Source organism: Bradyrhizobium sp. AUGA SZCCT0158 (assembly GCF_018130065.1).
Lineage (GTDB): Bacteria > Pseudomonadota > Alphaproteobacteria > Rhizobiales > Xanthobacteraceae > Bradyrhizobium.
Map to the genome: position 1 here is coordinate 115,343 of NZ_JAFCME010000012.1, position 101,575 is coordinate 216,917.

Annotated in this window: 88 protein-coding genes and 3 pseudogenes; 34 read left to right on the plus strand and 57 right to left on the minus strand. The window is 63.0% G+C overall.

Annotated elements, in window-relative coordinates; all coding sequences use genetic code 11:
• Positions 1-119: 119 nt before the first annotated feature.
• The 3 genes from JQ574_RS18925 to JQ574_RS18935 all read left to right on the plus strand — a co-directional run bounded on the left by JQ574_RS18925 (position 120) and on the right by JQ574_RS18935 (position 2,563).
• Positions 120-1,397 carry an acyl-CoA dehydrogenase family protein gene (locus JQ574_RS18925; protein ID WP_212210725.1) on the plus strand — a complete coding sequence of 426 codons (1,278 nt, stop codon included), beginning with the start codon at positions 120-122 and terminating at the stop codon, positions 1,395-1,397.
• A gap of 116 nt (positions 1,398-1,513) precedes the next feature.
• Positions 1,514-2,131: a flavin reductase family protein gene (locus tag JQ574_RS18930; RefSeq protein WP_212032306.1), complete on the plus strand. Its 618-nt coding sequence runs from the start codon at positions 1,514-1,516 to the stop codon at positions 2,129-2,131.
• Positions 2,132-2,278: 147 nt separating this feature from the next.
• Positions 2,279-2,563 carry a GNAT family N-acetyltransferase gene (locus tag JQ574_RS18935; protein ID WP_212210704.1) on the plus strand — a complete coding sequence of 95 codons (285 nt, stop codon included), beginning with the start codon at positions 2,279-2,281 and terminating at the stop codon, positions 2,561-2,563.
• 87 nt (positions 2,564-2,650) lie between these two features.
• Here the strand turns inward: JQ574_RS18935 and JQ574_RS18940 are convergent, their stop codons facing one another.
• The gene (locus JQ574_RS18940; RefSeq protein ID WP_212210702.1) at positions 2,651-3,409 is read right to left on the minus strand and encodes an alpha/beta fold hydrolase; all 759 of its coding nucleotides are present in this window, start codon (positions 3,407-3,409) and stop codon (positions 2,651-2,653) included.
• A gap of 127 nt (positions 3,410-3,536) precedes the next feature.
• A complete protein-coding gene (gene yghU, locus JQ574_RS18945) occupies positions 3,537-4,430 on the minus strand; it encodes a glutathione-dependent disulfide-bond oxidoreductase (protein ID WP_212210700.1) in 894 nt (297 codons plus the stop codon).
• Between the two features lie 177 nt (positions 4,431-4,607).
• On the opposite strand from yghU, the pseudogene JQ574_RS35165 reads away from it, so the two are divergent.
• Positions 4,608-4,835 (plus strand): annotated as a pseudogene (locus tag JQ574_RS35165) (ABC transporter ATP-binding protein); the annotation flags it as partial.
• 26 nt (positions 4,836-4,861) lie between these two features.
• Here the strand turns inward: JQ574_RS35165 and JQ574_RS18955 are convergent.
• Positions 4,862-5,224, minus strand: coding sequence for a hypothetical protein (locus tag JQ574_RS18955; RefSeq protein ID WP_212210696.1), 363 nt, complete (start codon positions 5,222-5,224; stop codon positions 4,862-4,864).
• Between the two features lie 186 nt (positions 5,225-5,410).
• On the opposite strand from JQ574_RS18955, the gene JQ574_RS18960 reads away from it, so the two are divergent.
• The gene (locus JQ574_RS18960) at positions 5,411-6,577 is read left to right on the plus strand and encodes an aminotransferase class V-fold PLP-dependent enzyme (RefSeq protein ID WP_212210688.1); all 1,167 of its coding nucleotides are present in this window, start codon (positions 5,411-5,413) and stop codon (positions 6,575-6,577) included.
• Between the two features lie 72 nt (positions 6,578-6,649).
• Here JQ574_RS18960 and JQ574_RS18965 read toward each other — a convergent pair whose 3' ends face one another.
• On the minus strand, positions 6,650-8,308 hold the full coding sequence (locus JQ574_RS18965; RefSeq protein ID WP_212210686.1) for an NAD(P)/FAD-dependent oxidoreductase: 1,659 nt from the start codon (positions 8,306-8,308) through the stop codon (positions 6,650-6,652).
• Between the two features lie 233 nt (positions 8,309-8,541).
• Here JQ574_RS18965 and JQ574_RS18970 point away from each other — a divergent pair, with 233 nt between their 5' ends.
• From JQ574_RS18970 to JQ574_RS18980, 3 genes are all read left to right on the plus strand, one after another.
• Positions 8,542-9,675: a nitronate monooxygenase gene (locus JQ574_RS18970; protein WP_212210684.1), complete on the plus strand. Its 1,134-nt coding sequence runs from the start codon at positions 8,542-8,544 to the stop codon at positions 9,673-9,675.
• 132 nt (positions 9,676-9,807) lie between these two features.
• A complete protein-coding gene (locus tag JQ574_RS18975; protein WP_212210682.1) occupies positions 9,808-11,316 on the plus strand; it encodes an acetyl-CoA acetyltransferase in 1,509 nt (502 codons plus the stop codon).
• Between the two features lie 359 nt (positions 11,317-11,675).
• Positions 11,676-12,563, plus strand: a complete 888-nt coding sequence (locus tag JQ574_RS18980) for a hypothetical protein (protein WP_212210680.1) — start codon at positions 11,676-11,678, stop codon at positions 12,561-12,563.
• A gap of 193 nt (positions 12,564-12,756) precedes the next feature.
• On the opposite strand, the gene JQ574_RS18985 is transcribed toward JQ574_RS18980, so the two are convergent.
• The 7 genes and pseudogenes from JQ574_RS18985 to ltnD all read right to left on the minus strand — a co-directional run bounded on the left by JQ574_RS18985 (position 12,757) and on the right by ltnD (position 24,594).
• Positions 12,757-13,956 (minus strand): efflux RND transporter periplasmic adaptor subunit, encoded by a 1,200-nt coding sequence (locus JQ574_RS18985; RefSeq protein WP_212383770.1) that lies wholly within the window; start codon positions 13,954-13,956, stop codon positions 12,757-12,759.
• Positions 13,946-17,125, minus strand: coding sequence for an efflux RND transporter permease subunit (locus tag JQ574_RS18990; RefSeq protein WP_212383771.1), 3,180 nt, complete (start codon positions 17,123-17,125; stop codon positions 13,946-13,948). Before JQ574_RS18990 ends, JQ574_RS18985 begins: the two co-directional genes overlap by 11 nt.
• A 285-nt stretch (positions 17,126-17,410) precedes the next feature.
• Positions 17,411-19,438 carry a methyl-accepting chemotaxis protein gene (locus JQ574_RS18995; protein WP_212210724.1) on the minus strand — a complete coding sequence of 676 codons (2,028 nt, stop codon included), beginning with the start codon at positions 19,436-19,438 and terminating at the stop codon, positions 17,411-17,413.
• Positions 19,439-19,645: 207 nt separating this feature from the next.
• Positions 19,646-21,336 (minus strand): annotated as a pseudogene (locus JQ574_RS19000) (methyl-accepting chemotaxis protein).
• A 186-nt stretch (positions 21,337-21,522) separates the two neighbouring features.
• Entirely contained in the window at positions 21,523-22,800 is a 1,278-nt protein-coding gene (gene otnK / locus JQ574_RS19005; RefSeq protein ID WP_212210676.1) for a 3-oxo-tetronate kinase, read from the minus strand.
• Complete coding sequence (gene otnI, locus JQ574_RS19010) at positions 22,797-23,579, minus strand: 2-oxo-tetronate isomerase (RefSeq protein ID WP_212210674.1); 783 nt, start codon at positions 23,577-23,579, stop codon at positions 22,797-22,799. Before otnI ends, otnK begins: the two co-directional genes overlap by 4 nt.
• Positions 23,580-23,601: 22 nt before the next feature.
• A complete protein-coding gene (gene ltnD / locus JQ574_RS19015) occupies positions 23,602-24,594 on the minus strand; it encodes an L-threonate dehydrogenase (RefSeq protein ID WP_249119433.1) in 993 nt (330 codons plus the stop codon).
• A 35-nt stretch (positions 24,595-24,629) separates the two neighbouring features.
• Between ltnD and JQ574_RS19020 the strand changes: the two genes are divergently transcribed.
• Together JQ574_RS19020 and JQ574_RS19025 are read left to right on the plus strand one after the other, a co-directional pair.
• Positions 24,630-25,286 (plus strand): aldolase, encoded by a 657-nt coding sequence (locus tag JQ574_RS19020; RefSeq protein WP_212210672.1) that lies wholly within the window; start codon positions 24,630-24,632, stop codon positions 25,284-25,286.
• A gap of 19 nt (positions 25,287-25,305) precedes the next feature.
• Positions 25,306-25,572, plus strand: coding sequence for a hypothetical protein (locus JQ574_RS19025; protein WP_212210670.1), 267 nt, complete (start codon positions 25,306-25,308; stop codon positions 25,570-25,572).
• A gap of 203 nt (positions 25,573-25,775) precedes the next feature.
• Here JQ574_RS19025 and JQ574_RS19030 read toward each other — a convergent pair whose 3' ends face one another.
• The 6 genes from JQ574_RS19030 to JQ574_RS19055 all read right to left on the minus strand — a co-directional run bounded on the left by JQ574_RS19030 (position 25,776) and on the right by JQ574_RS19055 (position 31,225).
• Positions 25,776-26,480, minus strand: a complete 705-nt coding sequence (locus tag JQ574_RS19030; RefSeq protein ID WP_212210668.1) for an ABC transporter ATP-binding protein — start codon at positions 26,478-26,480, stop codon at positions 25,776-25,778.
• Positions 26,464-27,198: an ABC transporter ATP-binding protein gene (locus JQ574_RS19035; RefSeq protein ID WP_212210666.1), complete on the minus strand. Its 735-nt coding sequence runs from the start codon at positions 27,196-27,198 to the stop codon at positions 26,464-26,466. Before JQ574_RS19035 ends, JQ574_RS19030 begins: the two co-directional genes overlap by 17 nt.
• A complete protein-coding gene (locus tag JQ574_RS19040) occupies positions 27,195-28,175 on the minus strand; it encodes a branched-chain amino acid ABC transporter permease (protein ID WP_212210664.1) in 981 nt (326 codons plus the stop codon). Before JQ574_RS19040 ends, JQ574_RS19035 begins: the two co-directional genes overlap by 4 nt.
• Positions 28,175-29,053: a branched-chain amino acid ABC transporter permease gene (locus tag JQ574_RS19045; protein ID WP_212210662.1), complete on the minus strand. Its 879-nt coding sequence runs from the start codon at positions 29,051-29,053 to the stop codon at positions 28,175-28,177. The genes JQ574_RS19040 and JQ574_RS19045 overlap by 1 nt, the downstream gene beginning before the upstream one ends.
• A gap of 23 nt (positions 29,054-29,076) precedes the next feature.
• Positions 29,077-30,321, minus strand: coding sequence for an ABC transporter substrate-binding protein (locus tag JQ574_RS19050; protein ID WP_212383772.1), 1,245 nt, complete (start codon positions 30,319-30,321; stop codon positions 29,077-29,079).
• An 82-nt stretch (positions 30,322-30,403) separates the two neighbouring features.
• Positions 30,404-31,225: a putative hydro-lyase gene (locus JQ574_RS19055; RefSeq protein ID WP_212210658.1), complete on the minus strand. Its 822-nt coding sequence runs from the start codon at positions 31,223-31,225 to the stop codon at positions 30,404-30,406.
• A 119-nt stretch (positions 31,226-31,344) separates the two neighbouring features.
• On the opposite strand from JQ574_RS19055, the gene JQ574_RS19060 reads away from it, so the two are divergent.
• Genes JQ574_RS19060 through JQ574_RS19070 form a run of 3 tightly spaced genes read left to right on the plus strand, consistent with a single transcriptional unit; the run spans position 31,345 to position 34,493 of the window.
• Entirely contained in the window at positions 31,345-32,262 is a 918-nt protein-coding gene (locus tag JQ574_RS19060; RefSeq protein WP_212210656.1) for a LysR family transcriptional regulator, read from the plus strand.
• A 40-nt stretch (positions 32,263-32,302) separates the two neighbouring features.
• Positions 32,303-33,553, plus strand: a complete 1,251-nt coding sequence (locus tag JQ574_RS19065; RefSeq protein WP_212210654.1) for a Zn-dependent hydrolase — start codon at positions 32,303-32,305, stop codon at positions 33,551-33,553.
• Between the two features lie 25 nt (positions 33,554-33,578).
• Positions 33,579-34,493, plus strand: a complete 915-nt coding sequence (locus tag JQ574_RS19070) for an NAD(P)-dependent oxidoreductase (RefSeq protein WP_212295076.1) — start codon at positions 33,579-33,581, stop codon at positions 34,491-34,493.
• Positions 34,494-34,653: 160 nt separating this feature from the next.
• On the opposite strand, the gene JQ574_RS19075 is transcribed toward JQ574_RS19070, so the two are convergent.
• Positions 34,654-35,727 (minus strand): tartrate dehydrogenase, encoded by a 1,074-nt coding sequence (locus JQ574_RS19075; RefSeq protein WP_212210650.1) that lies wholly within the window; start codon positions 35,725-35,727, stop codon positions 34,654-34,656.
• Between the two features lie 191 nt (positions 35,728-35,918).
• On the opposite strand from JQ574_RS19075, the gene JQ574_RS19080 reads away from it, so the two are divergent.
• The gene (locus tag JQ574_RS19080; protein WP_212210648.1) at positions 35,919-36,695 is read left to right on the plus strand and encodes an SDR family oxidoreductase; all 777 of its coding nucleotides are present in this window, start codon (positions 35,919-35,921) and stop codon (positions 36,693-36,695) included.
• 170 nt (positions 36,696-36,865) lie between these two features.
• Here the strand turns inward: JQ574_RS19080 and JQ574_RS19085 are convergent, their stop codons facing one another.
• Positions 36,866-37,717 (minus strand): alpha/beta hydrolase, encoded by an 852-nt coding sequence (locus JQ574_RS19085; RefSeq protein WP_212210646.1) that lies wholly within the window; start codon positions 37,715-37,717, stop codon positions 36,866-36,868.
• 52 nt (positions 37,718-37,769) lie between these two features.
• Between JQ574_RS19085 and JQ574_RS19090 the strand changes: the two genes are divergently transcribed.
• The 3 genes from JQ574_RS19090 to JQ574_RS19100 are packed head-to-tail and all read left to right on the plus strand — an operon-like array spanning position 37,770 to position 41,202.
• Positions 37,770-39,236 (plus strand): amidase, encoded by a 1,467-nt coding sequence (locus JQ574_RS19090; RefSeq protein ID WP_212210644.1) that lies wholly within the window; start codon positions 37,770-37,772, stop codon positions 39,234-39,236.
• Positions 39,237-39,286: 50 nt separating this feature from the next.
• Positions 39,287-39,952, plus strand: a complete 666-nt coding sequence (locus tag JQ574_RS19095; RefSeq protein ID WP_212210640.1) for a sulfite oxidase-like oxidoreductase — start codon at positions 39,287-39,289, stop codon at positions 39,950-39,952.
• A 26-nt stretch (positions 39,953-39,978) separates the two neighbouring features.
• Entirely contained in the window at positions 39,979-41,202 is a 1,224-nt protein-coding gene (locus tag JQ574_RS19100) for a bifunctional alpha/beta hydrolase/OsmC family protein (protein ID WP_212210639.1), read from the plus strand.
• A 163-nt stretch (positions 41,203-41,365) separates the two neighbouring features.
• Here the strand turns inward: JQ574_RS19100 and JQ574_RS19105 are convergent, their stop codons facing one another.
• The 16 genes from JQ574_RS19105 to JQ574_RS19180 all read right to left on the minus strand — a co-directional run bounded on the left by JQ574_RS19105 (position 41,366) and on the right by JQ574_RS19180 (position 55,725).
• Complete coding sequence (locus JQ574_RS19105) at positions 41,366-42,424, minus strand: YeeE/YedE family protein (RefSeq protein ID WP_312014612.1); 1,059 nt, start codon at positions 42,422-42,424, stop codon at positions 41,366-41,368.
• A gap of 227 nt (positions 42,425-42,651) precedes the next feature.
• Positions 42,652-43,656 carry a zinc-binding alcohol dehydrogenase family protein gene (locus tag JQ574_RS19110; protein WP_212210634.1) on the minus strand — a complete coding sequence of 335 codons (1,005 nt, stop codon included), beginning with the start codon at positions 43,654-43,656 and terminating at the stop codon, positions 42,652-42,654.
• A 43-nt stretch (positions 43,657-43,699) separates the two neighbouring features.
• Positions 43,700-45,031 (minus strand): phenylacetate--CoA ligase PaaK, encoded by a 1,332-nt coding sequence (gene paaK / locus JQ574_RS19115; RefSeq protein WP_212210632.1) that lies wholly within the window; start codon positions 45,029-45,031, stop codon positions 43,700-43,702.
• A 27-nt stretch (positions 45,032-45,058) separates the two neighbouring features.
• Positions 45,059-45,511 (minus strand): hydroxyphenylacetyl-CoA thioesterase PaaI, encoded by a 453-nt coding sequence (gene paaI / locus JQ574_RS19120; RefSeq protein WP_212210630.1) that lies wholly within the window; start codon positions 45,509-45,511, stop codon positions 45,059-45,061.
• A gap of 88 nt (positions 45,512-45,599) precedes the next feature.
• Positions 45,600-46,679, minus strand: coding sequence for a 1,2-phenylacetyl-CoA epoxidase subunit PaaE (gene paaE, locus JQ574_RS19125; RefSeq protein WP_212210628.1), 1,080 nt, complete (start codon positions 46,677-46,679; stop codon positions 45,600-45,602).
• A gap of 2 nt (positions 46,680-46,681) precedes the next feature.
• Positions 46,682-47,185 carry a 1,2-phenylacetyl-CoA epoxidase subunit PaaD gene (gene paaD, locus JQ574_RS19130; protein WP_212210626.1) on the minus strand — a complete coding sequence of 168 codons (504 nt, stop codon included), beginning with the start codon at positions 47,183-47,185 and terminating at the stop codon, positions 46,682-46,684.
• Positions 47,179-47,955, minus strand: coding sequence for a 1,2-phenylacetyl-CoA epoxidase subunit PaaC (paaC, locus tag JQ574_RS19135; RefSeq protein ID WP_212210625.1), 777 nt, complete (start codon positions 47,953-47,955; stop codon positions 47,179-47,181). The genes paaD and paaC overlap by 7 nt, the downstream gene beginning before the upstream one ends.
• 118 nt (positions 47,956-48,073) lie before the next feature.
• Entirely contained in the window at positions 48,074-48,361 is a 288-nt protein-coding gene (gene paaB, locus JQ574_RS19140; RefSeq protein WP_212210623.1) for a 1,2-phenylacetyl-CoA epoxidase subunit PaaB, read from the minus strand.
• A 10-nt stretch (positions 48,362-48,371) separates the two neighbouring features.
• Positions 48,372-49,364 (minus strand): 1,2-phenylacetyl-CoA epoxidase subunit PaaA, encoded by a 993-nt coding sequence (gene paaA, locus JQ574_RS19145; protein ID WP_212210621.1) that lies wholly within the window; start codon positions 49,362-49,364, stop codon positions 48,372-48,374.
• A 75-nt stretch (positions 49,365-49,439) separates the two neighbouring features.
• Positions 49,440-50,309 (minus strand): phenylacetic acid degradation operon negative regulatory protein PaaX, encoded by an 870-nt coding sequence (paaX, locus tag JQ574_RS19150; RefSeq protein ID WP_212210619.1) that lies wholly within the window; start codon positions 50,307-50,309, stop codon positions 49,440-49,442.
• Between the two features lie 82 nt (positions 50,310-50,391).
• Positions 50,392-51,162 carry a triacylglycerol lipase gene (locus JQ574_RS19155; protein ID WP_212210723.1) on the minus strand — a complete coding sequence of 257 codons (771 nt, stop codon included), beginning with the start codon at positions 51,160-51,162 and terminating at the stop codon, positions 50,392-50,394.
• 188 nt (positions 51,163-51,350) lie between these two features.
• Entirely contained in the window at positions 51,351-52,637 is a 1,287-nt protein-coding gene (locus JQ574_RS19160) for a DUF445 domain-containing protein (protein WP_212210611.1), read from the minus strand.
• 248 nt (positions 52,638-52,885) lie between these two features.
• Positions 52,886-53,362: a phasin gene (locus JQ574_RS19165; protein ID WP_212032347.1), complete on the minus strand. Its 477-nt coding sequence runs from the start codon at positions 53,360-53,362 to the stop codon at positions 52,886-52,888.
• A gap of 310 nt (positions 53,363-53,672) precedes the next feature.
• The gene (locus JQ574_RS19170; protein WP_212210609.1) at positions 53,673-54,266 is read right to left on the minus strand and encodes a GNAT family N-acetyltransferase; all 594 of its coding nucleotides are present in this window, start codon (positions 54,264-54,266) and stop codon (positions 53,673-53,675) included.
• Positions 54,263-55,348, minus strand: a complete 1,086-nt coding sequence (locus JQ574_RS19175; RefSeq protein WP_212210607.1) for an alpha/beta fold hydrolase — start codon at positions 55,346-55,348, stop codon at positions 54,263-54,265. The genes JQ574_RS19170 and JQ574_RS19175 overlap by 4 nt, the downstream gene beginning before the upstream one ends.
• Positions 55,345-55,725 carry a poly(R)-hydroxyalkanoic acid synthase subunit PhaE gene (locus tag JQ574_RS19180; protein WP_192737256.1) on the minus strand — a complete coding sequence of 127 codons (381 nt, stop codon included), beginning with the start codon at positions 55,723-55,725 and terminating at the stop codon, positions 55,345-55,347. Before JQ574_RS19180 ends, JQ574_RS19175 begins: the two co-directional genes overlap by 4 nt.
• Positions 55,726-55,980: 255 nt before the next feature.
• Between JQ574_RS19180 and JQ574_RS19185 the strand changes: the two genes are divergently transcribed.
• Together JQ574_RS19185 and JQ574_RS19190 are read left to right on the plus strand one after the other, a co-directional pair.
• Positions 55,981-56,898 carry an alpha/beta fold hydrolase gene (locus tag JQ574_RS19185; protein WP_212210605.1) on the plus strand — a complete coding sequence of 306 codons (918 nt, stop codon included), beginning with the start codon at positions 55,981-55,983 and terminating at the stop codon, positions 56,896-56,898.
• A 104-nt stretch (positions 56,899-57,002) separates the two neighbouring features.
• Positions 57,003-57,464 carry a nuclear transport factor 2 family protein gene (locus tag JQ574_RS19190; protein WP_212210603.1) on the plus strand — a complete coding sequence of 154 codons (462 nt, stop codon included), beginning with the start codon at positions 57,003-57,005 and terminating at the stop codon, positions 57,462-57,464.
• A gap of 113 nt (positions 57,465-57,577) precedes the next feature.
• Here JQ574_RS19190 and JQ574_RS19195 read toward each other — a convergent pair whose 3' ends face one another.
• The 7 genes and pseudogenes from JQ574_RS19195 to JQ574_RS19225 form a co-directional block, all read right to left on the minus strand.
• Positions 57,578-58,252, minus strand: coding sequence for a spermidine synthase (locus tag JQ574_RS19195; RefSeq protein ID WP_212210601.1), 675 nt, complete (start codon positions 58,250-58,252; stop codon positions 57,578-57,580).
• 154 nt (positions 58,253-58,406) lie between these two features.
• Positions 58,407-61,643 carry a bifunctional cytochrome P450/NADPH--P450 reductase gene (locus tag JQ574_RS19200; protein ID WP_212210599.1) on the minus strand — a complete coding sequence of 1,079 codons (3,237 nt, stop codon included), beginning with the start codon at positions 61,641-61,643 and terminating at the stop codon, positions 58,407-58,409.
• A 196-nt stretch (positions 61,644-61,839) separates the two neighbouring features.
• Complete coding sequence (locus JQ574_RS19205) at positions 61,840-62,835, minus strand: alpha/beta fold hydrolase (protein ID WP_212210592.1); 996 nt, start codon at positions 62,833-62,835, stop codon at positions 61,840-61,842.
• A 9-nt stretch (positions 62,836-62,844) separates the two neighbouring features.
• Positions 62,845-64,389 (minus strand): wax ester/triacylglycerol synthase family O-acyltransferase, encoded by a 1,545-nt coding sequence (locus tag JQ574_RS19210; protein ID WP_212210590.1) that lies wholly within the window; start codon positions 64,387-64,389, stop codon positions 62,845-62,847.
• A 103-nt stretch (positions 64,390-64,492) separates the two neighbouring features.
• Positions 64,493-65,227 (minus strand): triacylglycerol lipase, encoded by a 735-nt coding sequence (locus JQ574_RS19215; protein ID WP_249119453.1) that lies wholly within the window; start codon positions 65,225-65,227, stop codon positions 64,493-64,495.
• A gap of 62 nt (positions 65,228-65,289) precedes the next feature.
• Positions 65,290-65,544 (minus strand): DUF6489 family protein, encoded by a 255-nt coding sequence (locus tag JQ574_RS19220; RefSeq protein ID WP_209843454.1) that lies wholly within the window; start codon positions 65,542-65,544, stop codon positions 65,290-65,292.
• A gap of 98 nt (positions 65,545-65,642) precedes the next feature.
• Positions 65,643-65,852: pseudogene (locus tag JQ574_RS19225) on the minus strand (NAD(P)/FAD-dependent oxidoreductase); the annotation flags it as partial.
• Between the two features lie 267 nt (positions 65,853-66,119).
• On the opposite strand from JQ574_RS19225, the gene JQ574_RS19230 reads away from it, so the two are divergent.
• The 12 genes from JQ574_RS19230 (at position 66,120) to JQ574_RS19285 (ending at position 80,110) form a co-directional block, all read left to right on the plus strand.
• Entirely contained in the window at positions 66,120-67,715 is a 1,596-nt protein-coding gene (locus JQ574_RS19230) for an ABC transporter substrate-binding protein (protein WP_212210586.1), read from the plus strand.
• A gap of 108 nt (positions 67,716-67,823) precedes the next feature.
• Positions 67,824-68,804, plus strand: coding sequence for an ABC transporter permease (locus JQ574_RS19235; RefSeq protein WP_212210584.1), 981 nt, complete (start codon positions 67,824-67,826; stop codon positions 68,802-68,804).
• A 14-nt stretch (positions 68,805-68,818) separates the two neighbouring features.
• Positions 68,819-69,790: an ABC transporter permease gene (locus tag JQ574_RS19240; RefSeq protein ID WP_212210582.1), complete on the plus strand. Its 972-nt coding sequence runs from the start codon at positions 68,819-68,821 to the stop codon at positions 69,788-69,790.
• The gene (locus tag JQ574_RS19245; protein ID WP_212210580.1) at positions 69,787-70,785 is read left to right on the plus strand and encodes an ABC transporter ATP-binding protein; all 999 of its coding nucleotides are present in this window, start codon (positions 69,787-69,789) and stop codon (positions 70,783-70,785) included. Before JQ574_RS19240 ends, JQ574_RS19245 begins: the two co-directional genes overlap by 4 nt.
• Positions 70,782-71,780 (plus strand): ABC transporter ATP-binding protein, encoded by a 999-nt coding sequence (locus JQ574_RS19250; RefSeq protein WP_212210572.1) that lies wholly within the window; start codon positions 70,782-70,784, stop codon positions 71,778-71,780. Before JQ574_RS19245 ends, JQ574_RS19250 begins: the two co-directional genes overlap by 4 nt.
• Before the next feature lie 88 nt (positions 71,781-71,868).
• Positions 71,869-73,674 (plus strand): gamma-glutamyltransferase family protein, encoded by a 1,806-nt coding sequence (locus JQ574_RS19255; RefSeq protein ID WP_212210571.1) that lies wholly within the window; start codon positions 71,869-71,871, stop codon positions 73,672-73,674.
• Positions 73,675-73,705: 31 nt separating this feature from the next.
• Positions 73,706-74,428 (plus strand): DUF1028 domain-containing protein, encoded by a 723-nt coding sequence (locus JQ574_RS19260; RefSeq protein ID WP_212210570.1) that lies wholly within the window; start codon positions 73,706-73,708, stop codon positions 74,426-74,428.
• Positions 74,425-75,414 carry an ABC transporter ATP-binding protein gene (locus JQ574_RS19265; RefSeq protein WP_212210569.1) on the plus strand — a complete coding sequence of 330 codons (990 nt, stop codon included), beginning with the start codon at positions 74,425-74,427 and terminating at the stop codon, positions 75,412-75,414. Before JQ574_RS19260 ends, JQ574_RS19265 begins: the two co-directional genes overlap by 4 nt.
• On the plus strand, positions 75,411-76,517 hold the full coding sequence (locus JQ574_RS19270) for an ABC transporter ATP-binding protein (RefSeq protein WP_212383774.1): 1,107 nt from the start codon (positions 75,411-75,413) through the stop codon (positions 76,515-76,517). Before JQ574_RS19265 ends, JQ574_RS19270 begins: the two co-directional genes overlap by 4 nt.
• A 16-nt stretch (positions 76,518-76,533) precedes the next feature.
• The gene (locus tag JQ574_RS19275) at positions 76,534-78,045 is read left to right on the plus strand and encodes an ABC transporter substrate-binding protein (RefSeq protein ID WP_212210567.1); all 1,512 of its coding nucleotides are present in this window, start codon (positions 76,534-76,536) and stop codon (positions 78,043-78,045) included.
• Between the two features lie 232 nt (positions 78,046-78,277).
• The gene (locus tag JQ574_RS19280; protein WP_212383776.1) at positions 78,278-79,219 is read left to right on the plus strand and encodes an ABC transporter permease; all 942 of its coding nucleotides are present in this window, start codon (positions 78,278-78,280) and stop codon (positions 79,217-79,219) included.
• Positions 79,220-79,222: 3 nt separating this feature from the next.
• Entirely contained in the window at positions 79,223-80,110 is an 888-nt protein-coding gene (locus JQ574_RS19285; RefSeq protein ID WP_212210564.1) for an ABC transporter permease, read from the plus strand.
• Between the two features lie 117 nt (positions 80,111-80,227).
• On the opposite strand, the gene JQ574_RS19290 is transcribed toward JQ574_RS19285, so the two are convergent.
• From JQ574_RS19290 to JQ574_RS19320, 7 genes are all read right to left on the minus strand, one after another.
• The gene (locus tag JQ574_RS19290; protein ID WP_212210562.1) at positions 80,228-80,971 is read right to left on the minus strand and encodes a hypothetical protein; all 744 of its coding nucleotides are present in this window, start codon (positions 80,969-80,971) and stop codon (positions 80,228-80,230) included.
• 19 nt (positions 80,972-80,990) lie between these two features.
• Entirely contained in the window at positions 80,991-82,241 is a 1,251-nt protein-coding gene (locus tag JQ574_RS19295) for an adenylate/guanylate cyclase domain-containing protein (RefSeq protein WP_212210560.1), read from the minus strand.
• Positions 82,238-82,627 (minus strand): response regulator, encoded by a 390-nt coding sequence (locus JQ574_RS19300; protein ID WP_212210558.1) that lies wholly within the window; start codon positions 82,625-82,627, stop codon positions 82,238-82,240. The genes JQ574_RS19295 and JQ574_RS19300 overlap by 4 nt, the downstream gene beginning before the upstream one ends.
• Before the next feature lie 61 nt (positions 82,628-82,688).
• Complete coding sequence (locus tag JQ574_RS19305; protein ID WP_212210556.1) at positions 82,689-85,271, minus strand: ATP-binding protein; 2,583 nt, start codon at positions 85,269-85,271, stop codon at positions 82,689-82,691.
• Positions 85,272-85,392: 121 nt separating this feature from the next.
• Positions 85,393-88,488, minus strand: a complete 3,096-nt coding sequence (locus JQ574_RS19310) for a MexW/MexI family multidrug efflux RND transporter permease subunit (RefSeq protein WP_212210554.1) — start codon at positions 88,486-88,488, stop codon at positions 85,393-85,395.
• 97 nt (positions 88,489-88,585) lie between these two features.
• A complete protein-coding gene (locus JQ574_RS19315) occupies positions 88,586-89,779 on the minus strand; it encodes an efflux RND transporter periplasmic adaptor subunit (protein WP_212210552.1) in 1,194 nt (397 codons plus the stop codon).
• 1 nt (position 89,780) lies between these two features.
• Positions 89,781-90,482 (minus strand): TetR/AcrR family transcriptional regulator, encoded by a 702-nt coding sequence (locus JQ574_RS19320; protein WP_212210549.1) that lies wholly within the window; start codon positions 90,480-90,482, stop codon positions 89,781-89,783.
• Positions 90,483-90,855: 373 nt separating this feature from the next.
• Between JQ574_RS19320 and JQ574_RS19325 the strand changes: the two genes are divergently transcribed.
• Entirely contained in the window at positions 90,856-92,094 is a 1,239-nt protein-coding gene (locus JQ574_RS19325) for a cytochrome P450 (RefSeq protein ID WP_212383778.1), read from the plus strand.
• 12 nt (positions 92,095-92,106) lie between these two features.
• On the opposite strand, the gene JQ574_RS19330 is transcribed toward JQ574_RS19325, so the two are convergent.
• Entirely contained in the window at positions 92,107-92,298 is a 192-nt protein-coding gene (locus tag JQ574_RS19330; protein WP_211997564.1) for a hypothetical protein, read from the minus strand.
• Positions 92,299-92,478: 180 nt separating this feature from the next.
• On the opposite strand from JQ574_RS19330, the gene JQ574_RS19335 reads away from it, so the two are divergent.
• Positions 92,479-92,616 (plus strand): hypothetical protein, encoded by a 138-nt coding sequence (locus tag JQ574_RS19335; protein ID WP_211997565.1) that lies wholly within the window; start codon positions 92,479-92,481, stop codon positions 92,614-92,616.
• 182 nt (positions 92,617-92,798) lie between these two features.
• Positions 92,799-93,287, plus strand: coding sequence for a hypothetical protein (locus tag JQ574_RS19340; protein WP_212210546.1), 489 nt, complete (start codon positions 92,799-92,801; stop codon positions 93,285-93,287).
• A 151-nt stretch (positions 93,288-93,438) separates the two neighbouring features.
• Here JQ574_RS19340 and JQ574_RS19345 read toward each other — a convergent pair whose 3' ends face one another.
• From JQ574_RS19345 to JQ574_RS19375, 7 genes are all read right to left on the minus strand, one after another.
• Positions 93,439-94,302 carry a sugar phosphate isomerase/epimerase gene (locus tag JQ574_RS19345; RefSeq protein WP_212210544.1) on the minus strand — a complete coding sequence of 288 codons (864 nt, stop codon included), beginning with the start codon at positions 94,300-94,302 and terminating at the stop codon, positions 93,439-93,441.
• Positions 94,302-95,495 (minus strand): dihydrodipicolinate synthase family protein, encoded by a 1,194-nt coding sequence (locus tag JQ574_RS19350; RefSeq protein ID WP_212210542.1) that lies wholly within the window; start codon positions 95,493-95,495, stop codon positions 94,302-94,304. Before JQ574_RS19350 ends, JQ574_RS19345 begins: the two co-directional genes overlap by 1 nt.
• Before the next feature lie 10 nt (positions 95,496-95,505).
• A complete protein-coding gene (locus JQ574_RS19355) occupies positions 95,506-96,657 on the minus strand; it encodes a Gfo/Idh/MocA family protein (RefSeq protein ID WP_212210541.1) in 1,152 nt (383 codons plus the stop codon).
• Positions 96,654-98,057, minus strand: a complete 1,404-nt coding sequence (locus JQ574_RS19360; RefSeq protein WP_212210540.1) for a mandelate racemase/muconate lactonizing enzyme family protein — start codon at positions 98,055-98,057, stop codon at positions 96,654-96,656. Before JQ574_RS19360 ends, JQ574_RS19355 begins: the two co-directional genes overlap by 4 nt.
• Before the next feature lie 12 nt (positions 98,058-98,069).
• Positions 98,070-98,918 carry an ABC transporter ATP-binding protein gene (locus tag JQ574_RS19365; protein WP_212210535.1) on the minus strand — a complete coding sequence of 283 codons (849 nt, stop codon included), beginning with the start codon at positions 98,916-98,918 and terminating at the stop codon, positions 98,070-98,072.
• A gap of 121 nt (positions 98,919-99,039) precedes the next feature.
• Positions 99,040-100,038, minus strand: coding sequence for an ABC transporter substrate-binding protein (locus tag JQ574_RS19370; RefSeq protein ID WP_212383779.1), 999 nt, complete (start codon positions 100,036-100,038; stop codon positions 99,040-99,042).
• A 64-nt stretch (positions 100,039-100,102) separates the two neighbouring features.
• Entirely contained in the window at positions 100,103-100,912 is an 810-nt protein-coding gene (locus tag JQ574_RS19375; protein ID WP_192737218.1) for an ABC transporter permease, read from the minus strand.
• Positions 100,913-101,575: the final 663 nt, after the last annotated feature.

Genomic DNA, 101,575 nt, shown 5'->3' on the forward strand with positions numbered 1-101,575 from the left:
GGCGCTGCGCGCGGAGCCTCGTCCCGCTTGTGCAGGGACCGCGCTGGCGTCTAGATTGCGGCCCAACAGGCGCGTTCCAAAGATTATCCGCAGAATGGAAAACGCCGCATGGGAGGACCCTGATGAAGCATGCCTACATCCCGCGAACGACGACCTACAACCTCAATCCGGGCGAAGAGCTCAACGATCTCCGGATGTCGGATGAGGTCCGTCCGCTCTACGAGCACGTCAAGAAATTCATCCGCGAGACCGTCGACCCGATGTCGGTCGAATTCGCAAAGCTTGGCGAGAAGAAGACCGACCGCTGGAGTTTTACGCCGGAACAGCTGGCCTGCCTGCAGAAGGCCAAGGACAAGGCCAAGGAAGAAGGCCTGTGGAACTTCTTCCTGCCCGATGACGAGACCGGCCAGGGCCTCAAGAACCTCGACTACGCCTATATCGCGGTCGAGCTCGCGAAAAACCCGATGGCGTCGGAGACCATGAACTGCTCGGCGCCCGACACCGGCAACATGGAAGTGCTGGAGCGCGTCGGCACCAAGGCGCAAAAGGAGAAGTGGCTGAAGCCGCTGCTATCAGGCGAAATCCGCTCGGCCTATGCGATGACCGAGCCGAATGTCGCCTCCTCCGACGCCAAGAACATCTCGACCACGGCAAAGCTGGTCGGCGACGAATGGGTGATCAACGGCGAGAAGTACTACATCTCCGGCGCCGGCGATCCGCGCTGCAAGATCATGATCGTCATGGTGAAGACCAATCCGGACGCACCGCCGAGCAAGCAGCAGTCGCAGATCCTGGTGCCGATCGACACCCCCGGCGTGGAAATCCTGGGCCCGATGCACGTGTTCGGCCACGACCACGCGCCGCGCGGCCACATGCATCTGCGCTTCAACAATTGCCGGGTGCCAAAGGAAAACATGCTGCTCGGCGAAGGCCGCGGCTTTGAAATCTCGCAGGTCCGCCTCGGGCCGGGACGCATCCATCACTGCATGCGCACCATCGGCAAGGCCGAGAAGGCGCTCGACCTGATGGTCCAGCGCGGCCTGACCCGCGAAGCCTTCGGCAAGAAGATCGCGCATCTCGGCGGCAACATGCAGATCATCGCGCAGGCGCGCTGCGAGATCGAGGCGATGCGGCTGATGGTGCTCAAGGCGGCCAAGGCGATGGACGTGCTCGGCAACAAGGAAGCGCGGATCTGGGTCAGCATGGTGAAAGCCATGGTGCCCGAGCGCACCTGCAAGATCATCGACCAGGCAATCCAGATGCACGGCGCCACCGGTATTTCGCACTGGAGCCCGCTCGGCGAAATGTACCAGGACGTCCGCCACCTGCGCTTCGCCGACGGTCCGGATGAGGTGCACTGGATGGTGGTGGGCCGGCATGAACTGAGCATGCCGTAGGATCTTGCTTCGTAGGGTGGGTTAGGCGAAGCCGTAACCCACCTCTTTTGTCGAACGCAAACGGTGGATTACGCCTTCGGCTAATCCACCCTACGGCCTGTCGATCGGAAATCCCCATGGAATACGCCCCCGAAAACCTGCAGCCGCGCGAGCGCTACAAGCTGCTCGCCGGATTCGTGCTGCCGCGGCCGATCGCCTGGGTAACTTCAGTGGGCCCGACCGGCGTCGTCAACGCCGCGCCGTTCAGCTTCTTCAATGTGTTCTGCGAGGATCCGCCGCTGTGCATGTTCGCGGTCAATCTGCGGCCCGACGGGCGCGTCAAGGACACGCTGGTCAACATCCAGCGCACCGGCGAGTTCGTCGTCAACCTCACCGACGAGCCGCTGGCGCGCGCGATGCACGATTCCAGCGGCGACTTTCCGCCCGATGTCGGCGAGCCCGGCTATCTCGGCTTGAAACTTGCGCCCTCGACCCGGGTCGCGGCGCCGCGGCTGGCCGATGCGCCCTGGGCGATGGAGTGCAAGATCTGGAAGACCATCGACGTCAATGGCGACCGCACGCTGATCATGGGCGAAGGCATCAATTTCTACATCCGCGACGAATTGTGGGATACGCAGACCATGCGCGTGCACATGGAGCGCTACCACCCGATCGGCCGCATGTTCGCCGACCGCTATTGCCGCACCGACGACCGCGTCGTGTTCCCTCCGGCGCCGGAACTTCCGGCGAAGTAATGCGTAATTTCGTAGGGTGGGTTAGCCACCGGGTCGCGCGAATGCGCGCCCGATGATAAACTCCGCGTAACCCACCGCCGATGCGGAACGAAGATGGTGGGTTACGGCTTCGCCTAACCCACCCTACGCACCGATACTGGAGTTCGCATGACCGACCATTTCCGCGACAACGAAACCAGCAGCCGCTTTGAGCTCGACGTCGACGGCGCCATCGCCTTCGTTACCTACCGCAAATCGCCTGATACGATCACGCTCGAACACACCGTGGTGCCGCCGGAGCTCGGCGGCAAAGGCGTCGGCTCAAAACTCGCGCGGGCGACCCTCGAAGCGGTACGGGCGCAGGGACGCAAGCTCACCGTCGAATGCGAGTTCATCCAAGGCTATATGAAGAAGCATCCGGAAGACAACGATTTGCTGGGCACGGCTTCGTAGGGTGGGTTAGCGCAGCGTAACCCACCACCTTTGTCGCCGCTCAATGGCGGGTTACGGCTTCGCCTAACCCGCCCTACACGCCGACTTCTATGGCTGCACCGGCCGGTGCGCGCGCAGGAACGAGCGGATCTGGCGTACCGCCAGCGGAATCCGCTCCTTGGGCTCCTTCCACGGAAACATGCTGACTTCGGCGTTCGGCGCCAGCATCGCCGACTCCATCGCGACCGCATAAGGGTGCGCCGGGATATCGTCGGGCAGGATCAGCACCGGTGTCCTGCACTGGCGCACGAAGTCGCGTGTCACCGTGAAGACGAAGTCGGGATTGGTGCGGTACATCCTGGTGAGGAATTTATCTGTTGTCTCCGGGGTGATGTCCGGCCGCTGCTTCAGGAGCTCCGGCGCCCAGCCTTTGGTGTTGTTGTCGTAGAACAGGTCCCGCATCTCGGGACGCGAGCCGGACGGCTGCGCCAGCACGGCGGCGACGACGCGATCGGGCGCGCGCTTCAGCAGATTCCAGATCAAGGGGCCGCCGATGCAGAAGCCGAGCACCATGAACTTGTCGATGCGAAGATGATCCATCAGGCCGAGATGATCGTCGGTGTGGGAATCCCAGGGCCGGTCGATTTCGAGCGGGCCGGAAGATTTCCCGGTATTGGCGTTGCGCAAATCGGCCGCGATGCAGCGGTACTCGCCCTTGAACTCCTCGAAGGAATCGAACGGCGGATAGCTGCCCGACAGGCCCGCGATCGTCGAGTTCAATCCGCCGCCGGCGATCATCAGCAATGGATAACCGGAGCCGGTTTCCTCATAGTGGATACGAACGGCGCCTTTTTCGAAAGTCGGCATGCGGTTTCCCCGGTTTGGATTCTTACTTCGTAGGGTGGGTTAGCGTAGCGTAACCCACCATCTTTGTCGGGCCGCACCAAAGGCGGATTACGCCTTCGGCTCCAATCCGCCCTACAGCGACAAACTACTACGATGCCTTGGCCGGCTCGCCGATCTTGTCCTGCGTCTTCGTATCGAAATCGCTGGCCTCATGCCGCTCGTGCAACTGGCTCGCCGGATCGCCCGAGATCCGGTTGACCATGCGGCCGCGCTTCACCGCCGGGCGTTTTGCGATTTGATCGGTCCAGCGCTGCACGTTCTTGTATTCGTGCACCGACAGGAATTCGCCGGCGCCGTAGACGAGGCCTTTTGCCAGCGCGCCGTACCACGGCCAGGTCGCCATGTCGGCGATCGTGTATTCGCTGCCGGCGAGATACTCATTGTCGGCAAGCCGCCGATCGAGCACGTCGAGCTGACGCTTCACCTCCATGGCGTAGCGGTCGATGGCGTATTCGATCTTGGTCGGCGCGTAGGCATAGAAATGGCCGAAGCCGCCGCCGAGAAACGGCGCGCTGCCCATCTGCCAGAACAGCCATGACAGGCATTCCGCCCGCGCCTCGCCGCCGGCCGGCAGAAAGGCCCCGAACTTTTCGGCCAGATGCATCAGGATCGCGCCGGACTCGAACAGCCGGATCGGCGTCGGTCCGCTGCGGTCCATCAGCGCCGGGATCTTGGAGTTCGGATTAACAGCGACAAAACCGCTGCCGAACTGGTTGCCGTCGATCTTGATCAACCACGCGTCATACTCGGCGCCACTGTGACCGGCGGCCAGCAGCTCCTCGAACATGACGGTGACCTTCACGCCGTTCGGCGTCGCCAGCGAATAGAGCTGAAACGGATGCCGGCCGACCGGCAGTTCCTTGTCATGCGTGGGACCGGCGATCGGCCGGTTGATGCTGGCGAAGCGGCCGCCGCTTTCCTTATTCCAGGTCCAGACTTTCGGCGGCACATAGGCGGTGGGGTCGGTAACAATTTCGTTCATTCGTGTTGGCTCCAGGCTTCTTGTCGGCCGAGTCACGTGAGGGGCGATCTGCCGCGCGGCGGAATTACAATGCGACTGTCTGGTATACCTTGGGGCTGTCGCCGCCAACCGCAAGATGCTGCATGGCAGCCCAACAATTCCCGTGGCGGTCCGCGTCGGGTCCATGTCGCGATTTCAGACGAGCCGACCGAGGGGCTTGCCCCAAAACTGGTCGAACAGGTCGGCACCTTGCTCGACGAAATCGCGCGCCGCGGCACCGCTATTCTTCTGGTGGAGCAGAAACTCACCATCGCACTGAAGATTTCCCGCCGCCTCTATGTGATGGGCCACGGCCGCATCGTGTTCGAGGGAACGCCGGCGGAGCTTGCCGCCAATGCCGGCGTGCGCAAGGAGTGGCTGGAGGTTAAGGGGGCAGCTTCCCGCCGGCCGGATTATCCGAACAGCCAGGACCTCGGATTGACGATCGGCTTGTGCTCGATGCTCAACAGGCCGCCCTTGACGATGCGAATGAGTGACCAGATGAACCACCAGGCAACAATCGGCAGGCCAATCAGCACCAGGGAGAACGGAATGCCGATCGCAAGGTACAGCAATCCGATCCAGAAGGTCCTGATCTGAAACCGGAAATGCGATTGCATCACGGGGTCGGTATCGTCGACCTTCACATACGCGATGATGAGACCCATCAGCGCTGTAATCCCGGTGAAATATCCGACGCCGTAAAGTACGTAGACGGCTCCGGCGACGATATTGTCCGAGGCGATGGATCGCTGGGTTTCGTAAGAAAGTGACATGGCCGCCTCTGTTGCCACTGATATCGTGGAGCTCTGCGAACGCCCTTTGGTCGCGCCTGCCATGGTCCAGGTTCATAGCGTAAAAGTCCTTAGGCGCGGCAGAGTTGTACTCGGAGCAATGCTTCTGTGGCTGGCTTGGTCACGATCGGCCATAGTGGATGGATCGCACCCAAGAGATCATCCCAAATGCTTGCCTCGCAACGCGCTTTGTTCGAGATACCGCGCCAGATTTGCTACCTCAACGCCGCCTCCTACAGCCCCTTGCCGATCCGAACTCTGGAAGCCGGCCGCGCCGCGGTCGGGCGCAAGGGCACGCCGTGGACGCTGCCGGCTTCCTTTGCCAACCAGCAGAACGAACGTGCGCGCGCGGCTGCTGCCCGGCTGATCAATGCCGAGCCATCCGATATCGCGCTGACCCCCTCGATCAGCTACGGCGTCGCGACGGCAGCAAAGCTTTTGACCATTCCCCGCGGCACGCGCGTGATCGTGCTGGAAAGCGATCACTCCTCCCCCGTGCTGGAATGGCACGCGCGAGCGGATGTGCAGGGATTTACCGTCGAGACGGTTCGACAACCCGAAGACGGCGACTGGACGTCGGCGGTGCTGGCCGTGATCGAACGATCGGGTGCTGCGCCGGTCAGCCTCGCCTCGATCTCCTCGGTGCACTGGTCGGACGGCGGGCTGATTGACGTCGACAAAGTGAGCGCGGCGCTCAAGGCGCGCGGCGCGATGTTCCTGATCGACGCCACGCAGGGCGTCGGTGTGCTGGCGATGGACGTCAAGCGTCTCGATCCTGATTTCGTGCTGTTCCCGACCTACAAATGGGTGCTCGGGCCTTACGGCCGCGCCTTTCTCTATGTTGCAAAACGCCATCAGAGCGGCATTCCGTTGGAGCAGACCTCAGCCGGCCGCCGCGACGTGCGCGCCGAGAATTCGGTCTACTTCACCGATCTCAATTACGTGCCCGATGCGCGCCGCTTCGACATGGGCGAACGCGACTATTTCATCTCAATGGAGATGGCGTCCATTGGCATGGAAATGCTGGCCGAATGGGGCGCTTCAGCCGTACTGCAGCGCCTCGCGATGCTGACGCAGCGGATTGCGGAAGGCGTGCGCGGCATCGGCGTCAGCGTGCCGGATGGGCGGCTGCGTGCGCCGCATATTCTGAGCCTGGCGTTCAAGGGCGGGATGCCGGCGGGACTGGTCGAGGGGCTGGCCAGCGACGGCGTCTACGTCGCACCGCGTTTGGGGCGGCTGCGGATATCGCCGCATGTTTACAATGACGAGGCGGATGCGGAACGGTTTGTGGAGGTTTTGGGAAGGCGGTTAAACACGTCATTGCGAGGAGCGTAGCGACGAAGCAATCCATTCTTTCTTTTCGCGGAGAGATGGATTGCTTCGCTTCGCTCGCAATGACGGTAGTGACTACGACGCCGCCATCTTCCTTGGCTGCTCCGCGCCCGTCATCGCAAAGCCCTCGTAGCCCTTCGCCGCGACATCGTCGCAGATCTGCCGGTACGGCCCGACGCCGCCGATATAGGGCATGAAGATGCGCGGCTTGCCGGGGACGTTGGCGCCCATGTACCAGGAATTGGCCTGCGGATAGAGCGTGGTGTAGGCGACCTCGTTGACATGGGCGACCCAGTTATCCTCGGCTTCCTTCTTGGCTTCCATGGCCTCAAAGCCGCGGTCGCGCATATAGGTCACGCAATCGGTGATCCAGTCGACATGCTGCTCGATCGAGACGATCATGTTCGACAACACCGACGGACTGCCGGGGCCGGTGATGACGAAGAGATTGGGAAAACCCGCGCTCATCAGTCCGAGATAGGTGCGCGGCCCCTCGGCCCATTTCTGGTTCAACGTCTGGCCGTTGCGGCCGCGAATGTCGATTTTTGCGACCGAGCCTGTCATCGCATCGAAGCCGGTCGCCAGCACCAATGCGTCGACTTCGTAGTCCTTGCCGCCGGTGCGGACGGCATTGGCCGTGATCTCCTCGATCGGGTTGGACTTGATGTCGACCAGCGTCACGTTCGGGCGGTTGAAGGTCGAAAAATATTCGGTGTCGATGCAGATGCGCTTGGAGCCGATCGGATGATTATTCGGCTGCAGCAGCTTTGCTTTCTCGGGATCCTTGACGATTTCGGCGATCTTCTCGCGGACGAAATCGGCGGCGGTGTCGTTGGCGGCCTGGTCCAGTGCGAGGTTGTTATAGACGGACATGAAGGTGAGCCCGCCGCGGTTCCAGCGCGCTTCGTATTTCGAGCGGCGCTCGTTGTCGCCATCATCGAGCGCGCCGCGATCGGGCATTTCGGTATAGATTCCGTTGCGCGATTCCGTGCGCGCGAATTGCCTGACTTCCGGATACTTGGCGCGGAACGCCTGCCGCTCCTCCTCGGTCAGCATGGCGTTGCGGGCGGGAATCGAAAAATTCGCGGTGCGCTGAAACACGGTGAGGTGGCTGGCCTGCTCGGCGATCACAGGCACCGACTGGATGCCAGACGATCCCGTGCCGATCACGCCGACGCGCTGGCCGGTGAAATCGACGGTTTCATGCGGCCAGTGACCGGTGTGATAGACCTTGCCTTCAAAGCGATCGAGACCCCTGATCTCGGGCATCCGCGCGTTCGACAGGCAGCCGGTGGCGAGCACCACGAATTTTGCAATGACGGCCTTGCCGCCGGATAGCGTGACCGACCACAGGTAGGTGCGTTCGTCGAACTCGGCGCGCTCGACCACGGTGTTGAACTGGATGTCGGGACGGAGACCAAAACGGTCGGCGACGTGGTTGGCGTATTTCAGAATCTCCGGCTGCGGCGCGTAGCGCTCGCTCCAGTCCCATTCCTGCTGCAGCTCTTCGGAGAACGAATAGGAATATTGCATGCTCTCGACGTCGCAGCGCGCGCCGGGATAGCGGTTCCAGTACCAGGTGCCGCCGACGCCATCGCCCTGCTCATAGACCCGCGCTGAAAACCCCTGCCCGCGCAGTTTATGCAGCATGTACATGCCGGCAAAGCCTGCGCCGACCACGACGACGTCGTAGCTCTCGGAAGCTTTCCCGGAAACGGATGGCGATGCGGTCATGGACACTCCCTTGCGAATTCTTGATTTGCTGAACAGCATTCTCTCGATAGCGCCAAAGCGCAAGACACAAATCGGCGGCCTTGCTTTGCATATTTTGCGGCGTGGAATGTTCGTCCCTCATGATCGAAGAGCGCTTGGCATCCCAGCCCCCGATGGGCTAGCGTCGGGTCAACACGGCAAACAAAAACCAACAACGAGCGGCGTCAAAGCCGCCACAGGGAACGGATACGGCCATGAAATCCCCGATTTGCGACATGCTGGGAATAGAATTTCCGCTGCTGGCGTTCAGCCATTGCCGCGACGTGGTGGCGGCCGTCAGCCGCGCCGGTGGCTTTGGCGTGCTCGGCGCGACCCGTTTCTTGCCGGAGACGTTGGAGCAGGAACTGAAATGGATCGACGACCACGTCGACGGCAAGCCCTACGGCATCGATGTGCTGATCCCGGAAAACATTTCGACCGCTGGCGAGAAGAACCTCACCTGGAAAAGTCTGGAGAAGCGGGTTTCGCAAGAGCATCGTGATTTCACCCGCAATCTTCTGAAGAAATACAACATCGAACTCACGACCGAGAGTGTCGCCGACAACCAGCCACAGCCGTTTGACGCCGAGATCGCGCTGGAGTTGCTCGACGTCTCGTTCCGCCATCCGATCAGGTTGATTGCGAACGCGCTCGGCGTCCCACCGAAGGCGATGATCGAGATGGGCCGCAAGCACGACGTGCCGGTCGCCGCCCTCATCGGCTCCAAGGAGCACGCGCTTCGGCAGGTCGCGGCCGGCGTCGATATTTTGGTGGCGCAGGGCACCGAGGCCGGCGGCCATTGCGGCGAAGTTTCCACCATGGTGCTGGTGCCCGAGGTGATCAAGGCGATCAAGCCGATCCGCAACGTGCCGGTGCTGGCGGCGGGCGGCATCATGACCGGGCACCAGATGGCCGCCTGCATGGCGATGGGCGCGGCCGGGGTCTGGACCGGCTCGGTGTGGCTGGCGACGGTGGAGTCCGAGACCTCCGAAATCTTCCGCGAGAAGATGATCGCGGCGTCCTCGCGCGACGCCATCCGCTCCAAGGGCCGCACCGGCAAGCCCGCGCGGCAGTTGCGCTCGGTATGGACCGATGCGTGGGACCGCGGGCCTGACAGCCCCGGTGCGCTGCCGATGCCGCTGCAAAGCATCATCAGCCGCGACGCCTTCAACTCGATCGACCGCGCCGCGGCGGCCGGCAACGTCCAGGCGCGCGACCTCGTCAGCTATTTCGTCGGCCAGGGCGTCGGCCTGATCGACAGCGTCAAATCCGCCGGCGCGGTGGTGCAGGAATTCAAGGAAGATTTTGTCGACGCGGTCGAGCATATGAATGCGTTGATGGAGGAGTGATATTTCTCCTCATGGTGAGGAGCGCGTCTTCGCGCGTCTCGAACCATGAGGCCCGTGGCCCATCCTTCGAGACGCCGCTTCGCGGCTCCTCAGGATGAGGACGTTGCCTAGCCCTGAAAGAGAAACAAGAAAATGTCGAAGACTCCCGAAGACCGCATTCCCGTCATCGTCGGCGTCGGCGAAATCGTCGACCGGCCAAAGGACATCGCCGCCGGGCTCGAACCGCTCGCGCTGCTGGAACAGGCGCTGAAGCGCGCGGAAGCGGACAGCGGTGCAAAACTGCTCGGCGAACTCGGTTCGCTCGACGTCGTGAATTTCCTGAGCTGGCGCTACCGCGATCCGGAGAAGCTGCTCGCCGAGCGGCTCGGCGCGAAACCTGCGCATTGCTATTACGGTCCGGTCGGCGGCGAGAGCCCGATCCGCTATCTGCATGAAGCAGCAAAACGCATCGCGCGCGGCGAATGCAGCGTGGCGGCGGTGTGCGGCGCCGAGGCGCAATCCACCGCAACAAAAGCCCAGCGGGCCGGTATCGATCTGCCATGGACGCCGTTTGCCCATGACGTCGAGGAGCCGAAGCGCGGCGCGGCGTTCCAGAAGCCGATGGCTGTGGCGCTCGGCGTGTTCCGCCCCATCACGGTCTATCCGCTATATGAATCCGCGACCTCAGCGCATTGGGGACAGACGCCGCGCGAGGCGCTCGCCGAATCCGGACAACTGTGGTCGACTTATGCGCGCGTGGCGTCGGAGAATCCCAATTCCTGGCTGAAGAAAAACTTCACGCCGGACGAGATCACAACGCCGACGCCGGAAAACCGGCTGATCGCCTGGCCCTACACCAAGCTGATGGTGGCCAATCCGACCGTCAACATGGGCGGCGCGATCCTGATGACGTCGCTGGCAAAGGCGCGCGCCGCCGGTGTGCCCGAGGATCGCCTGATCTATCCTTTGGGCGGCGCATCTGCTGAAGAACCGCGCGATTATCTGCTGCGCGACCAGTTCTTCGAGAGCCATCCGCAGAACGCCGTGCTTAACACCGTAATGGACCTCGTCGGGGGCGATGGCAAAAAATTCGACGCGATCGAATTGTACAGCTGCTTTCCCTGCGTGCCGAAGATGGCGCGGCGAACGCTGGGGCTCGGCCCCGACGTCAGGCCCACCGTCACCGGCGGCCTCACGTTCTTCGGCGCCCCGCTCAACACCTATATGACGCACGCGGCCTGCGCGATGGTGAGGAAGCTGCGCGAGGGCGGCACGCTTGGCCTGCTCTATGGTCAGGGCGGCTTTGTCACCAAGCATCACGGCCTCGTGCTGTCGCGGCATGCGCCAAAAGAGGCATTGGCGCAGGACACCAGCGTTCAGGCTGAGGCCGACCGCCGCAAGGGCGCCGTGCCCGAATTCGTCACGGAAGCCAGCGGCAAGGGCAAGGTCGAGAGCTTTACGGTGATCTATGGCGGCAAGGGTGATGTCGAGCACGGCGTGGTGATGATGCGCACGGCCGGCGATGCACGGGCGCTGGCGCGGGTGCCGGCGAGCGACAGCGCGACGCTGGCGCACCTGCGCAACATGGACCGCACGCCGGTGGGGTCGGTTGGGGAGGTCGTCACGGCCGGAGATGGCGTGCTGGAGTGGCGGGTGGGGTGACTGTTTCTGCTCCCTCGCCGCGCTCTTCGCGGGGTCGAGACGAGCGAAACTCGCTCTTAGAGGGTCGGGGTGAGGAGCTCTAGCCACGAGCCCAGTATGAGCTGAAAGCTGTACCAGTTCCTGGCACCCTCTCCTCGTCCCCGTGCCGGACACGGTGAATTTGTCCTGGTGCGGTCGATCGGACCGGCTAGCTTATGCCCGGCAACCTTTCATCAGCCGTTTCCCGACTTTGGCTTTCTGGTGCGATGCGCTCGCTTGAGCAGGCCGAGGTACTTTACCGCATTCCACAACTTCTGATAACTTTGAGCTAAATTCGTTGATTTGATTAGCCTACAGATATACCAATCGAGAATTTAGACATGCCTCAACCTAACATAGGCCTCCTCGCTGTTCTTCTGCTGATCCCCACATCAATTAGTGCACAGCAGTTGACAAGGCAGCAACAGATCGACCAAGCGAAAGCACTCATTCAGGAGTCTTGCCTATCCGGCAACTCCTATTCTTTCGATGCTTCTGCCGATGGCCACATTCAGATTAAATCTCTCAAGCCTAACCTAAAGGCTGGCATTAGCTTGAACGCCAAGACCGCGCCAGGCGGCGTGGGTTACGTGCAAGAAGAGATTCGCAAGAATGTGGACGACGCTATCAGGAAATGCATGGAGCCTTATATTGGACGAATACTGGATTTGATTATCGGCGCACCTTCGAAGTCGTCCTCCCGCGATGAAATGACCCGAGCCGTAGCCGCAGTTGAGGGGCGGATCGTGAACATAAGCTTCGATACCGTTCCAAACGATCTAACCAAGGTTGTAGGAAAGATTGAGTTCGATATCTTTGAAAGCGACTTCAGCGATGCGCGAACAGGACGAGGTTATAATGCGTACGGCTCCGAAATAAAGCTTGGAACCTTCGAGACCGTTCGCCAGTTTGGGTTCTTGCGGGGAAGGTTAAGTGGTATGCGCTACGCTCAATCGTCGACAGAATCCGGACCAGACGTAAAATGCAGCACGCCCTTACTGCAGTCATGGTCTGACTTAAAGGATGAGTTTGGAATTGCGAGAGGTGATATCAGCGGATCTGGTGTGGACAACGGAAACAACGACGTCATGCTTAGACATACCAACGATCAATTTGAAACTTCATCATTGATCATGAGTTTCAGCATGAGCGAGTCTACGGACATGTTGAAAAAGAAGAGAAAGTCTTCAAAGAGCTGCATCGTTAGTGTGGCCATGGAAACTAAATAGCGGTTTTTGATAGATGCTGCGACACTCCGGTTCAGTAATACCCAGCAGCATACGCGCACTCCGAAAGAAGATACGGACGCGGAAAAATAGCAACCGCACGCGTCTCCAACAGTTCCTCATTCGCCCGCACGCGCTACCTTCGTAAAGGGGGCTCATGAGGGTCCTTCGCCAGCTTTCGCGGCGAGCGAGTCCCCTACCCCTTCACGTCCTGCTTTTCCGAGGCCGTCGTGGGCTTGCCCCTGGCGGCGGCGCCGACGACGCGGACCGCGTCGCCATCGGCGATGCCGTCCGGCGGCGCAGTGATGATGCGGTCGTCGGGGGTGACGCCGGAAGCGAGTTCGATCTCCTTGCCGAGATCGCGGGCGATGGTCACGGTCTTGAACAGCACCTTGTCGTCGGGGCCGACGGTTGCGACCCGCAAACCGTCCTTGTTGAAGATCAGCGCGCTGGAGGGAATATGCAGCGGCACCGCGTCGCGTTCCAGCGGCAGGCGTACATTGGCATAGGCGCCGGGCATCAGTTCGCCGCCGGCATTGTCGAGCGCCAGCTGCATGCGCGTCGTCCCCGAGGAGACATCGACCGACTGCGAGGATGCTTCCACCGTCGCCGCAAAAGTCCGGTTCGGATATTCCGGCATCGTCAGCACGGCTTTGGCGCCGATCCTGACGGCGGGAACGTAGCTCTGGGGCACGTTGACATAGACGCGCAGCTTGGTGATGTCAGACACCACGAACATCGCAGGCCCCGAACCGCCGCCGGCATTGATCAGCGCCCCGACATCGGTCTCGCGCGCGGTGACCACGCCATCGAACGGCACGGTGATCTTCTTGTAGCCCGCCAGCGCCTCCAGCCGCTCGACATTGGCGGTGCCGGAATTGACCGCGGCTTTCTTGTTGGCGAGGTCGGCGGTGCGCTCGTCGATTTCCTGCATCGAAACGAAGTTCGAGGCGAGCAGCGTCTTGCGCCGGTTCAGCGTGGCCTCGGACAACCGCGCGCTCGACTGCTGGCTGACGAGGTCGGCACGGGCCTGCAGCAATTGCTGGTCGAGGTCGGGCGCCTCGATCTCGGCGATCACCTGGCCTGCCTTGACCTTGGCGCCGATATCGGCGCTCCAGCTTTTCAGATAGCCGCTGACCCGCGCGAATATCGGCGCGCGCGAATAGGCTTCGAGCCGACCCGGCAGGTCGATGGTGGGGTTGAGTGCGCGGGCATTGGGAAACGCGACGGCGACCGAAGGAATCGCCTGGTTGTCGGTCCATTCGCGCAGCTTGGAGCCGGATTCCTCGCGCGCCCGGATGCCGGTGGCGACGATCAGCCCCGCCCCGATCAGCGCCACGACCCCGAATAGGCCCAGTTTCCGGCGCGATACCGGCGGGCGTTGTTCAGGGGACATGCGACGTCTCCGGTGCAGCGTCGGCGATGACGCCCTGTTTCTTATGTACCATACTGAATACCACGGGAACAAACATCAGGGTGGCGATGGTGGCGAAGATCAAGCCGCCGATCACCGCTCGGCCGAGCGGCGCGTTCTGCTCGCCGCCCTCGCCGAGCCCGAGCGCCATCGGCGTCATGCCGATGATCATGGCGAGCGCCGTCATCAGAACCGGGCGGAAGCGGACGAAACCGGCTTCCAGCGCCGCCGCGATGGGATCGCCGAGTTCCTCGTAACGCTCGCGCGCAAAGCTGATCACCAGCACACTGTTGGCGGTGGCAACGCCCATGCACATGATGGCGCCGGTCAGCGCCGGCACCGACAGCGTGGTCTGGGTCGTGAACAGCATCCAGACGATACCGGCAAGGGCCGCAGGCAGCGCCGTGATGATCACGAACGGATCGGACCAGGACTGGAAGTTCACCACGATCAGGAAATAGATCAGCACCACGGCGGCGAGCAACCCGAACAGCAGACCCGAAAACGCGCTGTTCATCGTCTGCACCTGACCGAGCAGCACCACCGAACTTCCTTTTGGCACATCCTTTGCCGTCTCCGCCATCGCGGTCCGGACGTCGGCGGCAACCGCGCCGAGGTCGCGGCCCTGCGGCGTCGCGTAGATCTGCACCATCGACTGGATGTCGTATTGCGAGACGACGGCACTGGAGGCCGAGCGCCTCACGTCCGCGATGCCGCCCAGGATCGGCGCCTGCGGATTGCCGGTCGCCGTAATGGGCAGCGCCTGCAGGGCGCTGAGCGAGTCCATCTTGTATTGCGGCGTCTGCATCACGATCGAATAGGACACGCCATTGTCGGGGTTGAGGTAGAAGGTCGGCGCGACCTGCGAACTGCCGGCGAGATTGACCACGAGGCTGTTGGTGACGTCGCGCTCGGTCAGACCGACATACTGCGCCCGGGTGCGGTCGACATCGATGTTGAAGGTCGGCGCGTTGGGCGATTGCTGGATGCGCGCATCCGCGATGCCGGGAATCCGGCGGATCTTGCCCAGCAGCTTGTTGGCATAGTTGAAGTTCGCCTTCATGTCCGCGCCGCGGATCTGCAGGTCGATCGGCGCCGGCGCGCCGAAGTTCAGGATCTGGCTGACGATGTCGGCCGGCAGGAACGAGAAGTTCATGCCGGGGAACAGCCGCGGCAATTGCTCGCGCAAGATCTGGACGTATTCGTCCGTCGGCCGATGGCCTTCTTTGAGCTTGATCTGGATGTCGCCGTCCGCCGGTCCGATCACGCCGGTGTTGTTGTAGGTCATGTTGATGCCGGAAATCGGCATGCCGATATTGTCGGTCAGCGTTTCGATCTCGCCGGGCGGAATGATCTTGCGGATCGCCTTCTGCACGTCGGCGAGCTGGTTGGCGGTCTCCTCGACGCGGGTGCCGACCTGGGTGCGGACATGCATCAGGATGTTGCCGGCATCGACCGCCGGAAAGAAGTTGCGGCCAAGATACGGCACCAGCAGGAACGACAGCGCCACCACGGCAAGAAAGCCGGTGACGAACAGCGGTCGCCGTCCCAGCGCCATCGACAACAGATCGTGGTAGCCGGCGCGAATCCGCTCGAACCGCGCCTCGAAGGCGCGCTGGAAGCGCACCAAGGGATTGCGCGTCGGCGGCCGCCCGCCCTCATGATGGACATGCGGCTGGAGCAGGTATTTCGCCATCGTCGGCACCAGGGTGCGCGACAGCAGGAACGACCAGATCATCGCGAACATCACGGCTTCGGCCATCGGCACGAACAGGAAACGCGCGACGCCCTGCAGGAAGAACATCGGCACGAACACGATGCAGATGCACAATAGCGACACGAAGGCCGGCGTCACGATCTGGTTGGCGCCATCCAGGATCGATTGCTCGACAGGCTTGCCCTGCTCCAGATGGTAGTTGATGTTCTCGATGGTCACGGTGGCATCGTCGACGAGGATGCCGACCGCCAGCGCCAATCCGCCGAGCGTCATGATGTTGAGCGTCTCGCCGATCGCCGACAAACAGATGATGGCGCCCAGTACCGACAGCGGGATCGAGACCGCGATGATGACAGTCGAGCGCCAGCTGCCGAGAAACAGCAGGATCATCACGCTGGTCAGGAGCGCGGCGATGACGCCTTCGACGGCAACGCCCTCGATGGCGCCGCGCACGAACACCGACTGATCGCCGATGAAGCCGATCTTCAGCGTGTCGGGCAGCGAATCCTTGACCTCGGTCACCTTCTGCTTGATGCCGGCGATGATATCGAGCGTCGAGGTCGCGCCCGCCTTCAGCACCATCATCAGCACCGAACGGTTGCCGTCGACGTGCACGATGTTGGTCTGCGGCGGATTGCCGTCGCGCACGGATGCGACGTCGCGAACATAGACCATCGCGCCGTTCACCGCCCTGATCGGCAGGTCGCCGAGCTCTTCCATTCGAAGCGGCGAGTTGTTGAGCTGGATGGTGTATTCGAACTGGCCGATTTTCTGGGTGCCGACCGGCGTGATCAGGTTCTGCGCGGCGAGCGCGTTGGCGACGTCCTGCCCGGACAGGCCGCGGGCCTGCAGCGCGGCCGGATTGAGGTCGATCTGGACCTGCCGCTGCTTGCCGCCGAACGGATAGGGAATGGCCGCGCCCGGCACGGTCACCAGCGGTGTGCGCAACTGGTTGATGCCGATATCGGCGAGGTTTTGTTCGGTCAGCCCCTCGCCCGACAGCGCGACCTGGATGATCGGAACGGTGGAGGCGCTGTAATTGAGGATCAGCGGCGGGGTCGCGCCGGGCGGCAACTGCCTGATCATGGTCTGCGAGATCGCCGTCACCTGGGCGTTGGCGGTGCGGATATCGACGCCCGGCTGGAAGAAGATCTTGACGATCCCGATGCCGGTGTAGGAATTGGCGACGATGTGCTCGATGTCGTTGACGGTGGTGGTCAGCGCCCGCTGAAACGGCGTGATGATACGCCCCGACATCTGGTCCGGCGGCAGGCCGGTATAGTTCCAGACCACGCCGATGACGGGGATGCGGATGTCCGGGAAGATGTCGGTCGGCGTGCGGAGCGCGGCCAATGGTCCGATGATCAGCAGCAGGATCGCGAGCACAACGAAAGTATAGGGCCGGCTCAGCGCAATACGGACCAGTGAGACCATCTAGGAAGTATTCCCAACCGCTGCGGAGAGACGAGGATTGGCGCCCCTGCAGGCCAATTCATCGGGGCTGATTTACCCGAAAAAAGCCCAAAAGACCAACGCGGGCCGCGCATCAGGCCTTCACTTCCCCGGCATAGCTACTGGCTCAGGCCGGAGCACGCCGACCGGCCGGACGATAGGGTAGAACTACGGAGCCGACCCGCCGTTTCGCAAACGCAGGCAGTCAAATGCAAAAAGCCCGGCCCCTTCCGGAGGCCGGGCTTTCAGATTGTCATCCCGTTGTGGTCAGGCCGCGCGCACCGAGTCGAGGAACTTGCCGACCTCTTGCTTGAGACGGTTGCTGTCACCCGACAGCGATTGCGCGGCGGAGAGAACCTGCGTGGATGCGGAGCCGGTCTCGGAGGCGCCGCGCTGCACGTCGGTGATGTTGGAGGACACTTGCTGTGTGCCGTGAGCGGCCTGCTGCACGTTGCGGGAGATTTCCTGCGTCGCGGCGCCCTGCTCTTCCACGGCTGCGGCAATGGTCGAGGAGATCTCCGACAGCTTTTCGATGGTGCCGCTGATTTCCTTGATCGCGTTCACGGAGTCCTGGGTCGCCGCCTGGATGCCTGATATCTGCTGGCCGATCTCGCCGGTGGCCTTGGAGGTCTGCTCGGCCAGCGCCTTCACTTCCGACGCCACGACCGCGAAGCCACGGCCGGCATCGCCGGCGCGCGCCGCTTCGATGGTGGCGTTGAGCGCCAGCAGGTTGGTCTGCTCGGCGATGGTGTTGATCAGTTCGACGACGTCGCCGATCCGGCTCGCGGCCTTCGACAATTGGCTGACGCGGTCGTTGGTGGTGCGGGCCTGCTCGACGGCCGCAGTGGCCATCCGCGCCGATTCCTGCACCTGGCGGCTGATCTCGTTGACCGAGGAGGACAACTCTTCGGTCGCTGATGCCACCGACTGCACGTTGGTGGAGGCTTCCTCGGAGGCCGCAGCCACCATCGTGGTCAGTTCCTGGGCGCGCTCGGCGTTCGACGTCAGCGTGCCGGCGGAGGCTTCCAGTTCGTTCGAGGCCGACGACACGGTCTCGACGATCTCGCCGACCGCCGTCTCGAACGTATCGGCGAGCTTGATCATGTCGTCCTTGCGCTGCCGGGCGGCGATCTGGTCCTGCTTGATCTTGGCCTCGGCTTCGTCGCGGGCCTTCTGCTCGGCATTCTCCCTGATGATCGTGACCGTCTTGGCGAGGTCGCCGATTTCGTCGCCGCGCCTGGCGCCGGGGATCACAACGTCGAGGTTACCGCCGGCCATCTCCCCCAGCGCACCGTTCAGGCGCATCATCGGGCGGGAGATCCCGAGGAAGGAAAACACCATCGATGCGAACAGCGCGATAATCACCACGATACCCATGGCGAGGCTGACCATGCTGGCTCGCTCGGTCTCGGCGGCGGCTTCCTCCTTCGATGTGGCGTAGTCCTTTCGCGCCACGTCGACCAGGCTGTCCATCTGCGTGCCCGCCTCCTGGGCAAATTTGACGGAGCGGTTGACGACGATGTCTACCTTCAATTCCTCGGTCTTGACCGCTTCGTCATTGGCGGCCAGGAAGCGCTTGACGATCGAATCCAGCGAGCTGACCACGACCAGCAGATCGCGGTCATCGGCCTCACCCCGCAACAGGTTGAAATTGGCCTTGAGCGCCGCCTGGGTCTTGGCGATCTGGGCGATCAGGCTGACATCGCCGGTGGCGCCCAGCCGCCACACCATGGCCCGCAGCGTGTTGACCTTGGCGTCGGCCATATGCAGCAGCTTTTCGATTTCGAGCTTGTTGTCGAGCTTGGCCAGCGCGGGTGACGCCAATTGGGTCTCGATCGCCTTGGTCCATTCAGCCGAAATCGCCGAGCGCTTGTCGATCACCGCGAGAAGATTGAGCTGCGTCTTCGCCAGCTCATCGACGCCGGTCGTGTAGGAGTTCATCAGCGACCTGATTTTCTCCAGGCGCTGCTTGGTATCCGGCAGCGCCGCAATCGCCAGCGCGTCATCCAACGCCTTGGTTTGAGTGGCCTTCAACCGACTGAGGTCCGCCGCGTTCCTTTCGACGTCCGCGGCCTTCGTCGCCAGGCGGATGTTGCGCGCGGCAAGCTCGATCTGCCGTCCGTTCAGGTTAGCTGATATCGCGGCGTCGATGACCCGCTGCGAGCGGTCGGCGCGGCTGTTTGCCGCCTCGATCGCCCGTTCCGACATCATCTGGTTGGCCACCATGCCGCCCGCCAGCAATATGCCGACGGCGCCAGCCAGGCCCAGTTTATACCCGATGCGATTGAGCTTGATCATGTCAGCGAACCCCAAATTTCCCCAAAACGCGCTGTCGGCGAACAGCGCGCGCGCCGTAAAGATGGTGCTCTTGTAAAGAACACTGGTTAATTTTAGCTCAGTAGCGAGTACCGAGCAGCCCAATCGGATTTCGCTGCTGAGTTGCAGAACGCAAAAGCCCGGCTCTGTTGGGAGCCGGGCTCTTCGCCGGTGATCGGCCGGGCGTCAGGCTGCCCGGACCGAATCCAGGAACTTGCCGACTTCGAGCTTGAGGCGGTTGCTGTCGCCGGACAGCGACCGCGCCGCCGACAGGACCTGCGAGGAGGCCGAGCCGGTTTCGCTCGCGCCGCGCTGCACGTCGGTGATGTTAGAGGAGACCTGCTGGGTGCCTTGCGCCGCCTGCTGCACGTTGCGCGAGATTTCCTGTGTCGCGGCACCCTGCTCTTCCACCGCGGCGGCGATGGTCGAGGAGATCTCCGACAGCCGCTCGATTGTGCCGCTGATTTCCTGGATTGCGTTGACCGACTCCTGGGTCGCGGCCTGGATGCCCGATATCTGCTGGCCGATCTCGCCGGTCGCCTTCGCGGTCTGCTCGGCCAGCGCCTTCACTTCCGACGCCACGACGGCGAAGCCGCGGCCGGCTTCGCCGGCGCGCGCCGCCTCGATGGTGGCATTGAGCGCCAGCAAATTGGTCTGGCCTGCGATGGTGTTGATCAATTCGACGACGTCGCCGATCCGGCTCGCCGCCTTCGACAATTCGCTGACCCGGTCGTTGGTGACGCGGGCTTGGCCGACAGCGTCGGTCGCCATGCGCGCCGATTCCTGCACCTGGCGGCTGATCTCGTTGACCGATGACGACAGTTCTTCGGTCGCCGACGCCACCGACTGCACGTTGGTGGAAGCTTCCTCGGAGGCCGCAGCCACCGCTGTCGTCAGCGACTGTGAACGCTCGGCGGTCGCCGACAGTGTGCCGGCCGAGGCTTCGAGCTGCGTCGAAGCTGCGGACACGGTCTGAACGATCTCGCCGATGACAGATTCGAAATTGCGGGTGATGCCGTCGACCCGGCGGCCGCGCTCGATCTTGGCTTCGGCGTCGAGGGCCGCGGCCTCGTCGGCGGCTTTCTTCGCGATCAGCGCCTGCTTGAACACCTGCAAGGTGTCTGCCATGGCGCCGATTTCGGTCTTCTCAGCCTGATGCGGAACTTCCGCGCTGAGGTCGCCGTTGCCCAGCGCCTGCATCGGGGTGACGATGGAAGCGATGCCGGTTGAGACGTCGCGAACCAGATAGATACTGACGGCAATACCGATGATGACGGAGACGCCGAGGATCACGGCCAGCATCATGAAGGCGGACGCGTAGCTGCCAGACGCATCCTGGGCCGCCTTGTCGGCACCGGCGTTGTTGAGGTCGATGTCCTTGCGCAGGACGGCGTCGGCCTCGAGCCCGATCTTGTTGACGGTCTTGGAGTTCAATTCATGCGCCTCTGCTGGAAATTGCCGGCGGCCGCGCGCGACAGCGCCATCACTTCCTGTGTACCCGCCTTGTACTTGTCCCAGAGATCGGACCATTCCTTGTACAGCGCACGCTCCTCCGGAGAGGTGATCATGGGCTCGTAGAGGGCACGGATCTTGGTGTTGCTCTCGACCACGCTCGCCAGGGTCTTTTCCTGCGCCAGCTTTCCTTCCAGCGTTCCGACCAGCATGTGCTCGCGGATCACATTGCGGTAGGTAATGACGCCGGCGCGCAGGTCACCCAGCACCCGGACGCTCGGCATCCAGCTGGTCGCGATGTCGACGGTGTTGGCGTTGATAGCCCGCATGTTGCGGACGGCCAGCAGGCCCATGCCCGTCATCGCGACCAGCAGGAAGGCGACGACGGTGATGATTTTGGCGCGGATCGAGTACTTCGCGAGCATTGGTTTGGAATCTCTTGGTTTTGGGCGCGGGAGACGCGCCGATTGCGACGAGGCGGTGAGTCATTCGGGCGGAAGGACGCCTTGCACGCAGCAGAATCTTATTCGTTCTCAGGTTGTGTTAATTTGGCGCACCGTAAAAATACGGTACGCGACAGAAGTCTTTGAGAAATGAATGGCGTAGGACGATCAGCGCATCAGCTTGAGTGCGTCGGAAAAGAATTCGGCGCCGCCGAAATTGCCCGATTTAAGTGCAAGCAGCATCTCGCCATTTTTCGCGCCCACCGCGCGCAGAACCGGCACGCCTGCAGCGATTTCCGCGCCGACGAGGAAGCCGGGAATCCCCAGCCGATCGACCACGGCGCCTGAAGTTTCACCACCTGCGACGACCAACCGGCGCACGCCGGACTGCACCAATCCGTTTGCGATGTCGGCCATCGCCTGCTCGATGGCATGTCCGGCTGCATCGCGGCCATGCCGGGATTGCAGGGCTGCAACCTGATCCGGCGTCGAGCTGCTCGCGATCAGCAGCGGGCCGTCACCGATTCGCTCCTTTGCCCACGCCAACGCACGTCGCGCTTCGTCGGGACCCGCGACGACGCGGTCGGGATCGAGATGCAGAACCGGCATCGCCTTTTCGGCATTGGCAATCTGCAGCAAGGTTGCCTGCGAACAGCTGCCGGCCAGGCACGCCGCCGGTCCGCCGACCGGCGCATCGGCGTTCGCCTCTGCCACGTTGGATCTGACCTTGCCGGAAGCGACCAACGCCCGCGCGAGGCCGAGCCCGATGCCGGAGGCGCCGACCGACAGTCGATGATCCAGCGCGACGTTGCCGATGGTTTCCAGATCGCGGTCGAACACCGCGTCGATGACGGCCGCGCCAATGCCTTTGCCGGCGAGATCGGCAAGACGCGCGCGGACGGAAGCTTCCCCGCGCGCGAGCGTCGCAAGGTCGACCAGTCCGACTTTCGTCTGGCTCTGGCGCGCCAGCACCCGCACCAGATTGGAATCATGCATCGGGTTGAGCGGATGATCCTTCAGCGGGCTTTCGTTCAGCGGCACGGCGCCGACGAACAGATTGCCCTGATAGACGGTGCGGCCGGTTTCCGGAAACGCCGGCGTCACCAGCACGATGGCATCGCCGGAGTCAGCGCACAGCGCATCCATCACGGGACCGATATTGCCGGCGTCGGTGGAATCGAAGGTCGAGCAGATCTTGAACAGCACATGATCAGCGCCACGGCCGCGCAGCCATTTTTCTGCTGACCGCGATCTGGTGACGGCCAAGCCCGCCTCGATCGAGCGGCTTTTGAGCGACACCACGACCGCGTCGACCTCCGGCAGCGCGAGATCGTCAGAGGGCACGCCGATGGTCTGCACCGTGCGCAGGCCGCAGCGCGTCAGCGTGTTCGCGAGGTCGGAGGCTCCGGTGTAGTCGTCGGCGATGCAGCCCAAAGACAGTTTCACGATTTTGCTCCGGCGTAGGGTTTGAACCAGCCGAGGCCGTCGGTGGTGTTGCCGCGCGGGTTGTATTCGCAGCCGACAAAGCCGCCATAGCCAAGCCGGTCGAGCTCAGCGAACAGGAACGGATAGTTCAGCTCCTCGCCGTCGGGTTCGTTGCGCGAGGGAATGCTGGCGATCTGGATATGGCCTGTTATCGGCATCATCTCGCGCAGCCGCATGGTGACGTCGCCATGGATGATCTGGCAGTGGTAGATGTCGAACTGCAATTTCAGGTTGGGAATCTTCAACTCGGTGATCAGATCGCGCGCGAACAGGAAGTCGTTGAGGAAGTAACCCGGCACGTTGCGCGAATTGATCGGCTCGATCACCACGTCGAGGCCATGTGGCGCGAAGAACTCGGCCGCCCACGCTATTGACTTATAGAACGCTTCCACCGCCTTGCGGTCGCCGCGGTCGGCAATCCCCGCCATCAGATGCAGCCGCTTGACGCCGGTCGCCTGCGCATAGGGTAGCGCGGTCTGCAGGCTCTTCTTGAGATCTTCAAAACGTTCCGGCAGCGCCGCGAATCCCTTTTCGCCGGCGTTCCAGTCGCCCGGCGGTAGGTTGAACAGCGCCTGCGTCAACCCGGCGCCCTTGAGCCGCGAGCCTACCTCGTCGGCCGGGTACTCGTAGGGAAACAGGAATTCCACGGCGGTGAAGCCGGCTTTCGCGGCGGCGTCGAAGCGATCGAGGAACGGGACCTCGTTGAACATCATGGTGAGATTGGCGGCAAAGCGGGGCATGTGCTGTCCTCTTCCTGCTTAATTACTTCGGCTCACCCGGCAGATGCGTGCCGGTGACGCGGGCATACATCCGCGCCACTGAGGCGTCGTCGTCGCGGCCCATGCCGGAGGCCGCCGTCATCAGGAACATCTGCAACGCCGCGGCGGCGACCGGCACCGGAAATTTCGCCGAGCGCGCCATGTCCTGGATGATGCCGAGGTCTTTGACGAAAATCTCCACCGCACTGCGCGGCGCGTAGTCGCCGTCGAGCACATGCGGCATCCGGTTCTCGAACATCCAGGAATTGCCGGCGGAGGCTGTGATCACCTCATAGACCTTTTTGATGTCGAGGCCCTGCTTGGCGGCAAACGTGATCGCTTCGGAAGCTGCGGCGATGTGCACGCCGGCCAATAGCTGGTTGATCATCTTGAACGCCGCGCCCTGCCCGGCGGCATCGCCAAGTTCATAAAGTTTTGCCGCCATCGCATCCAGCGCCGGGCGTGCCTTGGCGAACGCGGCCGCACTGCCCGAGGCCAGGATGGTGAGTTCGCCCTGCGCCGCGCGCTGCGCGCCGCCGGAGATCGGGGCATCGAGATAAAGCCGTCCCGTCGCCTCCAGCTGTTTGGCCAGCCGCCGGGCTACATCGGGGTCCATGGTGGCGGAGGAGATGAACACCGCGCCCTTGGCCAGGGTCTCCGCAACGCCGTCAGCGCCAAACAGGATGGCTTCGGTTTGCGCGGCATTGACGACGACGCTGACGACGATATCGGCCGCCTTGGCAGCTTCCGCCGGGGTTTTGGCACCGTGGCCGCCATCGGCCACGAAGCGCGCGACGGACTCGGCCGAGACATCGCACCCGGTCACCTCGAACCCGGCGCGGCGCAGCGAGGTGGCCATGCCAAAGCCCATCGAGCCCAGCCCGATGACGGCGGCGCGCGGTTTTGCGGATTCTGGCATTGTGGCGTTTCCTTGTGCTCTTGGAGTCTGACCCTTGCGGCTTTGCCTCTGGGTATCACGGCTTGGCCGCGCTGCCAAAGCGTGAGAAAAGACGGAGGAACAGGGTTTTATCCATGAGCCAAACCAGAATTCGCGAGGAAATCTGCCGTCTCGGCCGCTCGCTGTTCGAGCGCGGGCTGACGCCGGGCTCCTCGGGCAATATCAGCGTCAGGCTCGACGATGGCGGCTGGCTGGTGACCCCGACCAACGCCTCGCTCGGCTCGCTCGATCCCAACAGGATGTCGCGGTTAGGGCCCGACGGCAAGCTGGTGTCCGGCGACGCCCCGACCAAGGAAGTGCCGCTGCACACCGCCCTCTATCAAACCCGCAGCGCTGCGCGCGCCGTGGTGCACCTGCACTCGACCCATTCGGTGGCGCTGTCGATGCTGCCGGAGATCGATCCCCGCGCCGCATTACCGCCGATGACGCCCTATTACCTGATGAAATGCGGCCACACCGCATTGGTGCCGTATTTCCGGCCCGGCGATCCCGCGGTGGCGGACGCGATCAAGGGGCTCGCCGGAAAGTATTCATCCGTGCTGCTCGCCAACCACGGCCCGGTGGTTTCAGGCGACACGCTGGAAGCGGCGGTGTTCGCGATCGAGGAACTGGAAGAGACGGCGAAACTGTATCTGCTGCTGCGCGGGTTGAACCCGCGATATCTGTCGCCGGAACAGGTCAAGGATTTGACTAAAACGTTTGGATTGACGCTGCCGGACCACAATCACTGATCTTTTGCGGAGGACGCACATGTTCAAATACATCGGTTTCGCCTTCGGAGTTCTGTTCTTGAGCGGTTGGACTGGATCGACCGCGCAGGCCCAAGAGACCGTGCAAAGCATGCTGGCCGCCCAGATCCGCACGCAGGGTTTTTCCTGCGACAAGGCGCTCGGCGCGAAAAAGGACGCCAAGCGCTCGAAGCCAGACCGCGAAGTGTGGGTTCTCAGGTGCAGCAATGCGAACTACCGCGTCGGCCGCGCGCCTGATATGGCGGCGAAGGTCGAGGTTATCCGGTAGGTCCGTAGGGTGGGTTAGGCGAAGCCGTAACCCACCTCTTTCGTCGAGAGCGAACGGTGGATTACGCCTTCGGCTAAACCGCCCTACAAACTCCACTACCTCGTCATTGCGAGCGCAGCGAAGCAATCCATCGGGCGGCGAAGCAAGTATGGATTGCTTCGTCGCTACGCTCCTCGCAATGACGGCTTGATGACGATCCCGGCCTAAAGCCCCAGATACGCCTTCCTTACATCCGGATTGGTCCGGATCTCCGCGGCGCTGCCCTGCATCAGCACGCGACCGGTTTGCAGGATGTAGGCGCGGTCGGCGATTTCGAGGCACTCCGCCATTCGCTGCTCGACGATCAAGACGGTCATCCCGGTGTCGCGGATGCGCTTCACCGCCTGAAAGATTTCATCGACCAGTTTCGGCATGATGCCTTGCGAGGGCTCGTCGAGCATCAACAGCCGCGGCCGCGTCATCAGCGCGCGGCCAATCGCCAGCATCTGCTGCTCACCGCCGGAGAGCGTTTCGGCGCGCTGATCCAGCCGCTCCGACAGCCGAGGGAACAGCTTGAACACCAGATCCAGCGGCGCTTCGCGGTCGGCCTCGCCGCGATAGAGGTAACTGCCGAGCCGCAGATTGTCGCGCACCGAGAGCCGCGGAAACAGCCGGCGGTTTTCCGGCACATAGGCGATGCCGCGCGAGGTAATGACATGCTGCGCCAGGCCGTCGATCCGCTCGCCGTCGAAGGTGACGGTGCCGGAACGCGGCCGCTCCGCGCCGGCGATCGATTTCAAAAGCGTCGACTTGCCGGCCCCATTGGCGCCGGCGACGCAGACGACTTCGCCCTTGGCGACATCGATCGTGACCGCCGAGATCGCGACCAGCCCCTGATAGGCGGTGGTGACTTCATGCACCGACAGCATGACGATCCCCCAGATAGGCGGTGATGACTTTCGGATCGCGAACGACGTCGTTTGGCTTGCCTTCGACCAGCACCTTGCCGAGATCGAGCACGATGGCGCGGTCGACCAGCGGCATCACGATTTCCATGACGTGCTCGACCATCAGAATGGTCACGCCGGTGTCGCGCACCTTGCGCACCAGTTCGACGCCGGTCTGGGCCTCGAGCGGGGTCAGGCCGGTCAGGCATTCGTCGAGCAGCAGCAGTTTCGGTTCGGTTGCCAGCGCGCGCGCCACCTCGAGGCGGCGTTTTTCCGACGGGACCAGATCGCTGGCGAGCACATTGGCGCGCCCGGCCAGGCCGCAAAAATCCAGCACCTCATGGGCTTTGCGCCGCGCCACGCGCATCACGGTGTTTCTAACCAGCGCGCCGACGATGACGTTGTCGATCACGGTCATGGTCTCGAAGCTTTTCACGACCTGAAAGGTCCGGGCGACGCCGCGCACACAGCGCTCGGCTGCGGGGAGCGCGGTGACGTCTTCGCCGTCGAACCAGATCGAGCCTTGGGTGGGCGGCAGCACGCCCGCGATCAGATTGAACAGCGTCGATTTGCCGGCGCCGTTCGGCCCGATCAGGCCGACGATTTCGCCGCGTCCGACCGAAATCGAGACGTCACTGTTGGCGACGAGACCGCCGAAGCGTTGCCAGACGCCGCGCGTTTCCAGCAATGGCGTGCTCATTGCTTCGCCTCCTTGCGCGCGGGCGAGAACAGACCGACCAGCCCCTGCGGCCGCGCCAGCGAGATCGCGATGATCAGGCCGCCATAGACGATCAGGTCGACACCGCGGCCGGAGCCGCCGGCGTAGGACCGCGTCAATTCCGTGAGCGGAATCAGGATGACGGCCCCCAGCATCGGCCCCCATAATGTGCCGATGCCTCCGAGCACCGCGGGCAGCGCCATCAGCAGCGAGATGTGAAAGCCCATGATGCTCTCGGGATCGATATAGGAGACGAACTGCGCATAGAAGCTGCCGCCGACCGCGACCAGAAACGCCGATACCGCGGCTGCGCCCATCTTGGAATTGAACACGACGACACCAAGGCTTTCAGCGGCGTCCGGATTGTCCTTCACCGCGCGCCACCAATAGCCCCATTTGGAATCCTCCAGCCACCAGGTGACGAACCAGGCGACGCAGGCCAGCGCCAGCGCAAAGTAGAAATACGGCAGCTTGCTGCGCGCGAACTGAAATTTAAGCCAGCTGTCGCCGCGCACGGGAATCTCGATGCCGAGTGCCGCGCCCGCCCAATCCCAGTTGTGGAACAGCAAGAGCCCGATCTCGGCAATGACGATGGTGGCGATCGCGAAATAATGCCCGCGCAGGCGGAAGCAGGGATAGCCCAGGCCCATCGCGATGACAGCCGATATCAGGCCGCCGCCGAGCATACCGAACCACGGCAGGACGCCGAACTTGGTGAACAGCAGCGTCGTGGTATAGGCGCCAATCCCGAAATACAGCGCGTGGCCGAGCGAGATCTGTCCGCAATAGCCGGAGAGGATATTCCAGCTTTGCGACAGCGCCGCCCACATCAGCGTCAGCACCATGATGTTCTGGACGTAGGAGTCCTTGACGAACAGCGGCACGATCGCGGCGATGGCGGCGAGGCAGAATGCGAGGATCAGGTCGCGGCGGCGGCGTTTTGCAAAATCCGTATCCATCACATCGACCCGAACAGACCGCGCGGCCGCACGAACACGACCAGGAGATAAACCGCATAGATGCCGACCGACTTCAGTGACGGCGGCAGGATCAATGCGGTGGTGGCTTCAACCAGGCCGACGATGATGCCGCCGGCAAAGGCGCCAAACACGCTGCCGAAGCCGCCCAGCGCCACCGTGACGTAGGCAATCAGCGCAAACGACGCACCGACGTCGGGATAAATGTAGAAGAAGATCGACATGATGGCGCCGGCGAGACCCACCATCGCCGCACCGAGCCCCCAGCCCAGCGCGAACACGCGGTTCTTGTCGATACCGACCAGCGCCACGGCGCCGGCATCCTCGCGGGTGGCTTCGAGCGCGCGGCCAAAATCGGTGCGGTGAATAAAGTAATAGAGCCCGCCAAAGGCCAGCATCGCCACCGCCGCGCCGATCAGTTGCGGCTGCGGCAGGAAGATGCCGCCGATCGAGACGGTTTTGCCGCCGAACCAGGAATGGGTGACGCTGCGGTAATCCGGCGTGAAGAAGAACTGCGCCACGCCGCGCATCACGATCGCAAGCCCGAAGGTGGAGAAGATCTGCACCATGCCGGCATTGGCCTTTGCCCTGACCGCGAAACGTACGATCAGGAGATAGACCACGGCGCCAAAGACGAACAACGCCGCCGCGACCAGCGGCGCCGCCAACAATGGATCGATCGCAAAGAACGCAAACAGGAAGAACGACGCGTACATCGCGATCATCAGGAATTCGCCGTGGGCGAAATTCACGACGTCCATCAGGCCGAAGATCAGCGCGAGGCCGACCGCAATCAGCCCGTAGAGCAGCCCCATCAAAAGGCCGCTCGCCAGACTCTGGATAATGGTCTCGGCTGTCATGTCCCCGCCCCCGTGTCCGCCCGTTACTTCATCGGCCAGACGGCCTCGGCGACCGCGCCTTGCGGCGGGGAGATGGTGACGAACTTGCCGCCGATATACTGCAGCAGCACCGGATCGGCGTCGTTGTTCTGGCCCAGTTCGTCGAACTTCACGCGCTTCCACGGCATGATGGTCTGCTCGCCCGGGATTTCGGTCGCGGCCAGCGCCGCGCGGATCTTTTCACCGTCGGTCGACTTGGCGCGATTGATGGCGTCCGCCAGCACGATCAGGCCCATGAACTCGCGCGAGGTGTTGTCGTTCAGATCCTTGCCCGACTTCGCCTTGAACAAATCGTTGATCTTGCCGACCATCGGCCGCTTGACGGCGAGATCGAGCGAGAAGCTGCCGCGGGTGATGACGCCCTCGAGCTTGTCGCCGACCGCGTCGTACAGCGCCTTCTCGGAAAAGCCCGCGGCCTGCGCCACGATCGCCTTCGGTTTGTAGCCGAGTTCGGCCATGGTCTTGACCAGCATGATACCGTCGGTGGTGTAGCTCGAGGGCATCAGCACGTCGGCATTCGCCGACTTGAGCTGCTGGACCTCCGCCGACAGCGACGGCGAATTGGAACGGTACTTGATATCGGCAACGATCTTGTAGCCGAGCTCCTTGGCAAGCTTGATCTGTGCGTTCGCGGAGTCGGTTCCGAAGATCGTGTCCTCGTGGAACAGGGCCAGCGTCTCGATCTTGGTGCCCTTCTTCTTCATGGCCTCGTAAAAGTCGAACATCGCCTTGGTGAACATTTCATCATGGGGCGCGGCGCGGAAGAAGAATTTCAGGCCACGGGTATGCAGGCTCGGCGACGAGTTGTCAGCCGAGACAAACGGGGTCTGATAGCGCTCGCAGATCTGGCTGATGGTGACCGCCACCGAGCTCTGGTAGCTACCGATGATGGCGCAGACTTTCTCCTGCGTGATCAGGCGCTCGGCTTCGGCGCGGCCCTTCTGGGGATCGCCCTGATGGTCGGCGAACACGAGGCGGATCTTGGCGCCGCCGAGGCCAGGCAGTCCGGCATCCTTTGCCAGCGGCAGCTCGAAATCATGCTTGTTGTTGATGATGTCGGTGGCGGTCACATAGGCGTGCTGCGCGTCGACGCCGATCTGCGCGTTGGCGCCGGACATCGGGTAAGTGACGCCGATCACCACTTCGGACGTTTGCGCGCGGGCCGCGATCGGCGCGAGAGCGGCGGCAGCGGTGGCTCCAAGCAATACATTGCGGCGCGTGATCGTCATTGCAAATCCCCCTTTTGAACGGCTGACTTCGATGAAGCGGTTAGCGGTTACGGTAAAGCCTCAATGATCGGCACCATCTGCATCAAAGCACGGCAAGCGCCTTGTTCTGCAGATCGGTCACCAGCATCAATCCGGGCGCGTGCGTGATCGCAAACGGCAGCCTGGCGGCCGCGATCACCGATTGCGGCGTCACACCGCAGGCCCAGAACACCGGAATCTCGTCGTCCCCGACCGGCACCGCATCGCCGTAGTCGGGCTTGTTGATATCGGCAATCCCGATCGCATGCGGATGACCGAGATGAACCGGCGCACCGTGCACCGAAGGAAAGCGCGAGGTGATCTGTACGGCGCGGATCGCATCGGCCGGTTTGAACGGCCGCATCGACACCACCATCGGCCCCGCGAACGGGCCCGCCGCGCCGCAGGCGATACTGGTGCGGTACATCGGCACGCGCAGCTTGCGCTCGATGTGGCGGATCGGCAGCCCGTCCGCCAGCAACGCTTCCTCGAATGAATAGGAGCATCCGATCACGAACGCCACCAGGTCGTCGCGCCAATGCGCGGTAATGTCGGTCGGCTCTTCCACCACTTCGCCGTCGCGCCAGACGCGATAGCGCGGCAGGTCGGTGCGGATGTCGAGATCGAGGCCGAGCGAGGGAATTCTGAAATCACCGACATCGGACATGCCGATGATCGGGCACGGTTTGGGATTGAGCTGGCAGAACCGGTGAAACGACGCCGCCAGCTTTTCCGGCAGGATCACCAGATTGCCCTGCACGAAGCCGTTGGCGACGCCGGCCGTGGTGGCGGCCATGCCGGTACGGCAGGCATGCCGGGCGGCGACGCTGGCCGATAAATTCGCCGTATCGAGACCGGGTCGTTCCGTTCTTGCCAAGCTGGTCATCGTTGCAACAGCTCCAATCAGGTCGACATCCACTCCCGCATATGGCTATGATAATGTCTAATCGTGATTTTTAATCAAGATGGATAAATTCAATTTATCAATCTGCGGGCAGAGGGTGCATGGTTGATTTCAAGGCAATTGAGACCTTCATGTGGGTGGTAACGCTCGGGAGCTTCCGTGGTGCCGCGCAGAAGCTCAACACCACGCAACCCGCCATCTCGCAGCGGATCGCCCAGCTCGAACGGGAGGTGGGCGTCAGATTGTTACAGCGCGAGCGCCGCATGGTGATGCCGACACCGAACGGCCGGCAATTGATGGTCTATGCCGAGAAACTGATCGGACTACGCTCGGAAATGCTGGCGGTTGTCGGCGACCATTCGGCGATGCGCGGCGTGCTCCGGCTCGGCGTCGCCGAGACCATCGTGCACACGTTCCTCACGCAGCTGATCAAGCGCGTCAATCACACCTACCCCAACCTTTCGCTCGAGATCGAGGTCGACATCACCTCGAATTTGCGCAACCGGCTGCTGGCGCAGGAGATCGAACTCGCGTTCCTGCTCGGGCCGGTGACGGGGCCGACCATCAGCAACCGGGTGCTGTGCGACTATTCGGTCGGATTTCTTGCCAGTCCTTCGCTCGGGCTGGGCAAGGAGCGGCTGACGGTGCATGACCTCGCCAAATTTCCCATCATCACCTTTCCACGCAAGACGCCGCCTTACGAAATCGTCCGCTCGCTGTTCAACCGGCCCGACCTGCCGCCGATGCGCCTGCACGCCAGCGCCTCGCTGGGTACGGTCAAGCATATGGCGATCGAAGGCCTCGGCATTGCCGTCGTTCCGACGGCGATTGTCGAAAACGAAATCGCCGATGGAAGGCTGCACTTGCTGTCGACCAACCTGCAGATGCCGCTATTGACGTTTTCGGCGAGCTGGCTGACCTCCCCCGACACGGTCGCGGTCGAACGGGTGGCTGAATTGGCGGCCTCGCTCGCGCAGGGCGGCGTCGTTGTTGACGCGCCGCTGCAGGCGCGTCATTGAAGCGGATCGGGTGAGCATCAATCAAGACCGGAATGGCTCAATGACCAAGATCGCATCCAACCTGCAAATCGATTCCGCCCGGCTGTGGGACACCATTCATGAAACCGCCAAATTCGGTGCAACGCCGAAAGGCGGCGTGCGGCGACTGACGCTGGGACCTGAGGACAAGCTGGTCCGCGACTGGTTCCGGAAAGCCTGCGAATCCGCTGGCCTCGAGGTTCACGTCGACGCGCTCGGCTCGATGTTCGGCCTGCGCAAGGGGCGCGACATGTCGAAGGCGCCGATCGGCGTCGGTTCCCATCTCGATACCCAGCCCACCGGCGGAAAGTTCGACGGCATACTCGGCACGCTCGCTGCGCTGGAGATGGTTCGCACCCTCAACGATGCCGGGATCGAGACCGAGACGCCGATCTGCATCTGCAACTGGACCAATGAAGAAGGCTCGCGTTTTGCGCCGGCGATGATGGCGTCCGCCGCCTATGTCGGTGATTTCACCACCGACGACATTCTGTCGCGCAAGGATGCCGAGGGCGTGACGGTGGCGCAGGCGCTGGACAGCATCGGCTATCGCGGCGAGAGCCCGGTCGGCCGCCAGAAATTCTCCAGCTTCGTCGAACTGCATATCGAGCAAGGCCCGATCCTCGAAGCCGAGAACAAGACCATCGGCGTGGTCGATTCCGGCCAGGGCGTGCTGTGGTACGACGGCAAGATCACCGGCTTCGAAAGCCATGCCGGTTCGACGCCGATGCCGCTGCGGCGCGACGCACTGGCGACGCTGTCGGAAATCGTGCTGGCGATGGAAGCAACCGCAAAAAAACACGGCCCGAAGGCGGTCGGCACCATCGGCGAGGCCGTGATCGCCAATCCCTCGCGCAACGTCATTCCCGGCGAAATCGCCTTTACGATGGATTGCCGCAGCGCGGACGCCGCGATCATGGACGCGCTGGACAGGGATTTGCGCGCGGCGATTGCGGAGATCGCGGCCCGCCGCAAGGTCGACGTCAAGCTCGATCTGGTCTGGCGCAAGCCGCCGACCCATTTCGATCCGAAGCTGGTCGACGCGGTCGAAAACGCCGCCACGGCGCTCGGCTACTCGCATCGCCGCATCACCTCCGGCGCCGGCCACGACGCCTGCAACCTCAACACCGTGATGCCGGCGGCGATGGTGTTCGTGCCCTGCAAGGACGGTATCAGCCACAACGAACTGGAAGACGCCACGCAGGCCGATTGCACCGCCGGCGCCAACGTCCTGATGCATACCGTGCTGGCGCTTGCCGGCGTGGCGTCATAAAATAATCAAAACCGGAGGGACTGCCGTGCGCGGTGTTTTTGTCGATGCCAATGAATCCCTGGCCGTGATCTTCGAGCGGCTGCAAAAGCCCGGTGATCCCGAGGTGCTTATCCACCGGGATCCCGACATCACCTCGGAGCAATATCCAAAGATCCTCGATGGCGCCGAAATCGCCGTCGTCGACCACACCGCGCTGCCGACCGAGATTGCGAAGAAGTGTACCGGGCTGAAGCACGTGGTGTTCCTCGGCACCGGCGCGCGCAGCTACATGAACCCGGAAGAGCTTAGCCAGCTCGGCATCGAGGTGCACCTGATCAAGGGCTATGGCGACACCGCGGTGGCCGAATGCGCCATCGCGCTGATGTGGGAAGGCGCGCGCGGCCTCGCCAGCATGGATCGCGGGATCCGCGCCGGCAACTGGCTGCGCGATGACGCCATGCAACTGACCGGCAAGACGCTGGGGCTGATCGGCTTCGGCGGCATCGCCGCCGAAGTCGCGCGGATCGCGCTCGGCAGCGGCATGCGCGTGATCGCCTGGAACCGGTCGCCCAAGAAGCATCCGAAGGTCGAATTCGTCGAACTCGATGAGCTCTTGACCGAGAGCGACGTGATCTCGATTCACCTGTTGCTCAACGACGAGACCCGCGGGCTGGTCTCGGCCGCCTGCATCGAGGCGATGAAGCCCGGCGTCATCCTCGTCAACACTGCGCGCGGCGCCATCGTCGACGAGGAAGCGATGATCGAGGCCCTGAAATCAGGCCAGATCCGTCATGCCGGCCTCGACGTCTTCAACATCGAACCGCTTCCGGCGGATCATCCGCTAACCAAGCTGCCCAACGTCACGCTGTCGGCGCATTCGGCCTTCCGCACGCCCGAGGCCAGCGAGAATCTGATCGGAGCGGCGCTGGAACACTGCCGGCGGATCGCGAAGGGGAAGTAGGCGCCTTCTTACTTCCTTCTCCCCTTGTGGGAGAAGGTGGCGTGAAGCGCCGGATGAGGGGTCTCTATCCTCATCCCGATATGTGCGGTGAGGAGAGAACCCCTCATCCGCCTTCGCTTCGCGAAGGCACCTTCTCCCACAAGGGGAGAAGGAAGAAAAATCAATCCACCATATCCGCGACCGCCTTGCCGCACGCGGTCGTGTCCGCGTTGCCGCCGAGATCCCTGGTGCGCAGCGTGCGTTCGCCGAGCGTGCGCTCGATGGCGCCGACGATCGAGGCCGCCGCTTCCTTCTCGCCGAGATGCTCCAGCATCATCGCGCCCGACCAGATCATGCCGATCGGGTTGGCGATGCCCTGCCCTGCGATATCGGGCGCCGAGCCGTGCACCGGCTCGAACACCGACGGGAAATTGCCTTCCGGATTGATGTTGCCTGATGGCGCGATGCCGATGGTGCCGGTGCAGGCCGGACCGAGATCGGAGAGAATATCGCCGAACAGATTGGAGCCGACCACGACGTCGAACCAGTCCGGATGCAGCACGAAATTCGCGGTGAGGATGTCGATGTGGTACTTGTCCCACTTCACCTTGGGATAGTCCTTCGCCATCGCCTCCACGCGCTCGTCCCAATAGGGCATCGTGATCGAGATGCCGTTGGATTTGGTCGCCGAGGTCAGATGCTGCTTCGGGCGTGACGCTGCAAGATCGAATGCGAATTTGAGAATGCGATCGACGCCGACGCGCGTCATCACCGTCTGCTGGGTGACGAATTCACGGTCGGTATCCGGGAACATGCGTCCGCCGACGGAAGAATATTCGCCTTCGGTGTTTTCACGCACCACCCAGAAATCGATATCGCCGGGCTTGCGGTTCGCGAGCGGCGACGGCACGCCGGGCATCAGGCGCACCGGGCGCAGATTGACGTACTGGTCGAACTCCCTGCGGAACTTGATCAGCGAGCCCCACAAGGAAATGTGATCGGGGATTTTGGCCGGCCAGCCCACCGCGCCGAAGTAGATCGCGTCGTGCTTGCCGATCTTGGCCTTCCAGTCCTCCGGCATCATCTCGCCGTGCTTTTCGTAATAGTCCCAGGAGGCGAAGTCGAAATGGTCGAAATGCACGGCCACGCCGTGCTTCTTCGCGGCCGCCTCAAGAACGCGCAGGCCCTCCGGCACCACTTCCTTGCCGATGCCGTCGCCGGGAATGACCGCGATCCGATAGGTTTTTTTGCTCATTCTTGAAATCCTTGGGTGGCTTGCTCTTTGGGTCGTGTGCCATGCCCCAGACACGGCCTGTTGATGGCCTTGCAATGGACCAAACGGCGCGCGGGTGCAACGCTGCAGTGCAATGTTGACCGCCGACGTGCCGACCGCCTACCAATTTCGCTGGCCTTCCCGAGATACCATCCCAACAAGCGAGAATTCCCATGGATCTGCATTTGCGCGGCAAGCGCGTCCTGATCACCGGCGCCTCCAAGGGCATTGGCGCCGCCGCGGCCGAGGCCTTCGCCGAGGAAGGCTGCGACATCAGGCTGGCCGCCCGCAACGGCGCGCAACTGAAGGCGCTCGCCGATCGACTGCGCTCGGCCCACCAGATCGACGCCTCGGTGCATGTCGTCGACCTGCGCAACCCGGCCGACATCGAGAAGCTGGTGAAGGATACGTCGGATATCGACATCCTCGTCAACAATGCCGGCGATATCCCGGGCGGCTCGATCGACAAGATCGACGAGGCGACCTGGCGTCACGCCTGGGAACTGAAAGTGTTCGGCTACATCAACCTCACCCGCGCGGCCTATGCGCAGATGAAGGCGCGCGGCCACGGCGTCATCGTCAACGACATCGGTGCGGCCGGTGAAAAATTCGACGCGAATTATATCTGCGGCAGCGCGGGCAATGCGGCCTTGATGGCCTTCACGCGTGCATTAGGCGGCAAGAGCCTCGCCGACAACATCCGCGTGGTCGGCATCAACCCCGGCCCCGTCGGCACCGACCGCCACGTCACGCTGCTGAAGACCCGCGCCAAAAACCAGTTCGGCGACGAGAACCGCTACAAGGAATTCCAGAAAGGCCTGCCGCTCGGCCGCCCCGCCCATGCCCGCGAGATCGGCGACTTGATGGCGTTTCTGGCGTCGGATCGATCAGGGTATACATCGGGCGTGATCTATACGGTGGACGGCGGGATCAGTGCGGGGTGGGGGTAGAGGCGATCAACACGTCAACGCCACCCGATACTCCGCCGTCATCCCCGGGATGAACGCAATTGCGTTCACCCGTAGGTGCGCGCTCTTGCGCGCCTCGAAGGATGGGCAGCGGGCACCTGTTCCTGTCATCCTTCGAGGCGCGCCGAAGAGGCTCGCACCTCACGATGACGTCAGCCCGCCGTCCTTTCAAACAACTGCCTTATCAGCGTCGTGATCCTCCCCGTCGGCGACAGCATCTCGTGCATGATCGTAAAATGGTCGGCGCCGGGAATCTCCTCATAGGTCACCGGCAATCCATGCCTGGCGCGGTGGCCGGCGAAGTCGGCGGTTTGCTTGCGCAGCAGCGGCAGCTCGGCGCTGCCGGCTACCAGCGACAGCGGCTTGAGCGGACCGCCTGCCATCACCATCGGCGAGTTGCGGCGCGACGTCGCCTCGTCGGCCTTCAGTTTCTCGTTGAGATAGCCGTGCCTGATCGGCTCGAGGTCAAAGATGCCTGATATCGCCATCCCGCCCCTCACCCTCGGATGCGACAGCGCCATCGAGGTGAGATGGCCGCCGGCGGACCAGCCGGACACCACGATGTCGTCACCGGCCGCACCGAGCGCCGGCAATTGTCCGGTAAGATAATCGATGCCGGAATGGATTTCGGCGACGATTTCGTCGAGCGTCGCATCGGGCGCCAGCGTGTAGCCGATCAGCGCCACATTGATGCCATGCGCCATCGGGCCTTCGGCGAACACCGTAAAGGCCTCCTTGGCGCGGGTCTGCCAATAGCCGCCGTGGATGAACAGCAGCGTCGGCGCCTTGTCGGCGGCTTTCAGGAAATCGATCCGGTTGCGCTCGCGCGGGCCATAGCGGAGGTCGAGTTGGTCGGGGAAGCGCTTGCGCATATCGGCGGAGCGCTGCTCCCAGCCCGCGACCAGCTCGACGCTGCCGGGCACGGCGACGCCATTATTGAAGCCGAGATCGCGGTCTTGCTGGCTCATGGCGCGCCAGTCCAGCGCAGAAAACAATACCGGCATTCCAAATCTCCAGTGCAGCCACGACGTGGGCGGGTTTCCACTTTGCCAAAAAATGTTCTACAGCACCATTCACGACCAAGAAACCGCGGAGGGCAAAGTGGCTGATCAGGGGCTGGTGAGAGAGACGGCGTGTGCCATCGTTGGCAAGCTGAGAGCGGGTGAAGTCACGCCACTCGATCTGCTCGACGTGCTGGAAAAGCGGATCGCTGAAGTCGACGGGCCCGTCAACGCACTGCCGACGCTGTGCTTCGACCGCGCCCGCGACCGTGCCCGGGCGCTGATGAAAAAGCCGGTCGGCGAGCGCGGCCTGCTCGCAGGCCTGCCGATCCCGATCAAGGACCTCACAGCGGTCGAGGGTGTGCTGACCACGCAGGGCTCGCCGATCTACAAGGATAACATCCCGGCGAAATCGGACATTCTGGTCGAGCATCTCGAAAACAACGGCGGCGTGATCTACGCCAAATCAAACACGCCGGAATTCGGCGCCGGCGCCAACACGTTCAACGAAGTGTTCGGCGCGACGCGCAATCCCTGGGATACTTCCCGCTCCGCCGCCGGCTCCTCGGGCGGTGCGGCGGTGGCGCTCGCCACCGGAACAGCCTGGCTCGCCCACGGCTCCGACATGGGCGGCAGCTTACGCAACCCCGCCAGCTTCTGCGGCATCGTCGGGCTGCGGCCGAGCATCGGCCGCGTCGCGCATACGCTTGCGGCCGCCGTCGATCGCAATCTCGGGGTCAACGGCCCGATGGCGCGCAATGTCGAGGACGTAGCCCTGCTGCTCGATGCGATGAGCGGCGAACATCCCGGCGATCCCTTGTCGCTGCCGGTGCTACCAAATTCGTTCCTGTCCGCGGTGCGCGCGGGCAGCAAGCCGAAGCGCATCGCCTATTCGCCTGATCTCGGCATCACGCCGGTCGATCCCGAAGTTGCCGCGGTCACCCGCAAGGCGGCGCAGCGTTTCGCGGAAGCCGGGGTCATCGTCGAGGAAGCGCATCCGGACCTCCGCGAGGCCCATGAATGTTTCCACGTGCTGCGCGCGTTCGACTTTGCGCTGAGCAAGGCGCAGCTGCTGCGCACCAAGCGCGACCAGCTCAAGCCCGAAGTGATCTGGAACATCGAGGAAGGCCTCAAGCTGACCGTCGAGCAGCTCGAGCGCGCCGAAGCGCAGCGCGTCGCGATGACCGCGCGCACGCTGGAGTTTTTTGACAAGTACGATCTGCTGCTGGCGCCTGCCACCATCGTGGCGCCGTTCCCGGTCGAGAACCGCTACGTCGCCGAATGCGCCGGCAAAAAGTTCGACAATTATGTCGAATGGCTCGGCATCGTCTACGCGATCACGCTGGTGTGTTGCCCCGCGCTGTCGCTGCCGTGCGGCTTTACGGCCTCGGGCCTGCCGGTCGGACTGCAGATGGTGGCCAAGCCACGGGCCGAAGCAAAACTTCTCGCCGGCGCGAAGGTGCTGGAAGACATTCTGGGCGTGCGCGGCACCACGCCGATCGAGCCGCGCGCGCCGAGGTAATGTATTTCTCCCTCAAATCGTCGATGCATCGTCACGAATGAGGTTCCGATATGACCGACGACCCCGAGCCGCCGCCGGAGAGCAAGCTGACACGCAGCAAGGAACGCTGGGCGCGCGAAGGAAAGTTCCTTACCGGAAAGATCACCCGTCCCGAGGACCAGCGCCTGCCGCCGGGCCAGCATCTGACGCGCGACTGGCCGGTGCTCGACCTCGGCCTGACGCCGAGCATTTCGCGCGAGCGCTGGCGGCTCGACGTTTACGGCGCGGTCGAAAACCCGATCTTCTGGAATTTTGCCGAGTTCAGCGCGCAACCGCAGACGCAATTCCTGTCCGACATTCATTGTGTCACCACCTGGTCGCGCTACGACAATCTATGGGAGGGGCTTTCGACCCGCGACCTGCTGATGGCGTGCCGGCCGCGCGACGAGGCGCGTTTCGTGGTGCTGCATTCGCATGACGGCTACACCACCAACCTTGCACTGGAAGATTTCGCCGCCGAGGATGCCCTGCTCGCCCACAGCTGGTCCGGCCAGCCGCTGGAGCAGGACCATGGCGGCCCGGTGCGGCTGGTGGTGCCGCATCTCTATTTCTGGAAGAGCGCCAAATGGCTGCAGAGCATCGAATTCCTCGATAAGGATGCGCCGGGCTATTGGGAAGTCCGCGGCTATCACAACCGCGGCGACCCGTGGGCGGAGCAGCGTTATTCCAGCGATTGACGCCTTAGAGCCAAGGGAGAATGCCCGTGCCGACCGAACGCTTTCAATTCACCGGTGAAGGCGGCCATCAGCTTGCCGCGGCGCTGGACAAACCCGACGGCGCCATCAGCGCCTACGCGTTGTTCGCGCATTGTTTTACCTGCGGCAAGGATGTGCTGGCGGCCAAACGCATCGCGACTGCGCTCACCGCTCGCGGCATCGCCGTGCTGCGGTTCGACTTCACAGGCTTGGGCTCCAGCGAAGGCGATTTCGCCAACTCGACCTTTACCTCGAACGTCGCCGATCTCGTCCACGCCGCCGATCATCTGCGCGACACCCGGCAGGCTCCGGCGATCCTGATCGGCCACAGCCTCGGCGGTGCCGCAATCCTCGCCGCCGCCGGACAAATCCCCGATGCCAGGGCGGTCGTCACCATTGCCGCGCCCTCCGATCCCGCACACGTCACCCATTTCTTCAAGGATCGCGTCGAGGACATTCGCACCCAGGGCAAGATCGAGGTTCAGCTCGCCGGACGCCCCTTTCACATCAAACGTGAATTCCTCGACGATATCGCCGAACATGGCCTGATGGCGCATGTCGCCAAATTGCACAAGGCGCTGTTGATCATGCATTCGCCGACCGATGACACGGTCGGGATCGATAACGCGACCAATATTTTTGTCGCTGCAAAACATCCGAAAAGTTTCGTGTCGCTGTTCGGCGCCGATCATCTGCTCAGCAACAAGCGCGATGCCGCGTATGTCGCCGACGTCATTGCCGCCTGGGCCGAACGCTATGTCGAACCGCTTCCAGCTCAACCGGCCGCCGAACGCGGCGAGGTACCGCGCAATGTCGTGGTGCGCGAGACCCGCGCCGGCAAATTCCAGCAGACCGTCACGTCGGGGTCGCACCAGATGCTGGCCGACGAACCCGTCGCCGCCGGCGGCGAGGACTCCGGGCCCGGGCCGTATGATTTCGTGCTCGCGGGCCTTGGCGCCTGCACCTCAATGACGATGCGGATGTATGCCGACCGCAAATCGCTGCCGCTCGATCGCGTCACGGTGACGCTGCAGCACAAGAAGATCCATGCGGAAGACTGCGCCGAATGCGAAACCCGCGTCGGCATGCTCGACCAGATCGACCGGGTGATCTCGATCGAGGGCGCGCTCGACGCCGATCAGCGCAAGCGATTGATGGAAATTGCCGACAAGTGCCCGGTGCACCGGACGCTGACATCGGAAATCCAGATCGTGACCAAGGCTGCGGAGTAAAAAGCGAAGTCGTCGTCCCGGCCTTGAGCTCAGATGCGCAATTGCGCATCGGGGGACCCATACGCCGTGGCTTTAGTTGATTAAGAAGGTATTTAACGCCGGTGCTCTCACCGAAAGGACACGGCGTATGGGTCCCGGGTCAATCCCGGGACGACATCGATTTTCAAGCCGTTGCCAGCGGACGTACACGGAGCGCGCCGCGCAAGCCTAGCGCGGTGCCGACCAGGATGCCGGCGACCGCGATGAACGAGGCCAGCGCCAGCGTCGAAAACCCTGTCAGTCCCTGCCCGATCGAGCAGCCGAACGCCATCACGCCGCCGGCGCCCATCAGCGCGGCGCCGCCGCCCGAGCGCAGCATGTGGCGCGGCGATTGATAACCTTCCAGGTGGAAACGTCCGGTCGCCAGTGCCGTGATCAGGCTGCCGGCGAGCACGCCGCCGACCGTGGCAATGCCGAAGTTCAGCGTCGATCCCGTCGACAGCATGACATATTGCAAGGCATCCGCGATCGGCGCGATGAAGGTCAGCGACACCACCGGCGTCGGATTGAAATCATCGGCGCCGAGATAGCCGCTCGCGAACCAGCCGCTCGCCACCAGAATGCCGATCACAAAACCGGCAGCCACCTGGCCCGGCGATTTCCGGAATGGCGCGTGCCCGAACGCGAAGATGATCAGCGCCGCGCTGACGGCGGACGCCGCCAGCATGCGCGCCGTGATTTCGCTGAGGCCGAGCGCCGACAACAGCGCCGGCACCGAATTCACTGTCGTCGTGGTCTGCGAGGCCTGCACCATCGCGATACGCGCCGGCGCGATCAGGCCCTTCAGCGTCATCATTGCAAAAATGCCGAGCACCATCACCACCACGAAGGAGCGGAGGTTGCCGCGCCCGAGCAGCACCAGCGCGCGCGAACCACAACCGTTCGACATCACCATGCCGTAGCCGAACAACAGCCCGCCGACAAACATCAGCGGCGCCGAGAATGACGGTTGCAGATAGATCGACTTGCCGAGATCGACGAGGCCCGCGGCCGCCAGCAACTGCGTTGCTGCAACACTCACGCCGATGGCGAGCGCATAGGTACGGACCAGGCGGCCATCGCCTTCCGCCCACCAGCCGCGCAGGCTGGAGAGCATGCAAAAGCCGCTCAACAGAGCGACCGCGCCATAGACGAGGCCGATCAGTAATCCGCTCAGCACGACAATATTGGCAGGGCCTTCCACGGCATTTTCCCTTGGAGCGTTCGGCGATATCAGCCGCAACAGCATAAATATGCTACAGATTTCACCCTGCTATAGCGGCGCATGCATGGGCGCGTCCACGGCGGGGGACAACAAAGAATGAAGCTTCCGCGCGGTGCGACAATGAGAGAATAAAACAATCGATTCCAACTGGAATGCGATTGGTTTCGTTCCCGCGATAAAGAGGAAAAATATCTGGCCGAAAGGATTTACACCGGCCGCAGGATCACGCGGTCGCGCGACGAACCCGCCACCGCGATGAAGGCGGCCCTGGCATGTTCCAGAGAAAAGATCGCCGCCGGCTTGATCGGGAACGGTTTTAAATGCCCGCTGGCGAAGCCGGGTCCGATTTCCCTGAGCACCGCGCCGGTTGCGACCGACGACAGGCCGAGCGTATCGATGCCGACATAGGTGTGCTGGCCGCGATAGAACTCCAGAATGTTGAACTGCACGATGCGGTCGACGGCTGCGATCAGGATCTGCCGCCCGCGCAGCGCCAGCGATTGATGCGCCGCCTGAAAATAGGGATCGCCGACGGTGTTGAACACGATGTCGGCGCCCTTGCCGTCGGTGAGTTCGCGCACACGCGCCGCGACGTCAGTCACGGAAGCGTTGATGATTTCGACCTTCGAATTGGCGTGGCCTTCATAAAGTTCGTCCTTGCGCACCACGCCGATCACGCGCGCGCCGTGCCAGCTTGCGATCTGCACCGCGGCCTGCCCGACCTTGCCGTTGACGCCCATGACCAGCACGGTCTCGCCGGCTTTGGGAATGCCGGCGCGACGCAGCCCTTCCATCGCGGTCACAAAGGGAACGCCGATACCGGCGGCCTCCTCCCACGAAATGCTTTTGGGCTTCTCCACCACGGCATCGGCTTCGACCACGAGATGCGTGGCATGGGTGCCGTCACGGCGAATGCCGAGATCGCCGGACGAGCCGAACACGTCCCGCCCGATCGATCCCACGGGTCCGTCGATCACGACGCCGGCATAGTCGCGGCCCGGCGTCCGCGGAAACACCGCATAGGGCATCAGGCCAGTGGCGGCCTTCACGTCGGACGGATTGACGGCGGCAGCCTTGACTTCGATCAGCAGATCATTGGCGCCGCGCGACAGCGTGTGGGTCTCGACGACGGGCGCGAGCGAGGCCGCGTCGGCGACTTTCGCTGGCAGGCGGACGCAGCGGGCTTGAACAACTGGCTTCTCGGCAAGCATGTATCGAATTCCTGATCTCGCGCGACCTCGCGCGGATCAGCAGTTACCCCTTCGGGCGCTTGTCGTAAACACGTTTCGCCTTTCCCAGCGATCGCTCCAGGGTCTCGGGGGCGACGGCTTTGATGCGGGCGGTGATGCCGATGGTGTTCTTGATGAAGGTTGCGACTTTCTCCGTATGCGTGGGCAGACCGCTGCCGTCCCAATGTTCGGGACGGGCTTCCGCCAGCACAGTCATTTCGTCCATGCGGCCCTCGCGCGTCAGTTCGATGATGAAATGTCCGCCGCACCAGTCGGTCGCGAGCAGAGCCTCTTCGATCTGGGTCGGAAACACGTTGACCCCGCGCAGGATGATCATGTCGTCGGAGCGACCCGTGACCTTTTCCATCCGCCGCATGCTAGGGCGCGCCGTGCCCGGCAGCAGCCGCGTCAGGTCGCGGGTGCGGTAGCGGATGATCGGAAAGGCTTCCTTGGTCAGCGAGGTGAACACCAGCTCGCCCTTTTCGCCATCCGGCAGCACCGCACCGGTCTCGGGGTCGATCACTTCGGGGTAGAAATGGTCTTCCCAGATATGCAGGCCGTCCTTGGTCTCCACACATTCCTGCGCGACGCCGGGGCCGATCACTTCCGACAGGCCGTAAATGTCGGTCGCGTCCATGTCGAAGGCCTGCTCTATCTCCACGCGCATCGCGTTGGTCCAGGGCTCGGCGCCGAAGATGCCGAACTTGAGCGAGGATGCGCGAGGGTCGAGCTTCTGCTTCTTGAACTCGTCCAGGATCGCCAGCATGTAGCTCGGCGTCACCGTGATGATGTCGGGTTTGAAATCGTTGATCAGTTGCACCTGCCGTTCGGTCATGCCGCCGGACACCGGCACCACGGTGCAGCCGAGTTTCTCGGCGCCGTAATGCGCGCCAAGGCCGCCGGTGAACAGGCCGTAGCCATAGGCGTTGTGCATGATCATGCCGGTGCGGCCGCCGGCGGCGCGGATCGAACGCGCCATCACGTCCGACCACACGTCGATATCGGCCTGCGTGTAGCCGACCACGATCGGCTTGCCGGTCGTGCCCGATGAGGCATGGACGCGGACCATTTTCTCGCGCGGCACCGCGAACATGTTGAACGGGTAATTGTCGCGCAGATCGGTTTTCACCGTGAACGGAAACTTCGCAAGGTCGGCGAGCTGTTTGAAATCGCCGGGATGCACGCCGGCCTTGTCGAAGGCCCTCTTGTAATGCGCGACATTGTCATAGGCATGCGCCAGCGACCAGGCGAGGCGTTTTGTCTGCAGCGCCATGATCTCGTCGCGGGAGGCGCGCTCCGCAGCGTCCAACTCGGCGCGGTAGCCGCCTGCACTGGAATGAAGCTTGGTCGAAGCCATCGCGTGTTTCCTCAAAGATCGTTTTGTTTATTTTATCGTGGTACCGGGCAGCCACGCACCACCGATGGTGCGGGAATGACCGCGGAATTCCGCGATCACAACGTCACCAGCGGTGACCTGCACATCGTAGATGCCCGATCTGCCGCTGCGCGAGATCTCGCGCGCGCTCGCCACCAGCACATCGCCGAGCTTGCCGGGCCGGATGAAGGTGACATGGCACTGCGCCGCGACCGCGCGCTCGTTATGGGTGTTGCAGGCAAAGGCAAAACTGGAATCCGCCAGCGTAAAGATGAAACCGCCATGGGCGATGCGCTGGCCGTTGACCATGTCAGGCCTGACCGTCATCGACAGCGTCGCCCGGCCGGGCCCGATCTCGACGATCTGCATGCCGAGGCCCTTGCTGGCGTCGTCCTCCTTCCACATCGCGTCCGCACAGGCGCGCGCGAGGTCGTCGGGCGAAAGCGTGGCATTGACGTTCACTGCGGTCTCCCTGTCGTCGGGCCTGTTGCAACAGGCCTCTTTCATTCGGGTAGTCTAGCCGTCGCACCGTCAAACGCGACGGCGTTGTTCACACATGATCGTAATCCACCACGACCCTATCCGACACCGGCCGCGCCTGGCAGGTGAGGACGAACCCCGCCTTCAGCTCCCACGGCTCCAGCGAATAGTTCACTTCCATCTGTGCATCGCCCTCGACCAGCTTGGCGCGGCAAGTCGAGCACATGCCGCCCTTGCAGGCAAACGGCAGGTCCATGCCGGCGCGCAATGCGGCGTCGAGAATGGATTCGTCCTCGGCCACCGGCACCTCGCGGCGCTTGCCGTCGATCACGAGCGAGGCCAGCGCCTTCGGCGGCGCTGTTGTTTCGACGATCTTTTTGGCGCGCGGCTTGCCGCCAAACTCGGAGACGAAGCGCTCGACGTGAATGCGATCCTCGGCAATGCCGATCTCGCGGCAGGTGTTTTCGATGTCCTCGCTCATGCCGAGGGGGCCGCAGACGAAGACGTGATCGACACTCGACGCCGGCACCAGCGAGCGCAGCAGCACGCGAACCTTTTCGCCGTCGAGCCGGCCGTGCAGGATCGGGATGTCCTGCTCCTCGCCGGAGATGACGTGAAAGACGGAGAACCGCTGCATGAAGCGGTCCTTCAGTTCCTCCAGTGCCTCGCGGAACAGCATGCTCGAGGTCGAGCGGTTGCCGTAGAACAGGAAGAAGCGGCTGTTCGGCTCGCGCGCCAGCACGCCCTTGACGATCGAAAGGATCGGCGTGATGCCACTTCCCGCGGCAAAGCCGACATAGACTCGCGCTTGATCGGGCGCATGCGCGACGCCGAAGCGGCCGGTCGGCGTCATCACGTCGAGCTCGTCGCCGGCTTTCAATTCATCCGCAGCCCAATTCGAAAACGCACCGCCATCGACCTTCTTCACCGCGATGCGCAATTCACCGTCGTCGGGGCCGGAACAGATCGAATAGGAACGGCGGACTTCCTCGCCGTCCATGGTCGTGCGCAGGGTCAGATATTGACCGGGCGAGAAGGTGTAGTCGTTGGTCAGCTCCGCGGGGATCGCAAAGGTCAGCGATATCGCATCCGGCGCTTCGCGGCGCAGGTCGTTGACGGCGAGACGATGGAAACGGGGTGTGAGGGACATGATCAATGACACTTGAAATAATCGAACGGTTCGCGGCAGCTCTTGCAGCGCCACAGCGCTTTGCAGGAGGTCGAACCGAACTCGGACAACAACTCCGTATTTCCCGAGCCGCATTGCGGGCACGACACCTGTTGCTCACCGAACAGCGCGCGGCGGGAGCTTGACGCCTGCGGCGGTGCGATGCCGTATTCCCGGAGCTTGCGCCGGCCCTCCTCGCTCATCCAGTCGGTGGTCCAGGCCGGTGACAGCACGGTGCGGATTTTGGGCCGCGCGATGCCGGCGCGCTCCAGCGCCAGTTCGATTTCGAGCGCGATCATGTTCATGGCGGGGCAGCCGGAATAGGTCGGCGTGATCGCGACCTCGACACAGCCGTCGCTGACCGCAACCTCTCGCAGCACGCCGAGATCGGCGATGGTCAGCACCGGAATCTCGGGATCGACCACTTGCGCGGCGGCATCCCAGGCGCGCCGGCGCAAATCGGCATCGCGGAGCATGACGGTCACCATCTCGCCCCCGGGAAGGTTCGCGGCAGCGACTGCAATTCGCTGAGCAGATGGCCGAGATGTTCGCTGTGCCGGCCGTCGCGGCCGCCACGCTGCATCCAGTTGTTCTGCGGCAACGCCAATGTCGCCTCATTGACGACGCCGGACACGGTCTTGAGCCATGGCGCGTGCAATTTGGCGGGCTCAATCGCGATGCCGGCGTCGATCAGACCGCGCTCGCTGTCGTCGAGATGGAACATCTCGCCGGTATAGGCCCAGAGATCGTCGATCGCGCTCTGCGCGCGGCGGTGGCTTTCCTCGGTGCCGTCACCGAGCCGCACCATCCATTCGGACGAATGCCTGACGTGATAGGCGCTTTCCTTTTCGGACTTCGCCGCGATCGCCGCCAGCGTCGGATCGCTGGATTGCATCATCGCGCGCCAATAGAGATCGGCGAAGGCCGCATAGAAGAACTGCCGCGCCATGGTGCGCGCGAAATCGCCGTTCGGCTGTTCCAGCAGCAGCAGATTGCGGTACTGCCTGACATCGCGCAGATAGGCGAATTTGTCCTCGTCGTTATCCCGGCCCTCGACCTTGGCGGCGTAAGCATAAAGCTCGCGGGCCTGGCCGAGCAGGTCGAGACCCATATTGGCGAGCGCCATGTCCTCTTCCATGGCAGGGGCGTGGCCGCACCATTCCGACAGCCGATGGCCCAAAATCAGCGCATCGTCGGCGCGGCGCAGGGTGTAGAGCACCAGCGGGGTTTCGGAGACTGAGATGGATGCGACTGCCATTTTGCCTATCCTGCTTGCGCGATACTCTCGTCGTCATTGCGAGCGCAGCGAAGCAATCCATTCTATCCCTTTGCGGCGCGGTGGATTGCTTCGCTGCGCTCGCAATGACGGATGACAATCACATATGCCCGACTTCGTCAGGCACGTCGTAAAACGTCGGGTGCCGATAGATCTTGGATTCTGCGGGCTCGAACATCATGCCCTTCTCGGAGGGATCGGATGCCGTGATCGCGTTCGACGGCACCACCCAGATCGAGAGGCCTTCGCCGCGGCGGGTGTAGATGTCGCGCGCGGCCTGCAACGCCAGCGTGGTGTCGGCGGCGTGCAGCGAGCCGACATGCTTGTGCGCGAGCCCGTTGCGGCTGCGGATGAAGACTTCCCAGAGCGGCGTATTCGGCGTGGCCATGGCGCTCTCCCTATTCCGCGGCTTGCGCGTGCGTGCGCTGCTTGCGCTTTTCGGCATAGGCCAGTGCCGCCTCGCGCACCCAGGCGCCGTCGTCATGCGCCTTGCGCCGCGCCGCCAGCCGGTCGCGGTTGCAGGGGCCGTTGCCGGCGAGCACCTGATTGAACTCTTCCCAGTCGATCGCGCTGTATTCCCAGTTGCCGTTGGCATTCTGCTTCATGCCGGGATCGGGAATCGTTAAACCCAGAAACTGCGCCTGCGGCACCGTGGCGTCGACGAATTTCTGCCGCAGCTCGTCGTTGGAGAAACGCTTGATCTTCCACTTGGTGGAAGTGTCGCTGTGCTGGCTTGCCTTGTCGGGCGGGCCGAACATCATCAGCACCGGCCACCACCAGCGATCGAGCGCGCTCTGCGCCATCGCCTTCTGCTCTTCGCTGCCCTTCGACAGCGTCACCATGATCTCAAAGCCCTGGCGCTGGTGGAAGGATTCTTCCTTGCAGACGCGGATCATCGCGCGCGCATAGGGTCCGTAGGAACAGCGGCACAGCGGAATCTGGTTCATGATCGCAGCACCATCGACCAGCCAGCCGATTGCGCCGATGTCGGCCCAGGTCAGCGTCGGATAATTGAAGATCGAGGAATACTTTGCTTTCCCCGCCAGCATCAGATCGACCAGCTCTTCACGGGAAGTGCCGAGCGTCTCGGCGGCGGCATAAAGATAAAGCCCGTGGCCGCATTCGTCCTGGACCTTGGCGAGAAGCGCGGCCTTGCGGCGCAGCGACGGCGCGCGGGTGATCCAGTTGCCTTCGGGAAGCATGCCGACGATTTCGGAATGCGCGTGTTGGGAAATCTGCCGCGTCAACGTCTTGCGATAGGCCGCCGGCATCCAGTCGTTCGGCTCGATTCGCTCGTCGGCATCGATGCGCGCCTGGAAGTTTGCGGAACGTGCGGCGTCCTCGATGTGGCTGATATCGCCATCGGACGTATTGAGCGCCTGCGTGTACATGGCCGACCTCCCCGTATGTTCTTTCCTCCAACATATAACATAAAAAACAAAATGCAAGTTATTTTTGTAACATGTTTACCTCCCGTCGAACCGGCGCGCCAGCGCCCCGCCCGGCTTCGGCAACGGCCCGTTTTCGTTGGTCGCATGGTCGTCAAGCCATTGTTCCGACGCCGAAAGCAGCCCGCGATAGATCTCGCCGCAGAGCCGTCTTGCCGCCCTGCCCGGCCAGTCCCTGGGCAACAGCGGCGCCGGCAACAGGGGATCGCGCAGCACGACGCGGCGGTAATGGTGGATCAGCAGGATCCGCGCGGTGAAGGCATCGGTGTCGGAGAGGACTTCGCCGCGGCCGAGCGAAGCGCGCAGCGGCTCGAACGTCTTCATGAATTTCAGATAGGCGTCGGCGGTGCGCTCAAGCGGCCAGCTTTCGCTGAGCAGACGCCGGCCGCTCTCATCCTCGGCGGAGACTTCCAGACGTATGGCACCCGCGGCCTCTTCCGGAACCGGCACGCCTGACGGCGCAACCCACACGCCCGGCAGCGGACTGCCGAAGCCGGCGTTCTTCAAGGCATCGCGCGATGCGTCGCGGTCCCCGCCATTGCCGATCAGCAGCAGCTCAAACCGCCCGGTCCAGTCGGATGGTGGCGGATCGTAGATGTGCCTGGTGGCGGTATCGAAGGTCTGCCGCCCCTTCTTGTCGAGCCGGTAAAAACTGTTGCGACCGACCTTGTTGCGCTCGAGCCAGCCGTCGCTCGCCAGCCGCGACATCGCGGTGCGGACGACGCCGCTGTCGATGTCGATTGCGGCAAAGAATTCGAGCAGCGTGCCGAGCCAGACCGAGCCGCCGCGCGGCACGATGGCATCGCCGAACACGGTGATGACGATCGAGCCGGTGCGCGACGGTTCGCGCTTGAGCTGTTCGACAATGCGGGCAAGCGGCTGCGGCATGCCTCAACGCATACCGCGTTTTGCAGATTCACGAAAACGCCGGCGCGCGGCCGGCGTTCTGAATTAGCTATCGGTAACCCGATTACCTATCCGGGTTCGGATAAACCATGCTGCGCCAGCCGCTGCGGTCGAACGGGGCCCATTTGCCTTCGGGCTGCGCCAGACGGTCGGCGACGGCATAGACCACGGCGGGGTGATGACCCATGCCGCAATGGCTGCTCTCGACCTCGATGCTCTCCGAGGTCGCGGTGGTCTGCTCCATGCAGCCCTGCCAGGCGCAGATGCCGTCGGTACGGCTGAAGATCGCGGTGGTCGGCACCGGCGGCGTGCCCGCCAGCGATCCGCCGAACCGGGCGTCCTCTTCGTCGGCGCGGCGGCCGCTCGCCATCTCATAGACGCGCCAGGCGTTGGTCGCCTTCGGGCCGGCCGCGAACGGGCTGCCGAGTGTGATCACCGAGCGCACGCGCTCCGGCATCATCTTGGCGAGTTGACGCGCGTAAAGACCGCCAAGGCTCCAGCCGACCAGGCTGACCTTGCGGCCGTGGGTGTCGTTCAATTCGTGGACGAGATCGACCATCGCGTGCTGCACGCCCTGGCGCAGACCGAGATTGCGGCCCTGGCGCCAGCCGCTGACGGCGTAGCCGCGGCTCCTGAGGAAGCTGCGCAGCGGACGCGTCGAGGTGTCGGAGGCAACGAGGCCGGGCAATACCAGCACCGGATGCCCGTCGCCTCTCGGCGCCAGACTCAGGAGCGGCAAGGCACCAAGGAAAGCGCCCAATTCGGAAATCGCCCGCCCCTCCAGAAACATCAGGGTTCTGGACGGCGGACGAAGCGTCTGCGTAGCAACGGACATCATATCTCCTTCTCGGGCCTGGCCCCTTACGTCTCGGCAGCCGGCCAGGGTTCAGTGGGAAGATGTTCACCTGGTAGAATCGTTCCGCAACGCAACATTATTTCGTAAAAAGCTAAGGAACCGGAATTCTTCTTTCAACGGCCCACTTCACACTTGTGACAATTAAAAGCGCAGACGTGATCAAATAGTCACACGAGCCGCAGCAGGTACTCGAGGGTGTAAAGCACCAATCCTGCAAGCCCGCCGATCAGCGAGCCGTTGAAGCGGATGTATTGCAGGTCGCGGCCGATGTTGATTTCGATCAGCGAAATCAACTGCCCCATGTCCCAGGATTTGACCTGGTCGGAGATGAAGGTGGAAACGCCGCTCTTTTGTTCGGCGACCACACTTCGAAGCACCGCAACCAGACCCTGATTGATTTCGGCGCGCATCTCGGCGTCGGCGGCCAGCGCCTCGCCGGCCGTTACGAACATGCGCACGAGATATTGCTCCAGCACCTGCGTCTCGCCTGAGGCGCTGCGCTCGAAGAACGATCGCGCATTCTCCCAGATGTGGCGCGCGAGGCTGTTCAGTTCGGGGCGCGCCAGGAGATCGCGCTTCAGCCCCTGGATGCGCTCGGCATAGGCCGGATCGCTGCCGAGCCGGTCGACGAAGGTGAGCACCATGCGGTCGAACTCGTCGCGGAACGGATGCTTGGGATCGTTGCGCACTTCCTCGAAGAAGGCGGTCGCCGACGCCACGATCTTGTTCACCAGAAACCTGTCGGCGCGATAGAGTTTCAGCAGTGTCGGCAATTCGTCGCGGATCTTCTCGCGGATCATGGCCATGGTCTCGGCCTGCGTCAGCGATTGATGCACCGCGCGCATGATGTCGTCGAGCAGGCCCTGGTGCCGGCCTTCCTTCACGAAGGTGCGCAGCGTGCCAGCCGCGAGCGGCGCAAGATCGATCGACATCAATTGCGAGGTGATGCGGCGGCTGACGAAGGTCATCAGGCCGGAATTCTCCGTGGCCGCGACCGCCTCGGGCAACAGCCGCAGTGCGAAGCGCGCGAGATCCTCGCTGCGCTTGCGGTCGCGCAGCCAGTCGGCGATGAACGAACCGAAATCGATCTGCCGGAGTTTTGCTTCGACCGGGGCCGCTTCCAGAAAATGCTGCTCGATGAATTCGCCGAGCTTGTCGGCGATGCGGTGCTGGTTGCTCTGGATGATCGCGGTGTGCGGGATCGGCAGCCCCAAAGGCCTGCGAAACAAGGCCACGACCGCGTACCAGTCGGCCAGCCCGCCAATGGTGGCGGCCTCCGCAAAGGCTGCGACGAAGCCGAACGCCGGATGGATCGGCAGCAGCGCCCTCGCCGCAATGAAGATCGCAAACGTCGCCGCCAGCACCAGCGTCGCCAGCAGCTTTACACGGCGCAGTTCGGCAGCCCGCAGCGCGTCGGCAGGCGTGTCGAATGAAAATTTGGCGGGGACAGTCATCACAGCTTCCAAATGAAATCGAAGCTTAGCGTTTTCAACTGCTGCGCACATCGGCAGTTGCGTGTCCCGGACGCGGTGCAGCGTTCTTCACGCTGCTCCGCAGAGCCGGGACCCATGCACAGGCGATGGACCCCGGCTCTGCAGTGCACCGGTGCGCGCTGCACTGCGTCCGGGGAACGCAAACTGTGGGAGACAAAAAGAAGGCCCGCCTAAGCGGGCCTTCCAAAAGGGCAGTTGGCAGATCGCTATCAGGCGGTCTTGCTGTAGACCTTGGAGAAGTTGTCCTGAGCGGTCTTGGCGCTGTCGGCGACGAGCTTGCCGAGATACTCGGTGGTGGCCTTCGCCCGCGAGACGAACACTTCGCCACGCGCACGGACCATGTCCGACTGGATCTGGGCGGCTTCGCTCAGCGACTTGGCCGAAGCGAGCTTGTCGATGCCGGCGAAGAACGCTTCCGCGTCCTGATAAAACGCCTGCTGGATGTTACGGCTGATCTTGGCTGCCTCGGAAACCGAACCGGCAACGGCGGTCTCGATGGCAGCGGTCACCTTCTCGGAACCGGCATGCATGTCGGCGGCGCGAACCTTCGCGGTCTCGGCCTGCTTCTTCACGAACTCACGGGCAGCTTCCGGAACTTCCAGGTTCTGGAGCTTGGTGAACGCCTCGGTGACGGGCGCGAAGGCTTCCTTGACGGTGTTCAGCACGGAATTGGTTTCGGTGGTCATTGGGGTCTCTCCATCCTCAGGTTTGAGCTATGGGCTCACCCCGTCCGGAGTGGCCCGGGGCGAGATCGTTGTGCCATAGTTAATGGTGCAACGCAACATCAATGTTGCATCGCGATATCACGAATACGTGATCGGCCTCAATGATAGGCGGTTTGCCTAGGGAACCGGCAAAAGTTCCACTTTAGTCTTAGCCTCGGACGAATAGCCGAGGCCCCACGCCTACTTTGCATGGGGTTGTTTCGCGATTTTGAGTCCGGGCTGGACGGCGGGCTTAGTGCTTGACGGCCGGTTCTAGTGCTGGACGGCGCGCTTAGTGCTGGACGGCGCCTGGGAGCCCGAAGGCTTCCAGCTGCGCCCGGACCTGCGCCACATTGTGCCCGAGCACGACGATGTCGTGCTTCTTGCCGCCGACGTCGCGGACGTGGTCCCGCAGCAGGGCCTCGGCCTTGAAGCCGAGGCTCTCGAACAGAGCGATCGCCGCCTGCTGGTCGACGGTCATCTGCACCGAGAGCTTTTCCAGCCCGGCACCCAGCGCCAGCGCGAAGGTCTCCTGCGACAGCGCCCGGCCGACGCCCTGCCCGCGCACGTCCTGGGACACCACCATCCGGATCTCGCCGACATGCGGCGACCAGGAATGCGGGTCGCGCACCAGCGTGCCGCAACCGACCACCGCGTCGCCTTTCACCGCCAGGAGGCTCGTGATCTGCCCGCGCTCGATCTCGTTGATCCAGGCCGACAGCACCTTGGGCTGGCTGATGTTGCGCGGCAGGAACAAGAGATCGTGGGTCGGCAGTTTTTGCGCGAAGGCAAGCACCGCAGCTTCGTCGGCGCGGGACATCAGGCGGAATTCGATCTCGCCGGCGTCGGTTTGGGCGTGGCGCGGATAGGAACGTGTTTCGCTCATGTTGATCTCTTACCTAACCAGTTGTCCAATTTCGGCCACAGCCGCTTGATTGCGTTGGCGCCGGCGACGACGCTGACATGGCCGCCCTTCAGGATCACCTCTTCCTTGTCGGACGAGCCGACCTTGGCGATCAGGTGCTTGGCCGCGTCATAGGGCACGATGTGATCGTGCTCGGCGACCGCATGCAGGATCGGCACCTTGATGTCGGCAATTTTGGCCGCACGGCCGCCGACGCTCATGGTGTCGTTGAACAGCTTGTTGTCCCACATCAGGTCCTTGGTAATGGCGCGAAAATATTCGCCGGCCAGCGGCAAGGTGTCCGTGCCCCAGCGATCCATCATCCGGTAGGCCTTGACGTATTCGTCGTTCCAGATGTTCTCCCACAAATTCACCTGACTGAGGGCGCGCGACGCCGGCCGCAGCATTTCGAACGACGACAGGATCATTTCCGGCGGCACATTGCCGATGCTGTCGACGAGGCGATCGACGTCGAAATAGCGTCGGTCCGAGAAATTCGAGAACAGCTTCATCTCGCGGAAGTCGATCGGCGTGGTGAAGCAGATCAGATTCTTCATCGGTCCATCGTTGAAGATCGAGCCGTACAGCAGCGACAGCACGCCGCCGAAGCAATAGCCGATCACGGTGACGTCCGTTTCGCCGGAATCCTGCTGCACGCGGCGGACGCAATCCGGGATGAAGTCGAGGACGTAATCCTCCATCCGCAGCGATTTTTCCTCCGGCTTCGGCGCGGTCCAGTCCATCATGTAGACGTCGTAGCCGCGCTTGAGCAGGAATTCGATGAAGCTCTGGCCGGGCACCATGTCGAGGATGTAGCCGCGGTTGGTGGTTGCCATCACGATCAGGATCGGCACGCGGTAGATTTCGTCCGCGATCGGGCGATAGTGATAGAGGTTCAGCGTGCCGCGGCTGAGCAACACGTCCTTCGGCGTCGAACCCAGCGCGGGGCCCGACGAGGAGATGTATTCGACGCCCTTGATGCTGCGCTGGATCGCGCGCTGTACCTCGGACTGGATCCGCTCGGGTATCGACGCCAGATCGAGGGCTGCGGCGGGCGCGTTCATTTTTGCTCTCCCTCCGACGGGGGACGCTTGGTGCGCGGTGGCCGCGCCGCGCCATAGCCGCCCTCGGGCGCCAGCGAATTGTGATGGATCTGGTGCAGCATCGCCTTGATCTCGTTGAGTTGGCCTTCGATGCCCTGGATACGCTCGGCCATGCCGACCATTTGCGCCCGGCTCGGCAAATTCATGCTGACGAGATATTTCTCCATCAGCTCGCCGAGCTGCTTCTGCGCGCCCGCCGTGGCGCCGCCGACCTGGTTCATCACCTTGGAAAATTCGGGCGAAGCCATCGCCTGGTTGGCAAAGGAGTTGAACCCCTTCTCCATCTCTCCGATCATCGTCTGCCAGATCACGGCAGGATCGTTGCCCTTGTCGGCCATAGGCGCCCTCCCTTGGTTACGAGCGCTTTGCCACGCCTCGGATATTATTCCGCCATACCACACCGTTGCGGCGTGGCGGTCAACCGGGCGACATGGCGTTTTGAAGCGAAGTGGATAGCGGTTCGCGTCTGGAAACGCGCCCAAAACAAGGGACTGGTTAACAGTGAGCTGCAAAGCCTTCTGCGATGCGGTAAACCGTGCCATACAAGACCCCAACAAGGTACCATCGCAGGACTGATACAAAGGACCGCCGCCGTGACGCTTGCCCATCAGCCGCCGCAGATCGCCCACGCCAATGGCATCGACATTTGCTACGAAGTCTTCGGCGATTCCGGCGCGGAACCGCTGCTGCTGATCATGGGTCTCGGTGCCCAAATGATCCATTGGGACGATGATTTCTGCCGCCAGCTTGCCGCGCGCGGTTTTCGCGTCATCCGTTTCGACAACCGCGATATCGGCAAATCCTCAAGGATGACCGGCGGCAAGCGACTGACCGCGCTCGAACTGCTCAAGCTGAAATTCCTGAGGATCCCGGTCGCCGCGCCCTACAAACTGATCGACATGGCCAAGGACACGGTCGGCCTGATGGATGTGCTCGGCATCAAGTCGGCGCATCTGGTCGGCGCATCGATGGGCGGCATGATCGCGCAGGAAGTCGCGATCTCGTTTCCGGCGCGGGTGCGCTCGCTGACCTCGATCATGTCGACGACGGGCAGTCCAAAAGTGCCGGGGCCGACGCGCGAAGCCGCCGCCATGCTGATGGCGCCACCGCCCGCGACCAAGGAAGAGTATTTCGAGCGGTTTGCGAAAACCTGGAAAATCCTGCGCGTCGGCTCGTTCCCGGAAGACGAAGCGGCCGACCGCTCGCGCGCCGAACGCACCTATGAACGCGGCCTCAATCCCGCCGGCGTCGGCCGGCAGCTGCGCGCGGTGCTTGCCTCCGGCAGCCGCAAGGAGCGGCTTGGTGCCGTGAAAGCGCCGACGCTGGTCATCCACGGCACCGTCGATCCGCTGGTGCGGATTGAAGGCGGCAAGGACACCGCGGCCTCCATTCCCGGCGCAAAGCTTGTCATGATCGACGGCATGGGCCACGCGCTGCCGATCCCGATGTGGCCGCAGATCATCGATGCCATCGACAAGCACGCACATGGCGCGGCGGCGAAGGCGGCTTGATCAGGTTACTTCCGGGTAACTTCGTGAGCGCGGGGTGCCCTCTTCCGCAGAACAGGGCCGAGGCCTATAGACGGCGCACCGATATCGCCACATGGAGCCCGAACATGGATCTTGCTTTCCGGCCGCGCGCAGCGTTAGCCGCCGTCATTCTGTTGGCCCTTGCCGCTCCCGCCGCCTACGCCGCCTCGCCGCAACAGGAAGCCAACAGAAAAGCCGTGCTCGAATTCTATGAGAAGGGCCTGAACCAAAAAGACGCCGACGGTGCGATCGCCTATATGGGCGACCGCTATGTCCAGCACAATCCGAATGCCGCTGACGGTCCCGAGGGTTTTCGCAAGTTCATCGGATTCCTGCGCGAGAAATTCCCGAACTCCCGCAGCGAGATCAAGCGTTCGTTCGTGGACGGCGATTACGTCATCCTGCATGTTCACGCCGTTCGCGAGCCGGGCACGAGAGGGAACGCGATCATCGACATCTTCAAGCTCGAGAACGGCAAGATCGTCGAGCATTGGGACGTGGTCCAGCCGATCCCCGAGAATCCGGCAAACAACAACACGATGTTCTGAGGGCGGGCTGCAGGGTGGGCAAAGGCGCGCTTGCGCCGTGCTCACCTCGCTATTTGGATCACCTGGAGAGATGGTGGGCACGCTTGCGCTTTGCCCACCCTACGAATCGAAACTCAGCTCTTCGTTGCGATCCAGATGATGTGACGCGCGCCGCCGCCTCTTCCGGTGGCGCGCACGGCAACCTCGTTCACATCGAAGCCGGCGGTACGCAGCCGTTTTGAGAACGGCGGATTCGGACCCGACGACCAGACCGCGAGGACGCCGCCGGGCCGCAGCGCCGTATGTGCCGCGCCCAATCCGGCTGAACTGTAGAGCCCATCATTGGCCTTGCGGGTCAGACCTTCGGGGCCGTTGTCGACGTCGAGCAGAATGGCATCGAATTTCGATCGGGAAGACCGGATGATTTCGGTGACGTCCACTTCCTGAATGCTGACGCGCGTATCGTTCAGGCTGCCGCCAAAAATCTCCGCCATCGGGCCCCGCCCCCAGGCGACGACGGCCGGTACCAGTTCAGCCACCACGATCCGCGCCCCAGCACCGAGCACCGCAAGCGCGGCCCGCAGCGTAAAGCCCATGCCCAGTCCGCCGATCAGCAGATGCGGCTTCTTGTTCGCTTCCAGCTTCTTGACCGCAAGGGTGGCGAGCGCGGCTTCGGAACCACTGAGGCGGCTGTTCATCAGCTCGTTGGTGCCGAGCATGATGGAGAACTCTTTGCCGCGCTTCATCAGGCGGAGTTCCGCATCGGTGCCGGGAATATGTGCGGTGTCGAGCTTTTCCCAGGGAATCATGAGGGGGTTCTAGCATGATTTTTTCGTCGTCCCGGCGAAGGCCGGGACCCATAACCACAAATGCTGGTGGTTACGAAGACTCGTCGAACAGCTTTTTTAGACCGATAGATCACGCGGTATGGGTCTCGGCGTTCGCCGGGACGACGGATGAAGACTATCCCCCCGCCCACACATCCAGCACGTAGCGGTTCCTGGCGCCGAGATCGTCGATCCAGCGCAGGCCTGCTGCTTCGTCCGCGCCCGTGCGTTCGCGATAGATCGACACCAGCGCTGCCTTGACGTCCGGCTCCATCTTGCCGCCGTCGCCGCAGACATAGACGATCGCGCCCTTCTCGATCAGGTTCCACACTTGGTCCTTCTGCGCCGCGACCAGGTGCTGCACATAGGTCTTCGGCCCGTCGGCGCGCGAGAACGCGGTGTGCAGATCGGTGATGCCGTTGGCGGCGAACGCTTTCAATTCATCCGCATAGAGGAAATCCTGCTCGGGATGGCGACAGCCGAAAAACAGCATCGCCGGGCCTAGGCTCGCGCCCTTGGCCTTGCGGTCGGCGCGCTCCTGCAGGAAGCCGCGGAACGGCGCCAGCCCCGTGCCGGGGCCGATCATGATGATCGGCACCGACGCATCGTCCGGCAGGCGGAAGCCCGCCTTGGTCTCGCGTACCGTGGCATGGATGGTGTCGCCGGCGCGGCGGCCGGCGAGATAGTTCGAGCAGACGCCCTTGTAGACGCCGCGGCCCGAACTTGCGGGCGCTTCGACCACGCCGACGGTGACGCTGCAACGCGAGGCATCGCCCGCCGGTGACGACGAGATCGAGTAATAGCGCGGCGCCAGCAGCGACAGCATTTCGAGATAAGCATGGAACGGCAGCTCGCAGGCCGGATACTCTTCCATCAGGTCGAACACCGATTTGCGCTTCGCCAGAACGTCGGTGCGATAGAGCTCAGTGGAGGTGGCATCGTCGCCGATATAGGCCAGCAGCTTCGGTTTGGTCATCGGACAACGCGTGTTTTCCGACATGATCTGGATCTGCTTGCGGGTCGCGATCTGCTGCAACTCGACAAACTCGGTCAGCAAACGTCCGACCGACACGGCGTCGCCAGTCGGCAGTTGCGCGCGGCGGCCTTCGGCGACCGCGAGCCTGATCTGGTCGGCGGGCAGGAAGCCGAAACGGCGCGCGACGGAATCGACCAGCGCCGGATCGTTGCGCGGTACCACGCTGAGGTGATCGCCGACGCGGTAGGAAACGCCCGGCGGCAGTTGCACTTCGATATGCCGCGTCGAGCGGTCGGACGGATTGGCGCCGGCCTTGTTCTGCAGCTCGGAATTGAGCTGCACCTTCATCGGCGAAACGCCGCCCTGCGTCACGATCACGTTGACGGCGGTCGGCGCCACCGGCTCGATCGTGTACAGCGGCGCATCGTCGGCGCTGCGGGTGAAGGTCGACGCGAGGCCGAACTCCTTGGTGGCCGCGGCGGCGGCGGCGGCAAACCATTTTTCGAACTGGCCGTCGAGATCGCTGCGGGCATCGCCCTCGCCCCGCCCATGGACGCTGCGCGCGCCATGCGCGGTCATTTGTTCGTCGATCATGCGCGGCACCGACTGATAGGTCGCCGCCCAGTCGCTGTTGCCGCAGCCGAACACCGCGTAACGGACTTTGGCCAGCGCGTCCTTGGGCAAGCCGCTGTCCAGCCATTTGACGAATTGCGTGGCGTTGTCGGGGGCTGCGCCATTATAGGAGGCGCAGAAGATCAGGACGCCGCCCTGCTCCGGCAGCTTGCCGACGTAGTCATCGAGCGCGCCGAGTTTGGTCGCAAATCCGTTGACCTCGGCAAGGTCGGCGACGCGGGTGGCGAGTTCTTCGGCGGTGCCGAGGTTGGAGCCGTAGAGCACCAGCAGCGGCGTGTTGTGGCCGGGGCGGGTCCGGGCCGGCGCTGCGGCCGTGTTCGAGGCCGCCACCGCGGCAGCCGCGCGACCGGCGAACGCGCCGCGCTCCTTGTCGGCGCGCGGGCGCACCTTGATCTTGAATCCGTCCGGCTTGATCGTCAGCGTCTCTTTCAAATGCATCTGGTAGCGGTTGACGTCGATCAGCTTGAAGCGCTGCAGGATCATGCCGATCGCCAGCGCCGCCTCGTGCATCGCAAATCCACGCCCGATACAGGCGCGCTGGCCATTGCCGAACGGTTTCCAGGCGTTGACCGGGCGCTTGGCCTCGGCCTCGCGGCTGAAATTCTCCGGATCGAACGCGTCCGGGTTCGGTCCCCACACGCTGGGATCGCGGTGCAGCGCCATCACGAGCACGGTGACGAAGGTGTTTTTCTTCAGCTTGTATTTGCCGCCGATGGTCTCGTCCTGGAGCGGGGCGATGCCGTAGGCCGGCGCCGGCGGCCACAGCCGCAGCGCCTCCTTCAGTATCTGCGTGATGTAGGTCAGCTGCGTGACCTGCTGATAGGTCGGGCGCGCGTCGATATCGGGGCCGAGCACGCGGTCGACTTCCTCATAGGCCTTCTTCAGCACGTCGGGATGCTTGAGCAGCGCATAGAGCGTGCAGGACAAGAGGCCGCTGGTGGTCTCATGGCCCGCGATCAGGAAGGTGTTGATCTGGTAGCGGATGTTGACGTCGTCGAGCTGCTCGCCGGTGGCGCGGTCGACGCCGGTCATCATGGCGCCGAGCATATCCTTCTTGCCCTCGGCGGCTTCCGCGTTACCGCGGCGCTCGGCGATGATCTCGTCGACCATCTTGTTCATGAAGGCGACGTCCAGCGCCAGATCCTTGCGGCGCTTCTGCAGCCACAGGCCTTCGAGCGGGATGCCGCGGGTCATCATGATGGTCTCGAGCGAGCGCACCAGCGATTCCACGAATGGATGATAGTCGCGGCGGTAGAACGAATTGAAGCGGTAGTCGAAGCCGCAAAGGCCGATGGTGTCGAGCGTCAATGCGGTCATGTCATGGACGACGTCGATTTCCTCGTCGCCGTTCAGCCGCTCCCACTTCTTGACCAGCTGCTCGGCGATGTCGACCATGCTCGGATGATAGGACGTCATCGCGCGGTTGCCGAACGGCTGCAGCAGGATGTTGTGCGCCTTGCTCCAGTTCGGCTCCGACGTGTCGGCGGTGAAAAGCCCGTCGCCGCCGACCGCGCGCACCCGGCGCAGCGAGCCGCGCACCGCCTTGTCGAAACGCTTCTCGTCGGAGAGTTCGTCGATCAGATCGTGGCCCGACACGATCACCAGCGGCGCGCCCATCATGTCGAGCCAGAAGATCGGCCCGAGCTCCTTGGTCAGCCGCACCAGATGCTGAACGGGCGCGTTCGGATCCAGCGACAGCATGTTGCCGACAACGGGCTTTTTCGGCGGATGCGGGATCGGACTGAGTTTGTTCGGTGACGCCATTGTCGATATTACCCCTGCCTCAAATTGCCTTGAACAACCGCGCTCTCACCGCGTCATTGCGAGCGAAGCGAAGCGAAGCAATCCATCTCACGACGAAAAGAAAGAATGGATTGCTTCGTCGCTTCGCTCCCTTGCACAAACGCTTCGCGTTTGTTGCATGCAATGACGACCGAAGAGAGCCGCAGCATCACTCGCTCTAGCCAAACCGCTTTCTGCGCCATTCAATCAGTTTGGCGCTGACCTCGTCCGGCTTTTCCTGTTGCGTCCAATGGCCGCTGTCGCGCACCAGATATTTTTCGAGATCGGGAACGATCTTTTCCATGCCATCAGCCGACGACGGCGGCAGCACGTGGTCGTTCTCGGCCATGATCATCAGCGCCGGTACTTTCACGGTGTGATCGATCTGCGCCGAACGCTGCCAGTTGCGCGACATGTTGCGGTACCAGTTGATGCCGCCGGTAAAACCTGACTTCGTGAACGTATCGACGAACACCTTTTTCTCTTCCGGTGACAGGATCGGTGTGCGCGGATCATGCTTGGCGTCGTAACCCGCGATCATCTGCGGAAACGCCAAATTGAGTCGCGGGGAAGCACCGACGCCGGCAACCACCTGGTCGGCAGGTGTGTCGGCGGGCCGCGGCACAGGCTTGCGCATGAAGGCGTCAAACGTCTGCTCGACCCGGCTGCCGAAGATCCGGTCGGGCTCGCGGGCCGGATCCTGGAACTGCACGATGTACATGCTGTCGCCGAACCGCTTGCGGAACAGCTCGATCGGATCGGCCGGCGCGCGATCGTGATGCGGCGTGTTGATGCCGACCACGCCGGCAACGCGGTCAATGTGGCGGAGCGGCATCTGCCAGATGATGAAGCCGCCCCAGTCGTGGCCGACGAAGATCGCCTTGTCGATCTTCAGATGGTCCATCAGGCCGACGAGATCGCCGGTGAGGTGCTCGATGTCATAGGCCTCGACCGGCTCAGGCCGGTCGGTCGAACCATAGCCGCGCTGATCCGGCGCGATCACCCGGATCCCGGCCTCGCTCAGCGCCTTGATCTGGTGACGCCAGGAGAACGCGATCTCCGGCCAGCCGTGGCACAGTATCACCGGCGGCTTGTCGGTCTTCGGCCCGGCCTCGTAGTAACCCATGCGAATGCCGTTCGTCTCGGCGAACTGCAGCGGCGGCATTTCAATCATCGCAACACCCTATTCAGCCGCGCTGGTCATCTTCGGCGGCGGCGCATAGGCCGCCTCCAGCGCTTCAAACTCCAGCGGAAGCATATCGCACAAGACCTGGACATGCGGAATGATGTTGGCGCCGGCGATGAAGCCGAAATCGAGCTGATCGCGATAGCTCTGCACGGTGATGTTGAGCGCGAGCCCGTGGGTCGAGATCGACACCGGGAAGATATGCAGCAACTCCGCGCCGGCGGCGTACAAAGTCTGTCGCGGTCCCGGCACGTTGGACACCGTGATGTTGGCCGCCGGCGGCAGCACGTTCGAGAGGTCGGAACGGCTGTAGAGCAGCGCCAGGATCTGAACCAGGATCGGCGCGCCCAGCATCGAGATGTTGGAGACCTGCGGCATCAAGGCTCGCAGCGGATGCGACATCTCCTTGGACTTGGTGGATTGCGCGATGATCGCCTCCAGCCGCCCCTTGGGATCCTCGAGGTTGGTGGCGATCGAGCAGATCATGCCGAACACCTGGTTGTTGGCCTCGGTGTTGCCTTCCTCGCGCAGCGAAATCGGCACCGCCGCGGTCAGCGACTTGGTCGGCAGCGCGCCCTGCTGCAGCAGATAGCGCCGCACCACGCCGGAGGACAGCGCCAGCACGACGTCGTTGAGCTTGCCGCCGGAGGCTTTCGCCACCGCCTTGGCCCGCGACAGCGAGATCGAGGTGCCGGCAAAGCTGCGCTCCGACGAGATCGCCTTGTTCAGGATGGTCGGCGGCGAAACCATGCTGGCGATGCTGTCGCGCGACTTCGGATCGGAAATCTTGCCGACCACTTCGGAAACGCTCTTGAGCATCGTCGGCACGCTGGCGGCGAATTTCACCGCGCTCTCGATCTGGAACATGGCGTTGTCGAACAGAATCGATCCGAGATCGCTCTTGCCCGAGCGCGGCAATTCCAGGCTCTTCGGCGCCGACGATGAATCGAACGGCTGGCGCCAGAGCTGCTGATAGGAATCGATCAAATTGGCGGCGATGTCGCGCGGCTCCTGCGCGACCTTGCGCGCCGTCGGCGGTTCGACCTGGCGCGGCACCGGAGTCAGATCGTAGATCATGTTGGTGAGCGCCGCACCGGCGCCGCCGTCGATGCAGGCGTGGTGCATCTTGGAATAAAGCCCGATCTCGTTGTCCTTCATGCCCTCGAAGACATAGAACTCCCAGAGCGGACGGGCGCGGTTGAGCAGCTTGGCATGCATCCAGCCGACGATGCGCTCCAGCGTCGCGCGGTCGTAGGGGGCCGGCAGGCTGCCGCGGAAAATGTGGCGGTCGATGTCGAACTGGTCGTCCTCGACCCAGGACGGATGATCGATGTCGAGCGGCGCCTTTTCCAGGCGCGCTTTCAGGATCGGCGCAAGATGCAGCCGCGAGCCGATCATCGCCTTGAAATCCTCGAAGAAGTTGCCGTTGTAGTTCTCGGGCAGGCGGAAGATCGCCATGCTTCCGACATGCATCGGCATCTCAGGCGTTTCCAGGTACAGAAACGACGCGTCCATCGAAGACAGTTTCTTGGCGTCAGTCATGTTTTCCTCCCGCAGAGATCACGCGACGCCTTGATGGCGCTTCTGGCGTTCAGATGGTCCTGAAGACGGGGGTTGGGTGGTCCCCGGTCTTCAACGACATTGGTCAGGATAGTGCATTTTCCGGGGTCCCATATGCAATGGCAAACGGGCCCGAACGGTCAAATTGCTTAAATTCGCCTTCCCTTTGCGCCAGCCGGTCGGCCACCGCCCACAAGGCGGCCGGGTTGACGCCGAGGCCGATATGGCTTGCGAGATGCACCTCGATATTTTCGGCCGTGCTGGAGGGGCGCAGCAGGCTGGTACGCCAGTTCACGATGCCATCGGTGCGAGAATAGATCGAGGTCGCGGGCACCGGCAGGTCGCCGGCGATCGCCTCCCTGATCTCCGGGTTGTCGTGGATGCTTTCCCCCGACAGCGCTTCGTACAATCGCGTCGCATTGGTCGCTGTGATGTCGTTGGCGAACGGGCTGCCGAGCGTGATCACCGATCGCACCATGTCCGGCAGTTGCAGCGCGAGATCGCGTGCGTAGACGCCACCGAGACTCCAGCCAATGATGCTGACCTTTCGTCCCGTGGTCTCGTGGATTCGCTTGACGAGGTCGCGCAACGCACCGCGCTTGCTGGCGACGCCGCCGAAATTGCGGCCCATGTTCCAGGCATAGCTGTCGTAGCCAAGCTCCTTCAGGTAGCGCCGCATCGGCGCCATCGACAAATCGCTGGCGAGAAATCCCGGCAGCGTCAGCACCGGATGACCGTCGCCCTTCGGGGCGCGCATCAACAGCGGCGACAGCAGCAGGCTCGAATTCAGTTCGAACACGCTTCTGGCTTCGGCGAGCATCAGGAACAGGCTCGGCGGACGAAGCTTGCGTTCTGCCGCCGGCGCGCCCTCCGCGACGGCCACTATTTCTTGTCCTTCTTGGCCATGCCGCCGAGACCGGCCATGGTCACGAACATGTCCTGAAAGCGTTCAGCGATCTTGGGGTCGAAGGTGAACCAGGACTGCATCAGCGATTCCGGCGAGACCTTGTCGATGTTGGCCATCATCTGCTGCTGCAACTTGTCCATGACCGCGGTCTGCATCGGCTGAACGTCCGGAAGTCCGAAGAACTGCCGGGCCTCGAGCGGCGTGCAATCAATTTCGACGTTTACCTTCATGGCCGCTCCTTCATTAATGGCTTGCCGCAGTATCACCGTGACTGGCTGAGTCACGCAAGGACAAGACCGCCTTCCGGGCCCCCGTTCGCCCCCTATGGTCAACCAAAACGTTCGACAGCAAAAGGGGTAGTATCGGCAAACGGGGTCTCGCCGGTCATCATTTCCGCCAGCAGCCGGCCGGTTGCAGGTCCGAGCGTCAGGCCGTGGTGCTGGTGGCCGAAATCGAACCACAAACCGGGATGGCGGGGCGCCTTCCCGATCACCGGCAGCATGTCCGGCAAACAGGGCCGCGCCCCCTTCCACGGCCGGGCAGGTGCAGCGCAGCGCCAACGCCGACCATGCCCGCCCCCAACACCAGAACGTCGGCCCTCAGTTCCGCCACCGGCGCTCCAAAAGTTTAATGTAACGAATTCGCGCCCACAGCCTAAGGTAAAGCTAGCCATTGCCGCATCGCGGTGCAAACCGATCCACAGAGAGGGATCGCGCCTGCGCGGCGGCTGGACTTTGGCAACAGGGATCGGCAATATCCGCCGTTATTGCGGAATTAGGCTGATCAAAGCGGGGAAATCGAACAAATGTCTTTACGTCGGAGTTTGCTTGCAGCGGCTACGGTTACAATGCTCGGCTTTGCGGTTGCGCCGGCATCGGCCCAGACCCTGCGCTACGCCAACCAGGGCGACCTCAAATCGCTGGATCCGTATACGCTGAACGAAAGCACGACCCACGCCCATCTCGGGCATGTCTTCGAAGGCCTTACCGCCCGCGACAAGGACCTGAAGATCATCCCGGCGCTGGCGGAGAGCTGGGAAACGCCGGAGCCGACACGCTGGCGGTTCCATTTGCGCAAGGGCGTGAAATTCCACAACGGCGACCCCTTCACTGCCGACGATGTCGTTTTCTCGGCAGAGCGCGTTCGTGCCAAGGGCTCCAACCTTCCCACCCGCCTTCCATCCGATGCCAAGGTCGTCAAGGTCGACGACTACACCGTGGACTTCGTCCTGACCTCGCCCAATCCCATTCTCAATTCGCAATGGGATACTTGGTACATCATGAGCAAGAAATGGGCCGAGGCGAACAACTCGGTCGCCCCGACTCCGGTGGCGGCAACCTCGCCCAGTTTTGCCTCGCTTAACGCCAATGGTACCGGTCCCTTCATCATCGAGAGTCACCAGCCCGGGGTGAAAACGGTGTTCAAGGCGAACCCGAACTGGTGGCGCAAGCCCGAGCACAATCTGAAAGAGATCGTCTTCACGCCGATCGGCTCCGCCGCCACGCGCGTGGCCGCCCTGCTGTCGGGCGAAGTCGACGTCATCGAGCCGGTTCCGATCCAGGATATCACACGCGTGGATTCCAGCCCCAACGCCCAAGTGCTGAAGGGACCGGAACTTCGCACCATCTTTCTCGGCATGGACACGCTTCGCGATGAATTGCTGTATTCCAACATCAAGGGCAAGAACCCCTTCAAGGACGTTCGCGTTCGCGAGGCATTCTATAAGGCAATCGATGTCGAGTTGATCAAGACCCGCGTGATGCGCGGCCTTTCCACGCCATCGGCGCTGATGATCGCACCGGAATTATTTGCGCCGTCAAAGGATTTCACGCGGCCGAAAGCCGATCCGGATGCCGCCAAGAAGCTGCTGGTGGAGGCTGGTTACCCCGACGGTTTCGAAGTCAGCCTGGACTGCCCCAACGACCGTTATGTCAATGACGCCCCGATCTGCCAGGCGGTGGTCAGCATGCTGGCCCGGATCGGCGTCAAGGTTGACCTCCTCGCGCAACCCAAGGCCCAGTACTTCGCTAAGGTTCTCAAGGCGGGCGGCTATCAGACATCGTTCTTTCTGTTGGGCTGGACTCCCGGAACTCTCGATTCCCATAACGTGCTCTACGACGTTATCGGTTGTCGCGACGATCCCAAGAGTTCGCGTGGAGAGAACAATCTCAGCGGCTATTGCAACAAGGAAATTGACGCCCTCACCGACAAGATCTTGCAGGAGGCCGACACCACCAAGCGCGATCAGTTGATCAAGAGCGCTTACCAGATCCTCAACAAGGATTTCGGTTATATCCCGCTGCATCAGCAGGCGCTGGCCTGGGGCGTTTCGAAAAAAGTGAAGCTGACGCAGCGCGCCGACAATCAGGTTCTGCTGTACTGGGCGACCAAGCAGGACTAAGACGCTCAGTTATCATGGTCCCGGCAGCCAGGCGCTTCCGGGACCTTTCATTTCCGGCTGACAGCGACGTCAACCAAGAAGTCACACAGAAGAAAGTGAAAGGAATACATGCTCGCTTTCACTCTTCGCCGGGCGATCCAGGCTATCGGCGTCATGATTGCGGTCGGGGTCATCTCGTTCTCGATGTTCCGCTTCGCAGGTGACCCGGTCAACCAGATCGTCTCGCTGGACACGCCCGCCGCCGAACGCGAGGCGGTTCGCAAATCGCTCGGTCTGGACGATCCCGTCGCGGTGCAGTTCGCGCGTTATTTCGGCAATGCCGCCCAGTTCAAATTCGGCGTGTCCTATCAGTTCCGCCAGCCGGTCTCGAGCCTGCTCGCAGAGCGGATGCCCGCAACACTCGAGCTCGCGATCTGCGCCACCATCTTCGCAATGGTGTTCGGCATCCTGATGGGGGTCTATTCGGCGCTCAAACGCGACACCGTGCTTGCCAAGATATTCCAGGCCGTATCGCTGATCGGAATCTCGCTGCCGACCTTCCTGATCGGTATTCTGCTGATCTACCTGTTTTCGGTGACCCTGGGCTGGCTGCCCTCGTTCGGCCGCGGCGAGGTCGTGCGGGTCGGTTGGTGGACCACCGGACTCCTGACCCTCTCCGGCCTCAAGGCGCTGATCCTGCCGTCCATCACGCTCGGCCTGTTCCAGTTGACATTGATCATGCGGCTGGTGCGCGCTGAAATGCTGGAAGTCCTGCGCACCGACTACATCCGCTTCGCGCGTGCCCGCGGCCTGACCACCCGCGCGATCCATTTCGGCCACGCGCTCAAGAACACGCTGGTCCCCGTCATCACCGTGGCCGGGCTGCAATTTGGCTCGGTTATTGCTTTCGCCATCATCACCGAAACCGTCTTCCAGTGGCCGGGCATGGGGTTGCTGTTCGTGCAGGCAGTGCAAAACGTCGATATCCCGATCATGGCGGCCTACCTGTTGATGGTGTCGCTGATCTTCGTCACCATCAATTTGGTGGTCGATATCCTCTATACCGTCGTCGATCCGCGCCTGCGCTCGACCATCCGCCGTCCGGCTTGAAAGAAGGATCAGAGATGTCCGACGCCGTCGTTCCCCACCGAGCCGAGCCGAGCGCAGCAGTGGCGCGCGCCGGCACGAGCTGGTTCAGGCGCGCGCTCGACAGCGACATCTTCTATTCGTTCCGCCGTTCCAAGCTGACGATGGTGGCGGCAGCCGTCACCATCCTGTTTTTCCTGCTGGCGATCTTTGCTTCGGTGCTTTCGGTGCAGAACCCGTTCGATCCGGCGCAGCTGCAGCTGATGAATTCGCGCATTTCGCCGCTATGGACCGCCGACGGCCAGAGCCCGTTCCTGCTCGGCACCGACGAGCAGGGCCGCGACGTGTTCTCCGCTATCCTCTACGGGCTTCGGATCTCGCTCGTCGTCGGCGTGCTCGGCGTCGTCTTCGCCGGCGCGCTCGGAATTACGCTCGGGCTGATTGCGGGCTATGTCGGCGGCGCGCTCGATGGCCTGATCATGCGTATCGCCGACGTGCAACTCACCTTCCCCGCCATCCTGATCGCGCTCCTCGTCAACGGCGTCGCCAAGTCGGTGTTCGGCAACCGGCTGGACGCCATGAGTACGCTGGTGGTGCTGGTGGTCGCGATCGGACTGAGTTTCTGGGTGCAGTATGCCCGAACCGTGCGCGGCTCCGTCATGGTCGAGAAGAACAAGGATTATGTCGCGGCCGCCCAGTTGATCGGGCTCCCCGCCCCCATCATCATGCTGCGTCACGTGCTGCCGAACACGATGGGTCCGATCCTGGTGATCGCCACCATCAACCTGGCGCTCGCCGTCATTACGGAAGCCACGCTGTCGTTCCTCGGCGCCGGGATGCCCGATACCATGCCGTCGCTGGGCACGCTGATCCGGATCGGCAACAATTATCTGTTCGCTGGCGAATGGTGGATCGTGGCCTTCCCGGGCTTTGCGCTGGCCGGGCTGATCCTTTCCATCAATCTGCTCGGCGACTGGCTGCGCGACGCGCTCAACCCGAAACTCCGATGACCAGTCCTGTCCTTTCCGTGCGTAACCTCGAGGTGGAGTTCCACACCCGCCGCAGCGTCCTGCACGCCATCAACGGCATCTCCTTCGACATCGCCAAGGGCGAGGTGCTCGGCGTGGTCGGCGAATCCGGCGCGGGAAAATCCGTGACGGGCCTTGCCGTGATCGGCCTGATCGATCCGCCGGGGCGGATCGCAGGCGGCGAGATCCATCTGTCGGGGATGCGGATCGATCATCTGCCGCCGGAAGAAATCCGCCGCATCCGCGGCAAACGCATCGGGATGATCTTCCAGGATCCTCTCACAAGCCTCAATCCGCTCTACAAGATCGGCGACCAGATCGTCGAAACCATCCGGACCCATCTCAATCTGTCGGAGACCGCGGCGCGCAAGCGCGCCATCGATCTTCTGGCGGAAGTCGGTATTCCCGCGCCGGAAAAACGCATCGACGCCTATCCGCATGAATTCTCCGGCGGCATGCGCCAGCGCGTCGTGATCGCGCTTGCGATCTGTGCCGAACCGGATCTGATCATCGCCGACGAGCCGACCACGGCCCTTGACGTCTCCGTGCAGGCGCAGATCATCTCGCTGATCAAACGCCTTGGCCGCGACCATGGCACCGCCGTGATGCTGGTGACGCACGACATGGGCGTGATCGCCGAAACCTCCGACCGCGTCGCGGTGATGTATTCGGGCCGGATTGCCGAGATCGGCCCGGTTCAGGACGTCGTGCAGAACCCGCTGCATCCCTACGCCAAGGGCCTGATGGGCGCGATCCCGACTTTGGCGGGCGAAGACAAGCGGCTGGTGCAGATACCCGGTTCGATGCCGCGGCTGTCGGCGATCCCGAAGGGCTGCTCGTTCAACCCGCGCTGCGGCTTCGTCTTCGACCGTTGCCGCGTCGAGCGTCCGGAGCCGATAGCGCACGGTACGCAGGCCGTGGCCTGTCATCTCTATGATGCCGCGGCCAAGGCAACGATCAAGGAGACCGCGGCATGAGCGCGGCACCCTTCATCGACGTCAGGAATTTACGCCGCGAGTTCGACGTTTCCAAACCGTGGCTCAACCGCGTGCTCGAAGGTGGCCACCTCGAATTCCTGAAAGCGGTCGACGGCGTCACCTTCGGCATCAAGAAGGGCGAGACGTTCGCCCTCGTCGGCGAATCCGGTTCGGGCAAGACCACCGTGGCACGGATGGTGGTCGGATTGCTGCCACCGAGCTCGGGCGAAGTCGTCATCGACGGCGTCTCGATGACCGATGCGAGGCAGGCGCAGGTGCGGCAAAAACTGCGCCGCCGCATCCAGATGATCTTCCAGGACCCCTATGCGAGCCTCAATCCGCGCTTCCGGGTCGATGCCATCGTCTCCGAGCCGATCCGAGCCTTCGACCTGATCGCGGGCGAGCGCGACATCGCTGCGCGCGTCGGTGAATTGCTGAGCCTCGTCGGCCTGCATGCCGACGACGGCCTGAAGTTTCCACATGAGTTTTCCGGCGGCCAGCGCCAGCGCATCGCGATCGCCCGCGCGCTGGCCTCGGAAGCCGAATTCATCGTCTGCGACGAGCCGACCTCGGCGCTCGATGTTTCCGTGCAGGCGCAGATCCTCAATCTGATGCGCGATTTGCAGGACAAGTTTGGCCTGACTTATCTCTTCATCAGCCATAACCTTGCCGTGGTGCGCCACATGGCGAGCCGCATCGGCGTGATGTATCTCGGCCGCATCGTCGAAATCGCGGAGGGGCGCGAACTTTTCAACAATCCGCGGATGCCCTACACCAAGATGCTGCTGGGAGCGGTTCCTGATTTGGCGATGTCCGGCCGCCAGCGGATTCCGGTCAAGGGCGAGATCCCCAATCCGATCAATCCGCCGCCCGGCTGCGCCTTCAACCCGCGCTGCCCGCTGGCCTATGATCTCTGCCGTCAACAGGCGCCCGCGCTGATCAACGGTGTCGCCTGCCACGCGGTCAATTCGCCGGCCGAAGCCGTGCCAGCCTGATCACAGGGATGGGTCAACCAAACGGTTGGCAGCAGGCCTCGCCTGTGGTCAAGTGGCGCACCAAATACCAGCGCAGCACCGGATTCCCATGAGCAACATCAATCCCGATCCGTTCACGACCAGGCCGGAAATCGAAGGCACGTTCGGGGTCGTGACCTCGACGCACTGGATCGCCACCGCGGTCGGGATGGGAATCCTGGAAAAGGGCGGTAACGCGTTCGATGCGGGTGTTGCCACCGCCTTCACGCTGCAGGTGGTCGAGCCGCATCTCAACGGCCCCGGCGGCGACGTACCGATCATTGTGCATGACACCAAGCGCGGCCGCACCGAGGTGATTTGCGGCCAGGGCCCGGCGCCGGCCGGCGCGACCATCGCGCATTACCGCAGCGAGGGGCTGGAGATGGTGCCCGGCACCGGGCTGCTCGCGGCCTGCGTGCCCGGCACGTTCGAATCCTGGATGTTGCTCTTGCGCGATTACGGCACGATGCGGCTGCGCGACGTGCTCGAACCCGCGATCGCCTATGCCCGCGACGGCTATCCCCTGGTGGAGCGCGCGGCGGCGACGATCCAGATCGTCGAAAAGCTGTTCCGCAATCACTGGAAGACGTCGGCCGCGGTCTATCTGCCGAACAACGAAGTGCCAAAGCCCGGCACGCTGTTCACCAACAAGCAGCTGTCGGAAACCTACGCCCGCATCCTGAAAGAAGCCGAGAGCGCCGGCGGTGACCGCGTGGCGCAAATCGAGGCCGCGCGAAAGGCGTGGTCGCACGGTTTTGTCGCGGAGGCGATCGACAAGTTCTGCCGGACGCAAGACGTCATGGACGTCAGCGGCTCGCCGCATCGCGGCGTGCTTCGGGCCGACGACATGGCACGCTGGCAGCCGACCGTCGAGGCGCCGCTGACCTATGATTACGGCCGCTATACCGTGTGCAAGCCCGGTGTCTGGAGCCAGGGCCCAGTCATGCTGCAGCAGCTGGCGCTGCTCAAGGGATTCGAACTCGACGGGCTCGATCCAGCTGGGCCGGAATTCATCCATCTGCAGATCGAATGCGCCAAGCTTGCCTTTGCCGACCGCGAGAAATTCTACGGCGATCCAAAGTTTACCGACATCCCGATCGCGACCTTGCTGTCGGACGCTTACAATGACGAACGCCGCAAGCTGATCTCGAGGGACAAAGCCTCGCTCGATTTTCTCCCCGGCTCGGTGGAAGGTTTTGGTTCGGTCGTCAAGATGCGCCGCGCCGAAGGTCATCGCGAGGCGGTCGGCGCCATGGGCGCGGGCGAGCCGACCGTCGGCCGCTTCGGCGAGGTGCGCGGCGACACCGTGCATTTCGACATCATCGACCAGGCCGGCAACATGATCTCGGCGACGCCGTCCGGCGGCTGGCTGCAATCCTCGCCGGTGATTCCCGAACTCGGCTTCTGTCTCGGCAGCCGCGCCCAGATGTTCTGGCTCGAAGAAGACCATCCCGCTGCACTGGCGCCGGGTAAGCGTCCGCGCACCACGCTGTCGCCGACCCTATGCTACCGCGACGGCGAGCCGTACATGGCCTGGGGTTCGCCCGGCGGCGACCAGCAGGATCAATGGACCACGCAATTCTTCCTGCGCCACGTTCACGCCAATCTGAACCTGCAGGAAGCGATCGACGCGCCGGCATGGCACTCCGAACATTTCCCGATCTCGTTCTGGCCGCGCACCGCCCGGCCCGGCGTGCTGGTGGTTGAAAACCGCGTACCGAAGGCAACCATCGACACCTTGAAGAGCCGCGGCCATGTCGTCGAGATCGGCCCCGACTGGTCGGAAGGCCGCCTCACTGCCGCCTCCAAGGTCGGGCGCCGCCGTCGTGCAGCGGCCAATCCGCGGGGCATGCAAGGCTACGCGGCCGGACGGTAGGAGCGCACCAAGATGACTTGTAAGGCTTGAGATGACCTGGTCGATCATCGCGCGCGATCCCGCGACCGGCCAGTTCGGCATCGCGGTCGCGACCAAATTCTTCGCGGTCGGCGCGCGCGTGCCACATATCGTGGCCGGCATCGGCGGCATCGCGACCCAGGCACTGGTCAATCCCTATTACGGCATCGACGGCGTCAAGCTGTTGAGAGAGGGTCGTGAACCGGACGACATCCTCAAGACCCTGATCGCCACCGACGACGGCCGAGAAAGCCGGCAATTGCACATCATGGATGCGAGGGGCCGCATTGCCGCGCATACCGGCCGCGATTGCGTCGACTGGTGCGGACACATCCAGGGCGACGGCTTTTCGATCGCGGGCAACATGCTGGCGGGCGCCGCCGTGCTCGACGACACCGCAAATGCCTATGTCGCCAATGCCGGCCTGCCCTTTCCCCGCCGGCTGATCGCGGCAATGCATGCGGGCGAAGCCGTGGGCGGCGACAAGCGCGGCAAGCAATCCGCGGCACTGCTGATCCACGGCGACGAGGAATGGTCCGAGCTCAATCTGCGCGTCGACGACCATACCGATCCGCTGCGCGAGCTCGAGCGGCTTGAAGAAGTGAGCCGCGAGCGCTGGGTGCATTTCCGCGCCTTCATGCCGACGCGCAAGAATCCTGCAGGGATTACCGATCGCGCGACCATCGACGCCGGCATCGAGGCCAGCATCAAAGCGGCGGCTGCAGGCAAGGCATGACTTCAAGCCCGCTGATCGAAATCGAGGGACTCCGCGTCGTCTTCCATGGCGACGATGGCCGCGCGACCCATGCGGTCGATGCCGTCGATCTCAGCGTGGCCAATGGCGCGACACTTGGACTGGTCGGCGAATCCGGCTGCGGCAAGAGCGTGACCTCGCTGGCCATCATGGGACTGCTGTCAAAGCATTCGGCGGTAGTCTCCGGCTCGATCCGCTTCGATGGTTTTGATCTGCTCGACGTCCCCGACGAGACCCTGCGCGACCTGCGCGGCAACCGGCTGGCAATGATTTTTCAGGAACCGATGACCTCGCTCAACCCGAGCTTCACGATCGGCGACCAGATCATCGAGACCATCCTGCGCCATCGCGGCGGATCGAAGCGCCAGGCGCGCGAGCGCGCCATCGAACTGCTGCGCCGCGTCCACATCCCCTCACCCGACAAGCGAATCGACGAATATCCGCACAAGCTTTCAGGCGGCATGCGCCAGCGCGTGATGATCGCGATGGCGCTGGCCTGCGATCCCCGCCTCTTGATCGCGGACGAACCGACCACCGCGCTCGATGTCACCCTGCAGGCGCAGATCCTCGATCTGATGCGCGAGCTGAAAGCTGCGAGCGGCGCCGCTATCATTCTGATCACGCACGATCTCGGCGTGGTTGCCGAAGTCTGCGACGAAGTCGCTGTCATGTATGCCGGCGAGATCGTCGAGCGCGCGCCGGTTGATGAGCTGTTCGCCAATCCGCAGCATCCCTACACCGTCGGCCTGCTCGGCTCGATCCCGCGGCTGGGTCGCCGTGCCTCGCATCTGGCCACCATCGAGGGCATGGTGCCGAACATGGCCAACCCGCCGCCCGGCTGCCGCTTCTCGGCGCGCTGTCCTTTTGTCGCCGACATCTGCGTCGCGGCGCCGCCGCCGCTGGCGATCCTCAGCCCCGGCCACGCCTCGCGCTGCATCAGGGCGCCGCTGGAGCGGCTGGTGTCATGACGGCCCTTCTGGAGGTCGACGGCCTGGTCAAGCATTTCGTCGCGGGACGTTCGGTGTTCGGCCGCGCCACTGCCTTCGTCAAGGCCGTCGACGGTGTCAGCTTCCGTGTCGAGGCCGGCAAGACGCTGGCGCTGGTCGGCGAATCCGGCTGCGGCAAATCCACCGTGAGCCGGCTGGTGCTGCGGCTGATCGAGCCGGACGCCGGCAGCGTTCGCTTCGAGGGCCGCGATCTCCTCGCGCTGGGCGCCAATGAGCTGCGCAACTTCCGACGCGACGCGCAGATCATCTTTCAGGATCCCTACGCCTCGCTCAATCCACGCATGACCGTCAGCCAGATCCTGACGGAGCCGCTGGCGCTGCACGACCTGGTGCCGGCGCCGCGCCGCCGCGAGCGGGTCGAGGAATTGCTGCGGCTGGTCGGGCTGGAGCCGCGCTTTGCGCGGCGCTATCCGCATGAATTTTCCGGCGGCCAGCGCCAGCGTATCGCCATCGCGCGGGCGCTGGCGGTGGAACCGAAATTGATCATCTGCGACGAGCCGGTGTCGGCGCTCGACGTCTCGATCCGCTCGCAAATCCTGAACCTGCTGCGCGATTTGCAGAACCGGCTCGGCCTTGCCTACATCTTCGTCTCACACGATCTTGCCGTCGTAAAACACATCGCCGACCGCGTCGCGGTGATGAATCTCGGCGTCATCGTCGAAACCGCGGAGGCGCAGGCATTGTTCGCCGCCCCGCGGCATCCCTATAGCCGCGCTCTGTTGTCAGCTATTCCCGTACCCAAGCCGCAAGCCAAACGCAGCCGCATCGTGCTGCAGGGCGAGATGCCGAGCGCGCTCGACCCGCCGTCCGGCTGCCGCTTTCATACCCGCTGCCCCTATGTGGTCGAGCGCTGCCGCACCGAAGAGCCTCAATTGCTTGCCGACCACACCGGTCACGCCACCGCCTGCCACCGGATGGCGGAACTGCCGGCGCCTGACAGCATCGTTCCCTCGGATGGTGGCTTCTCGCCGGTGCTGGAAAAACTGGTCGCCGCCTTTGGACGGGCGGAAGGCGCGGGCCGCAACGGGGTTGATATATCAGGAACACGACCAACAGCAGTGTAATCAGAGGATGGGTGCGATGAAAATCTTGCGTTTGGCGGTGACTGCGGCGGCTCTGTTGCTGTCGTTCGAGGCGAGTGTTCAGGCCCAGACCACGCTGCGCATCGGCTTGGCCGAGGATCCGGATATTCTCGATCCGACCCTGGCGCGTACCTATGTCGGCCGCATCGTGTTCGCCAGCTTCTGCGACAAGCTGTTCGACATCGACGAGAAGATCAACATCGTGCCGCAGCTCGCGCTGTCGCACCAGACCTCGGCCGACGGCAAGGAGGTCATCATCAAGCTGCGGCCGGGCGTGAAATTCCACGACGGCGAGCCGCTGGACGCCGAGGCCGCGAAATTTTCGCTCGACCGCCACATGACGATGGCGACCTCGTTCCGCAAGCCGGAGCTGGCGCAACTCGACCGTGTCGAGGTGGTCGATCCCCTCACCATCAAGCTGGTGTTGAAGACGCCGTTCTCGCCGCTGATCGCCCAGCTCACCGACCGCGCCGGCATGATGGTTTCGCCGAAGGCGGCGAAGGCCGAAGGCGACAAGTTCGGCCTGAAGCCGGTATGCGCGGGTCCCTACAAATTCGTCGAGCGCGTGCAGCAGGACCGCATCGTGTTCGAGAAATTCGCCGACTACTGGAACAAGGACGCGATCAAGATCGACCGCATCGTCTATCTGCCGCTGGTCGACGCCACCGTGCGCCTTGCCAATCTCAAATCCGGCGGCCTCGATCTGATCGAACGCCTGCTCGCCACCGACATCAAGGCGGTGGTGAGCGACCCCAAACTGAAATTATCCAGCGCCATCGAGCTCGGCTATCAGGGCGTGACGCTGAACGTCGGCAAGGACAAGGCCAAGGGTCCGCTCAGCCAGTCCGCCAAGGTCCGGCAGGCGCTCGATCTGTCGCTCGACCGCGAGGCGATCAACCAGGTGGTGTTCAACGGCGAATTCAAGCCCGGCAACCAATGGGTCAATCCCGATCACCCCTATTACCAGAAGGCCTTTCCGGTCCGTGGGCGGGATATCGCCAAGGCCAAGGCGCTGTTGAAGGAAGCCGGCGTCACGGCGCCCGTCAGCGTCGATTTCATGGTGCCGAAGGGCGCGGAAACCGAAGCAGTCGCACAGGTGATCCAGTCGATGGCTTCCGAAGCCGGCTTCGACATGAAGATCAGGGTCACCGAATTCGCAACCTCGCTGAAGCTGGCTGAATCAGGCGAATACCAGGCCTTCATGCTGGCCTGGAGCGGACGGATCGATCCCGACGGCAATTCCTACGTGTTCCAGAAATCCAACGCGCCGCAGAACTACAGCGCGTGGTCCAATGCCGATGCCGACAAGGCGCTCGACGACGGGCGTCTGGTGACGGATCAGGCGCAGCGCAAGGCCATCTATGAGAAGCTGGCCAAGCTCGTGCTGGAAGAAAAGCCGCTGCTCTACATCTATCACCGCAAGATCCTGATCGCGCACAGTACGAAACTCGAGGGCTACAAGCAGATGCCGGACGGGCTGGTGCGGGTGACCGGGTTGACGCTGAAGTGAGGATGTTTAGCCGAGCGCACCGCTCTGCTCCCTCCCCCCTTGCGGGGGAGGGTTGGGGAGAGGGGTGCCACAGCGGTGGTGCCGGTGAGTTGCGAGCACCGTTGGCCGATCATGACCCGCTCGCCCGGAGCCACCCCTCTCCCTGTCCCTCCCCCGCAAGGGGGGAGGGAACCGTGCGGCTGGCACCGTCAGCACAATCCAAACTGCCCTTACTCCAGACAACACGGCTGCCATGCTGAACTTCCTCGGCCAGCGTATCCTGCAGCTGATCCCGACGCTGTTCTTCGTGTCGGTCCTGATCTTTTCGCTGCAGCACCTGTTGCCCGGCGATCCCGCGCTGGTCATGGCCGGCGAGGAGCGCGATCCCGAGGTGATCGCGCAGATCCGCGCGCAATACCGGCTCGATCAGCCGATCCCGATCCAGTACGTCTACTGGGTCAAGGGCGTGCTGTCGGGCGATTTCGGCGAGTCGCTGCGCATCAAGGTGCCGGTGCTGAGCCTGATCGCGCAGAAACTGCCGGTGACGATCCAGCTCGGCTCGATGGCGATCGTGATCGCCATCCTGATCGGCATTCCCGCCGGCATCGGATCGGCTGTAAAGAAAGGCACGGCGTGGGACTACGGTGCCAACCTGTTCGCGCTGTGGGGCATCTCGACGCCGAATTTCTGGCTCGGCATCATGCTGATCTTCCTGTTCTCGATCGAGCTCGGCTGGCTTCCGGCCTCCGGCTATGTGCCGCTGTCGGAAAACTGGCGCGCCAGCCTCGCCTCCACCATCATGCCCGCTTTCGTGCTCGGCAACGCCATCGCCGCGATCCTGATGCGGCATACCCGCAGCGCCATGCTGCAGGTGCTGGAGAGCGATTACGTGCGGACGGCGCGCGCGAAGGGCCTTTCCGAACGCTCGGTGATCCTCAAGCATGCGATGCGCAACGCGCTGACGCCGGTGATCACGCTGGGTGCGCTCGAACTCGGCACGCTGCTGTCGGGTGCGGTGCTGACCGAGCAGATTTTTTCGATTCCCGGCTTCGGCAAGCTGATCGTCGACGCCGTGTTCAACCGTGACTACGCCGTCGTGCAGGGCGTCGTGCTGACGACCGCAACGATCTACATCACGCTAAACCTTGTCGCCGATATCGCCTATGTCCTCGTCAATCCGCGGCTGAGGGCGTAACCGATGACCGACGTCGCCCTCGGCCCCCTTCCAAAAGTCGCCTCCGATGAACTGGAGAGTCCGGCGCGGCGCGCGCTGCGTCGGCTGTTCAAGCGCAAGGGCGCCGTGGTCGGCCTCGTCGTCATCGCGCTGTTCGTGGTGCTCTCGCTGTTCGCGCCGCTGATCGTGCCCTATGACCCGATCGCAACCAGCTGGTCGCTGGTACGCAAGCCGCCGACGTGGCAGCACTGGTTCGGTACCGACGATCTCGGGCGCGATATCCTGGCCCGCGTGGTCTATGGCGCGCGGGCCTCGCTGATGGCCGGCGCGATCTCGGTCGGGATTGCGCTCGGCATCGGCGTACCGCTCGGCTTGCTGTCCGGCTATCGCGGCGGCTTCATCGACAGCCTGATCAGCCGCATCACCGATGCGATGCTGGCCTGCCCGTTCCTGATCCTCGCCATTGCGCTGGCGGCGTTTCTCGGCCCGAGCCTCGGCAACGCCATGATCGCGATCGGCATCTCGGCGACGCCGATCTTCGTGCGGCTGACTCGCGGCCAGGTGATGAGCGTCAAGGTCGAGGATTATGTCGAGGCGGCGCGCGCGATGGGCAATCCGCGCTGGCGCATCGCACTGTTCCATATCCTGCCGAACATCATGCCGGCGCTTTTGGTGCAGGCAACGCTGTCGATCGCGGCCGCCATCATTGCCGAAGCGGCACTGTCGTTCCTCGGCCTCGGCCAGCAGCCGCCCTCGCCGTCCTGGGGCAGCATGCTCAACGCCGCGCAGCGCTTCCTGACCAACGCGCCCTGGATGGCGATCTGGCCGGGACTGGCGATCTTCCTCGTGGTGCTGTCGTTCAACCTGGTCGGCGACGGCCTGCGCGACGCGCTTGATCCAAGGGAGCGGTAGGTACACCGCTCTAACCCCGTCATTGCGAGCGTAGCGAAGCAATCCATCTCGCGGCGTAACGGATGGATGGATTGCTTCGTCGCAAGAGCTCCTCGCAATGACGGCAGAACTCGACCCCTAAATCACCAGCTCCCGCAACACCCTCCGGCAATCCATCTCATACTCGAGATCAATCACCGGCGGCCTTGCAAAATGCCAGGTCAGGCCCGAACGCGCGGCGCCGCGGCGGACCAGCTCTTCGGCAAACATCGGATGGAAGTCGTGGATCGTGTAGGTCTGCGCCGCCGTCGCGTCCTTCCAGCCGAAGCCGAATTCGGCCATGCGCTTTTCCATGGCGCCGACCACGTAGCTCACTTTCTCCTTCAACCCGTCGGGGCTGAGGTCGCGGTAACGCACGGTGCGCTCGGCATAGGTTGCGCCACCTTCCAGCGATTCGCCGCTACCCGCAATCACGAAACTCGGCGTCATGTTGCCGCTCGGGCGCGTGAACGAGAAGGCGTAGAACGACGGCTCGGCGGGCGGGTCGATCTCGGGACAGACATTGCTGCGCGCCACCGGGTTCGTGGTGCCGTCATAGATATCCCATTCGGCGAGCGTCTTGACGTAGTGCAGGTTGAAATTCCGGAATCCTTCATCGGTGAAGGCGGCCGGCGAACGCAGCTCGCAGGCGCAGAACGACGTCAACGGCCTGCCCTCGGCCTGAATGTATTTGGCAATCTGGGCAAAGCCTTCGGCCAGCGCCACCGGTTTGTCGAACCGCACCCGCTCGATCTCGAAACCGGGGTTGGCCGCAGCCCCAGCCGAATACTGAAACACCGCCGGGATGAACCGGTAATTGCCTGCGACAAAGTCGGTCGTCATATCCGCTCTCCGTTTCCCGTTATTCCAATTGCATGCGGACGCCCTTGGCGCCGTTGAGCAGCCGCTTCAAATGAAAGCCGGCGAGCGCATCGTCGGCATGCGCGCCGACCAGCGCGGCAAAGGCCGGCATTGCCGCCGGGTCACCGGCCTCGAGCTTGGCGAAGGCTTCGGAATATTGCGACGTCGCGGGGCTCTCAAACACTGCTGCCGTCAACGGCTCATAGGCGCGCAGCGGCTCGCTGCGCCCGCGCAGCACGAGGTCGCCGACCGGCCGGCCGCGGAAATCTCCGGCGCCATCAGCGACGACGGCGCTGACGCAAATCCGCGTGCCCAGGTGCTTGTTGGCGGCCTCCAGCCGCGCCGCGGTGTTGATGGTGTCACCATAGGCGGTGTAATCGAAAAACCTGCTGCCACCGAAATTGCCGACCAGCGCGGAACCGGCGTGGACACCGACGCGCGTGGCCCCGAAACTCACACCCTTTTTCTTCCAGCGCAGACGGAATTCCTGCGCCCAGCTATCGAGATCGTGGGCGCAGGCGATCGCGCGCCTGGCGTAATCAGGCTGATCCCCCGGCGCGTTGAACAGAACCTGGATCGCATCGCCGATGATCTTGGCAACCGTCCCCTCATGCGCGAACACCACATCGGTCATGCCGCCCACATAGTCGCCGAGCAGCGTCCCCAGCACGTCGGGTGCGGCGGTTTCGACCAGCGAGGTGAAACCGGTGATGTCGGTGAAGATCGCCGCGACCTCGCGCCAATGCACCTCCATGCCGTCGCTGTCGCCGATGGCGGCAAGACGGCTCGCAATCTGCGGCGAGAAATAGCGCGACAGCGAAGCGTGCGCGCGCTCGGCCTCGGCCTGGCGGCGGCGCGCCTCGCGCATCATCTCGACATGGCGGATGGTCTTGTCGATCGTCATTTCCAGATCGCCGAAATCGATCGGCTTGGTCAGGAAATCGAACGCGCCGCGGTTCATCGCGGTACGGATGTTGCTCATGTCGCCATAGGCGGACACGATGATGGTGGATTTCTTGTCTTCGGCCTCCTGCAGCTTGGCGAGCAGCGACAGGCCGTCCATGCGCGGCATGTTGATGTCGGATACCACCATGTCGACATGCGGGTTCTGCTCGATCGAGGCCAGCGCTTCGATTCCGTCATGGGCGAACACAAAGGTCACGCTGCCGTCGCGGATCTGGCGACGGAATTTCTGCAGCACCAGAGCCTCGAGATCGGGCTCGTCGTCGACGACGAGGATCGTTGCGGTCATGCGGCTTGCCCGAGCCGGGTATCGATCTCGTGGCGCAGCAGCGCAAAATCGATCGGCTTGGTCAAGAGGCCGATCGCGCCGCGCTCGATCGCCTTGCGGCGGGTTTCGGCATCGCCATAGGCGGTGATCATGATGACGGGCACATCAGGCCGCGCCGCGCGCACCTTCGGCAGCATTTCAAGCCCGCTCATGCCGGGCATGTTGATGTCGGACAGGATCAGGATCAGCGACGGGTCACGAACTTCCGCAGCACGCTCCAGTGCCGCAGGCGCCGACGGCGCAAATTCCATGGTAAAGCGACCGGACTTGAGATCGCGTCGGAACTGCTGCCGAAACAGCGCTTCGACATCGGGCTCGTCATCCACAACGAGGATGTAAACGCTCAATTTTTGCCTCCAGTATCGTTGGGCATGATCTTATCCGAAAATCGGTCTCCAGTTTTCGGGATCATGCCAGCGCTACGCCTTTTCGCGGCAGCGTAATAATGAATTCGGTGAATACATCAGGCTCCGTCCGTACGTCGATCTTGCCGCCATGCTGTTTCACCACGATGTCGTGACTCATCGACAATCCGAGCCCGGTTCCCTCGCCAGCGGGTTTCGTCGTGAAGAAGGGATTGAACATTTTTTCCTTCACTTCCAAGGGGATACCGGTGCCGTTGTCGCGAATCCGGATTTCCACCTTGTTGCCGAGGTTTTTCGTCGTCGCCGTCAGAACAGGCTCGAAGCCCTCCTCGCCCTTCTCCTTGCGCTTGGTCGCGGCGTAAAAGCCGTTCGAGATCAGGTTGAGGAATACCCGCGTGATTTCCTGCGGATAGAGATCGATCATGCCGGCCTCGGGATCCAGATCGCGCTTGAGCGTGATGTTGAATCCGGATTTTTCCGCCCGCGCGCCGTGATAGGCGAGGTTGAGGCTTTCCTCGATGATCGCATTGATGTCGGCGGACCGGACTTCGCCTGATCCCTCGCGCGAATGCAGCAGCATGTTCTTGACGATCGAGTCGGCGCGCTTGCCGTGCTGCACGACCTTTTCGAGATTGCCCTTCAGCATATGGGTGAGTTCGTCGATCTCCTCGCGGGTCTTGCCGTCGAGCGCGGCGGGCTTCAGCACATCGTTCAGCTCGTCGATCAGTTCAGACGACAGCGCCGAGAAATTGTTGACGAAATTGAGCGGGTTCTTGATCTCGTGGGCGATCCCCGCGGTGAGCTGGCCGAGCGAAGCCAGTTTCTCGGTCTGTATCAGGCGGTCCTGCGCGGTGCGGAGATCGTCGAGAGACTCGCTCAGATCCTTGGTACGTTCGCGCAATTCTCGGAGCAGCCGCGTATTCTCGATGGCGATCACGGCCTGGTTGGCGAAACTGCTGACAAGCGCGATCTGCTTGTCGGTAAATGGCCGGACCTCCTGGCGATAGATCGCGATCGTGCCGATCAGTTCGTTTTCCTTGAGCAGCGGAACGATGACAATCGTTCGGGCCCCCGCAAGATCGGACATCGCAACAACGGCTGGATGGCCTTCGAGATAGGGCTGTTGTGTCCGAAGATCCTCGATCTGGACCGCCTGATGCGTTCTTACAATCATGCCAAGACCGCTCTTCGGGTGCGGATAGATCGGCTCATCCGCCTGCGCGACATATGCTTGCGGTACGTTGAAGAGTGCAACGTTGCGGAAGCAGTTGCCGTCGTACTGATTCATCGTGCCAAAATGCGCGCCGCAGATATGGGTGGCGTTTTCGAGCATCTTCTGGAACACCGGATCCAGTTCGCCCGGAGATGAGCTGATGACTTCCAATACTTCCGATGTCGCGGTTTGCTGATCGAGCGTTTCTCTCAGCTCCGCAGTCCGTGTCTCGACCTTCTTCTCCAGGTCGGCATAGGACTCCTGCAGCCGCGCGCCCATGTCGTTGAACTGATTGGCGAGGCCTTCGAGTTCGTCGCCGGTCTTGATGTTGATGCGCTGGGCGAAATCGCCGCCGCCGATGCGTTCGGCGCCGGCTCGCAATGCCTGGATCGGGCCGACCATGCGACGTGCCAGGAAAATTCCGGCGAGCACCGCAAGGATCGATGCCGCCGCGAGCAGCAAGGCAAGCCGCTGCAGCGCCTGATACAGCGACGCGTAGGCTTCGTTGACCGGCAGTTCGACGAACATAGTCCATCCCAGCGGGGCGATCGGCGCGGATGCCGTCAGCACCTCCTGCCCCTGGATGTTCAGCGCGCCCTGCAATTCAACGGCTTCGCTGGTTCTGCCGGTGCGGGCGGCCTGCACTTGGCTGAGCTTCGACATGTCGGTGTTGCGCAGCACCAAGCTGATGTCGGGATGGGCAATCAGGCGTCCCGTCGGGCCGACGACATAGGCGTGGCCGCGTTCGCCGACCTTGATCTGCGAGACCACATCCCAGATCAGCTTCAGATTGACCTCGGCGATGCTGACACCGGCATCCTTGCGGGTGCCGGCCAGCGATAGCGTCATGTAGGGCTCGGACTCCCGGCGAAAATACACCGGCCCGTAAAACACCTTGTTGGCGACGGCTTCCGTGAATTTCGGGTCTTGGGAAAGGTCGAGGCCGGAGTCGACGACATCCATTGCCAGCCGCGACACCCGCAGGCGTTCCTTGCCGGTAGAATCGATCTGCGACAGTTCGGTGATCGCCGGCACCTGCCGCAACAGGCGGAGCGCGTCGAACCGGCGATCCTGCAGCGATCCGGCCGACCAGGGCAACTGGGTGGTCCAGCCCAGCTGGCTTTCGATTTCCTTGATGAACTGGCCGATCTTGGCCGCGGCGGCTTCGGCCTGCTCGTGCTGGATCCGGATCAGGGAGGTCTTGTGCTCCCGATAATAGAAGAAAACCTCGAAAATCCCGTTGGAAAGCAGCGCCACGCCCACCACGGCAACGAACAGCGCGACGTATTTGGTGAACAGCCGGTTGCGGGTTCTGGTCCCGGGCGCCCCCTGCGCGGGCACAGCATTCTCCGCGGGCGAAGCAGCCGCCAGCGTGCGCCCCTCTGGGGTGCCGGGATGCAGGGAAATGCTCATGCCGGCCAAGCTATCAAGAAGCCTTGAGCTTGTCTCTTGCCGCACTGCGGCAAGCCGGAGTTCATAACGACACGGCGGCGATCAGGACCGCCGCCGTTGCAAGTTTATCCGCCTGCTGTGCTCAGGTCGGTTTGAGCCCAGGCGTTCCCAGATCGAAATCCGCGATTTCCTTCGTCCGCTGCGAGCCAGCCTTGGCCTGGTGGTCGGTCGCCATCCAGACATAGACCGCCGGCAGCACGAACAGCGTGAACAGCGTACCGATCGACATGCCGGAGACCACGACGAGACCAATCGAGAAGCGGCTCGCCGCACCTGCGCCCGTTGCGGTCAGCAGCGGGATCAGGCCGGTGACCATCGCCGCCGTCGTCATCAGGATCGGACGCAGCCGGATCCGGGCCGCCATCTCGATCGCCGAACGCTTGTCGAGGCCTTCCTTGAGCTGCAGTTCGTTGGCGAACTCCACCATCAGGATGCCGTGCTTGGTGATCAGGCCGACCAGGGTCAGCAATCCGACCTGGGTATAGATGTTGATCGTCGCCACGCCGAAGAACAGCGGGATCAGCGCGCCGACGATCGCCATGGGAACGCTGATCATGATCACCAGCGGATCGCGCAGGCTTTCGAATTGCGCCGCCAGCACCAGGAAGATGATGATCAGCGCGAAACCGAAGGTGATCGCGAGCTGGTTGCCTTCCTGCACATATTGGCGGGAATCGGCCAGATAGTCGTGACCGAAGCCGGCGGGCAGCTTCTTGGCTTCACCTTCGAGGAAGTCCACCGCCTGCCCAACCGTCACACCCGGCATCGGCACCGCCTGGAATGTCGCGGAGTTCAGCTGGTTGTAATGCGTCAGCGAATTCGGATCGGTCGCGGTCTCGATCGACACGATGGTCGACAGCGGCACCAATTGCCCGGTGTTGGTCGGGACGTAGTAACCGCCGAGCGATTCCGGCGACAGCCGCATGCCGCGGGGCACCTGCGGGATCACCTGATACGAGCGCCCCTCGAGGTTGAAGCGATTGACGTAATTGCCGCCCAGCAGAGTCTGCAGCGTGGCGCCGACCTGCGCCATGTTGATGCCGAGGTCGCTTGCCTTGGAACGGTCGATGTTGACCCGCACCACCGGCTGATTGAAGTCGAGGTCGCTGTCGGAGACGATGAACAGGCCGCTCTTGCGCGCCGCGTCCTTTAGCTTGTTCATCTCCTCATAGACGGCCTGGAAGCCGGCGGTCGAATTGATCACCATCTGCACCGGCAGGCCGCCGGGCCCGCCCGGGAGCGGCGGCAGGTTGAACGCGAACGCCTGGACACCCTCGATCTTGCTGATCTCCGCCTGTACCAGCGGCTTCAGCTTGATCGAGGAACGTTCACGCTCGTCCCACGGCTTGAGCAGCATGCCGGCGATGCCGCCCTGCGGCCCATTGATGCCATTCAGGACGAAGCGCAGGTCGGTTTCAGGAAACTTGGCGAACGCCTTGTCGAGCTTGTCGCCGTAGAAGTCGACATAGTCGATGTTGGCGTATTTCGGCGCCTTGGTCACCGAGAACACGATGCCCTGATCCTCTTCGGGCGCAAGTTCCTTGGCCGTGTTCATATACAGGAACCCGACCAGACCGAGGATCGTCAGCGCGAACACGCCGGTGATCGGACGATAGTCGAGCGAGCGATCGAGTTGCCTTCCGTACCAGCGCGTCATCGCGCCGAACACCCGGTTGACGATCCTGGCGAAACGCCCCTCTTCGGCGCTCTTGAGCAGCACCGAGCACATCATCGGCGACAGCGTCAGCGCAATCACGCCGGACACGATCACCGAGCCCGCGAGCGTGAAGGCGAATTCGCGGAACAGCGAGCCGGTCAAGCCGCCGAGGAATCCGATCGGGGCATACACGGCCGCCAGCGTGATCGTCATCGAGATCACGGGACCGACGATCTCACGCGCACCCTGCAGTGACGCCTGTACCGGTGTTTTTCCCTCTTCCAGATGGCGATGGATATTCTCGACCACCACGATGGCGTCGTCGACCACGAGCCCGATGGCGAGCACCATCGCCAGCAGCGTCAGCAGGTTGAAGCTGAAGCCCAGCGCCAGCATCAGGCTGCAGACGCCGATCAGCGACAGCGGAATTGTGACGACGGGAATGATGACCGAACGGAACGATGCCAGGAACAGGAAGATCACGACCACGACGATCAGCATCGCCTCGATCAGCGTGTTCTGCACCTCGTCGATCGATGACTGAATGAACTTGGTAGAATCGTAGGCCACCTTCATCTTCATCGAAGGCGGCAAGTTGCGTTCCAGTTCCGGAAACAGCGCACGCACGCCCTTGACCAGCGTCAACGGATTGCCTTGCGGGGTCGCCTGCACGCCGATGAAGATCGCGCGCTCGCCGCTGAACGCGACACTCGCGTCGGTGCTTTGCGCCGCCAGCTCGACGGTCGCGATATCCTCGACCCGAACAAAGCCGCCGTCCTTGGACTTGACGATCATCCGCTTGAACTGATCGAGGCTCCGCAGGTCGGTATTGGTCGTAATGTTGGAGACGATGAAGTAGCCCTTGGCCTGGCCGGCGGCGGCCTGGAAGTTGTTGGCCTGGATCGCCGCCTGGACATCGCTCGGCGATACGCCGCGCCCGGCCATCTTGACCGGATCAAGCCACAGCCGCATCGCAAACGTCTGGCCGCCCAGAATGTCGGCCGACGCCACGCCGTCGACGGTCGACAGCACCGGCTGGACCACGCGCGTCAGGTAGTCCGAGATCGCCGAACCGGACAACTCCTCGCTGGAGAAGCCGAGATACATCACGGCCGTTGTCTGACCGGTTGTCTTGGTCACGATCGGATCGTTGGATTCTTTCGGGATCAGATATTTGACCGAGTTCGTCTTGGCGAGAACTTCGGTCAGCGCCTGGTTCGGATCGAAATTCAGCTTGATGTAGACCTGGATCGTGCTCGTGCCCTGCACCGACGACGACGTGATGTAGTCGACACCTTCGGCGGAGGCGATCGCCTGCTCGATCGGCGTCGTGATGAAGCCCTGAATCAAATTCGCCGACGCGCCCGGATAGACGGTGGTGACGTTGATCACCGTGTTCGACAGCTTCGGATACTGCCGGATCGGCAAGACGCTGGCGGCCCGCAGACCGAGCAAGAGAATCAGCAAACTAACGACGACCGACAAAACCGGGCGCTTGATGAAGATATCAGTTAAGGCCATCGCTGGTTATCCAGTTCAAACGTATGGGCACGGTCCCTCCACGAGACCGATGCCTGAATCCTGATGTTGCAAACGCGGCCCTGCGGCCGCGTCACGTTCAATAGCGCGGCGGCTTCGCCGGAATCACAGGCGCCGGATCGGCCGAAACCGTCACCGCCGCACCCGATTGCAGCTTGAGCTGTCCGACCGCAACGACACGATCGCCGGGCTTCAGCCCCTTCAGGATCTCGGCACGCCCGTCGATGCGGTTGCCGGTCTGCACGAAGGTGCGCACCGCCGTCAGGCTGGTCTTGCCGTCATCCTCTTTCTTCTCGGTCAGGAGATAGACGGAGTCGCCATACAGCGTGTAATCGACCGCGGTCTCGGGAATGGTGATGACCGGCGGCTTGTCCGGCAGCACCACCGTGGTGGTCGCGAACATGCCCGGCTTGAGGATGCGTTCGGGGTTGTCGATCGTCGCCTGCACGCGAATGTTGCGCGTGTCGGTAGCGATCTGCGGCTCGATGGTCGTGATCTTGCCCTCGAACTTGCGGCCCGGATAGGCGTCGACCCCGATACGAACGATCTGTCCGACCTTGAGCGCGCCTGAGTCCTTCTCCGTCACGGTGAAGTTGGCAAACAGCCGCGACAGATCGGTCAACGAAACGATCTGCGTTCCCGCCGTCAGGTACTGACCGACCTCGACCCTGCGAACGCCGAGTTCGCCGTCGAACGGAGCCCGCACCTGCTTTTGCGAGATGATGGCCTGGGTCTTGGCGATGCCGGCATTGGCCTGGTCGAACGCCGATTGCGCCTGGTCGACGGTTGCCTGCGGCCCGAACTGGCGGCTTGCCAGTTGCTTGGCGCGCTCGAGCGAGAGCTGCGCCATCGTCGCCTGCGCCTTGAAGCTGGCGAGGTCGGCCTGCTCGGGACCATCGAACAACTGCACCAGCGGGGTGCCTTCCTTCACGGTGCTGCCCGCGGTGAACATGATCTCGGTGATACGGCCGTTCAAATCCGAGGTGACATTGACCTGATGCACGGCGGCCAGATCGCCGACCGCGGTCAACAGGTTGGGTATGACTTCGGACTTCGCGTCGGCAACGCTGACGCTGGTCGGCGGCGGTTTGTTGTTGGCAAAGAACTGCGCGATCATCTTGCCGCGGAAATAGTTGAACCAGACCAGGCCGCCGACCAGCAGGCTCAGCAACAGCCCGACGACGATGAACCAGCGCACCATCCGGACCGGACGCTTGCGCGCCTTGTCGCCGATCGGCTGACCCTTGAGGTGGCTTTCGGTTACGATGTTCATTTCATGCACTTTCTGCAGTTACCGATTGTCCCGAATTCGGCGACGGCTCGTGGTCCAAATGCCTGGTGATTGCAGCCTCGTTTAGTCCGATGCCGCGAAGGATGAATTGGCAAAGCTGCCGTTCGACATCGGCGGCGTTGCCGTAGGTGAGACAGGGCACCGCAGGAAGCCGCGACAGCGCGGCCATCAGCACGGTGTGATGCGCAAACCAGAACAGGTTGAGCGGCTCGCTGCCGATCTTCGACGCGTCCCCCGCGGCAATCGCGCTTTCGAGCGAGGCGGTGAACACCGAGCCGATCAGCTCGCTGACCTTGGCGTAAAGCAGCCGGGCGAATTCGCCGTCGTCGAGATGGCTCGTCGTCATCAGCCGCAGCCGCTGCGCCTCTTCCTCGTCGGGGCCGTCAGAGACCTGCATGAAGTGCCCGACCATGCCCTTGATCAGTTCGACCAAGGTCGCGGTCGACGGCGCCTGGCCCAGCAGATGCACCAGATCCGGGTCGGCCTCGCACTCTTCCGCCAGGATTTCCGCATAGAGCGCCGCCTTGGAGGGGAAATGCTTGAACAGCAGCCCTTCCGAAATGGCAGCCGCCGCCGCCACGCTCTTGGTCGTGGTGCCGGCAAAGCCATTGCGGGCGAAGCACCGCTTGGCAGCGCTCAATATCAATTGACGCCGCAAATCACTCGTCATGCGAAGGCTGGACATGGGCGTGTGAGTAATCACTCACCTTGACCAAGTCAAGGTTTTATTGCAGCGCAAACCGGACATTTCGGCCCAGATCGGCTGCAATTCCAACGCGCCGCGAAGGCGATAATGAAATCGGCATCCCGGCTGGAGCTACCGCTCCAGATTGGAGCCGTCGCTCAGCGCGGCGTTCGCATTCACTCGGGGCGCGGGAGCGCTTTGGGCTGGACGGTACACGGCACGCCGCCTGCCAAAGGCGCGAAAACCGTGCAACGGCTTCAATTGGAGTTGACCCCGGCCCGGGGACGGAGTTTAAATTAGTTGCAACTGCGACTAATTTAAACTGACGCGACCGCGCCAGTCTTGTCCACCTTCGCAAAGAGCATGACGCGCCATGAATTGTGATGCACGGGAGCTGTCGGCGGATTTCGACCTGGAGAAGCTGACGCCGGACTTCTATGCCAACCCTTATCCGACCTATCGTGCCCTGCGCGAGAACGAGCCGGTCAAGCGGCTGCGCAACGGCTCCTACTTCCTGACCCGCTATGACGATCTGGTCGCGGCCTACAAGGCGACCAAGGTGTTTTCGTCCGACAAGAAGAAGGAGTTTCTTCCGAAATATGGCGACAGCCTGCTCTACGAGCACCACACCACCAGCCTCGTCTTCAACGATCCGCCCGCCCACACCAGGGTGCGGCGGCTGATCATGGGCGCGCTGTCACCGCGCGCGATCGCCGCGATGGAGAGCGACCTGATCGGGCTGGTCGACGGGCTGCTCGACGGTCTCGCCGCCAAGGAAAGGGTCGACCTGATCGACGACTTTGCCGCCGCCATCCCGATTGAAGTGATCGGCAACCTGCTCGACGTCCCGCACGAGGAACGCGAGCCGCTGCGCGACTGGTCGCTCGCCATTCTCGGCGCGCTGGAGCCCGTGATCAGCAGGGAAGCGTTTGCGCGCGGCAACGAGGCGGTGAAGGATTTTCTTGGCTATCTCGAAATCCTGGTCGAGCGGCGGCGCGCGAACCCCGGCAACCCCGAACGCGACGTGCTGACGCGGCTGATTTTTGGCGAGGACAATGGCGAGCGGCTGACCTCGAAGGAACTGCTGCACAATTGCATCTTCCTTCTCAACGCCGGCCATGAGACCACCACCAATCTGATCGGCAACGGGCTGGTGGCGCTGTCGCATTACCCGCACCAGAAGACGCGGCTGATCGAAAATCCCGCTATGATCAAGACCGCGGTCGAGGAGATGCTGCGGTTCGAAAGTTCGAACCAGCTCGGCAACCGCATGACGGTCGAGCCGGTCGAGCTCGGCGGCGTAGCCATGCCGTCAGGCACGCCGGTGACGCTGTGCATCGGCGCCGCCAACCGCGATCCTGCCCAGTTTGCCGATCCCGAAAACCTCGATATCGGCCGCACGCCGAACCGGCATCTCGCCTTCGGTACCGGGGCGCATCAATGCGCCGGGATGGCGCTGGCGCGATTAGAAGGCGCGATCGCGATCTCGCGCTTCCTGGCGCGGTTTCCGGACTATGCGCTGAACGGCGAGCCGGTGCGCGGCGGCCGGGTGCGCTTCCGCGGATTTCTGAGCGTGCCGTGTCTGGTCGGCGAAACCACGCGGGCGTCGTAGGCGGCAGCCTGCTTATGCCGTCGCCGGTTCGCCTGCGATCGCGCGGTCGATCGCATCGATCAACACCTGCATCTCCAGGAATTTGGCGCGCGCCCGCTCGGCCTTGTCGCGGTCGAACGGCGCCGCGAGCACCTTGGCGTGCGCATCGCGGTCTTCGAGCATGCGATCCCTCGCCTTCTTCAAATTGTCCAGTCGGTCGCTCATGCGGGCTCGCTTTGCTGTTGGGGTATCAGGCTTTGCCGGGAATCGCTGCGTGACCTTACGGCATGGCGAGCCCGCTTCCGTGAAATAAATCGGGTTTGGCCGAAGCGGCCCTGTATCTATCCTTCGGCAAATCGCTACCCTCAGAGCCGCTTAACATCATCAAATCGACGGGAGACCGGCATGGCCAAGGGTGAGCAACGCAGCAATCGCGAAACCAAGAAGCCGAAGAAGGAAAAGATCAAGACCATCGCCGCGGCGCCGAGCCAGAAGGGCGTCGGCAACCTGCAATCGGGCTTTGCCTCGGGCAAAAAGAAATAGCTTTCCGATCCGTCTGACCAAGCGGGTCATCCTGAACGGGATAAGGGGGCGGCTCTGTTCGCCGCTCGGGTTCCCGCCTGTCGCTTGCTCCCTGTCGCCAAGCTTGGCCGGTAATTAACCCGCGGTTTACCATGTTTGCGTACCTTTTTTCGCAACCGGCGTTTCGAAAAAGGGCCTCCCGTATGGCGTACCGCGCAAATCAGCAGCTTCGTGAGGACATCTGGGATTACCGCTATCCCACCGCGCCCGCCCCGCTGCCCGACGAAGAAGAGAAAGTCGTCAGTTTTGCCCGGCAACCCGCGAAAGGACCCGGCACGACAGCGCTCAGCCTGATGCAGCAGGCCACCGAGATGTTCGAGGGCATCGAAAACCAGGCCCGCGAGACCGAAGCCCGCGCCCAGTCGCTGTGCAAGAGCGCCACCGAGCGGCTGCGGCTGGCCGAAAAGCAGCGCGACACTTCCGAGCGCTCGCGCCGCGAACTGATCAATGATTTCAATGCCCGGCTCGAGGAAATGGCGAAGGCCATGCAGCGGGCCGAAAAGCGTATCGTCAGCGCCGAGGATCATGCGATCGCCGCCGAGTTCCGCGCACAGGCCGCCGAGGCCCAGCTTCACCAAGCCAACCGCGAACTCGCCGCCATCGAGGACATGATCCGCAAGCGGCTGGTTTGAGATACTGCTGTCGTCCCGGCGAAGGCCGGGACCCATAACCACAGGCTTGCGTTAGACCAAGCTGGCGCTCCAGCCTTTCTTAACAATCAGCATCGGTGGCTATGGGTCCCGGCTCCAGGCCGGGACGACGACGTGGATAGAGGTTGCCCGCTTAAACCACCGACCGGTGCCGTTCGATACAGGTCCGCAGCACCTCGTCCATCGGCTTGCTCCACCACTCCTCCGAAAAAATCTCGATCTCGGAATAGCCCGCAAAGCCCTGCGCCTCGACGGCTGATCGCACCGACTTGATGTCGATCACACCGTCACCCATCATGCCGCGGTCGTTGAGGATGTCTTTGGTCGGCACCAACCAGTCGCAGACGTGGAACGCCAATAGCCGATCTTTGCCGGCGCGCGCGATCTGTGGCAGCAATTCCGGATCCCACCAGATGTGATAGACGTCGAGCGCGACGCCAAGCGCGCCTGATCGTTTCGGATCGAGCGCATCGCAGATATCGAGCGCCTGTTTGGTAGTGTTGACGCAGGCGCGGTCGCCGGCATAGGCGGGATGCAGCGGCTCGATCGCCAGCGGCATGTTGGCGCTATCAGCATATTCCATCATCTCGGCGATGCCGTCGTGAACCTGGCTGCGGGCCGCCAAAATATCCTTTGAGACCGCGCTGCCCGGCCGCGAGTATTGCGGCAGTCCGCCGACGACCAGCACGATGCAGGGCGCGCCCAACGCCTTGGCTTCATCGACGGCGCGGCGGTTATCGTCGCGCGCCTCGATGCGATGCGCGGCATCCGACGTGAACATGCCGCCGCGGCAATAGCCTGTCAGTTCCAGCCCGGCATCGCGCACCGCACGCGCGGCACGCTCGAGGCCGACGGCGGCGACCTGATCGCGCCACGGGTCGATGGCGCGGATGCCATGCCGCGCGCAGGCCTCGATGATCGCAACGAGGTCGCCCTGCTTGCGGACCGTTGCGGTGTTCAGCGACAGCCAGCGGTGATCCTTCGAAAAATCCCGCATCAGGGCTCGACACCCCGTGTCGCCAGCACCGTCTTCATGCGCCGGGTCGCCAGTTCCGGATTGGCGAGCAGCCCTGCCTGATCGGCCAGCCGGAACAATTCAGCCAGGTGCAGCGTCGAGCGCGTACTCTCCTGCCCGCCCACCATGGTGAAATGATCCTGGTGGCCGTTGAGATAGGCCATGAACACGATTCCCGTTTTGTAGAACCGCGTCGGCGCCTTGAAGATATGCCGCGACAGCGGCACCGTCGGCCCCAGCACGTCGTGGAAGCCGGCCTCATCCCCGGCCGCCAGCCGCGACAGCGCGTAGGACGCCGCCGGCGCAATCGCATCGAAGATGCCGAGCAGCGCGTGCGAAAACCCCTTGTCGTCGCCGGCGATCAGTTCGGCATAGTTGAAGTCGTCGCCGGTATACATCTTCACATTCTTGTCGAGCCGGCGGCGCATGTCGATCTCGCGCTGCTTGTCGAGCAGCGAGACCTTGACGCCGTCAACCTTGGCGGCGTTGGCATTGATGATGCCGACCGCAATGTCCATGGCTTCATCGAGGCTGGATGTGCCCCAGTAATTCGCCAGCGCCGGATCGAACATGTCGCCGAGCCAGTGGATGATCACGGGCTCGCGGACCTGCGACAGCACGCGGTTGTACACCCTGGCGTAATCGTCGGCATTGCGGCCGATCTTTGCGAGCGCGCGCGAGGCCATCAGGATGATGCGCCCGCCGGCCTTCTCGACCGCCGCGATCTGCTCTTCGTAAGCGCGGATCACGTCGTCGATGCTCTTGGCATCCTCGACCGCGAGGTGGTCGGTGCCGGCACCGGAGAACACCAGCGCATTGCCCCTCGCCCTGGCAGCCTTCACCGAGCGCTGGATCAATTCCAGCGAGGTCGGCCAGTCCAGTCCCATGCCGCGCTGCGCGGTGTCCATCGACTCGGCAACGCCGAGACCGAGGTCCCAGATATGTTCGCGGAACGCGATGGTCTTGTCCCAGTCGATCGCCGCCGTCAGCCACGGATCATTGTCGGCAAAGGGATCGGCCACCACATGCGCCGCCGAGAACGCCACGCGGTTCAGCGTGCCTTCCAGCTTCGCCGGGAAGACCCGCGACGCGGCGAGGCGATAATTCTCGATGCTGCGGTTCGCGGTCGGCAACCTCACGGACAAAGACGAGACAGGCATTACCGGCTTGTTCATGGCCTTAACCTCACACCTTGATCGGAGCGACGTCGATCCAGCGCCGTTCGCGCCAGCTCTGAAGTGCGCATTCGGCAAGCTGCACGCCCTTGGCGCCTTCCAGCAGCGTATACTTGTAGGGCGCGTCCTCGCAAACGTGGCGAATGAACATTTCCCACTGCTCCTTGAAGCCGTTGTCGTAGACGACGTTCTCGGGGAGCGTCTGCCAGTCGGCGTAGAAATCATGCGTGCGCTTCTCGTCCGGATTCCACACCGGTCGTGGCGTCGCCTGCCGCGCCTGGATGACGCAATCGGTCAGCCCCGCCACCGCCGAGCCATGGGTGCCGTCGACCTGGAAGGTGACGAGGTCATCGCGATAGACCCGCGTCACCCAGCTCATATTGATATGCGCAATCACCCCGCCCTTGAGGCGGAAGGTGGCGTAGGCGGAGTCGTCGGCGGTCGCCTTGTACTGCTTGCCCTTCTCGTCGAAACGTTCGGGGATATCAGTGGTGCCGGTGCAGCTCACGCTCTCGACCTCGCCGAAGAGATTGTCGAGCACGTAACGCCAGTGGCAGACCATGTCGAGGATGATGCCGCCGCCATCCTCGCTGCGGTAATTCCAGGACGGCCGCTGCGCCTCCTGCCAGCCGCCTTCGAACACCCAATAGCCGAACTCGCCGCGCACCGAGAGCATCCGGCCGAAGAAGCCGGAGTCGCGCAGGAAGGCGAGTTTCTTGAGGCCCGGCAGGAACAGCTTGTCCTGCACCGTGCCGTGCTTGACGCCTTTTGCAGCAGCGAGGCGCAGCACCGCAACGGCCTCATCGAGATTGGTCGCGATCGGCTTTTCGCAATAGACGTGCTTGCCGGCATTGATCGCCTTGGTCAGCAGCGTGGGCCGCGCCTGCGTGGTCGCGGCGTCGAAGAAGATGGTGTCGTTCTTGTCGGCCAGCGCCTTGTCGAGGTCGGTCGACCAGCGCTCGATGTTGAAGCGCCTGGCGAGACGTTCCACTTTATCTGCATCACGGCCGATCAGGATCGGGTCCGGCATCATGCGGTCGCCATTGCCAAGCACCACGCCGCCCTGGTCGCGGATCGCGACGATCGAGCGGATCAGATGCTGGTTGAGCCCCATGCGGCCGGTCACACCGTTCATGATCAGGCCGAGGCGTTTGGTCGTCATATCGCTTGCTCCTGCAAGGTTCTTGCTTTTGGTTGTTGGAGCGGCGGCAACTCCGACCACTCCGGATGTACTGATGTCGCGAAGCCCGGCGCTGCCAGCGATCCCGTCAACAGGTCGCCGTCGTGAATCGACAGGCGGATGATATTGCCGTCGCGGATGTAGAGATCGGGATGCGCGACCAGAAACGCGTCGGCCTCGGCAGCGGGCGTCTCGGCAAATCCATCGACATAATGGTGGCCGTTGCGCTCGGCATGGGTGACGCCGATCAGCGCGCCCAGCGCCAGATCCTGCTGGACACCGAGCCCGGCCTGACAGGTCAGGTCCTCGCCCGAGATGAAATACCGTCCGCCGTCGGCGCTCCATCTGGCCGCGCGAGCGGCGTTGATGACCGACTTGTAGATGCCCTTGCAGGACTTCGAGGAGATACCGCGATAGCCCAGCGCGCGGGCGGCCGGGAAGGCATCGTAGGAATCGTCGGCTTCGTCGATGATGAAATCGCGGCCGGTGAGCGCACCGAGCGGCGACTGCCGCGTGATGTCGCGCGGCATCGGCTGCTCGATATACAGAAGTTTTTCCGCGATCGGCTTCAACGCGCTGTCACGGTCGAGGCGCTCGACCAGCGCGCCCAGCGCGTCGAGATCGGCATATTGCTCGTTGGCGTCCAGCGTCACCTTGTACGCATACGGCAGCTTCGCAAGTTCATTGCCGATCCGGATCAGGCGCGCCGCATCCGCCGCGGGATCGCCGTTCAGCTTGAGCTTGAAATAACGCGCGCCGGCGTTTTCGTGTGCGTCGGCGACGCCGCCCTCGCCTTCGACCGTGTCGTCCATGCCGACCGTGTGCCGGATCGCGACGCGCTCCAGCCGCCGGCGTCCTGCCAGGAATTGCGCGATGGCGTCATCTCCCAGATCGGGCGCCAGCCGCGCATCGATCCCGGCCACATTTGCGGCCATGCCGTCAAAGAAATTGGCGCCCAGCCCGCGCAGCAGCGCATCCAGGATCGCCTTGTCGATCTCGGCCGGCCCAAAGCCAGCAGCGAGCGGCGGGATATCCTCATTCGCACAGGCTTCGACCTGCGCGGCGATGATGGCGGCGTGGTGTCCGAACGCGGTGTCAAGGCCGGATCGCGCCAGATAAAGCTCGCGTGCGATCGCAAGCGCGCGGCGCAATCCGTCGATGGTTTGTTGCGGCGAAAGATGCGCGCGCTTGTCGAACCATTTCGAGGCCATCATTTCGGCGCTGGCGCCGATCGAAGCGCCCTTGCCTTCGATCTCGATTTCGGCGCGCACGAAAACCTGCACCGACGACGTGATCACCACGCTGCCGAACCGGAACGGCTTCGCGAACGGGATCGGCCGCTCGAAGAACGAAATATCCCGCACGGCGATGCGAGGAGGCATGGCGGTACCCCCTTAGTCCAGCGCGCTTTGGGTGAAGAAGTGCTTGCGGATCCGCTGCACCAGTTCGGTGAAGGCGGGATCGGCCATCGAATCCAGCGAACGCGGGCGCGGCAGCGGCACGTCGTAGATCGCCGCGATCGCGCCGGGGCGTTCGGTCATGACCAGCACACGGTCGGCCAGGAACACCGCTTCCGGTATCGAATGCGTGATCAGCAGCACGGTCTTGCCGGTCTCGCGCTGGATCCGCATCAGTTCGACATTCATCTTCTCGCGCGTCATGGCATCGAGCGCGCCGAACGGCTCGTCCATCAGCATGATTTTTGGATCGTGCACCAGCGCCCGGCAGATCGAGGCGCGCTGCTGCATGCCGCCCGAAAGCTGCCAGGGCAGCTTCTTCTCAAAGCCTTCGAGCCCGACCATCTTGAGCAGCGCCTTGGCGCGCACGAGATATTCCTCGCGCGGCAGCTGCTTCATGTCAATCGGCAGCATCACGTTGCCGAGGATGTTGCGCCATGGCAGCAGCAGCGCGTTCTGGAACACGATGCCAACATTGCCGTGCGGTTTTGTCACCTGTTCGCCTTCGACCAGGATTTCCCCGGTCGACGGCGCCAGCAGGCCCGAGATCATCTTCAGCAGCGTGGACTTGCCGCAGCCGGACGGACCGACCACGACAAAGAACTCACCCTCGTTGATATGAAAATCCAGCGGCTTCAGCGACGGCACATCGCCGTCGCGCGAGCGGTAGGTCTTCGACACGCCCGATAGCGTGATCCCCGGCGTGCCCGCGCCCGCCCGATCGGACACCAGCCGCAGATGCGCGGCGGGCTGATCGGTCTCCGTTGCTTTGGTCGCTGCGCTCATTCAGTTAATTCCGTTCGAATGCAGTGGTAGCCGTTCGTCATTGCGAGGAGCAAAGCGACGAAGCAATCCATACTTGCTTTGCGGCACCATGGATTGCTTCGCTTCGCTCGCCATGACGAGATCAGGACCCACCCTTCGGCAGATAATCATTGGTATAAAACGCCTTCGGATTGTCCTTGGCCTTGGCTTCGAGGCCGCCATACTCGACCATCAGATTGACCGTGTCGGTCATGTTCTGGTCGGTCACCTCGAACGGCCGCTTGCCCTTGGTTTCCGCCGTGCGATAGAGCGGGATCGTCAGTTCAAAGCCCTGCGTCAGCGTTTCGATCTTGCCGCCCTTGGGGTTGGCGTCGAGGATCGATTGTGCTGCACCCTTGGCATCCTTCTCGGCGGCTTCGACGGCCTTGGTGGTCGCCGACATGAAACGCTTGACGAGGTCGGGATTGGACTTGACGAACTCGGTGTTGGCGACGACGCCCGAGCAGACCATGTTGATGCCGTAGTCGGCGAACTTGATCGCGTTGACGTCCTTGCCGGTGGCGTCCTTGATCTTCATCGACTGGTCCATGACGTAGCCGAGCAGCAAATCAGCCTGGCCGTTGATGACGGCGTTGAGCTTGGTCTGGCCGTCGCCGGCGACCGTCTGGAAATCGCTTTCCTTCAGGCCGGTCTTCTTCAGGAACAGCGGCCAGATCTGGGTCATGGAATCGGCGGGCGTGATCGCCACCGTCTTGCCCTTGATGTCCTCGGGCTTCTTGATGTTCTTCTCGACGAAACCCATCGCCGACATCGGGCTGGTCTGCAGCAGCACGCCGGTAGCGACGATCGGCGCGCCCTTGACCGCCGCGCGCATCATTGTCGGCACGTCGACATAGCCGAAATTGGCGGTCTTGGCCGCAACGGCCTGCGTGGTCGCCGCCGAACCGCGGCCTTCCTGGATTTCGAGATCGATGCCCTCGGTGGCATAGATGCCCTTGGCCTTGCCGTAATAGAACGGCGCGTGCTCGCCATAGACGTACCAGTTCAGCATCAGCACCACCTTGTCGGCGGCGGATGCGGGAAGCACTGAAAGCGCGGTCCAGATCAACGCGGCCGAAACCGCAGTCATAGCTCGTATCATTGTCGTCCTCCCGTTGGTGTTGGCTTGCGGCCCTTGGATGGGTCGCTTCTTTTTGGGTTACAGTTTACGAAGCAAAGATGATGTCCTCGCGCTGGCTGACATGCCAGGGAATGACGAGGCTTTCGATCCGGTCGACGATCCAGAACAGGATCACGCCCATCAGCGCGAGAATCACCAGCGCAGCGAACATCGTCGGCAGATCGAAGGTACCGATCGAGCGCTGCAGCACATAGCCGATCCCGGAATTGGAGCCGACGAACTCACCGACCACGGCGCCGACCACGGCCAGCGTAATCGACACTTTCAGGCCGGAGAAAATCGCCGGCATCGCATGCGGCAGGTTAACGGCGCAGAATACCCTGAAGCGGCTGCCCTGCATCGCGCGCGCCAGATCGACCATATCAGGGTCGACCGATTTGAAGCCCTGCACCGCCGACACCACCACCGGAAAGAATCCCAACAGAAACGCCGAGATCACTTTCGGGATGATGCCGAACCCGAACCAGACCACGAACAGCGGCGCGATCGCGATCTTCGGCACGGACTGGGAGAACACCAGCAGCGGATAGACGTAGCTTTCCACCGTCTTCGATCCCGCGATCAGCATGGCGACGGGAATGCCGAACACGGCCGAGAGCAGGAACCCGCAAATGGTGGCGTAGGTGGTGGGCCAGGCCTGCCGCAGCAGTTCCGGCCAGTCGGTCCACAGCACGGCGACGACATCGCCGGGCGCCGGGATCTGGTAGGCGGGAATCCGGAACACGCGGATGGTCAGGTCCCAGATCACGACGATGAAAATCAGGAACAAAAACGGCCGCACCCACGCCGCGTTAAGCGCTTTGGTCACGCCGCTGGGGCCCTTCGGTTCGGCCACGTCTCGCTCCCTGATCAGGTTTTGTCGGAGAGAAATTAACCCGTTGGATAAATACTGTCCAGTGGCTTCCCTGTGACATTTTGAGGCTCGTCCCGCGGTCATTCCCCGATGCGGAATTGCGCATCTGAGGGCGCGCCACTTGGCGCGAGCCACGGAATGACAGCCAAATTTGACGCTGCCCTCTCCTCGTCATTGCGAGCGAAGCGAGGCAATCCATGGCGCGCCCAGCCGAGGAATGGATTGCTTCGCTCCGCTCGCAATGACGGCTGGGTGCGACATTCCGACCCGACGGGCAAATCACTTCCGATTTACGGAAATCGTGTCAAGCCCCAAAGTAAAAAATATTTCTGTTTACCAGAATGAAAATCAGGTGCATATCTTTCGCCATCCCGTCCCACTCAGAGGGCGTCGGCCGTCGTCACGGACGTTGGGCGGGTTGCGGTGGACGCTGATGTTGCGAAGACGTAACGCGACAGAGGCGTACGGCAAAACCGTGTGGTCCTGGCGCCCGTTGCAGGCGTCAAGCTGTCGGAGAAGCGCAAGCGGGAACGGCAGCGACGGAGTCAACCAAGAACTCGTCTCCGGGGAGATCACGGCATAAGCCGTAAAGCCATTGCGCAGGGAAGGCCGGGTGTTCTCCGCTGCCCTGTATGCTCGTGTGCC

Coding starts and splice junctions, on each gene's coding strand:
- JQ574_RS19060 (WP_212210656.1), top strand. CDS start 31,345: ATGGTTGATTTCAAGGCAATTGAGACCTTCATGTGGGTGGTAACGCTC.
- JQ574_RS19210 (WP_212210590.1), bottom strand. CDS start 64,389: ATGACTGACGCCAAGAAACTGTCTTCGATGGACGCGTCGTTTCTGTAC.
- JQ574_RS19055 (WP_212210658.1), bottom strand. CDS start 31,225: ATGACCAGCTTGGCAAGAACGGAACGACCCGGTCTCGATACGGCGAAT.
- JQ574_RS19110 (WP_212210634.1), bottom strand. CDS start 43,656: ATGCTTGCCGAGAAGCCAGTTGTTCAAGCCCGCTGCGTCCGCCTGCCA.
- JQ574_RS19235 (WP_212210584.1), top strand. CDS start 67,824: ATGCTCGCTTTCACTCTTCGCCGGGCGATCCAGGCTATCGGCGTCATG.
- JQ574_RS19260 (WP_212210570.1), top strand. CDS start 73,706: ATGACCTGGTCGATCATCGCGCGCGATCCCGCGACCGGCCAGTTCGGC.
- JQ574_RS18960 (WP_212210688.1), top strand. CDS start 5,411: ATGCTTGCCTCGCAACGCGCTTTGTTCGAGATACCGCGCCAGATTTGC.
- JQ574_RS19030 (WP_212210668.1), bottom strand. CDS start 26,480: ATGCTGTCGGTGCATGAAGTCACCACCGCCTATCAGGGGCTGGTCGCG.
- JQ574_RS19025 (WP_212210670.1), top strand. CDS start 25,306: ATGTTCAAATACATCGGTTTCGCCTTCGGAGTTCTGTTCTTGAGCGGT.
- JQ574_RS18980 (WP_212210680.1), top strand. CDS start 11,676: ATGCCTCAACCTAACATAGGCCTCCTCGCTGTTCTTCTGCTGATCCCC.
- JQ574_RS19180 (WP_192737256.1), bottom strand. CDS start 55,725: ATGGCCGACAAGGGCAACGATCCTGCCGTGATCTGGCAGACGATGATC.
- JQ574_RS19240 (WP_212210582.1), top strand. CDS start 68,819: ATGTCCGACGCCGTCGTTCCCCACCGAGCCGAGCCGAGCGCAGCAGTG.
- JQ574_RS19355 (WP_212210541.1), bottom strand. CDS start 96,657: ATGACGACCAAACGCCTCGGCCTGATCATGAACGGTGTGACCGGCCGC.
- JQ574_RS18930 (WP_212032306.1), top strand. CDS start 1,514: ATGGAATACGCCCCCGAAAACCTGCAGCCGCGCGAGCGCTACAAGCTG.
- paaD (WP_212210626.1), bottom strand. CDS start 47,185: ATGGTGACCGTCATGCTCCGCGATGCCGATTTGCGCCGGCGCGCCTGG.
- JQ574_RS19045 (WP_212210662.1), bottom strand. CDS start 29,053: ATGACAGCCGAGACCATTATCCAGAGTCTGGCGAGCGGCCTTTTGATG.
- JQ574_RS19090 (WP_212210644.1), top strand. CDS start 37,770: ATGTTCTACAGCACCATTCACGACCAAGAAACCGCGGAGGGCAAAGTG.
- paaE (WP_212210628.1), bottom strand. CDS start 46,679: ATGTCCCTCACACCCCGTTTCCATCGTCTCGCCGTCAACGACCTGCGC.
- JQ574_RS19190 (WP_212210603.1), top strand. CDS start 57,003: ATGGATCTTGCTTTCCGGCCGCGCGCAGCGTTAGCCGCCGTCATTCTG.
- JQ574_RS19365 (WP_212210535.1), bottom strand. CDS start 98,918: ATGAGCGCAGCGACCAAAGCAACGGAGACCGATCAGCCCGCCGCGCAT.
- JQ574_RS19280 (WP_212383776.1), top strand. CDS start 78,278: ATGCTGAACTTCCTCGGCCAGCGTATCCTGCAGCTGATCCCGACGCTG.
- JQ574_RS19165 (WP_212032347.1), bottom strand. CDS start 53,362: ATGACCACCGAAACCAATTCCGTGCTGAACACCGTCAAGGAAGCCTTC.
- JQ574_RS19155 (WP_212210723.1), bottom strand. CDS start 51,162: ATGTCCGTTGCTACGCAGACGCTTCGTCCGCCGTCCAGAACCCTGATG.
- JQ574_RS19335 (WP_211997565.1), top strand. CDS start 92,479: ATGGCCAAGGGTGAGCAACGCAGCAATCGCGAAACCAAGAAGCCGAAG.
- JQ574_RS19065 (WP_212210654.1), top strand. CDS start 32,303: ATGACCAAGATCGCATCCAACCTGCAAATCGATTCCGCCCGGCTGTGG.
- JQ574_RS18970 (WP_212210684.1), top strand. CDS start 8,542: ATGAAATCCCCGATTTGCGACATGCTGGGAATAGAATTTCCGCTGCTG.
- JQ574_RS19075 (WP_212210650.1), bottom strand. CDS start 35,727: ATGAGCAAAAAAACCTATCGGATCGCGGTCATTCCCGGCGACGGCATC.
- JQ574_RS18935 (WP_212210704.1), top strand. CDS start 2,279: ATGACCGACCATTTCCGCGACAACGAAACCAGCAGCCGCTTTGAGCTC.
- JQ574_RS19320 (WP_212210549.1), bottom strand. CDS start 90,482: ATGTCCAGCCTTCGCATGACGAGTGATTTGCGGCGTCAATTGATATTG.
- JQ574_RS19020 (WP_212210672.1), top strand. CDS start 24,630: ATGAGCCAAACCAGAATTCGCGAGGAAATCTGCCGTCTCGGCCGCTCG.
- JQ574_RS19360 (WP_212210540.1), bottom strand. CDS start 98,057: ATGCCTCCTCGCATCGCCGTGCGGGATATTTCGTTCTTCGAGCGGCCG.
- JQ574_RS18965 (WP_212210686.1), bottom strand. CDS start 8,308: ATGACCGCATCGCCATCCGTTTCCGGGAAAGCTTCCGAGAGCTACGAC.
- JQ574_RS19370 (WP_212383779.1), bottom strand. CDS start 100,038: ATGATACGAGCTATGACTGCGGTTTCGGCCGCGTTGATCTGGACCGCG.
- JQ574_RS19330 (WP_211997564.1), bottom strand. CDS start 92,298: ATGAGCGACCGACTGGACAATTTGAAGAAGGCGAGGGATCGCATGCTC.
- JQ574_RS19050 (WP_212383772.1), bottom strand. CDS start 30,321: ATGACGATCACGCGCCGCAATGTATTGCTTGGAGCCACCGCTGCCGCC.
- JQ574_RS19040 (WP_212210664.1), bottom strand. CDS start 28,175: ATGGATACGGATTTTGCAAAACGCCGCCGCCGCGACCTGATCCTCGCA.
- otnI (WP_212210674.1), bottom strand. CDS start 23,579: ATGCCCCGCTTTGCCGCCAATCTCACCATGATGTTCAACGAGGTCCCG.
- JQ574_RS19345 (WP_212210544.1), bottom strand. CDS start 94,302: ATGCGGGATTTTTCGAAGGATCACCGCTGGCTGTCGCTGAACACCGCA.
- JQ574_RS19255 (WP_212210571.1), top strand. CDS start 71,869: ATGAGCAACATCAATCCCGATCCGTTCACGACCAGGCCGGAAATCGAA.
- yghU (WP_212210700.1), bottom strand. CDS start 4,430: ATGAACGAAATTGTTACCGACCCCACCGCCTATGTGCCGCCGAAAGTC.
- JQ574_RS19175 (WP_212210607.1), bottom strand. CDS start 55,348: ATGAACGCGCCCGCCGCAGCCCTCGATCTGGCGTCGATACCCGAGCGG.
- JQ574_RS19220 (WP_209843454.1), bottom strand. CDS start 65,544: ATGAAGGTAAACGTCGAAATTGATTGCACGCCGCTCGAGGCCCGGCAG.
- JQ574_RS19215 (WP_249119453.1), bottom strand. CDS start 65,227: ATGCTCGCCGAAGCCAGAAGCGTGTTCGAACTGAATTCGAGCCTGCTG.
- paaC (WP_212210625.1), bottom strand. CDS start 47,955: ATGGCAGTCGCATCCATCTCAGTCTCCGAAACCCCGCTGGTGCTCTAC.
- JQ574_RS18955 (WP_212210696.1), bottom strand. CDS start 5,224: ATGTCACTTTCTTACGAAACCCAGCGATCCATCGCCTCGGACAATATC.
- JQ574_RS19085 (WP_212210646.1), bottom strand. CDS start 37,717: ATGCCGGTATTGTTTTCTGCGCTGGACTGGCGCGCCATGAGCCAGCAA.
- JQ574_RS19270 (WP_212383774.1), top strand. CDS start 75,411: ATGACGGCCCTTCTGGAGGTCGACGGCCTGGTCAAGCATTTCGTCGCG.
- JQ574_RS19290 (WP_212210562.1), bottom strand. CDS start 80,971: ATGACGACCGACTTTGTCGCAGGCAATTACCGGTTCATCCCGGCGGTG.
- JQ574_RS19295 (WP_212210560.1), bottom strand. CDS start 82,241: ATGACCGCAACGATCCTCGTCGTCGACGACGAGCCCGATCTCGAGGCT.
- JQ574_RS19310 (WP_212210554.1), bottom strand. CDS start 88,488: ATGGCCTTAACTGATATCTTCATCAAGCGCCCGGTTTTGTCGGTCGTC.
- JQ574_RS18990 (WP_212383771.1), bottom strand. CDS start 17,125: ATGGTCTCACTGGTCCGTATTGCGCTGAGCCGGCCCTATACTTTCGTT.
- JQ574_RS19340 (WP_212210546.1), top strand. CDS start 92,799: ATGGCGTACCGCGCAAATCAGCAGCTTCGTGAGGACATCTGGGATTAC.
- paaX (WP_212210619.1), bottom strand. CDS start 50,309: ATGCCGCAGCCGCTTGCCCGCATTGTCGAACAGCTCAAGCGCGAACCG.
- paaA (WP_212210621.1), bottom strand. CDS start 49,364: ATGTACACGCAGGCGCTCAATACGTCCGATGGCGATATCAGCCACATC.
- JQ574_RS19285 (WP_212210564.1), top strand. CDS start 79,223: ATGACCGACGTCGCCCTCGGCCCCCTTCCAAAAGTCGCCTCCGATGAA.
- JQ574_RS19080 (WP_212210648.1), top strand. CDS start 35,919: ATGGATCTGCATTTGCGCGGCAAGCGCGTCCTGATCACCGGCGCCTCC.
- JQ574_RS19035 (WP_212210666.1), bottom strand. CDS start 27,198: ATGAGCACGCCATTGCTGGAAACGCGCGGCGTCTGGCAACGCTTCGGC.
- JQ574_RS19170 (WP_212210609.1), bottom strand. CDS start 54,266: ATGAGCGAAACACGTTCCTATCCGCGCCACGCCCAAACCGACGCCGGC.
- paaB (WP_212210623.1), bottom strand. CDS start 48,361: ATGGCCACGCCGAATACGCCGCTCTGGGAAGTCTTCATCCGCAGCCGC.
- JQ574_RS19200 (WP_212210599.1), bottom strand. CDS start 61,643: ATGGCGTCACCGAACAAACTCAGTCCGATCCCGCATCCGCCGAAAAAG.
- paaK (WP_212210632.1), bottom strand. CDS start 45,031: ATGGCTTCGACCAAGCTTCATTCCAGTGCAGGCGGCTACCGCGCCGAG.
- JQ574_RS19275 (WP_212210567.1), top strand. CDS start 76,534: ATGAAAATCTTGCGTTTGGCGGTGACTGCGGCGGCTCTGTTGCTGTCG.
- JQ574_RS18975 (WP_212210682.1), top strand. CDS start 9,808: ATGTCGAAGACTCCCGAAGACCGCATTCCCGTCATCGTCGGCGTCGGC.
- JQ574_RS19195 (WP_212210601.1), bottom strand. CDS start 58,252: ATGATTCCCTGGGAAAAGCTCGACACCGCACATATTCCCGGCACCGAT.
- JQ574_RS19325 (WP_212383778.1), top strand. CDS start 90,856: ATGAATTGTGATGCACGGGAGCTGTCGGCGGATTTCGACCTGGAGAAG.
- JQ574_RS19265 (WP_212210569.1), top strand. CDS start 74,425: ATGACTTCAAGCCCGCTGATCGAAATCGAGGGACTCCGCGTCGTCTTC.
- JQ574_RS18985 (WP_212383770.1), bottom strand. CDS start 13,956: ATGTCCCCTGAACAACGCCCGCCGGTATCGCGCCGGAAACTGGGCCTA.
- JQ574_RS19350 (WP_212210542.1), bottom strand. CDS start 95,495: ATGAACAAGCCGGTAATGCCTGTCTCGTCTTTGTCCGTGAGGTTGCCG.
- JQ574_RS19245 (WP_212210580.1), top strand. CDS start 69,787: ATGACCAGTCCTGTCCTTTCCGTGCGTAACCTCGAGGTGGAGTTCCAC.
- JQ574_RS19250 (WP_212210572.1), top strand. CDS start 70,782: ATGAGCGCGGCACCCTTCATCGACGTCAGGAATTTACGCCGCGAGTTC.
- JQ574_RS19305 (WP_212210556.1), bottom strand. CDS start 85,271: ATGAGCATTTCCCTGCATCCCGGCACCCCAGAGGGGCGCACGCTGGCG.
- JQ574_RS19160 (WP_212210611.1), bottom strand. CDS start 52,637: ATGACTGTCCCCGCCAAATTTTCATTCGACACGCCTGCCGACGCGCTG.
- JQ574_RS19230 (WP_212210586.1), top strand. CDS start 66,120: ATGTCTTTACGTCGGAGTTTGCTTGCAGCGGCTACGGTTACAATGCTC.
- JQ574_RS19095 (WP_212210640.1), top strand. CDS start 39,287: ATGACCGACGACCCCGAGCCGCCGCCGGAGAGCAAGCTGACACGCAGC.
- JQ574_RS18940 (WP_212210702.1), bottom strand. CDS start 3,409: ATGCCGACTTTCGAAAAAGGCGCCGTTCGTATCCACTATGAGGAAACC.
- JQ574_RS19315 (WP_212210552.1), bottom strand. CDS start 89,779: ATGAACATCGTAACCGAAAGCCACCTCAAGGGTCAGCCGATCGGCGAC.
- JQ574_RS19205 (WP_212210592.1), bottom strand. CDS start 62,835: ATGATTGAAATGCCGCCGCTGCAGTTCGCCGAGACGAACGGCATTCGC.